Origin of the sequence: Cellulomonas persica (assembly GCF_007989825.1) — a bacterium.
GTDB lineage: Bacteria > Actinomycetota > Actinomycetes > Actinomycetales > Cellulomonadaceae > Cellulomonas > Cellulomonas persica.
The window spans coordinates 1-112731 of the sequence record NZ_BJUA01000003.1; the positions used below are offsets into that span (position 1 = coordinate 1).

Annotated in this window: 105 protein-coding genes, 1 tRNA gene, 1 pseudogene and 1 riboswitch; of the genes and pseudogenes, 52 read left to right on the plus strand and 55 right to left on the minus strand. The window is 74.0% G+C overall.

The window, feature by feature from the left end:
- Positions 1-709, plus strand: a 709-nt coding sequence (locus CPE01_RS03510) for an aminoglycoside 3'-phosphotransferase (RefSeq protein WP_186811393.1), incomplete at its 5' end; no start/stop codon positions are given.
- Here CPE01_RS03510 and CPE01_RS03515 read toward each other — a convergent pair.
- From CPE01_RS03515 to CPE01_RS03535, 5 genes are all read right to left on the minus strand, one after another.
- Entirely contained in the window at positions 667-1179 is a 513-nt protein-coding gene (locus tag CPE01_RS03515; protein WP_146805276.1) for a VOC family protein, read from the minus strand. The genes CPE01_RS03510 and CPE01_RS03515 overlap by 43 nt on opposite strands.
- Positions 1180-1212: 33 nt before the next feature.
- Complete coding sequence (locus CPE01_RS03520; RefSeq protein ID WP_146805277.1) at positions 1213-1686, minus strand: SRPBCC family protein; 474 nt, start codon at positions 1684-1686, stop codon at positions 1213-1215.
- Positions 1683-2030 (minus strand): ArsR/SmtB family transcription factor, encoded by a 348-nt coding sequence (locus CPE01_RS03525; protein WP_146805278.1) that lies wholly within the window; start codon positions 2028-2030, stop codon positions 1683-1685. Before CPE01_RS03525 ends, CPE01_RS03520 begins: the two co-directional genes overlap by 4 nt.
- A gap of 157 nt (positions 2031-2187) precedes the next feature.
- Entirely contained in the window at positions 2188-2703 is a 516-nt protein-coding gene (locus CPE01_RS03530) for an AAA family ATPase (protein ID WP_146805279.1), read from the minus strand.
- A gap of 30 nt (positions 2704-2733) precedes the next feature.
- Positions 2734-3762: a DMT family transporter gene (locus CPE01_RS03535; protein ID WP_146805280.1), complete on the minus strand. Its 1029-nt coding sequence runs from the start codon at positions 3760-3762 to the stop codon at positions 2734-2736.
- Between the two features lie 148 nt (positions 3763-3910).
- Here CPE01_RS03535 and CPE01_RS03540 point away from each other — a divergent pair, with 148 nt between their 5' ends.
- The 4 genes from CPE01_RS03540 (at position 3911) to CPE01_RS03555 (ending at position 7341) form a co-directional block, all read left to right on the plus strand.
- Positions 3911-4396, plus strand: coding sequence for a MarR family winged helix-turn-helix transcriptional regulator (locus tag CPE01_RS03540; RefSeq protein WP_246783744.1), 486 nt, complete (start codon positions 3911-3913; stop codon positions 4394-4396).
- Positions 4397-4538: 142 nt separating this feature from the next.
- Positions 4539-4629: riboswitch (ZMP/ZTP riboswitch) on the plus strand.
- Positions 4630-4705: 76 nt separating this feature from the next.
- Complete coding sequence (gene glyA, locus CPE01_RS03545) at positions 4706-5989, plus strand: serine hydroxymethyltransferase (RefSeq protein WP_146805282.1); 1284 nt, start codon at positions 4706-4708, stop codon at positions 5987-5989.
- Between the two features lie 11 nt (positions 5990-6000).
- Entirely contained in the window at positions 6001-6885 is an 885-nt protein-coding gene (locus CPE01_RS03550; protein WP_146805283.1) for a bifunctional methylenetetrahydrofolate dehydrogenase/methenyltetrahydrofolate cyclohydrolase, read from the plus strand.
- A gap of 99 nt (positions 6886-6984) precedes the next feature.
- Positions 6985-7341 (plus strand): hypothetical protein, encoded by a 357-nt coding sequence (locus CPE01_RS03555; RefSeq protein ID WP_146805284.1) that lies wholly within the window; start codon positions 6985-6987, stop codon positions 7339-7341.
- 4 nt (positions 7342-7345) lie between these two features.
- On the opposite strand, the gene CPE01_RS03560 is transcribed toward CPE01_RS03555, so the two are convergent.
- Entirely contained in the window at positions 7346-8281 is a 936-nt protein-coding gene (locus CPE01_RS03560) for a M15 family metallopeptidase (protein WP_146805285.1), read from the minus strand.
- Between the two features lie 225 nt (positions 8282-8506).
- Between CPE01_RS03560 and CPE01_RS03565 the strand changes: the two genes are divergently transcribed.
- From CPE01_RS03565 to CPE01_RS03575, 3 genes are all read left to right on the plus strand, one after another.
- Complete coding sequence (locus CPE01_RS03565) at positions 8507-9319, plus strand: exodeoxyribonuclease III (protein WP_146805286.1); 813 nt, start codon at positions 8507-8509, stop codon at positions 9317-9319.
- A gap of 72 nt (positions 9320-9391) precedes the next feature.
- The gene (locus CPE01_RS03570; protein ID WP_146805287.1) at positions 9392-9844 is read left to right on the plus strand and encodes a GntR family transcriptional regulator; all 453 of its coding nucleotides are present in this window, start codon (positions 9392-9394) and stop codon (positions 9842-9844) included.
- Complete coding sequence (locus CPE01_RS03575; protein ID WP_146805288.1) at positions 9820-10809, plus strand: hypothetical protein; 990 nt, start codon at positions 9820-9822, stop codon at positions 10807-10809. Before CPE01_RS03570 ends, CPE01_RS03575 begins: the two co-directional genes overlap by 25 nt.
- Positions 10810-10830: 21 nt before the next feature.
- Here the strand turns inward: CPE01_RS03575 and CPE01_RS03580 are convergent, their stop codons facing one another.
- The gene (locus tag CPE01_RS03580; RefSeq protein WP_146805289.1) at positions 10831-12195 is read right to left on the minus strand and encodes an MFS transporter; all 1365 of its coding nucleotides are present in this window, start codon (positions 12193-12195) and stop codon (positions 10831-10833) included.
- A gap of 54 nt (positions 12196-12249) precedes the next feature.
- Here CPE01_RS03580 and CPE01_RS03585 point away from each other — a divergent pair, with 54 nt between their 5' ends.
- Positions 12250-12813 carry an ArsR/SmtB family transcription factor gene (locus tag CPE01_RS03585; RefSeq protein WP_146805290.1) on the plus strand — a complete coding sequence of 188 codons (564 nt, stop codon included), beginning with the start codon at positions 12250-12252 and terminating at the stop codon, positions 12811-12813.
- Positions 12814-12848: 35 nt separating this feature from the next.
- Here the strand turns inward: CPE01_RS03585 and CPE01_RS03590 are convergent, their stop codons facing one another.
- The 10 genes from CPE01_RS03590 to CPE01_RS03635 form a co-directional block, all read right to left on the minus strand.
- On the minus strand, positions 12849-14708 hold the full coding sequence (locus CPE01_RS03590) for an FtsX-like permease family protein (RefSeq protein WP_186811394.1): 1860 nt from the start codon (positions 14706-14708) through the stop codon (positions 12849-12851).
- A 50-nt stretch (positions 14709-14758) separates the two neighbouring features.
- Positions 14759-15502: an ABC transporter ATP-binding protein gene (locus CPE01_RS03595; RefSeq protein WP_146805292.1), complete on the minus strand. Its 744-nt coding sequence runs from the start codon at positions 15500-15502 to the stop codon at positions 14759-14761.
- 163 nt (positions 15503-15665) lie between these two features.
- A complete protein-coding gene (locus CPE01_RS03600; protein WP_281285098.1) occupies positions 15666-16328 on the minus strand; it encodes a response regulator in 663 nt (220 codons plus the stop codon).
- A 59-nt stretch (positions 16329-16387) separates the two neighbouring features.
- On the minus strand, positions 16388-17773 hold the full coding sequence (locus CPE01_RS03605; protein ID WP_146805293.1) for a sensor histidine kinase: 1386 nt from the start codon (positions 17771-17773) through the stop codon (positions 16388-16390).
- A gap of 114 nt (positions 17774-17887) precedes the next feature.
- Positions 17888-19060: a galactokinase gene (galK, locus tag CPE01_RS03610; RefSeq protein WP_146805294.1), complete on the minus strand. Its 1173-nt coding sequence runs from the start codon at positions 19058-19060 to the stop codon at positions 17888-17890.
- Entirely contained in the window at positions 19057-20235 is a 1179-nt protein-coding gene (galT, locus tag CPE01_RS03615; RefSeq protein WP_146805295.1) for a galactose-1-phosphate uridylyltransferase, read from the minus strand. The genes galK and galT overlap by 4 nt, the downstream gene beginning before the upstream one ends.
- Complete coding sequence (locus CPE01_RS03620; protein ID WP_371861975.1) at positions 20232-21035, minus strand: DeoR/GlpR family DNA-binding transcription regulator; 804 nt, start codon at positions 21033-21035, stop codon at positions 20232-20234. Before CPE01_RS03620 ends, galT begins: the two co-directional genes overlap by 4 nt.
- 121 nt (positions 21036-21156) lie before the next feature.
- Complete coding sequence (locus tag CPE01_RS03625) at positions 21157-22305, minus strand: Mrp/NBP35 family ATP-binding protein (protein WP_146805297.1); 1149 nt, start codon at positions 22303-22305, stop codon at positions 21157-21159.
- Between the two features lie 86 nt (positions 22306-22391).
- Positions 22392-22958, minus strand: coding sequence for a DUF1003 domain-containing protein (locus CPE01_RS03630; protein WP_146805298.1), 567 nt, complete (start codon positions 22956-22958; stop codon positions 22392-22394).
- A complete protein-coding gene (locus CPE01_RS03635; protein WP_246783715.1) occupies positions 22951-24267 on the minus strand; it encodes a magnesium transporter MgtE N-terminal domain-containing protein in 1317 nt (438 codons plus the stop codon). The genes CPE01_RS03630 and CPE01_RS03635 overlap by 8 nt, the downstream gene beginning before the upstream one ends.
- Positions 24268-24433: 166 nt before the next feature.
- Between CPE01_RS03635 and CPE01_RS03640 the strand changes: the two genes are divergently transcribed.
- Positions 24434-26377, plus strand: coding sequence for a pectate lyase-like domain-containing protein (locus CPE01_RS03640; protein ID WP_246783716.1), 1944 nt, complete (start codon positions 24434-24436; stop codon positions 26375-26377).
- A gap of 198 nt (positions 26378-26575) precedes the next feature.
- Complete coding sequence (locus CPE01_RS03645) at positions 26576-27268, plus strand: YflT domain-containing protein (protein ID WP_146805299.1); 693 nt, start codon at positions 26576-26578, stop codon at positions 27266-27268.
- An 18-nt stretch (positions 27269-27286) separates the two neighbouring features.
- Here CPE01_RS03645 and CPE01_RS03650 read toward each other — a convergent pair whose 3' ends face one another.
- Positions 27287-28861: an aminopeptidase P family protein gene (locus CPE01_RS03650; protein WP_246783717.1), complete on the minus strand. Its 1575-nt coding sequence runs from the start codon at positions 28859-28861 to the stop codon at positions 27287-27289.
- 87 nt (positions 28862-28948) lie between these two features.
- Between CPE01_RS03650 and CPE01_RS03655 the strand changes: the two genes are divergently transcribed.
- On the plus strand, positions 28949-29788 hold the full coding sequence (locus CPE01_RS03655) for a PHP domain-containing protein (protein ID WP_146805300.1): 840 nt from the start codon (positions 28949-28951) through the stop codon (positions 29786-29788).
- 93 nt (positions 29789-29881) lie between these two features.
- Positions 29882-30505: a MarC family protein gene (locus tag CPE01_RS03660; RefSeq protein WP_146805301.1), complete on the plus strand. Its 624-nt coding sequence runs from the start codon at positions 29882-29884 to the stop codon at positions 30503-30505.
- 84 nt (positions 30506-30589) lie between these two features.
- On the opposite strand, the gene CPE01_RS03665 is transcribed toward CPE01_RS03660, so the two are convergent.
- Positions 30590-32416 carry a DEAD/DEAH box helicase gene (locus CPE01_RS03665; RefSeq protein WP_443092624.1) on the minus strand — a complete coding sequence of 609 codons (1827 nt, stop codon included), beginning with the start codon at positions 32414-32416 and terminating at the stop codon, positions 30590-30592.
- 295 nt (positions 32417-32711) lie between these two features.
- On the opposite strand from CPE01_RS03665, the gene CPE01_RS03670 reads away from it, so the two are divergent.
- Entirely contained in the window at positions 32712-33491 is a 780-nt protein-coding gene (locus tag CPE01_RS03670; protein ID WP_146805302.1) for a ferritin-like fold-containing protein, read from the plus strand.
- A 129-nt stretch (positions 33492-33620) separates the two neighbouring features.
- On the opposite strand, the gene CPE01_RS03675 is transcribed toward CPE01_RS03670, so the two are convergent.
- Complete coding sequence (locus tag CPE01_RS03675; protein WP_146805303.1) at positions 33621-33845, minus strand: DUF3107 domain-containing protein; 225 nt, start codon at positions 33843-33845, stop codon at positions 33621-33623.
- A gap of 151 nt (positions 33846-33996) precedes the next feature.
- The gene (locus CPE01_RS03680; RefSeq protein WP_146805304.1) at positions 33997-34677 is read right to left on the minus strand and encodes a TetR/AcrR family transcriptional regulator; all 681 of its coding nucleotides are present in this window, start codon (positions 34675-34677) and stop codon (positions 33997-33999) included.
- Positions 34678-34725: 48 nt separating this feature from the next.
- Here CPE01_RS03680 and CPE01_RS03685 point away from each other — a divergent pair, with 48 nt between their 5' ends.
- The 3 genes from CPE01_RS03685 (at position 34726) to CPE01_RS03695 (ending at position 42610) form a co-directional block, all read left to right on the plus strand.
- A complete protein-coding gene (locus CPE01_RS03685) occupies positions 34726-35748 on the plus strand; it encodes a DUF3152 domain-containing protein (protein ID WP_146805305.1) in 1023 nt (340 codons plus the stop codon).
- Positions 35749-35864: 116 nt separating this feature from the next.
- Positions 35865-39101 (plus strand): ATP-dependent helicase, encoded by a 3237-nt coding sequence (locus CPE01_RS03690; RefSeq protein WP_146805306.1) that lies wholly within the window; start codon positions 35865-35867, stop codon positions 39099-39101.
- Complete coding sequence (locus CPE01_RS03695) at positions 39098-42610, plus strand: ATP-dependent helicase (RefSeq protein WP_146805307.1); 3513 nt, start codon at positions 39098-39100, stop codon at positions 42608-42610. The genes CPE01_RS03690 and CPE01_RS03695 overlap by 4 nt, the downstream gene beginning before the upstream one ends.
- Here CPE01_RS03695 and CPE01_RS03700 read toward each other — a convergent pair.
- Entirely contained in the window at positions 42601-43584 is a 984-nt protein-coding gene (locus CPE01_RS03700) for a phosphotransferase (protein ID WP_146805308.1), read from the minus strand. The genes CPE01_RS03695 and CPE01_RS03700 overlap by 10 nt on opposite strands.
- 213 nt (positions 43585-43797) lie before the next feature.
- On the opposite strand from CPE01_RS03700, the gene nudC reads away from it, so the two are divergent.
- The gene (gene nudC / locus CPE01_RS03705; RefSeq protein ID WP_146805309.1) at positions 43798-44847 is read left to right on the plus strand and encodes an NAD(+) diphosphatase; all 1050 of its coding nucleotides are present in this window, start codon (positions 43798-43800) and stop codon (positions 44845-44847) included.
- 44 nt (positions 44848-44891) lie between these two features.
- Here nudC and CPE01_RS03710 read toward each other — a convergent pair whose 3' ends face one another.
- Positions 44892-45152, minus strand: a complete 261-nt coding sequence (locus CPE01_RS03710; protein WP_146805310.1) for a mycoredoxin — start codon at positions 45150-45152, stop codon at positions 44892-44894.
- Between the two features lie 146 nt (positions 45153-45298).
- Here CPE01_RS03710 and CPE01_RS03715 point away from each other — a divergent pair, with 146 nt between their 5' ends.
- The 3 genes from CPE01_RS03715 (at position 45299) to CPE01_RS03725 (ending at position 48232) form a co-directional block, all read left to right on the plus strand.
- Positions 45299-47338 carry an ATP-dependent helicase gene (locus CPE01_RS03715; protein WP_146805311.1) on the plus strand — a complete coding sequence of 680 codons (2040 nt, stop codon included), beginning with the start codon at positions 45299-45301 and terminating at the stop codon, positions 47336-47338.
- Positions 47339-47536: 198 nt separating this feature from the next.
- The gene (locus CPE01_RS03720) at positions 47537-47767 is read left to right on the plus strand and encodes a hypothetical protein (RefSeq protein ID WP_146805312.1); all 231 of its coding nucleotides are present in this window, start codon (positions 47537-47539) and stop codon (positions 47765-47767) included.
- Positions 47768-47899: 132 nt separating this feature from the next.
- Positions 47900-48232, plus strand: a complete 333-nt coding sequence (locus CPE01_RS03725; RefSeq protein WP_146805313.1) for a WhiB family transcriptional regulator — start codon at positions 47900-47902, stop codon at positions 48230-48232.
- On the opposite strand, the gene CPE01_RS03730 is transcribed toward CPE01_RS03725, so the two are convergent.
- A complete protein-coding gene (locus CPE01_RS03730; RefSeq protein ID WP_186811395.1) occupies positions 48165-49289 on the minus strand; it encodes a ThiF family adenylyltransferase in 1125 nt (374 codons plus the stop codon). The genes CPE01_RS03725 and CPE01_RS03730 overlap by 68 nt on opposite strands.
- 199 nt (positions 49290-49488) lie before the next feature.
- Entirely contained in the window at positions 49489-49647 is a 159-nt protein-coding gene (locus CPE01_RS03735; protein WP_013883019.1) for a DUF5679 domain-containing protein, read from the minus strand.
- A 175-nt stretch (positions 49648-49822) separates the two neighbouring features.
- Here CPE01_RS03735 and CPE01_RS16680 point away from each other — a divergent pair.
- Positions 49823-50506, plus strand: a pseudogene (locus CPE01_RS16680) (YgjP-like metallopeptidase domain-containing protein); the annotation flags it as partial.
- 128 nt (positions 50507-50634) lie between these two features.
- Here CPE01_RS16680 and CPE01_RS03745 read toward each other — a convergent pair.
- A complete protein-coding gene (locus CPE01_RS03745) occupies positions 50635-52083 on the minus strand; it encodes a zinc-dependent metalloprotease (RefSeq protein WP_146805480.1) in 1449 nt (482 codons plus the stop codon).
- Between the two features lie 272 nt (positions 52084-52355).
- On the opposite strand from CPE01_RS03745, the gene CPE01_RS16335 reads away from it, so the two are divergent.
- Together CPE01_RS16335 and CPE01_RS03755 are read left to right on the plus strand one after the other, a co-directional pair.
- Positions 52356-53321, plus strand: a complete 966-nt coding sequence (locus CPE01_RS16335; RefSeq protein ID WP_246783719.1) for a Rossmann-fold NAD(P)-binding domain-containing protein — start codon at positions 52356-52358, stop codon at positions 53319-53321.
- Between the two features lie 156 nt (positions 53322-53477).
- Positions 53478-54728, plus strand: coding sequence for a YlbL family protein (locus CPE01_RS03755; protein ID WP_246783720.1), 1251 nt, complete (start codon positions 53478-53480; stop codon positions 54726-54728).
- A gap of 101 nt (positions 54729-54829) precedes the next feature.
- On the opposite strand, the gene CPE01_RS03760 is transcribed toward CPE01_RS03755, so the two are convergent.
- On the minus strand, positions 54830-55435 hold the full coding sequence (locus CPE01_RS03760) for a PPA1309 family protein (RefSeq protein ID WP_371861976.1): 606 nt from the start codon (positions 55433-55435) through the stop codon (positions 54830-54832).
- Between the two features lie 225 nt (positions 55436-55660).
- On the opposite strand from CPE01_RS03760, the gene CPE01_RS03765 reads away from it, so the two are divergent.
- From CPE01_RS03765 to CPE01_RS03780, 4 genes are all read left to right on the plus strand, one after another.
- A complete protein-coding gene (locus CPE01_RS03765) occupies positions 55661-58699 on the plus strand; it encodes a UPF0182 family membrane protein (RefSeq protein WP_146805316.1) in 3039 nt (1012 codons plus the stop codon).
- A 189-nt stretch (positions 58700-58888) separates the two neighbouring features.
- A complete protein-coding gene (locus tag CPE01_RS03770; RefSeq protein WP_146805317.1) occupies positions 58889-59881 on the plus strand; it encodes a metal ABC transporter solute-binding protein, Zn/Mn family in 993 nt (330 codons plus the stop codon).
- Positions 59878-60678 (plus strand): metal ABC transporter ATP-binding protein, encoded by an 801-nt coding sequence (locus CPE01_RS03775; RefSeq protein ID WP_146805318.1) that lies wholly within the window; start codon positions 59878-59880, stop codon positions 60676-60678. The genes CPE01_RS03770 and CPE01_RS03775 overlap by 4 nt, the downstream gene beginning before the upstream one ends.
- A 26-nt stretch (positions 60679-60704) precedes the next feature.
- Entirely contained in the window at positions 60705-61610 is a 906-nt protein-coding gene (locus tag CPE01_RS03780; RefSeq protein WP_146805483.1) for a metal ABC transporter permease, read from the plus strand.
- 24 nt (positions 61611-61634) lie between these two features.
- On the opposite strand, the gene CPE01_RS03785 is transcribed toward CPE01_RS03780, so the two are convergent.
- Positions 61635-62039: a Fur family transcriptional regulator gene (locus CPE01_RS03785; protein WP_281285096.1), complete on the minus strand. Its 405-nt coding sequence runs from the start codon at positions 62037-62039 to the stop codon at positions 61635-61637.
- Between the two features lie 137 nt (positions 62040-62176).
- Here CPE01_RS03785 and CPE01_RS03790 point away from each other — a divergent pair, with 137 nt between their 5' ends.
- The 3 genes from CPE01_RS03790 to CPE01_RS03800 all read left to right on the plus strand — a co-directional run bounded on the left by CPE01_RS03790 (position 62177) and on the right by CPE01_RS03800 (position 66290).
- The gene (locus tag CPE01_RS03790; protein ID WP_146805319.1) at positions 62177-62800 is read left to right on the plus strand and encodes a PadR family transcriptional regulator; all 624 of its coding nucleotides are present in this window, start codon (positions 62177-62179) and stop codon (positions 62798-62800) included.
- Entirely contained in the window at positions 62797-63537 is a 741-nt protein-coding gene (locus tag CPE01_RS03795) for an ABC transporter ATP-binding protein (RefSeq protein ID WP_146805320.1), read from the plus strand. The genes CPE01_RS03790 and CPE01_RS03795 overlap by 4 nt, the downstream gene beginning before the upstream one ends.
- A 92-nt stretch (positions 63538-63629) precedes the next feature.
- Positions 63630-66290 (plus strand): ABC transporter permease, encoded by a 2661-nt coding sequence (locus tag CPE01_RS03800; protein WP_186811398.1) that lies wholly within the window; start codon positions 63630-63632, stop codon positions 66288-66290.
- A gap of 30 nt (positions 66291-66320) precedes the next feature.
- On the opposite strand, the gene CPE01_RS03805 is transcribed toward CPE01_RS03800, so the two are convergent.
- Entirely contained in the window at positions 66321-66854 is a 534-nt protein-coding gene (locus CPE01_RS03805; protein WP_146805322.1) for a type 1 glutamine amidotransferase domain-containing protein, read from the minus strand.
- A 155-nt stretch (positions 66855-67009) separates the two neighbouring features.
- On the opposite strand from CPE01_RS03805, the gene CPE01_RS03810 reads away from it, so the two are divergent.
- Positions 67010-67840 (plus strand): hypothetical protein, encoded by an 831-nt coding sequence (locus CPE01_RS03810; protein WP_146805323.1) that lies wholly within the window; start codon positions 67010-67012, stop codon positions 67838-67840.
- Positions 67841-67927: 87 nt separating this feature from the next.
- Positions 67928-68752, plus strand: coding sequence for an alpha/beta fold hydrolase (locus CPE01_RS03815; RefSeq protein WP_146805324.1), 825 nt, complete (start codon positions 67928-67930; stop codon positions 68750-68752).
- 49 nt (positions 68753-68801) lie between these two features.
- Here CPE01_RS03815 and CPE01_RS03820 read toward each other — a convergent pair whose 3' ends face one another.
- Positions 68802-69026 (minus strand): hypothetical protein, encoded by a 225-nt coding sequence (locus tag CPE01_RS03820; RefSeq protein ID WP_146805325.1) that lies wholly within the window; start codon positions 69024-69026, stop codon positions 68802-68804.
- 138 nt (positions 69027-69164) lie between these two features.
- On the opposite strand from CPE01_RS03820, the gene CPE01_RS03825 reads away from it, so the two are divergent.
- Positions 69165-69605 (plus strand): MarR family winged helix-turn-helix transcriptional regulator, encoded by a 441-nt coding sequence (locus CPE01_RS03825; protein ID WP_146805485.1) that lies wholly within the window; start codon positions 69165-69167, stop codon positions 69603-69605.
- 28 nt (positions 69606-69633) lie between these two features.
- On the opposite strand, the gene CPE01_RS03830 is transcribed toward CPE01_RS03825, so the two are convergent.
- Both CPE01_RS03830 and uxaC read right to left on the minus strand, forming a co-directional pair.
- Positions 69634-71001 (minus strand): alpha-amylase family glycosyl hydrolase, encoded by a 1368-nt coding sequence (locus tag CPE01_RS03830; RefSeq protein WP_146805326.1) that lies wholly within the window; start codon positions 70999-71001, stop codon positions 69634-69636.
- Positions 71002-71131: 130 nt separating this feature from the next.
- A complete protein-coding gene (gene uxaC, locus CPE01_RS03835) occupies positions 71132-72598 on the minus strand; it encodes a glucuronate isomerase (protein ID WP_246783721.1) in 1467 nt (488 codons plus the stop codon).
- A 299-nt stretch (positions 72599-72897) separates the two neighbouring features.
- Here uxaC and CPE01_RS03840 point away from each other — a divergent pair, with 299 nt between their 5' ends.
- From CPE01_RS03840 to CPE01_RS03855, 4 genes are all read left to right on the plus strand, one after another.
- The gene (locus CPE01_RS03840; RefSeq protein WP_146805327.1) at positions 72898-73908 is read left to right on the plus strand and encodes an ABC transporter permease; all 1011 of its coding nucleotides are present in this window, start codon (positions 72898-72900) and stop codon (positions 73906-73908) included.
- A 5-nt stretch (positions 73909-73913) separates the two neighbouring features.
- Entirely contained in the window at positions 73914-74855 is a 942-nt protein-coding gene (locus CPE01_RS03845; RefSeq protein ID WP_371861977.1) for a carbohydrate ABC transporter permease, read from the plus strand.
- 167 nt (positions 74856-75022) lie between these two features.
- On the plus strand, positions 75023-76705 hold the full coding sequence (locus CPE01_RS03850; protein WP_146805328.1) for an ABC transporter substrate-binding protein: 1683 nt from the start codon (positions 75023-75025) through the stop codon (positions 76703-76705).
- Positions 76706-76871: 166 nt separating this feature from the next.
- Entirely contained in the window at positions 76872-77591 is a 720-nt protein-coding gene (locus CPE01_RS03855; RefSeq protein WP_222592864.1) for a DUF624 domain-containing protein, read from the plus strand.
- Positions 77592-77610: 19 nt separating this feature from the next.
- Here CPE01_RS03855 and CPE01_RS03860 read toward each other — a convergent pair whose 3' ends face one another.
- Positions 77611-79770: an alpha-glucuronidase gene (locus CPE01_RS03860; protein WP_146805329.1), complete on the minus strand. Its 2160-nt coding sequence runs from the start codon at positions 79768-79770 to the stop codon at positions 77611-77613.
- Positions 79767-81050, minus strand: a complete 1284-nt coding sequence (manD, locus tag CPE01_RS03865) for a D-mannonate dehydratase ManD (RefSeq protein ID WP_371861978.1) — start codon at positions 81048-81050, stop codon at positions 79767-79769. The genes CPE01_RS03860 and manD overlap by 4 nt, the downstream gene beginning before the upstream one ends.
- 169 nt (positions 81051-81219) lie before the next feature.
- On the opposite strand from manD, the gene CPE01_RS03870 reads away from it, so the two are divergent.
- Positions 81220-82221 carry a LacI family DNA-binding transcriptional regulator gene (locus CPE01_RS03870; RefSeq protein WP_146805330.1) on the plus strand — a complete coding sequence of 334 codons (1002 nt, stop codon included), beginning with the start codon at positions 81220-81222 and terminating at the stop codon, positions 82219-82221.
- A gap of 136 nt (positions 82222-82357) precedes the next feature.
- Here the strand turns inward: CPE01_RS03870 and CPE01_RS03875 are convergent, their stop codons facing one another.
- The 3 genes from CPE01_RS03875 to CPE01_RS03885 form a co-directional block, all read right to left on the minus strand.
- Positions 82358-83116: a hypothetical protein gene (locus CPE01_RS03875; RefSeq protein ID WP_146805331.1), complete on the minus strand. Its 759-nt coding sequence runs from the start codon at positions 83114-83116 to the stop codon at positions 82358-82360.
- Positions 83113-83679, minus strand: a complete 567-nt coding sequence (locus CPE01_RS03880; RefSeq protein ID WP_246783722.1) for an RNA polymerase sigma factor — start codon at positions 83677-83679, stop codon at positions 83113-83115. Before CPE01_RS03880 ends, CPE01_RS03875 begins: the two co-directional genes overlap by 4 nt.
- A gap of 90 nt (positions 83680-83769) precedes the next feature.
- Entirely contained in the window at positions 83770-84459 is a 690-nt protein-coding gene (locus tag CPE01_RS03885) for a TetR/AcrR family transcriptional regulator (protein WP_186811399.1), read from the minus strand.
- A 168-nt stretch (positions 84460-84627) separates the two neighbouring features.
- Between CPE01_RS03885 and CPE01_RS03890 the strand changes: the two genes are divergently transcribed.
- From CPE01_RS03890 to CPE01_RS03900, 3 genes are all read left to right on the plus strand, one after another.
- On the plus strand, positions 84628-87174 hold the full coding sequence (locus CPE01_RS03890; RefSeq protein WP_146805334.1) for an MMPL family transporter: 2547 nt from the start codon (positions 84628-84630) through the stop codon (positions 87172-87174).
- A gap of 124 nt (positions 87175-87298) precedes the next feature.
- Positions 87299-88315 (plus strand): Hint domain-containing protein, encoded by a 1017-nt coding sequence (locus tag CPE01_RS03895; protein ID WP_146805335.1) that lies wholly within the window; start codon positions 87299-87301, stop codon positions 88313-88315.
- On the plus strand, positions 88312-88641 hold the full coding sequence (locus tag CPE01_RS03900) for a hypothetical protein (protein WP_146805336.1): 330 nt from the start codon (positions 88312-88314) through the stop codon (positions 88639-88641). Before CPE01_RS03895 ends, CPE01_RS03900 begins: the two co-directional genes overlap by 4 nt.
- 83 nt (positions 88642-88724) lie before the next feature.
- Here CPE01_RS03900 and CPE01_RS03905 read toward each other — a convergent pair.
- Positions 88725-89887 (minus strand): IS3 family transposase gene (locus CPE01_RS03905; protein ID WP_246783723.1). Its coding sequence is split into 2 segments (ribosomal slippage): positions 88725-89626 and positions 89626-89887, totalling 1164 coding nucleotides; the frame shifts between segments, so codons are not numbered across the junction.
- A 361-nt stretch (positions 89888-90248) separates the two neighbouring features.
- On the opposite strand from CPE01_RS03905, the gene CPE01_RS03910 reads away from it, so the two are divergent.
- Entirely contained in the window at positions 90249-90521 is a 273-nt protein-coding gene (locus CPE01_RS03910) for a hypothetical protein (protein ID WP_146805337.1), read from the plus strand.
- Positions 90522-90792: 271 nt separating this feature from the next.
- Here the strand turns inward: CPE01_RS03910 and CPE01_RS03915 are convergent, their stop codons facing one another.
- From CPE01_RS03915 to CPE01_RS03930, 4 genes are read right to left on the minus strand one after another with little or no spacing between them, the layout of a single operon-like run.
- Positions 90793-91149 carry a PRC-barrel domain-containing protein gene (locus CPE01_RS03915; RefSeq protein WP_146805338.1) on the minus strand — a complete coding sequence of 119 codons (357 nt, stop codon included), beginning with the start codon at positions 91147-91149 and terminating at the stop codon, positions 90793-90795.
- Entirely contained in the window at positions 91136-91552 is a 417-nt protein-coding gene (locus CPE01_RS03920) for a hypothetical protein (RefSeq protein WP_246783724.1), read from the minus strand. Before CPE01_RS03920 ends, CPE01_RS03915 begins: the two co-directional genes overlap by 14 nt.
- On the minus strand, positions 91549-92778 hold the full coding sequence (locus tag CPE01_RS03925) for an NRAMP family divalent metal transporter (protein ID WP_146805339.1): 1230 nt from the start codon (positions 92776-92778) through the stop codon (positions 91549-91551). Before CPE01_RS03925 ends, CPE01_RS03920 begins: the two co-directional genes overlap by 4 nt.
- Positions 92775-93236: a hypothetical protein gene (locus tag CPE01_RS03930; protein ID WP_146805340.1), complete on the minus strand. Its 462-nt coding sequence runs from the start codon at positions 93234-93236 to the stop codon at positions 92775-92777. The genes CPE01_RS03925 and CPE01_RS03930 overlap by 4 nt, the downstream gene beginning before the upstream one ends.
- 274 nt (positions 93237-93510) lie before the next feature.
- Here CPE01_RS03930 and CPE01_RS03935 point away from each other — a divergent pair, with 274 nt between their 5' ends.
- Positions 93511-94248 carry a class II aldolase/adducin family protein gene (locus CPE01_RS03935; protein ID WP_186811400.1) on the plus strand — a complete coding sequence of 246 codons (738 nt, stop codon included), beginning with the start codon at positions 93511-93513 and terminating at the stop codon, positions 94246-94248.
- A 64-nt stretch (positions 94249-94312) separates the two neighbouring features.
- On the opposite strand, the gene CPE01_RS03940 is transcribed toward CPE01_RS03935, so the two are convergent.
- Both CPE01_RS03940 and CPE01_RS16590 read right to left on the minus strand, forming a co-directional pair.
- Positions 94313-95170, minus strand: coding sequence for an SDR family oxidoreductase (locus CPE01_RS03940; RefSeq protein ID WP_146805342.1), 858 nt, complete (start codon positions 95168-95170; stop codon positions 94313-94315).
- 199 nt (positions 95171-95369) lie between these two features.
- A complete protein-coding gene (locus CPE01_RS16590; RefSeq protein WP_222592865.1) occupies positions 95370-95540 on the minus strand; it encodes a CsbD family protein in 171 nt (56 codons plus the stop codon).
- A 250-nt stretch (positions 95541-95790) separates the two neighbouring features.
- Here CPE01_RS16590 and CPE01_RS03950 point away from each other — a divergent pair, with 250 nt between their 5' ends.
- Together CPE01_RS03950 and CPE01_RS03955 are read left to right on the plus strand one after the other, a co-directional pair.
- Complete coding sequence (locus CPE01_RS03950) at positions 95791-96411, plus strand: DUF2231 domain-containing protein (RefSeq protein ID WP_146805344.1); 621 nt, start codon at positions 95791-95793, stop codon at positions 96409-96411.
- A 150-nt stretch (positions 96412-96561) separates the two neighbouring features.
- The gene (locus tag CPE01_RS03955; RefSeq protein WP_246783725.1) at positions 96562-98688 is read left to right on the plus strand and encodes a SpoIIE family protein phosphatase; all 2127 of its coding nucleotides are present in this window, start codon (positions 96562-96564) and stop codon (positions 98686-98688) included.
- 43 nt (positions 98689-98731) lie between these two features.
- On the opposite strand, the gene CPE01_RS16340 is transcribed toward CPE01_RS03955, so the two are convergent.
- Together CPE01_RS16340 and CPE01_RS03965 are read right to left on the minus strand one after the other, a co-directional pair.
- Entirely contained in the window at positions 98732-99307 is a 576-nt protein-coding gene (locus CPE01_RS16340; RefSeq protein ID WP_186811401.1) for a TetR/AcrR family transcriptional regulator, read from the minus strand.
- 1 nt (position 99308) lies between these two features.
- Positions 99309-100292, minus strand: a complete 984-nt coding sequence (locus tag CPE01_RS03965; RefSeq protein ID WP_146805345.1) for an NAD-dependent epimerase/dehydratase family protein — start codon at positions 100290-100292, stop codon at positions 99309-99311.
- Positions 100293-100529: 237 nt separating this feature from the next.
- Here CPE01_RS03965 and CPE01_RS03970 point away from each other — a divergent pair, with 237 nt between their 5' ends.
- The 5 genes from CPE01_RS03970 to CPE01_RS03990 all read left to right on the plus strand — a co-directional run bounded on the left by CPE01_RS03970 (position 100530) and on the right by CPE01_RS03990 (position 104774).
- The gene (locus CPE01_RS03970; RefSeq protein ID WP_146805346.1) at positions 100530-101033 is read left to right on the plus strand and encodes a toxin-antitoxin system HicB family antitoxin; all 504 of its coding nucleotides are present in this window, start codon (positions 100530-100532) and stop codon (positions 101031-101033) included.
- Complete coding sequence (locus tag CPE01_RS03975) at positions 101030-101881, plus strand: DUF4097 family beta strand repeat-containing protein (RefSeq protein ID WP_146805347.1); 852 nt, start codon at positions 101030-101032, stop codon at positions 101879-101881. The genes CPE01_RS03970 and CPE01_RS03975 overlap by 4 nt, the downstream gene beginning before the upstream one ends.
- A gap of 30 nt (positions 101882-101911) precedes the next feature.
- Positions 101912-102859 carry an ATP-binding cassette domain-containing protein gene (locus tag CPE01_RS03980; protein WP_146805348.1) on the plus strand — a complete coding sequence of 316 codons (948 nt, stop codon included), beginning with the start codon at positions 101912-101914 and terminating at the stop codon, positions 102857-102859.
- Positions 102856-103638 (plus strand): ABC transporter permease, encoded by a 783-nt coding sequence (locus tag CPE01_RS03985; protein WP_146805349.1) that lies wholly within the window; start codon positions 102856-102858, stop codon positions 103636-103638. Before CPE01_RS03980 ends, CPE01_RS03985 begins: the two co-directional genes overlap by 4 nt.
- Before the next feature lie 122 nt (positions 103639-103760).
- A complete protein-coding gene (locus tag CPE01_RS03990) occupies positions 103761-104774 on the plus strand; it encodes a hypothetical protein (protein ID WP_146805350.1) in 1014 nt (337 codons plus the stop codon).
- 32 nt (positions 104775-104806) lie between these two features.
- Here CPE01_RS03990 and CPE01_RS03995 read toward each other — a convergent pair whose 3' ends face one another.
- Positions 104807-105058 carry a type II toxin-antitoxin system antitoxin gene (locus CPE01_RS03995; RefSeq protein WP_146805351.1) on the minus strand — a complete coding sequence of 84 codons (252 nt, stop codon included), beginning with the start codon at positions 105056-105058 and terminating at the stop codon, positions 104807-104809.
- Positions 105055-106011: an SPFH domain-containing protein gene (locus tag CPE01_RS04000; RefSeq protein WP_146805352.1), complete on the minus strand. Its 957-nt coding sequence runs from the start codon at positions 106009-106011 to the stop codon at positions 105055-105057. The genes CPE01_RS03995 and CPE01_RS04000 overlap by 4 nt, the downstream gene beginning before the upstream one ends.
- Before the next feature lie 126 nt (positions 106012-106137).
- Here CPE01_RS04000 and CPE01_RS04005 point away from each other — a divergent pair, with 126 nt between their 5' ends.
- Positions 106138-106755, plus strand: coding sequence for an ATP-binding protein (locus CPE01_RS04005; RefSeq protein WP_146805353.1), 618 nt, complete (start codon positions 106138-106140; stop codon positions 106753-106755).
- Between the two features lie 109 nt (positions 106756-106864).
- Here the strand turns inward: CPE01_RS04005 and CPE01_RS04010 are convergent, their stop codons facing one another.
- The 7 genes from CPE01_RS04010 to CPE01_RS04040 all read right to left on the minus strand — a co-directional run bounded on the left by CPE01_RS04010 (position 106865) and on the right by CPE01_RS04040 (position 112547).
- A complete protein-coding gene (locus CPE01_RS04010; RefSeq protein WP_146805354.1) occupies positions 106865-107248 on the minus strand; it encodes a hypothetical protein in 384 nt (127 codons plus the stop codon).
- Positions 107249-107267: 19 nt separating this feature from the next.
- Positions 107268-107483 (minus strand): hypothetical protein, encoded by a 216-nt coding sequence (locus tag CPE01_RS04015; RefSeq protein WP_146805355.1) that lies wholly within the window; start codon positions 107481-107483, stop codon positions 107268-107270.
- 136 nt (positions 107484-107619) lie between these two features.
- A tRNA-Met gene (locus CPE01_RS04020) sits at positions 107620-107693 on the minus strand.
- 44 nt (positions 107694-107737) lie between these two features.
- On the minus strand, positions 107738-108733 hold the full coding sequence (locus CPE01_RS04025; RefSeq protein ID WP_246783726.1) for a DMT family transporter: 996 nt from the start codon (positions 108731-108733) through the stop codon (positions 107738-107740).
- 66 nt (positions 108734-108799) lie between these two features.
- The gene (locus tag CPE01_RS04030) at positions 108800-110341 is read right to left on the minus strand and encodes a DUF2079 domain-containing protein (RefSeq protein ID WP_186811402.1); all 1542 of its coding nucleotides are present in this window, start codon (positions 110339-110341) and stop codon (positions 108800-108802) included.
- A gap of 103 nt (positions 110342-110444) precedes the next feature.
- Positions 110445-111434 (minus strand): hypothetical protein, encoded by a 990-nt coding sequence (locus CPE01_RS04035; protein WP_146805357.1) that lies wholly within the window; start codon positions 111432-111434, stop codon positions 110445-110447.
- A gap of 147 nt (positions 111435-111581) precedes the next feature.
- A complete protein-coding gene (locus CPE01_RS04040) occupies positions 111582-112547 on the minus strand; it encodes a DUF4349 domain-containing protein (RefSeq protein ID WP_146805358.1) in 966 nt (321 codons plus the stop codon).
- Positions 112548-112731 lie beyond the last annotated feature (184 nt).

The window sequence follows — 112731 nt, forward strand, 5'->3', positions numbered from 1 at the left end:
GCTCGTCGGCGACGCCCCGTTCGTCGCCGACCCGCCCGTCCACGCCGTCTGGCAGAACAACGACGGCGGGACGACGTTCTTCTCCCCGGTCCACGGCGCGTACGTGAAGTGGGCGCCCGCCGGCACGCCGCTCGACCTCGCGGCCGAGGCCGAGCGTCTCGCCTGGGCGGGCCCGCACACCCCCGTCCCCGAGGTGCTCGCCCACGGGAGCGACGACGAGGGAGCGTGGCTCGTCACGCGGGCGGTCCCGGGGCGCAGCGCGGTCGACCCGGTGTGGCTGGCGCGACCGCTCGATGCGGCGCGCGCGATCGGTGCCGGGCTGCGCGCGCTGCACGACGCCCTGCCGGTGGACGACTGCCCGTTCACGTGGTCGGTCGAGGACCGGCTCGCGCGGCTGGACGACCCGGCCCGGGCGAGGGAACTCGCGGCGCCGCCGCCCGTGGACCGGCTCGTCGTCTGCCACGGCGACGCGTGCGCCCCGAACACGCTGCTGTCCGACGACGGCTCGTGGCTCGCGCACGTGGACCTCGGCCGGCTCGGCCTGGCGGACCGGTGGGCCGACCTCGCGATCGCGACCTGGAGCACCGTCTGGAACTACGGCCCGGGCTACGAGGACGCCGTGCTCGAGGCCTACGGCATCGACCCCGACCCGCAGCGCACGGAGTACTACCGCGCGCTGTGGGGCGAGCCGGGGCTCTCGCCGCGGTAGGCGGCCTCGAGCGCGGCGATGTCCAGCTTGGTCTGCGTGAGCATGACCTGCGTGGCGCGCGCGGCGCCCTCGGGGTCGGCGTCGGGCGACAACGTGAGCTCCATGAGCCGACGGGGGACCACCTGCCAGGACAGGCCGAACCGGTCCGTGAGCCAGCCACACGCGACCGGCTGCCCGCCGCCGGCCAGGAGCGCGTCCCAGTAGTGGTCGATCTCGGCCTGGTCCTCGCAGTCGACGACGAACGAGAACGCCGCGTTGAGCTGCAGCGACGGCCCCGCGGAGATCGCCTCGACCGGCTGCCCGTCGAGCTCGAAGGACACGACGAACGGCGCACCCTTGCTCACGCCCGGCATGTCGGCGGGCGCGTGGACGACGTGGGTGATGCGGGAGTTCGGGAAGACCGAGACGTAGAACTCGGCGGCCTCGAGCGCGTTGTCGCTGTACCAGAGATGGGGGTGGACGATGCCCATGCCTGCTCCTTCGTCGGTTCTTCGGTGGGCGGCTCAGGCCGCGACGATCGCGTCGAGGCGGGCGTAGCCCTGGGTGAGTCCGCCCTCCATGCCGCTGGCGACCATGCCGTCGCGGGCCTCGAGGGTGGGGTAGACGGAGTGGATCTCGAGGCGGGTGCGCCCGTCGCCGAGGTCGACGAACCGCAGCGTCTCGATCGCCACGACGTCGGGGAAGCCGAGGAACTCGAACGTCTGGATCGCGAGCTCGTCGGTCCGGACCGTGTGGAACGTGCCGCGGAAACCGTACGACTCGCCCCCGGGCTCGGTCTGCTGGAAGGCCCACCGGCCGCCGGAGACGAAGTCCCACTCGGTGATGTCGGTCGCGAGGCGGTCGGGTCCCATCCACTTCGCGACGAGCGCGGGGTCGGCGTGCGCGGCGAACACGCGGGAGACGGGCGCGTCGAACTCGCGCGTGATGTCGATGAACGGGACGCCTTCGGGTGCGTCGACGTGAACCGGGTGCGTCATGGGTCCTCCTGCTGAGCGGGGTCCTGCGCGAGGAGCGCGTCGAGGGACCGGAACCTGCGTTCGTGGACGAGCCGGTAGTGGTCGATCCACGCGGTGAGGCGTTCGAGCGCCTCGGGGGCCAGGTGCACGGGCCGGCGCTGGGCGTCGCGCGTGCGGGTGACGAGTCCCGCCTGCTCCAGCACGTGGATGTGCTTGGAGACCGCCTGCAGTGAGATGGCGTGCGGTTCGGCGAGCTCGTTGACTCCTGCGGGGCCGCGCGAGAGCCGCGCGACGATCTGGCGACGGACGGGATCGGCCAGGGCCAGGAATGCCCGGTCGAGCCGTTCGTCGTCGTCCTGGGTCACAGGTGCGTCCTCCCGGCCGCAGGGGGCGCCGACCGTGCTGCGGTCGGCGGGACCTGCGACCTTGCTGATGTCGGGATGCTGCGATCAGGCTATTCAACTGTCAGGTTGAATAGGACGCTACGCCGGTCGGTCGCATGCCGCAAGGGGTCGTCCCGCGTCAGCCCAGATGGGCGAGCACGGCCGCCGCGACCTCCGCGGGAGTGCGCCCGTCGACCGTCACCACGGGCCCGCGCCCGGCGAGTCGGTGCCCGACGGCGACGTAGCGCTCGGCCTGGTCGAGGCGCCACTGCCGCGCGCCGGGGTCGGTGTCGTCGCCCTCGATGCGCCGGCGCAGCTCGTCGGGCGACGCGTGCAGCGTCACGTGCCGGACGTCGTGCCCGCGCGCGGCGAGGCCGCCCAGCACCTCGTCGGCGTGCCCCGGGTGCAGCAGCGTCATCGGCACGACGAGCACGCCGCCGAGCCGGGCGCGGCGTGCGGCCGCCCGCACCGTGCCGCGCCGCCATGCGCGCAGGTCCTGGTAGTCGCTCGTGCCGGTGACGCGCCCGAGCGTGCGGCCCAGCCACCATCCGAGCACCTCGGGGTCGTGAGTCCGCGCCCCGGGGTGCTGGGCGACGAGCTCGGTCGCGCAGGTCGTCTTGCCGACGCCGAACGGTCCGTTGAGCCAGAGGATCACGCAGGCGACGCTACCGGCCGCCGGCGGCGGTCAGCGGGTGCTGGTCGCGGACTCGACCGGCTCGCGTGCGGCTGCGGGCTTCCTGCGCCCCGCCGCGTCGGGAGCGGGTGCGTCGTCGGCGGCTGGGGCGAGCGCTCCGGTGTGGCGACGGGTCTCCTTCGACCGCGTGCCCTCGGCCACGGTGAGCTCGCGGGCCGCGCGCGCTCGGCGGGAGAGCGCGGGGTGGCCCAGGACGACGCCCGCGAGGACGACGAGCGCGCCGACGGCCTGCTGGGCGGACAGTCGCTCACCCCCGACGAGGAGGCCCAGGGCCAGGCCGGTCACGGGGTTGAGCAGGCCGACGAGCCCGACGGTCCCGGCGGGCAGGTGCCGCAGGCCGCCGAACCACGCCAGGTAGGCGACCGCGGTCGCGGCGAGCGACAGGAAGGCGAGGCCGCCCCACGCGGCGCCGTCGAGCGACGGGGGAGCGCCCTCGACGACGACGGCGGCGACGACGAGCGTGCTCCCGCCCGCGACGAGCTGCCACGAGGTCGAGGCGAGGACGTCCACGTCGTCGTCGCGCCACCGCTGCGCGAGCACGAACCCCACGCTCGACATCAGCATGGCCGTGACCGACGCCAGGACGCCCCGCGCGTCGATGCTCCCGGTGCCGGTGAGCACCATCGCGGCGACGCCCGCGAGCCCGAGAAGGCCGCCCGCGACCGCGGGCGCGGCCGGCCGCTGCGCGACGAGCGCCCACGCCATGAGCATCATGACCAGGGGAGACGTCGCCATGACGGTCGCGGCGACGCTCGTCGGCAGGAGCTGTGCGGCGACGTACACCAGGACGAAGAACGCGCCCATGTTGAGCGTGCCCAGCACGAGCGAGCGCCACCACCACGAGCCGCGCGGCAGGCGCCGGGCGACGAGCAGCAGGATCAGGCCGGCGGGCAGCGCGCGCAGCGCCGAGCCCCACAGCGGGGAGTCGGCCGGGAGCAGGTGGCGCGTCACGTAGTAGCTCGCCCCCCAGGTGATCGGGGCGAACGCGGTCACCAGCATCCAGCGCAGATTTCCTTCCATGGAAGACAATATATCTTGCGGGGAAGATATAGTCACCCCCGTGACCTCTCCCTCCGCGCGCGACGCCGACACGGTCGGCCCGCGCCGCACGGATCGCCCGGCCCCACCCGACCGGCCCGACCGCTCCGCACCGCCCGACCGGCTCGACCTGATCCAGGCGGCGTGGCGCCGCGAGCGGCCCGACCTCGACCCGAGCCCGCAGGGCGTGATCGGGCGGCTGCACCGCGTCGCCGGGCACCTCACCGACGAGCTCGTCGCCGTCTACCGGCAGCACGGCCTGAGCGAGGGGGACTTCGACGTGCTCGCCACGCTGCGCCGCGCAGGAGCGCCGTACGAGCGCACGGCTGGCGACCTCGCCGAGCACACGCTGGTCACGAGCGGTGGCATGACCAAGCGAATCGACCGGCTCGAGGCCGCCGGGCTCGTCACGCGCCGTGTCGCCGAGCGTGACGCCCGCGCGAGGGTCGTGGCGCTCACCGACGCCGGGCGGACGCTCATCGACGCCGCCTTCACCGACCACCTCGCCAACGAGCACCGCCTGCTCGCCGCGCTGGACCCCGCCGACGTCGAGGCGCTGCGCGGCATCCTCACCCGCTGGCTCGCGCGCCTGGAAGACCCCCCACCCACCCCCTGAGCGCCCGCGCAGGGATGGATGCAGCGATGGCAGAGCTGCCGTCGCCGCAGGGTGGGGCAGGCGGCGGCGCAGGTCGCCGCAGGGTGTGCGGGTGTGGTGGAGGTGAAAGGAGTCGTCGGCGGGACCTTGCGCCTTGCTAGTCTGTGCGCGTCGCAACTGGCGCAACGAGGTGGGTCACCACCGGGGAGCGACGAAGCAGCTGGACCACGGGGTCGGACGCCTGGGCCCTCGGTCGCCTCATCACCGGACCGTCCGCGTGCATGGGCGCCGATCGCGCCCGCACGGCCACCTGCAACAGGAGCTGCCGCAATGAGCGACAACGTGCTGAACCAGAACATCGCCGACCTCGACCCGGAGATCGCCGCCGTCCTCGACGGTGAGCTCGCCCGCCAGCAGGGCACCCTCGAGATGATCGCGAGCGAGAACTTCGTCCCGCTGGCCGTGCTGCAGGCGCAGGGCTCGGTCCTGACGAACAAGTACGCCGAGGGCTACCCGGGCCGCCGCTACTACGGCGGCTGCGAGCAGGTCGACATCGCCGAGAACATCGCGATCGAGCGGGCCAAGTCCCTGTTCGGCGCGCAGTTCGCGAACGTCCAGCCGCACTCCGGCGCGACGGCCAACGCCGCCGTCCTGCACGCGCTCGCGCGTCCGGGCGACACGATCCTGGGCCTCGCGCTCGACCAGGGCGGCCACCTGACCCACGGCATGAAGATCAACTTCTCGGGCCGCCTGTACGACGTCGTCGCGTACGGCGTCGACGAGGAGACCTCGCTGGTCGACATGGCGGAGGTCCGCCGCCTCGCGATCGAGCACCAGCCCAAGGTGATCATCGCGGGCTGGTCGGCCTACCCGCGCCAGCTCGACTTCGCCGCGTTCCGTGAGATCGCCGACGAGGTCGGCGCGTACCTGTGGGTCGACATGGCGCACTTCGCGGGCCTCGTCGCCGCGGGCGTGCACCCGTCGCCCGTCCCGCACGCGCACGTCGTGTCGTCGACGGTGCACAAGACCATCGGCGGCCCCCGCTCGGGCTTCATCCTGACCAACGACGCGGACATCGCGAAGAAGATCAACTCCGCGGTGTTCCCGGGCCAGCAGGGTGGTCCGCTCATGCACGTGGTCGCCGCCAAGGCCGTCGCGTTCAAGATCGCGGCGACGCCCGAGTTCCGCGACCGCCAGGAGCGCACGGTGCGCGGCGCCGCGATCCTCGCCGAGCGCCTCACGCAGCCGGACGTCGCCGAGGCGGGCATCACCATCCGCTCGGGCGGCACCGACGTGCACCTCGTGCTCGTCGACCTGCGCAACGCGGCGATCGACGGCAAGCAGGCCGAGGACCTCCTGCACGAGGCGGGCATCACCGTGAACCGCAACGCGGTGCCGAACGACCCGCGGCCGCCGATGGTCACCTCCGGTCTGCGCATCGGCACGCCGGCGCTCGCCACGCGCGGCTTCGGCGACGCGGAGTTCACCGAGGTCGCGGACATCATCGCCACGGCCCTCGTGCAGGGTGAGGCGGCGGACACCGAGGCGCTCACGAAGCGCGTCGCGGCGCTGACGGCGGCGTTCCCGCTGTACCCGAACCTGCAGCAGTACTGAGAGGCTCGACGATGACGGCTCAGATCCTCGACGGGACCGCCACGGCGGCCGCGATCAAGGCGGAGCTCACGCAGCGCGTCGCGGCACTCGCGGCGCGTGGCGTGACCCCCGGCCTCGGCACGCTCCTCGTCGGCGACGACCCGGGCAGCAGGTGGTACGTCGCCGGCAAGCACCGCGACTGCGCCGAGGTCGGCATCGCCTCCATCCAGGAGGAGCTGCCCGGCGACGCGACGCAGGAGGACATCGAGGCGGCCGTGCGGCGGCTCAACGAGAACCCCGCCTGCACGGGCTTCATCGTCCAGCTCCCGCTGCCGCGCGGCATCGACACGCACCGCGTGCTCGAGCTGATCGACCCGGACAAGGACGCGGACGGCCTGCACCCGACGAACCTCGGGCGCCTGGTCCTGCGCGTCAACGAGCCGGTCACGAGCCCGCTGCCGTGCACGCCGCGCGGCATCATCGAGCTCGTCGAGCGGCACGGCGTCGACCTGCGCGGCGCGGACGTCGTCGTCGTCGGCCGCGGCGTGACCGTGGGGCGCTCGATCGGGCTGCTGCTCACGCGGCGTGAGGTCAACGCGACCGTCACGCTGACCCACACCGGCACGGCTGACCTCGCCGAGCACACCCGCAACGCCGACGTGATCGTCGCCGCCGCGGGCGTACCGGGGATCATCACGGCGGACCTCGTCAAGCCGGGCGCGGTCGTGGTCGACGTCGGCGTCTCGCGTGCGACCGACCCCGAGACCGGCAAGAGCCGCGTCGTCGGGGACGTGGACGCGGGCGTGCGCGAGGTCGCGAGCTGGGTCTCGCCCAACCCCGGCGGTGTCGGCCCGATGACCCGCGCGATGCTCCTGAGCAACGTCGTGGACACCGCGGAGCGCCTCGCCGCCTCCTGACGCCTCACGCACGCCCGACGGGCGGCCTGCGGAACACCCCCGCGGGCCGCCCGTCGGCGTCTACGCTGCCGTCGGACGACGAGCGGCGAGGAGGCTGCGATGGCACGGAGGTACGGCGAGTCCGCCAAGACCCTGACCTGGGGCCTCGGCCTGCTGGTGTCGGGCGTGGTCATCGCGTTCTGGGTGCGCGACCCGTACCTCGCCGCGGGGAACGACGGCCTCTCGTCCGGGTTCGACGGGCTGGTCGTCGTCGTCGCGTGCCTGTCGGCCGTCGTCGGGCTGGTGACGACGCTGATCGGCGTGTGGCAGCTCGCGACGAACGTCGACATCGCGGCGCTCGCCGTTCGGGACGCGGCGGTCGAGGCCGAGCTCGCGCAGCAACGCGCCGACCGTGAGGCCGCGGAGAAGGCGGCCGCGCGGGCACGGCTGACGACGCAGCTCGCCCAGGAGGAGTGACGCCTCAGGCCGTCGGCGCCGGCTCCTTCGCGCCCGCCGCGGCCTTGGGCCCCGCCTTCGTCCCGGCTGCCTTCGTCCCGGCTGCCTTGGGCCCGGCTGCCTTGGGCCCGGCTGCCTTGGGCCCGGCCGCCGACTTCTTCCCGGCGGACGGAGCCTTGGGCTCGGGTGCGGGTGCCTGGGCGGCCAGGACGTCCTGGATCGCCAGCCGTGCCGCGCGGCGCACGTCAGCGCGGGTCAGGTTGCCGTCGGGCAGCGCGGCTGCGATGGCGTCGGCGATGCCCTGCGCGTCGATCGCCGCGTGCGCGGCGGCCTCCGCGTTGGCGCTGGTGCGCCGCAGGATCGCGTACGTGTCCTTGCGCTCGAGCTCGGCGTTCCGGTAGGACCACACGGCCTGGGCGATCTCCTCGGCGGTCGGCATGTCCTCCTCCTCTTCCTGCGTCGTGGCTGCGAGCGTCGCAGCCTTCCCTGCCCGGAGCTTCGCGACGAAGCTCGCGACGTCCGCCTTCGTCGTGCCGTTCGCGAGCTCGAAGTGCATCGCGTCGCGCCGCCCGACGGGGAAGTCCAACCCCCACCCGAACAGGCCGCCGGACTCCTTGAGGATCGCGCGCACCGTGCGGCCCTGGGCGTTCGTGAACCCCGACGAGTACGGCCTGCCGGGGTGGTGGTGCTCGAACGGGTGCTTGGCGCCGTTGACGTCGACCGCGGTCCCGCTGATGTGGTTCGAGCGTGCGGCGCCGCCGATCTGCTTGTTGAAGGCGGCCGAGCGCCAGCCGTTGACCTCCTTGATCGGCTCGACCCGGGCGTGGAACTGCTCCAGGAGCCAGCGGAACGCGGTCGCCACGTCGCCCGAGAGGACGGTCGCGCCGTTGGCGTCGCCGCCGACGAACATCCGCACGACCGCAGACTCGCCGACCGCGGGCCAGCCGTTGAGCGTCGCCACGGGGACCTCCCGTAGATCGGAACTCGTCGTCGAGATCTGGTCGACGTCCGGTGCGGGCCGCGCGGGCTCGTCGTAGCACTCGTAGGCAAGGTGCTCGTGCTCGGTGCGGTGATACGCGCCCCGGGCCGCCGGGTGGCGTGGACGGGTACGGAGCGCGTCGGTGGTGTGGGGCAGGATCGTCCGGGCCGCGGACGCGGCTCGTCGTGCTCGTCGGAGAGGAACGCAGTGCTCAGCATCGCCACCGTCAACGTCAACGGGATCCGGGCGGCCTTCCGCCGCGGGATGGGGGACTGGCTCGAGAGCCGCAAGCCCGACGTCCTGCTGCTGCAGGAGGTGCGAGCGAGCGACGAGATCCTGGCCGACCACCTGCCCGCAGGCGAGTGGCACCTCGCGCACGAGGAGAGCCAGACCAAGGGGCGCTCGGGTGTGGCGATCGCGACGCGGCTGCCGATGTCCGCGATCCGCATCGGTCTCGGCACGGGCGTGCCGGGCGACTCGGGGCGCTGGGTCGAGGCTGACCTGGAGATCGCGTCGCACGACGGCGCGCCGCCGCGCACCGTCACGGTGGTGTCCACCTACGTGCACTCCGGCACGCTCAACACGCCGTCGATGGACGAGAAGTTCGCGTTCCTCGAGGTGATGACCGCGCGGCTCGCGGAGATCTCCGCGGCGGGCGGCTACGCGGTGGTCGCGGGCGACGTGAACATCGCGCACCGCGAGCCGGACATCAAGAACTGGAAGGGCAACCTCACGAGCGCGGGCTTCCTGCCGGCCGAGCGGGCCTACCTGGACCGCTGGCTCGACGACCTCGGCTGGCGGGACCTGGGCCGTGAGCTCGGGGGCGAGGGGCCGGGACCGTTCACGTGGTGGTCGTGGCGGGGCAAGGCGTTCGACAACGACGCCGGGTGGCGCATCGACTACCAGTTCGCCACGCCGGACCTCGCGGACGCGGCCGTGAGTGCGACGGTCGACCGTGCGGCGACGTACGACGCGCGCTTCTCCGACCACGCGCCGCTCGTCGTGGAGTACGACCTGTAGCCGACGCTTGACCTCCCGCCATCCGTCAATGTATCAATGTATTGACTCATTGACGGATGGCGGGAGCGTGCGGTGACGGAGGACGTCGGCGGGGGCGACGGGCTCGTGGTCGAGCTCGACCTCGCGTCGTCGGTCCCGCCGTTCGAGCAGATCCGCCAGCAGGTGACCGGCTACGTCGCTGCCGGGCGTCTGCGCACCGGCGCCCGCCTGCCGACCATCCGCGCGTTCGCGGCCGACCTCGGCATCGCCCCGGGGACCGTGGCGCGCGCCTACCGCGAGCTCGAGGCGGCGGGTGTGGTCGTCACGCGGCGGCGCACCGGGACCGTGGTCGCGGCCGGGGTCGAACCGGTCGACGACGCGCCCGCCCGTGCCGCGCGTGAGTTCGTCGCGGCGGCACGCCGCGGCGGTCTGTCCGACGAGGACGCGCTCGCGCTCGTGCGCGGTGCACTCCAGACGTCCCGGCCGCCCGCCGGGGCCCCTGCACGCGAGAAGGAGGCCACATGGCCGCCCCGTTCTGGATCCTGATCCTGCTGGTCATGCTCCTGATGACCGTGGCGCTGGTCGTCCTCATCGTCGTCATGGCCGTGCGCGCGGGGCAGGGGGCCTCACGCACGAGCCCGTACGACGACCAGGGCGTGCCCTTCGAGTCGGTGCCGACGGCGCTCGACGCCGCACGTCGGCGCGCCGCGACGACCGCGGGGCTGGCCTGGGTCGCCGCCGGGGGCGCGGCGTTCCTCTCCCCGGTGCTCGTCGCCCTGGCGGCGCGGATCGACGAGGTCGGGGTCTGGTGCGCCGCGCTCCTCGTCGCGCTCGCGTTCCTCGCGGTGCACGCCGTGGGGGAGGGCACCTGGCCGCGCCCCTCGGGCGCCGCTCGTCGGGCGCCCCTCGTCGTGCGGTCGGTGCGCCAGGTGGCCGCGTCCTGGCCGCGGCGGATGGCGTGGGTGTGGGCGGCGTGCGTCGTGGTGGTCGCCGTGGTGTGCGCGGTGGTCGCCGACGAGACGGGGCGTGGGTTGACCGTGCAGGCCGACGAGGGCTGGGGGCGGGCCACGCCCTTCCCCGGGCTGCCGCACGGCGTGGGCGCCCTCATCACGGTGGCGCTCGTGCTGGCGGGGACCGAGGTGGTGCTGCGGCAGATCACGCAGCGCCGTGCGGTGCCGGACGTCTCGGTGGCCGACGACCTCGCGCTGCGGAAGCTGGCGGCACGCCGGGTCGCGGCCGGCAGCCAGGCGGTCGTCGCGGGTGTGCTGGTGGTGCTGCTGGCCGTGGCCGGCGCGGCGATGGAGGATGTCGGTACGCCGACGCCCGGTGCCGAGGGCGGTGACGCCGGCGTGTTGTTCGAGCGGTGGGCGGTGGCCGGGAGCGTCGTCACGGCAGCCGCGATCGGGGTCGCGCTCGCGGCGCTCGCCGTCGCGTGGTTCGGCTCCCTGCGCTCCCGCCCCGACGCGCACGCGGTCGCTGCTGCGCACCCGAGCGGTGCCGCCGCGGTCTGACGCCCAGGTGCGTCGGAGGGTTCAGGCCTGCGGCGCGGCGGGCTGGTCGTCGGGCTCCGGGACCGGGAGCTCGCGCATGCCGAGCAGGGGCGAGACGACCACCGGGAGCACCGACAGTGCGGTGATCGCGGCGGACACCCACAGCGTCGGCAGCACGCCCCAGGCGTGGCCCAACCAGCCCCCGACGAGGCCGCCCAGCGGCATGACGCCCCACACGATGAACCGCACGGAGGCGTTCATGCGCCCGAGCAGCGCGGGCGGGCACAGCCGCTGGCGGAAGCTGACCTGCGCGATGTTGTAGACCAGGACCGCGAAGTTGAGCACCACGCCGCCGACGATCAGCACGACCTGCGGTGAGACCGGCAGGCTCGCCGCGAGCGGGGTGAGCACGGCGGCCGGGATGAAGGCGAGCGCCGAGATCGGGATCACGCGCGCCTCGCCGACCCGGCGGCTGATCCGGTCGGCGGCGAACGCCCCGGTCAGCCCGCCGACGGCCGCCGCGGAGACGACCGTGCCGTACGCGGCGGTGTCGAGCCCGAGCGTGCGCAGCGCGAAGATCACCATGACCGCGCCCGAGACCGCGCCGCCGAAGTTCCCGATCGACGTGGTCGCGACGATCCGCCGCAGGATCGGCTGGCGGACGACGAACGCGAGCCCTTCGGCGATCTCGCTGCGCAGCGGGCGTCGGTCGTCGGGTGAGGGCGTCGCCTCGCGGTGCGCGATCCGGCCGACGCCGAACGCGGAGAACAGGTAGGTCACCACGGTGACCGCGATGAGGGCCGGCGCGGCGACGACGCGCAGGAGTGCGCCGCCGATCGCAGGGGCGGCGACCATCGCGACGGACTGCGTGGCCTGCAGCTTCGAGTTGCCTTCGACGATGTGGTCGAGCCCGACGAGGCCCGGGACGTAGCTCTGGTGCGACACGTCGAAGAACACGTTCGCGACCGAGACCGCCGTGGCCGCCGCGACGAGCAGCGCGACCGAGGCGTGCCCGGTCGCGGCCGTCGCGACGACGATCGCGAGCACGGCCGCGCGCACCAGGTCGGCGACGATGAGGACGCGCCGCTTGCGCATGCGGTCGACCCACGCACCGGCCGGCAGGCCGATGACGAGGAACGCCGCCGTCTCGGCCGCGCTGAGCAGTCCCATCTGCCACTCGCTCGCGTGCAGGCGCTCGACCGCGTAGACCGGCAGGACGAGCGCGGTGAGCTGCGCGCCGAGCTGGCCGGCGGCGTCGCCCGCCCAAAGCCACCGGAAGTCGCGGTGGTGCAGGAGCGACCGTCGGTGCGCGGGGGCCTGCGCCGCGGCAGGGGTCGGGCCTGGCGCCGGGTCCGGGTGCTGGGCCGCGTCGTGCGCGGGTGCGGCGGCGGGCTGGGGTGTCGTCACGCCGCCAGGATCCGCGAGTGATTGGGAAAAGTCAATCAGTGGCAGGATGGGCCCATGACCCCCGACCCGTCGCCCGCACCGGCCCGCCCGGTCGCGCCCGAGGTCAGCGACGACCCCGACGCCGACGCGCGCGCGCTCGCCTCGACGCTGCGCATCCGGATCCTGCGGCTCTGCCTCGACGAGTCGCTCACCAACCGCGAGATCGCCCAGCGCCTCGGGCGGAACCCCGCGACGGTCCTGCACCACGTGCGCACGCTCGTCGACCGCGGTTTCCTCGCCGCCGAACCCGCCCGGCGCGGTACGCGCGGCGCACGCGAGGTCCCGTACCGCGCGACCCGCAAGTCGTGGCGCTCGCCGTCGCAGCCCGGCCAGGCGCGCGTGCTCGTCGACGCGTTCCTGCAGGAGCTCGCCCTCGTCGAGAACCTGGACGACCAGCCGATGGTCCGCCTGGGGCTGCGCCTCGACGCCGAGGCGACCCGCGAGCTCCTCGGGAAGCTCGAAGCCCTCTTCCAGGAGTACGCGCAGCGCCCGTCCGACCCGGACGGGACGCCGTACTCGCTGTTCTTCTCGATGCACGAGGACGTGCAGCGACGCGACCCGGGCCCGTCGCCCACCTGAGCGACGGACCCGGGCAGCCCTTCACGGGTCGGCGCTCACGAGTCGTCACGACCCCCGGCGAGTGAGTCCGCCCGCTGCGCCCGTGCGACGGTCGCCAGGGTGCACACGACGGGGATGGCGAGCACAGCGACGGTGAGCAGGCCGGTCGTCGTCAGGTCGATCGCCGGCAGCGCCGGCCCGAGCAGCCCGACGGTCGCGCCGATCACGGCCGGCAGCACGGCCAGCACACCGATGGTCCACGCGCTCGCGCCCGTGACGAGCGCCTCCGTGAACGTCGTGACGAGCAGCTGGCGTCGGGTGGCGCCCGTCCGGCGCAGGAGCAGCAGCTCGTCGCGGCGGCCGGAGGTAGCGAGCACCACCGCGTTCGCCGCGCCGATCCCCGCGAAGGAGAGCAGCAGCAGCACGAGCACCGACGAGAGCCGGCTGCTCGCCGCGGCCGCGTCGGCCACCGCCTGGACGTAGGCGTCGACGCCCTGCGCGACGAGACCTGTGCCGGACAGCGCCCCGACGACCGCGCCCGGCGAGGGCGTCGTGACGAGCAGCGAGTCGGTGACGCCCTGCACGCCCGTGTCCCGCAGGGCCTCGTCGGACGCGAGGAGCGGTCCGAGCGCGAGCCCGCGCTCGTAGACCGCGACCACGCGCGAGGTGTGCACGGCGCCGGCGTGCCGCCACGTGACGGTGCCGCCCAGGCGCACACCGAGCTCGAAGCGCGCATCCGTGCTGACCGCGACCGTGCCGGGCCGGGCCAGGTCGGAAAGGGAGCCGTCGACCATGCCCGGGTCGAGCACGTCCGGTCCGGTGGCCGCCGGCACGACGCGCATGCCGGTCGTCTCCCACGAGAGCCCCTCGCCGAACGTGTCGTCCGACTCGGTGCGGACCTCGGCGGGCACGGCGGACAGCGGCGTCACGGCGACGCCGTCGAGAGCGCCGATCGTGGCGACGTCCGCGCGCGTCAGCCCGGCGGGGCCGGTGACGACGAGGTCGGCCCCGATCGCCTCGGTGAGCTGCTGGTCCGCGGCGCGCGTCACGGCGTCGTTGACGCTCGTCTGCACGGTGCCGATCGCGAGCATGAGCGCGAGCGGGACGACGACCGTGGTCAGGCGGCGCGAGAACCCACGGACGTTCGCGAGCGCGAGCCGGGTCGTGGCGCTCCGGCCGCCGCCGTTGCTCACCCGGGCGACGCGGTCGAACGTCCAGGCCACGAGGACCGGGCCGGCGAGCGCCGCCGCGGCGACGAGCAGGAAGGCCGACGTCGCGGCCGTCGCGGCCCCCATCGAGCCGGGGACGAACAGCGGGCTGCACGCGACGACGAGCCCGCCGAGAGCGAGCACGAGCGCGGACACGCGGCGCACCCGGCCGACCTCGCGCGACTCCACGCGGCTCCCGCCGACCGCGGCGGTGGGCGACAGGCGCAGGGACTCGCGCGCGGCGAGCCGTGCGGCCACGAGGCCCGTGGGCACGAGCAGGAGCGTCGCGCCCAGCACCGGCAGCGGTGCGAGCAGCGGGTCGACCTGCGGCACGGCGAACCCCGCGTCCTCGAGCACGGGCCGCAGGAGCCACGCGAGCGCGATCCCGAGCAGCGCACCCACCGGCGCGGCGCCGAGCGTGAGGGACAGGACCTCGCCGTTCACGAGTCGTCGCACCTGCCGGCCGGTCGCACCGACCGCGCGCAGCAGCGCGAGCTCGCGCCGACGCTGGCGCAGGGCGAGCGTCACGGTGGCCGCCACGACGAGCACGACGAGCGAGAGCGCGGTGCCCGCGAACGACGTCGACAGCGCCACCAGCTCGGTGCCCCTCGTGTCGTCGGGGCCGGCGGACAGTCCCGCGACCAGGAGCCAGCCGGTCATCGACACCAGGGCGCCCGCGAGGAGGAGCACGAGAGCGGTGGCCATCATGCTCCCGCGGTGGGCGCGCACCCCGCGCCGGACGAGGAACCACATGCCGGTCACCGCCCCAGGTCCAGCATGCGCGCGGTGACGCGCTCGGCGGTCGGGGCCTCGAGGGTGTCGGCGATGACACCGTCCGCGATGAACAGCACGCGCTCGGCCGTCGCGGCCACGCGGCTGTCGTGCGTGACGAGCACGACCGTCTGACCCAGAGAGGCCGCCGTGTCGCGCAGCAGCTCGAGCACCTGCGCGCCGCTGCGCGAGTCGAGCGCGCCCGTGGGCTCGTCGGCGAACACGACGTCCGGCCGGGTGAACAGCGCACGCGCGATCGCGACGCGCTGGGCCTGACCGCCCGACAGGTGGCCCGGCAGGCGGTGCTCGAGCCCGCCGAGCCCGAGCGCGGCCAGCAGCTGCGCCTGCCAGCGCTGGTCGGGCACGCGGCCGGCGAGCAGCACCGGCAGCGCGATGTTCTCGGCGACGCTCAGGTGGCCGATCAGGTTGTACGACTGGAAGACGAAGCCGATCCGGTCGCGGCGGAACCGCGTCAGCGCGTCGGGGGACAGGCCGGTGAGGTCCTGCCCGCCGATCACGACGCGCCCGCTCGTCGGGACGTCGAGGCCCGCGGCGCAGTTCAGCAGCGTGGACTTGCCCGAGCCGGACTGCCCCATCACGGCGGTCAGCGACCCGGCAGGCAGCGAGATCGAGACGCCGCGCAGCGCGTGCACGTCGGTCGCGCCGCTGTAGGTCTTGTGGACGTCGGTGAGCTGGACCGACACGTCGGTCCTCGTGGTGGTGGTGGTCATCGTGGGCTCCTCGTCCTGCTGGATGTCGCCATCACGCTAGGAACCGGGAGCACGCCGTCACGAGCCTCCGACGACGGCACTGCGCGGCTTGCATCCTTCGATGCAAGCCCAGGTGAGAGGGCCGGCGCGGCGTCCGACGAGGGGCGCGCAGGGCTGCCGGCGGTCAGCCGCCGAGCTCGACGATGCCGTTCTGGTACGCCCAGACGACCGCCTGCAGGCGCGAGCGCACCCCGAGCTTGGGCATCGCGCGCGCCAGGTGGGACTTCACGGTCGAGACCTCGACGACGAGCGCGCCGGCGATCTCCTCGTTCGACATCCCCTGGGCGAGCAGGAGCAGGATGTCGAGCTCGCGCGGCGTCAGCAGCTCGGTCGCGCGCGCGGCCGTCACGGGCTGCGTCCGGCGCCGCGTGACGACCTCGCGCAGCACGCGCTTGGTCAACGTGTTGGCGAGCATGCCCTGGCCGGCGGCGACCGAGCGCACCGCGTCGACGAGCACCGCGGGCTCGGCGTCCTTGAGCAGGAACCCGGACGCGCCCGCCTCGAGCGCGCCGAACAGGTACTCGTCGACGTCGAACGTCGTCAGCACGAGCACGGGGATCGGGTCCTCGACGTCCGGCCCGCACAGCGCACGCGTCGCGGCGATGCCGTCCGTGCCGGGCATCCGGATGTCCATGCACACGACGTCGGGGCGCTGCGACCGGGCGAGCTCGACCGCGGTCGCGCCGTCGGCGGCCTGCCCGACGACCGTGATGTCCGGCTCCGTGCCGAGCATCGTGGCCAGCCCCATGCGGACGAGCGCCTGGTCGTCGGCCACGACCACGCGGATCCCCGAGCCGTTCGTCCCGTCGGCGGGGGCGAGCACGCTGCTCGCGTCGGTCTGGTCGGTCACGGTGCGTCGCCCTCCGGGGTCGTCGGGTCGGCGGGCTGGTGGGAGGCCTCATGGGAAGCCTGGCGGGCGGCCTGGTGAGAGGGCTGAAGGGAGGCATGGTGCGCGGGCAGGTGGGCGGGCTGATCGGGCTGGTCAGGGGGTGGGACGGCGACCGGCACCGTGAGCCGGACCTCCCAGCCGCCCTCGCCCGTCGGACCGTACCGGAGGCGGGCACCGGTGACCTCGGCTCGCTCGCGCATCCCGACGAGCCCGTATCCCGGTTCGTGCGCGGGCGGCTCGTCGTCGTGCGGCGGTGCGGCGTTGCGGACCGTGACCTCGAGCCGGTCGTCGGGCCGGGCGTCCAGGTGCACCTCGCACGACGCGCCCGCAGCATGCCGGCTGGCGTTCGCGAGCGCCTCCTGCACGGTGCGGTACACGACGAGCTGCGCGAGCGGTCCGAGCGCACCCGAGCCGGCGACCTCGTCGACCGGTCCCGAACGTCGCAGCGTCACGTCGACGTCCTGGGCACGCGCGGCCGCGACGAGCTCGGAGACGCCCGCGAGCGTCTCCATCCGCACGACACCCGGCCCGTGCGCGGGCGCGTCGTCGTCGCGCAGCAGCACCACCAAGTTGCGCAGGTCGCGCAGCATCGCGGTGCTCTGCTCGCGCACCTGCGCCACCGCGGCCTTCGCGCCGGCGGGGTCGACGTCGATCTGGCGGCCGATCGCCCCGGTCATGACGGCGATGCCGGACAGGTGGTGGGCCGCGATGTCGTGCAGCTCGCGGGCCATCGCGGTGCGCTCGCGCTCGACGGCGACGCGCACGAGCGCGTCGTGCTCGCGGGCCCGGGCCGCGAGCGACTCCGCCCGAGCCGCGCGGGTCTCGCGGCGCGCCCCGACGACGGTCGCGGCGAGCACAGGCAGGCCGACGGATCCGAGCGCCTGCACCAGACCGCCGGTGACCGCGAGCGCCGCCTCGCTCCCGATGCGCAGCTCGGCCCAGGCGACACCGCAGGCCACGAGCAGCCCTGCGACCACGAGCGCGGGCACCGTGCGCGCCCGCCCGCGGTACAGCGTGACCTCGTAGGCGGCCACCAGCACGGCGAGCAGCCCGACCCCGATGCCCTCACCGAGCCCCGCGAGCGCGGGGACAGCCGCCGCGACTGCGACGAGCACACGCGCGTCGGCGTGCGGGCGGGACGCGAGCGCGACCGCCTGCAGGAGCAGGACCGCGACGGCCCACCACCACAGCGGCGCGCCGAGGGCGGGCATGCCCACCAGGCCGGTCGGGTCGGCGGCGTGCAGCAGGGCAGCCACGACGAGCAGCAGCACGGCGAGCACCCCGCACGTCGCCGGCACGGCGAGCCGAGCGGGGCGCAGGCGCGCGCGATCGCGGTCAGTCACCCGGGTCACGATAGGGCCGGACGCGAGGGCGATGTCCGCGAGGTCGTCAGTGACAGGTCAGGTCGTCAGCGGGCTCTGACGACCTGGCGTGCATCCGACGACCTCGCGTGCGGATCAGACGACGAAGGCCGGGGGGCGCAGGCCTGCGGCCGTGAATGCCGCGTCGACCGCGGCCGCGACCGTGGTCAGCGCGTCCGCCTCGACGAGCGCGATCGCCGAGCCGCCGAAGCCGCCGCCCGTCATGCGCGCGCCGAGTGCACCGGCGGCGCGGGCGGCCTCGACCGCGACGTCGAGCTCGCGGCACGAGACCTCGTAGTCGTCGCGCAGGGACGCGTGCGACGCGTCGAGCAGCGGGCCGACGTCACGCAGGCGTCCGGCCTCGAGCAGCGCGACGAACTCCTGCACACGCGCGATCTCCGCGAGGACGTGCCGCACGCGGCGCACGCGCACCTCGCCCTCGGGCGTGCCGTCGGCGAGCGTCGCCAGTGCCCGCTCGGCGTCGCCGGGGGTGTCCGTCAGGTCGCGCAGGGTGTCCACGCCGAGCGCTGCGGCCGCCTCCTCGCACGTCGCGCGCCGCGCGGCGTACTGACCGTCGACGAGCGCGTGCTCGGCGCGCGTGTCGATCACCAGCAGCGCGAGGCCCTCGGCCGCGGGGTCGAACGGGACGTGCCGCACCGTCAGGTCGCGGCAGTCGAGGAGCAGTGCGTGGCCGGGGACGGTGCGCAGCGCCGCCGCCTGGTCCATGCCGCCCGTCGGGGCGCCGGCGATCTCGTTCTCGGCGCGCACGCAGTCCGCCGCCAGCGCCGCGCGGTCCTGCGCGAGCGCGCCGACCGCGTCGAGCGCGAGCGCGACCGAGCAGGACAGTGCGGCCGACGAGGACAGGCCCGACCCGACGGGCACGCACGAGTCGATCGCGACGTCGAAGCCGGGCACCGTCAGGCCCCGCGCACGCAGCGCCCACGCGACCCCCGCGACGTACGCGGTCCAGCCGCCGACCGTGCCGGGCGCGACGCCCGCGAGCTCGCGCTCGGCGACGGCGGTCGGCTCCGCGCCCGAGACCATGCGCGCGGTGTCGTCGTCGCGTCGCCGCAGCGCCGCGTACGTGCGGTGCGCGAGCGCGACCGGCAGGCACAGCCCGCCGTTGTAGTCGGTGTGCTCGCCGATGAGGTTGACCCGCCCCGGCGCCGACCACACGCCGTCGGGTGCCGCACCGAACGTCGTCGCGAACACCGCCCGCGCGCGCTCCTGCCCGGTCGCCTCGTCCCAGGCGCGGACCCACGTCGTCATGCGATCTCCTGCAGCCGACGAGCGATGCGTTCGGGGGTGGTGTCGCTGACCCAAGCCGCCACGCCGGACTCCACGCCCGCGAGGTACTTGAGCTTGCCCGGCGCGCGCAGCACGGAGAACAGCTGCAACGACAGGCGCCAGTCCTCGCGACCCTGGCGCGCGGGCGCCTGGTGCCAGCCGGAGATGTACGGCAGGGGGATCGCGGTGTCGTCGTCGACGAAGAACAGGTCCAGGCGGCGCAGCAGCTCGAGGTACGTCGTGGCGAGGTCGGCGCGCTCGTCGTCCGACAGCGCGGGCAGGTCCGGGACGTCGCGTCGCGGCACGAGGTGGACCTCGACGGGCCAGCGCGCCGCGAACGGCACGTACGCGACCCAGTGCTCGGACTCCAGGACGACGCGTGTGCCGTGCCGCAGCTCGGCCTCCAGCACGTCGCGGCCCAGGACGCGACCGGTGCGCGCGCGGTGCTCGCGGGCCGTCTCGAGCATCCTCGCGGTGCGCGGCGCGAGGTAGGGCAGCGCGTAGATCTGACCGTGCGGGTGGTGCAGCGTGACGCCGATCTCCTTGCCGCGGTTCTCGAACGCGAACACCTGCTCGACGCCCTCGGTCGCGTTGAGCGCGGTGGTGCGGTGCGCCCAGGCCTCGATGATCGTGCGCATCCGCTGCGGGCTGACGGTCCGCAGCGACGCCGTCGCGTCCGACGAGAAGCACACGACCTCGCAGCGTCCCGTGGCCGCGCGGGTCTCCCAGAGGTCCTCGTCGTCGAGGAGCGTGACCTCGTCGCTCGCGCCGGGGACGCGCAGCAGCGACGGGAAGCGGTTCTCGAACACGACGACGTCGTAGTCCTCGGCGGGGATCTCGCCGTCCTGGTACGCCGCGCCGGGCGTGGCGGGGGCCAGCGGGTTGGCATCCGCGGGCGGCAGGAACGTGCGGTTCATACGGTGCGCGGCCATCGCGACCCACTCGCCGGTGAGCGGGTCGCGGCGCAGCTCGGGGCCGGTCGGCAGGTGGCCGTCCGCGGCGGGCGCGAAGCGGTCGGGCAGCGGGCGGGGGTCGTCGAGGCGGCGCGTCGCCCCACCCGAGACGTACGGCTCGGAGTCGTCGAAGTAGATCAGCTCGCGGCCGTCGGCGAGCCGCGTGGGCGTGACGCGCACCCGGGCGCGCGTGTCCGGGGTCATGCCGGGTCCTCCTGGGGGTTCGGGCGGGGCTCGTCGGGTGAGCGCGGCTCGCCGTGCGACGGCGCCACGACGACCGTCTGCAGGCGGTCGGTCAGCAGCCGACGCGCGTCGGCGGGGGCCTCGTCGTCCATCACGACGACGTCGACCTCGTGGAGGTCGGCGATCTTCGCCAGGCCGACGACGCCCCACTTGGTGTGGTCCGCGAGCACGGTGGTCGCCGCGGCACAGGCCATGAGCGCGCGGTCGGTCGCGGCCTCCGCGAGGTTGGGCGTCGTCAGACCTGACTCGTCGAGGCCGTGCACGCCGAGGAACGCGCGGTCGACCCGCAGCAGCGCCAGCGACGCGTCCGCGACTCGTCCGACGAGCGCGTCGGACGGCGTGCGCACGCCGCCCGTCAGCACGACCTCGAGCCCGTGCGGCGCCGCGGCGCGGTGCAGCGCGTCGGCGATCCGCAGGCCGTTGGTCACCACGGTGAAGGGCCGCAGGCTCGCGTCCTCGGCGATGAGCTCGGCGAGCCGGTAGGTGGTCGACCCGGCGGACAGCGCGACGGTCTGCCCGGGCTCGAGCTCGGCGTGCGCGGCGCGGGCGATCGCGGTCTTCTGCGGGCCGGCGTGCTCGACCTTGATCTCGAAGCCCGGCTCGTCGGCCGCGCGTGTGCCGCCGGGGGAGACGGCTCCGCCGTGCACGCGGCGCACGAGCCCCGCGCGCGCGAGCTCGGCGATGTCGCGCCGGATCGTCATGTCGGAGACGCCGAGCTCGAGGACGAGGTCCGCGACGCGCGCGGCCCCGTGCTCGCGCACGGCGGCGAGGATCAGCTCTTGTCGTTGCGTCGCCAGCACTCGAACATCGTCGCACACGAACGAACACAAGAGAACAGGACGGCGGTCCTCGGTCCGGCGTCGGACCCCATCGGGTGAGGCGTCAGCGACCCGCGGGGGACAGCCCCAGCGAGCGCCCCGCCAGGCCGCGCGGACGCTCGCCGAGCGAGCGCGCGATCCGGGTCAGCGCGAGCGCCGCGGGCGACTGCGGGTCGCTCAGCACGACGGGCGAGCCGACGTCACCGCCCTCGCGCAGCGCGACGTCGAGCGGTATCTGCCCCAGCACCGGGACGTCGCCGCCCGTGAGCTCGGTGAGCCGCCGCGCGACGCGCGCACCGCCGCCCGAGCCGAACAGCTCCAGGCGCGTGCCGTCGCTCTGCTCGAGCCACGACATGTTCTCGATCACGCCGACCACCTGCTGACGCGTCTGCACCGCGACCGAGCCCGCGCGCTCGGCCACCTCGGCGGCCGCGTCCTGCGGCGTGGTCACCACGACGATCTGCGATCCGGGCAGCAGCTGCGCGACCGAGATCGCGATGTCACCCGTCCCCGGGGGCAGGTCGAGCAGGAGCACGTCCAGGTCGCCCCAGAACACGTCCGCGAGGAACTGCTGCAGCGCGCGGTGCAGCATCGGGCCGCGCCACACGACGGGCTGCCCCGGCGGCACGAACATGCCGATCGAGACGACCTTGACGTCGTGCGCCACGGGCGGCAGCAGCATGTCGTCGACCTTCGTCGGCGGTCGGTCGACGCCCAGCATGCGGGGGATCGAGAAGCCGTAGATGTCGGCGTCGACCACGCCCACGCGCAGGCCGTCGGCGGCCATCGCGACCGCGAGGTTCGCCGTCACCGACGACTTGCCGACGCCACCCTTGCCCGACGCGATCGCGAACACCTTGGTCAGCGAGGACGCCTGCGCGAACGGGATCGTCGGCTCGGCGTCCGTGCCGCGCAGCAGCCGCCGCAGCTCGCCGCGCTGCTCGGCGCTCATGACCCCGAGCTGGACCGCCACCTCGGTGACGCCCTCGAGCGGCGCGACCGCGGCCGTCACGTCGCGCGTCAGGGTGTCCTTGAGCGGGCAGCCGGCCGTCGTCAGGTCCAGTCCGACGACGACGCGCCCGGCGTCCACCGTCACGGAGCGGACCATGCCGAGCTCGGTGATCGGGCGCCGGATCTCGGGATCCTGCACGGTCGCGAGCGCGGCGTGGACGGCCTGGGTCAGGGTCTCGTCAGTCGGGGGCACGACGACCATGCTAGGTCGGTCCCGGCGCGACCCGTCCGGGCCGTCCGGCCCTGGCCCGTCCGTGCTCGCACGCGGTGGTGCCGGCGTCCTCGGCGTCAGGCGCCCGCGCGGCGCCGGTCGGGCTTGCGCTCGGTCCGGGTGCGCTGCTCGGCCTTGTCCGACGGCTCGCCGTCCTCGCCGTCCTCGTCGTCGTGCTCCGCGAGGTCCTCCAGGAGGTTGCGCAGCTCGGAGCGCACGAAGTCGCGCGTCGCGACCTCGCCGAGCGCGATGCGCAGCGCCGCCATCTCACGCGCGAGGTACTCGGTGTCCGCGAGGTTCCGCTCGGCGCGCTGGCGGTCCTGCTCGGCCTGCACGCGGTCTCGGTCGGTCTGCCGGTTGGCCGCGAGCAGGATCAGCGGGGCGGCGTACGACGCCTGCAGCGAGAGCATGAGCGTGAGCGCCGTGAAGCCGTTCGAGGCCTTGTCGAACCGCAGGTCGACCGGCCCCCACGAGTTCCAGCCGATCCAGACGACGCAGAAGATCGTCAGCCAGAAGATGAACGACGGCGTGCCCAGGAACCGCGCGATGCTCTCCGAGACCCGCCCCGCGGCGTCCTGGTCGGTCGACGGACGCGGCAGCAGCGAGCGCCGCGACTCGCGCGGCTGGTCGAGACGCTCAGCCACGGCCCACCGCCGGCCTGGCCGCGTGCCGCGGACCGGGAGGCACGGGCTTGGTCCCGCCCGGCTCGTCGTCCTGCTCGCGCCAGTCCTCGGGCAGGAGGTGGTCGAGCACGTCGTCGACCGAGACCGCGCCGAGCAGGCGCTTGTCGGCGTCGACGACGGGCAGTGCGAGCAGGTTGTACGTCGCGAGCTGGCGCGTGACGGACATGAGGGGCGCGCCGGCCTCGACGGGCTCGAGGTCGGTGTCGACGACCGAGCCGATCGGCTCGTGCGGCGGCTCGCGCAGCAGGCGCTGCAGGTGCACGACGCCGATGTACCGGCCCGTGGGGGTCTCGAGCGGGGGGCGCACGACGAACACCATCGACGCGAGCGCGGGCGCGAGGTCCTGCCGACGCACGTGCGCGAGCGCCGCGGCGATCGGCGTCTCCGGGCCGAGGACCACGGGCTCGGTGGTCATGAGACCGCCCGCGGTGTTGTCCTCGTACGCGAGCAGGCGCCGCACGTCGCGGGCCTCCTCGGGCTCCATGAGCTCGAGGAGCTCGGCGACCTGCTCGTCGGGCAGCTCGCCGAGCAGGTCGGCGGCGTCGTCGGGCTCCATGGCCTCGAGGACGTCGGCCGCACGGCCCAGCTCGAGGCCGCGCAGGATCGCGACCTGGTCGTCGCCCGGGAGCTCCTCGAGCACGTCGGCGAGGCGGTCGTTGTCGAGCGCGGAGGCGACCTCGAGGCGCCGCGTGGTGCCCAGGTCGTGCAGCACGTCGGCGAGGTCGGCGGGCTTGAGGTCCTCGTACTGCGCGAGCAGCAGCTCGGCGCCCTGCTGCCCGGCGGCCCGCGCGAGGCCGGTGACCTCGTTGATCGCGACGAGCTGCGTCTCACCGCGGCGGCGCAGCAGGCCGCGGTGGCCGGGCACGACGCGCCGCACGAACAGCTTGGAGACGACCCAGTCGTTGTTGCGCTGCAGCTCGATCGCGACGTCCTCGATCGTCGCCGACCCGGTGCCGTCGATGAAGTCGACCGTGCGGTCCAGGAGCTCGCTGACCGCGAGCGTCTCGAACGCGCGCTGCTCGAAGCGCCGCATGTTCACCAGGCCGGTCGAGATGACCTGGCCGGGGTCCATCGCCGTCACGCGCGTCAGGGGGAGGAACACCCGCCTGCGGCCCGGTACCTCGACGACGAGGCCCACGGCGCGCGGCGCGCCCTTGGGGCGGACGAGCACGACGACGTCGCGCACGCGGCCGACCTGGTCACCGAGGGGATCGAACACCGTGGTGCCGGCCAGGCGTGCGACGAACACCCGGGTGCCGACGCTGCTCACGCGGTCAGCCTAGACGCCAGGCGGCGCGCGCACGCGACGCCCGCCACCTGCGGCGCGACGAGTCGTGAGGCGCGGTTGCGAACACGTGTCACCGCCCGATTACTAACCGGTCGGTAAGTGTGGTTGGCTCCGGTATGTCCGGTTGAGCTCGACGGAGAGGATCACCGTGCACCACCACCGCCTCGCGCCCACGCAACCCCGACGACGTCGTCGGTCCGCCCTGGTCGCGATCACCGCACTCACGCTCGCGGCCACGGCCGTGTCCACGCCCGCGCTCGCGGGCCGCCCCGGTCCCGGGCCCGGACCGGGTCACGGTCCCGGCCACGGCCCGTCCGCCCCGCACGACCTCGGCCGCAACGTGGTCGTCTTCAGCCCGGACACGCCCGTCGCCGACATCCAGGCGCGCGTCGACGCGATCCACGCCCAGCAGGTGGACGCCGAGATGGGCACGGCGCGCTACAGCCTGCTGTTCCTGCCCGGCGAGTACGGCACCGCCGAGCAGCCGCTGCAGCTCAAGGTCGGGTACTACACCGAGGTCGCCGGGCTCGGGGCCTCGCCCACCGACGTCGTCGTGCACGGCAAGGTCGAGACGTACAACCGGTGCCTGTCCGACGACCCCGCGAACCCGAACTGCCTCGCGCTCGTGAACTTCTGGCGCACGCTGTCCAACCTGACGATCGACATCGACGCAGCGGGCCAGGACGGGTGCCGCGCGTCGGCCAACTTCTGGGCGGTGTCCCAGGCCGTCTCGCTGCGGCGCCTCAACGTGCTCGCGGACGCGGGCGACCCGGGCTTCTCGCTCATGGACTACTGCACCGCCGGGCCGCAGTACGCGAGCGGCGGCTTCATCGCGGACTCGCGGTTCGGTGACGTCGTCAACGGCTCGCAGCAGCAGTGGCTCACGCGCAACAGCGAGGTCCGCAGCTGGTCGAACGCCGTGTGGAACCAGGTCTTCGCGGGCGTCGAGGGCGCTCCCGACGACGCGACGTTCCCCGACCCGCCGTACACGACGCTTGCGACGACGCCCGTGAGCCGCGAGAAGCCGTACCTGTACGTGGATGCGCGCGGGACGTGGCAGGTGCGCGTCCCGGCGGCCGCGCAGGGCACGCGCGGCATCACGTGGGCCGACGGCCTGACGCCGGGCCGCTCGATCCCGCTGCGCGACTTCTACGTCGCCAAGCCTGGCGACCCGGTGCACCGCATCAACAGCGAGCTCGCGCGCGGCAAGCACCTGCTGCTCACGCCGGGCGTCTACGACGTCGCGAGCAGCATCGTCGCCCGGCGCCCCGGCACGGTCGTGCTCGGGCTCGGTCACGCGACGCTGACCGCCGTGCGGGGCGCCGTGCCGCTCGTCGTCACGGACGTGCCGGGCATCGTGGTCGCGGGCGTCACCATCGACGCCGGTCCCACGCGGTCGCGCGTGCTGCTGCAGGTCGGGACGCACCCCCACGGCACGCACCGGAGTGCCGCGAGCCGGCGCGACCCGATCACGCTCAGCGACGTCTACTTCCGCGTCGGGGGTCCGCACCGCGGCAGCACCGACGTCGCGCTGCAGATCGACGCCGACCACGTCCTCGTCGACCACACGTGGGTGTGGCGCGCGGACCACGGCGTCGAGGGCTTCACCGAGGGCGTCAACGGTGACACCGAGCGGTGGCGGACGAACCGCGGGCGCGTGGGCGTCGTCGTGAACGGCGACGACGTCACCGCGACCGGGCTGTTCGTCGAGCACTTCCAGCAGCACAACCTGATCTGGAACGGCGAGCGCGGGCGCGTCGTGCTGTTCCAGAACGAGCTGCCCTACGACCCGCCGACGCAGGCCGACTGGACCATGCCCGACGGCACGCTCGGCTGGGCGGGCTACAAGGTCGGCGACCGCGTCCGCACCCACCAGCTGTGGGGCGGTGGCGTCTACGTCTTCAACCAGAACAACCCGTCGATCGTCACCGAGCGCGGGTTCGAGGTGCCCCGACGCCCGGGCGTGCAGCTGCGCCACGTCATGACCGTCAACCTCAGCGCCGGCACCATCCGGCACGTCGTCAACGACGTGGGCGCGCAGGTCGACAACACCAACACGGGTACGCCGTCGTTCGTCACGACCTACCCGTGACCCCGGGGCGGGTCACGGACGCGGGCCCACGGCCACCCACCCCGTGACCGCGTCCCACCCGCCCCCACGACCCAGCGGTCGCTCAGGCTCAGAGCGTGGTGAGCCGAGCGGCCGCTGGGGAGTGCTGGTGGGCGGCGGTGGGTGAGGCGTCGAGGGGGCGCCTGGTCAAGTGCCAGGTCGGCGGGGGAGGATCGGGCCATGTCGTTCTCCGGCCAGTCCCGCATCCCGCGCACGCCGACCCCGCCGCAGGGCGAGACCGTCGCGCGCTACGACACCTACGTGCAGGCGCAGAAGGCCGTCGACCACCTCGCCGACAAGTCGTTCCCGGTGCAGATGGTCACGATCGTCGGCACCGACCTGCAGATGGTCGAGCGCGTGACCGGCCGGCTGTCCTACCCGCGCGCGGCGTCGGGCGGGTTCGTGTCCGGGGCGTGGTTCGGCCTGTTCGTCGGCCTGCTGCTCTCGCTGTTCTCCGAGCCCGGCGGGGCGAGCCTGATGCTGCCCGCGATCCTCATCGGCGGGGCGTTCGGGCTGCTGTTCTCCGTGCTGACGTACTCGTTCACACGCGGCCGGCGCGACTTCACGTCCGCGAGCCAGATCGTCGCCTCGTCGTACGCGGTGCTGTGCCACGCGGAGAAGGCGCACCAGGCGCGCAAGCTCCTGTCCGAGGTCGGTGGCGTGGTCTCGGGCTGGCCCGCACGCCCGGTGCAGGACGCACCCGTCCCACCCGCGCCGCCCGTCTCCCCGGCGCCCGTCGCCGCCCCGCCCGTCGCCGCCCCGCCCGTGTCCGAGCCGCCCGTGTCCGAGCCGCCCGTGTCCGAGCCGCCCGTCTCGGCGCCGCCCGCCGACGCCCCGGGTGGGACCGGCACGAGCGCCGATCCCACCCGGTAGCCAGGCGGTCGCCGACCGTCAGCGCCCGAGCAGGCCGGCCATCCACGCCTCGACCGCGTCGGGCTCGCGGGGGAGGGCGGCGGACAGGTTCTCGTTGCCGTCCTGCGTGATGAGGACGTCGTCCTCGATCCGCACGCCGATGCCGCGGTACTCCTCGGGCACCCGCAGGTCGTCGGACTTGAAGTACAGGCCGGGCTCGATCGTGAAGACCATGCCCGGCTCGAGCACGCCGTCCAGGTACAGCTCGGCCCGCGCCTGCGCGCAGTCGTGCACGTCGATGCCGAGGTGGTGGCTCGTGCCGTGCACCATCCAGCGGCGGTGGTGCTGGTTGTCGGGCAGCAGCGACTCGGCCGCGGTGACCGGCAGCAGGCCCCACTCGTCGAGCCGCGCGGCGATGACCTCCATCGCGGCGGCGTGCACGTCGCGGAACCGCGCGCCGGGCACGGCGGCCGCGAACGCCGCGTCCGCGGCGTCGAGCACGGCCTGGTAGACCCGGCGCTGGACGTCGGTGAACGTGCCGTCGACCGGCAGCGTGCGCGTGATGTCCGCCGTGTAGAGCGAGTCGACCTCGACGCCCGCGTCGAGCAGCAGCAGCTCGCCCGCGCGGACCTGTCCGTCGTTGTCGATCCAGTGCAGCGTCGTCGCGTGCTCGCCGGAGGCCGCGATCGTCTCGTAGCCGACCGCGTTGCCCTCCTGGCGGGCGTGCCCGACGAACGTGCCCTCGACGACGCGCTCGCCGCGCGCGTGGGCCTGCGCGGCCGGCAGCGCGCGCACGACCTTCTCGAAGCCCTCGATCGTCGTGGCTACGGCCAGGCGCATCTGCTCGACCTCGTACGCGTCCTTCACGAGCCGCAGCTCGGACAGCGCCTCGACGAGGTGCTCGTCGCGGTCCGTCCGGCTCTCGCGCTCGGCCTCCTGCCGGCGGATCTCCTCGATCACGGCCTCGACGCCCGGGTCGACGTCCGGCACGACGAGCACCTGCACCCCGCCCTCGCCGACGTCCTTGGCGACCGCGTCGCGCAGGTCGTCGAGGTGAGCCGTCGCGATACCCGTGAGGGTCTCGAGGTCCTCGAGCGTCGGCCGCGCCCCCACCCAGAACTCGCCGTAGCGCGAGTCGGAGAAGAACTCGCTGGTGTCGCGGCCCGCGAGCGGGCGCATGTAGAGCACCGCGTGGTGGCTGCTGCCGTCGTCGCCCGCGCCGTCCGCGACGGGGTGCAGCACGAGCACCGCGTCGGGCTCCTGCTCGACGCCGAGGCCGGTGAGGTGCGCGAACGCCGAGTGCGGGCGGAACCGGTAGTCGGTGTCGTTGGAGCGGACCTTGAACGTCCCGGCCGGGACCACCAGCCGACGACCGCGGAACATGGCGGACAGCGCGCTGCGCCTGGCCGCGGTGAAGTCGGCCGCCGCGCCGCGCGTGACCTGCGACGGCGGTCGCGGCGCCCACCCGGACGTCACGAACTCCAGGAACGCGGCCGAGCCGGGGCGCTGCGAACGGTTCGAGCCGCGCTCATCGATCGGCTGGTCCTCGTGCCAGGTCGCGCCGGTCTCGTCGCTGCCGGTCTCGTGGCGGGGGGCTGCGGTGTCGTCGGTCATCCCCTCATCCTCCCACCGGCCGCCGGGGACACCGTGCGGTGCCGGCGCGGCACGGGCCCGCGCCCCCGGGGCCGCTACGGTGCCTCTGTGCGTATCGACCTGCACGCCCACTCATCGGCGTCCGACGGCACCCAGACCCCGGCCGATCTCGTCGCCTCCGCCGCGGACGCGGGCCTCGACGTCGTCGCGCTCACCGACCACGACACGACCGCCGGCTGGGACGCCGCCGCGCAGGCCGCGCGGCAGCACGGCATCGCGCTCGTGCGCGGGACCGAGGTCTCGGCGCGGTGGCGGGGCGTCAGCGTGCACCTCCTGTGCTACCTGCAGGACCCGACCCACCCCGCGCTCGTCGCCGAGCTCGAGGCCACCCGGCACGCGCGTGTCACGCGGGCGGAGCGGATGGTCGAGCTGCTCGCCGCGGACATGCCGATCACGTGGCAGGACGTGCTCGCGCAGTCCGGTGACGCCGTGACCGTCGGCCGGCCGCACATCGCGGACGCGCTCGTCGCGAACGGCGTGGTGCCGACGAGGGATGCTGCGTTCGCGCAGCTGTTGCGCGCCGACGGCCCGTACCACGTGCCGCACTACGCGCCCGAGGCCTCGGACGCGGTGCGGGCGATCGTCGCGGCCGGCGGCGTGCCCGTGTTCGCGCACCCGGGGGCGGACGCGCGCGGGCGCATCGTGCCCGACGAGACGTTCGACGAGCTCGCCGCCGCCGGCCTCGCCGGCCTCGAGGTCGACCACCGCGACCACTCGCCCGCGCAGCGCGAGCGGCTGCGGGCGATCGCCGACCGGCTCGGGCTGCTCGTCACGGGAGGCAGCGACTACCACGGTGCAGGGAAGGTCAACGAGCTGGGGGAGAATCTGACCCGGCCGGAGATCCTGGCCGTGATCGAGGAACGAGGCACGAGTGATGTGGTCCGGTGACCCCGGCGCAGCGACGACGACGAGCGGACCAGCCGGCCGCCTGAGCCCAGCCCTCGCTGAGGGTGCCTGCGGCGCCCGGGACAGGGCGGTGCGGTGACCGAGATCTTCGACCCGCGGCTGTTCGCGTCGGTCTTCATCACGCTGTTCGTCATCATGGACCCGCCCGGGACCGTGCCGATCTTCCTGGGCCTCACGGGCGCCATGACCCGCAAGCAGCGCAACCGGGCCGCGTGGCAGGCCGTGACCGTCGCGCTCGGCGTGATCGTCTCGTTCGCGGTGTTCGGCCAGTCGATCCTGTCGTACATGCACATCTCGCTCGCGGCGCTGCAGGCGTCCGGCGGTCTGCTGCTCCTGCTCATCGCGATGGAGCTGCTCACCGGCAAGATGGAGGAGCAGCAGGCGTCGCCGAACGCCAAGGTGAACGTCGCGCTCGTGCCGCTCGGCACCCCGCTGCTGGCGGGTCCCGGTGCGATCGTCGCGACGATGGTGTTCGTCAAGCAGGCCGACGGGACCGTGGGGGACTGGACCGCGATCTGTCTCGCGATCGTCGCGGTGCACGTGTCCCTCTACCTCGCGATGCGGTTCGCGAACGTCATCCACCGCGTCCTGAAGGACTCCGGCACGATCCTCGTCACGCGCATCGCCGGTCTGCTGCTCGCCGCGATCGCCGTCCAGCTCATCGCCGACGCGGTCACGGCCTTCGTCCAGCAGGCCTGACCCGGCGACGACGACGCCCCCGGCCGCGGTGCGGCTCGGGGGCGTCGTCGTGTGCTCGTGCGGTGTGCGCGTCAGGCCTGCTCGTCAGGCCTGCTCGGACGCCGAGGCGGCGTCCGCGGCGGGACGGCCGCCACGCGTGCGCCGGCGGTTGCGCGACCGGCGCGCGCCGGCCTCGTCGGCACCGGCCTCGCGGGCCGGACCGCCGTCCGTGGCCCCGGCGGCGGGACGCTCGTTCGCGCTCGCGTCACCCGACGCCGTGCCACCCGAGGTCGGGGCACCCGCCGCGCCGGTGCCGCGACCGCGGCTGCGCCGACGACGGCGGCCCTCGCCGGAACGCTCGTCGTCCTCGCGCCGCTCACGAGGCGCGCGGGCCTCGCCCGACGCAGCCTTCTCGCCACGGCCGCCCTGACCCCGGCCGCCCGGCCCCCGGCCGCCCTGGCCGCGACCGCCCTCGCCGCGGCCACCCGACGCGCCGCCCCGGCTGCGCTTGCCGGTCTCGCCGAGGTCCTCGAGCGCCTCGGCGGCCAGGCCCTCGCGGGTCTGCTGCGCCTTCGGCAGGCGTCCCTTGACGCCCTCGGGGATGTCGAGGTCGGTGTGGATGTGCGGCGAGCTCGAGTAGGTCTCGACCGGCTCGGGGATCCCGATGCCGAGCGTCTTGTCGATCAGGCCCCAGCGCGGGGTGTCGTCCCAGTCGACGAACGTGACGGCCGTGCCCTTGTTGCCCGCGCGGCCGGTGCGGCCCGTGCGGTGCAGGTACGTCTTCTCGTCCTCGGGGCACTGGTAGTTGATGACGTGCGTGACGTCCTCCACGTCGATGCCGCGCGCGGCGACGTCGGTGGCGACGAGCACGTCGACCTTGCCGTGCCGGAACGCGCGCAGCGCCTGCTCACGCGCGCCCTGACCGAGGTCGCCGTGCAGCGCCCCCGCGGCGAAGCCGCGCTCGTTGAGCTCGTCGGCCACCTTCGCGGCCGTGCGCTTGGTCCGCGCGAAGACGATCGTCAGGCCACGACCGCGCGCCTGCAGGATGCGGGCGAGCAGCTCGACCTTGTCGAGCGCGTGCGCGCGGTAGGCGACCTGCTTGATGTTCTTGACGGTCTGGCTGCCGTCGTCGTCGGGGTCCTGCGCGCGGATGTGCGTCGGCTGCGACATGTAGCGGCGGGCCATCGCGACGACCGGGCCGGGCATGGTGGCCGAGAACAGCATCGTGTGGCGCGTCGCCGGCGTCGCGGCGAGCAGCGTCTCGACGTCGGGCAGGAAGCCCAGGTCGAGCATCTCGTCGGCCTCGTCGAGCACGACCGTGCGGACGTGCGACAGGTCGAGGTGACGCTGCTTGAGCATGTCGATCATGCGGCCGGGGGTCCCGACGACCACGTCGACGCCCGCGGACAGCGCCTCGATCTGCGGCTCGTACGCGCGACCGCCGTAGACCTGGACGACGCGCACGGCGCGGCGCGCGGACGCCGTCGCGAGGTCGCCCGCGACCTGCACGGCGAGCTCACGCGTCGGCACGACGACGAGCGCCTGGGGCTTGCCGGGCGCGCGGAGCTGGTCGTAGCCCTCCTCGCCCCGCGCGACGATGCGGTTGAGCAGCGGGACGCCGAAGCCGAGCGTCTTGCCGGTACCGGTCTTGGCCTGGCCGATGATGTCGTGCCCGGACAGCGCGACCGGCAGGGTCATGGCCTGGATGGGGAACGGGTGCGTGATGCCGGCGTCGGCGAGCGCCTGGACGATCTCGGGCCGCACGTCGAAGTCGGCGAACGAGGCGTCCACGGCCTGCACCGACGAGGCGGTGCTCACGAGCGGACGGGTGGAAGGAGCGGCGAGGGCCGAGGCGTGCTCGCTGGTCACGGCGCCCTCGTCGGGCGTGTCAGTGGTGCCGACCTCGTCGGCGGGCAGGTGCGTGTTGGTCACGTGGGACTCTTCGGTGCGGGTGGCGGGCAAGCGCGGCCCGGTCGGGCGTCGCCGTCGGGGGACGGGTCGCACGCGCCGGGCGCTGCGGAGGCGCCACAGGTGGCCGGCAGCCGATCGCGGGTTTCTCCTCGCGGGCGTCGCCCCGAGCGGGCCCCCGAGGGGCGTCCGTGCAGGGCAGTTGCGAGATGGTCGTGGCCGACCGGGCAACCGATGTACCCCTCCAGCCTAGCCGACGACCGCGAGCGGGCTCACGTGCGGTGCCGCGCGTCACACGCGGGCGTTCTACGATCGTCGGATGACCCACGCCGCCGCGCACCCGACCTCCGATGCGTCGTCGACGCCTGCCGTGACGGGCGCGACCGCCCCCGGTGCCGAGGTGGAGGTGGCCACGGCCGCCGACGCCCTGGAGCTGCTGGGCCTCGTCGCGCAGCTCGAGCACATCGCGTTCGTGCGCCTCGCGTCCGACTGCGCGCTGGCGCCCGACGTCGAGCAGTCGCTCGCGCTGTCGCGGTTCGCGGCGGCCGCCGTCGAGCGCCGGGACCGCGTGCTCGCGCGGGTCGCCGAGCTGGGTGCCGATCCCGCCGCGGTCATGGGGCAGTTCGACGACGTCCTCACCGAGTTCGACGAGCGCACGCAGCCGAGCACGTGGTGGGAGCGGCTGCTCAAGGCGTACGTGGGCTACGGCGTCGCGGACGACTTCTGCCGGCTCGCCGCCGCCGGTCTCGACGAGCGGTCGCGCGCGGTGGTGCTCGAGGTGCTCGACGACGCGTCCCACGCCGAGCTCGCGGTGGCCGAGCTCGACGCCGCCGGCTCGGGGGACGGCGCGCTGTCGTCCCGGCTCGCGCTGTGGGGGCGCCGCCTCGTCGGTGAGGCGCTCGGGACCGTGCAGCGGCTGCTGTCGCAGCGCCCCGGGCTCGCGCGTCTGGCGCACGCGGGCACGGCGCAGGAGCAGGTCGACGACGAGCAGTCGGCGCCGCAGACCGGGTCGCCGAAGGCCAACGCGCCGGCCAAGATCTTCGGCGAGCTGACGGCGCAGCACACGCGCCGCATGAGCCGCCTGGGCCTGACGGCGTGACTGCGTGACTGCGTGACCGCGTGACCTCCTGACGGGTCGCGGGTCCGCAGCAGACGGCCTGAGCCCGGCCGACCGACGGCCGACCGGGCTCGGATCGACGACCGGTTCAGGTCGTCGACGAGTCTGTCGTCAGATCGAGCCGAAGCCCACGCGCGGCTTGGCCTCGGCGCCGAGCTCGACGTACGCGAGCGTCGCGGTCGGCACGACCACGCGACGGCCCTTGGTGTCCGTCAGCTCGAGGGCGGGCTTGCCGGCGATCGCGGCGGCGACGATGGCGGACACCTCGTCGGCCGTCTGGTCGCTCTCCACGACGATTTCCCGCGACACGTGCTGCACGCCGATCGTGATCTCCACGCCGTTCCTCCCGTCGTCGGCCACCGCGGCCGTCTGCCGACGATCCTAGGCCGGGCGTGCGGCGCGACCCGGCCGTGTCCGCGACCAGCGAAACCGCGCGTCGCTGGTCAGGTGCCGTCCGTCGGGCGACCACGCCGTCACGGCGGGCGCGTCATTCCGGCAGGGGCTGGTCCTCGTACTCGAGGTCGGGCCGCAGCAGGCCCAGCACACCCGCCCACGCGAGCCGCGTCACGAGCTCGACCGCGTGGTCGGCGTCCAGCGCGTCCGCGCTGCGCAGGCGGTGCGTCGCCGCACCCTGCGCGAGCGAGATGAGCGAGACCGCGACGATCGTGCAGTCGTCGTCCGGCAGCCCCGTCACGCGCGCCAGCACGCCGGCACAGCGCTGGGCCGCCACCGACGAGGCGTGCTCGACGCGGGCGCGCACGTCCGCGTCGTGCGTGACGTCCGACTCGAACAACAGGCCCGACGACTCGCCCGCGACCTCGACGAACGTCATGTACGCCCGCACGATCGCGGCGATGACGGCCTGCCCGTCGCCGCGGTGCACGGGCCCCTGCTCGATCGGCTGCACGGCGTTCTCGACGGCGGCCAGCAGGTCGGCGCCGCACCGGTCGACGACCGCGAGGTACAGGTCGAGCTTCGAGGGGAAGTGCCGGTACAGGACCGGCTTGCTGACGAGCGCGCGGTCCGCGATGTCGTCCATCGAGACGTGGTGGAAACCCTCGCTCGAGAACAGCTCCTGGGCGATCGCGAGCACCTGCGCACGACGTTCGCCGCCGGACATCCGCACGCTGCGCGGACGTGGCGTCGAGGCGTTCGAGGGCTCGGCCATGCGGCGCATGGTAGCCACCCGACGTTTCGTTGGTGCGAAGATGTCCGGATGACCGCCCCCTCCGTGCACCGTTCGGGTGACCAGCGACGCGACCGTCGCCGTGCCCGGACGACGCGCCGGACGGTGTCGCGCGGGCGGTCCGCGACGCCCGGGACCGCGCGCCGGCACGTGCGGCAGCCGGTCCGCAAGGGCCTGGCGGTCGTCGTCGCGGCAGCGGCGCTCGTCGCCGGCGGCGGGGCGGGGTGGTTCGCCTCGGGCGGCGTCGCGACGCCCGCGGGCGCGGTCGCGGGCACGGGGCCGACGGTCACCGCGCCGACGACCGTGCCGGTCGACGTGCTGGCCCATGACGCGACGCGCGAGCGGTCGTCGGGCGTCTCACGCGGCGGTGCCGAGCGGGACGTGCCGTCGGTCGACCCGACGCCCGTGGTCGCACCCTCGGACCTCGACCCGGGCCTGTCCGCGGGCGCGGAGTCGGTGCCGGTCGTGACGCTCCCGCCGGGGCTCACGGCCGACGACGTCGCGGCCGGGCTGCTCTCGGACGACGTCCCGCAGCACGCGTCCGGTCAGCTCGTCGTCGTGCCGGGCTCGCAGAGCGGGCCGGGCACCGGGAAGGTGACCCGCATTCGGGTTGAGGTCGAGGACGGCCTCGCGGTCGACGGCGAGAGGTTCGCGGCCGCCGTCATGGCGACGCTCAACGACCGGCGCGGCTGGGGCGCCGACGGCTCGGTGTCGTTCGAGCGCACCGACGGCGACGCCGACCTGCGCGTCGTGCTCGCGTCGCCGGACCTCGTCGACCGCATGTGCGCGCCGCTGGCGACCGGCGGCAAGGTCTCGTGCGGGCGCAACGGGCACGCCGTGCTCAACCTGCTCCGCTGGGTCGAGGGGTCGCCGGCGTACGGCGACGACCGTGCCAGCTACCGGCACTACCTCGTGAACCACGAGGTCGGGCACCTGCTCGGCCACCGGCACCAGACGTGCCCCGGCGCCGGCCGGGTCGCGCCGCTGATGCAGCAGCAGTCGTACAGCGTCACGCCCTGCACGCCGAACCCCTGGCCGTTCCGCGACGACTAGTCGTCCCTGCGGTCGTCGCGTCTCGGACGAGGCCCGTCGCTCCTGCCGTGTCGCTCGCCGGGTGGCGTGGCGAGCCTCGGTGGGCCGTGCCGGCGGTGTCGGTGGGACGTGATGGGATGCGTGCCGTGACGACCACCGCGCCCGTGCTGCGCCGGCCCGCGTTCGCGGACGGCCCGCTGTGGGGCCCGGGTGCGCAGGTCGAGCTCGACGAGGTCCAGCGCGAGGCTGTCGCGTGGGCGCGTGACGTGGGCGCGGGCCGGGTGGCGTCGGCCGACGAGCGGGCGCTCCTCGTGCTCGGCGCGCCGGGCACGGGGCGGACCACGGTCGCGCTCGAGGCCGCCGTGGCGGCGGTGCACGCGGGGCTGCGTCCGGACGACCTGCTCGTCCTGTCCGCGACGCGGCGCGGCGCCGCGGACCTGCGTGACCGGCTCGCCGCGCGGCTGCCCGTCACGTCCGGCCGGCCGCTGGTGCAGACGCCCGCTGCGGCGGCGTTCGCGGTGCTGCGGGCGCGCGCGGTGTCCCTGGGTGAGCAGCCCCCGACGCTCGTGTCCGGCCCCGAGCAGGACCTCGTGCTCGCCGAGCTGCTCGCCGGTCACGCCGCGGGCGAGGGTGTGGCGATCGACTGGCCGCCCCGCGTACGAGCCGAGGCGCTGGGCGTGCGCGCGTTCCGCGACGAGCTGCGGGACCTGCTCATGCGCGCCGCCGAGCGCGGGCTCGGACCCGACGAGCTCGACGCGCTCGGCCGCGCGCACGACCGGCCCGAGTGGTCGGCAGCGGCGCGCGTCTACACCGAGTACCTCGACGTGCTCGACCTGCGGGCCGGGACGCCCGACGCGGGGACGCGCCTCGACCCCGCGGTCGTGGTGGCGGAGGCCGCGCGTGCGCTCGCGTCGTGGGAGCGCGACGTGCCCCGTGCGCGCGTGCCCGCCTGGCGGCTCGTCGTCGTCGACGACCACCAGGAGAGCACGTCGGCCACGGCGACGTTCCTGTCGGTCCTCGCTGACCGCGGTACGCGGCTGCTCCTGACGGCCGACCCGGACACCGCGGTGCAGACGTTCCGCGGCGCGGAGCCCTCGCTCGTCGCTCGCGCGACCGCGCCGCGCGGTGGCGACCACGCCGCGCTCGGTGCGCGCCGGCTCGTGCTGCCGACCGCCTGGCGGCACGGAACAGCCATGCGTGACGTCGTCGAGCGGGTCACCGGCCGGGTCGGGACGGTCGGCGCCGCCGTGCACCGGCGCGCGGCCGCGGGACGCCCCGAGAGGTCGCCCGAGTCGGTGCGCGTCGCGATCCTGCCGAGCGGTGCGCAGGAGGCGGCGTTCGTCGCGCGCGAGCTGCGGCGTGCGCACCTGCAGGACGCCGTGCCGTGGGACCGCATGGCCGTGATCGCGCGCTCGGGTGCTCAGGTCACGGCGCTGCGCCGCGCGCTCGCGGGCGCGTCCGTGCCCGTCACGGTCCTCGGCAGCGACGTGCCGCTGCGCGACGAGCCCGCGGTGCGCCCGCTGCTGGACGTGATGGCCGTCGCGTGCGGGACGGCCGAGCTCGACGCGGTGCTCGCCGCGCGGCTCGCGTGCTCCCCGCTCGGCGCGCTGGACCCCGTGGGGCTGCGCCGGGCCCGCCGTGCTCTGCGCGCCGAGGAGCTCGCCGCGGGCGGCGGCCGCACGAGCGACGCTCTCCTGGTCGAGGTGCTCGACGAGCCCGGACGGGCCTCGTCGCTCTCGCCGACCGTCGCGGCCCCGCTCGAGCGGCTCGCGCGCGTCGTGCACGCGGGACGGACCGCCGCCGCGCGCCCGGGTGCCGACGCGCAGGGCGTCCTGTGGGCGCTGTGGGACGCGGCCGAGCTCGCCGAGCCGTGGCGTCGGGCCGCACTCACGGGTGGGGCGGCCGGCGAGCGTGCCGACCGTGACCTCGACGCGGTGGTCGCGCTGTTCCGCGCCGCCGAGACGTTCGTCGAGCGCATGCCACGCACGTCGCCGGGTGCGTTCGTCGACTGGCTGCGCTCGCAGGACCTGCCCTCGGACTCGCTCGCCGCGCGTGCCCGCCGCGCCGCGGTCCAGGTGCTGACGCCCGCGGGCGCGGCCGGGGGCGAGTGGGACGTGGTCGCGGTGGCCGGGGTGCAGGACGGCGTGTGGCCGGACCTGCGCCTGCGCGACTCGCTGCTCGGCGCGCAGGCGCTCGTCGACGTCGTCTCGGGGCGGTCCGAGTCCGGCTCGTCCGTCCCGGACGCGCGTGCCGCGGTGCTCGCCGACGAGCTGCGCTCGTTCGCGGTCGCCGTCTCGCGCGCCCGGCGTGCACTGGTCGTGACGGCCGTGGCGGACGCCGACCAGCAGCCGTCGCCGTTCGTCGACCTCGTCGAGCCGCCCGACGGCGAGCTCGACCACCGCCGGACGCAGGTGGAGCCTGCGCTGGACCTGCGTGGGCTCGTCGCGCAGCTGCGCGCGACGCTCGAGGAGGCCGCCCGGCGCGGCGCCGAGCCCGACCAGGGCGCGGTGCGTGCGCTCGCCGACCTGGCCGCGCGCGGCGTCCCGGGTGCGGAGCCGAGCCGCTGGCACGGCCTGGCCGAGCCCAGCAGCACGGCGCCGCTGTACGCGGACGACGAGCCCGTGCGCGTCTCGCCGTCGAAGCTCGAGACCGCGCACCGGTGCGCGCTGCGCTGGGCGCTCGAGGCGGCGGGCGGCAGCGCGGGGACCAGCGGTGGGCAGTCGCTCGGCACGCTCGTCCACGAGATCGCGCAGGAGCACCCGAACGGCACGCACGCCGAGCTGGCCGCGGCGCTCGACGAGCGCTGGGACACGCTCGGGCTCGGCTCGGGCTGGCCCGCGCGCGCGACGCGGGCCAAGGCGGACGCGATGATCGAGCGTCTCGCCGGGTACCTCAAGGGTGCGGGCGAGGCGCTCCTGGTCGAGGCGGACTTCCGCCTGCGCACCGACCGTGCGCTCGTGCGCGGCAGCGCGGACCGTATCGAGCGCGACCTCGAGCACCCCGACCAGGTGCGCGTCGTCGACCTGAAGACCGGCGCGAGCCCGCCGTCCAAGGAGCAGGCCGCCGAGAACCCGCAGCTCGGCGCGTACCAGCTCGCGGTCGACGCGGGTGCGTTCGAGGCGCTGCCGCCGGGCACGACGAGCGCGGGCGCGCAGCTGGTCTACCTCGGCACCGGCAAGACGGGTGCCGTGCGCGACCAGGCCGCGCTCGGCCCGGAGGACGACGCGCCGTCGTGGGCGCGCACGCTCGTCGACGAGGTGGCCGAGAAGATGGCCGGCTCGGCGTTCACCGCGACCGCGAACGACCAGTGCGACCGCTGCCCCGTCCGCCGGTCGTGCCCCGTGCGAACCGAGGGCGGGCAGGTGGTCGCATGACCGACACGACGCAGACGCCGGCGGCCCGCGACCAGGCCGGCGGCCAGGCTCGCGACCACGCCGGCGACGAGGCCACGACCGGGGTGGCCGGTGCGGTCGGGGACGGTGGCGTGGCGTCCGGGCCGGTCGTGCCGGGGCAGCGCGGGCCGCACGCGGGGGAGTCGGCTCCGGCGCTGGTCGGCGCCGAGCAGATCGCCCGGCTGCTCGGGCGTGACCTGCCGACGGACGAGCAGCGCCGCATCATCGAGGCCCCGCTCGAGCCCGTGCTCGTCGTCGCCGGCGCAGGCTCGGGCAAGACCGAGACGATGGCCGGACGGGTGGTCTGGCTCGTCGCGAACGGCTTGGTCGAACCGCAGCAGGTGCTCGGCCTGACGTTCACGCGCAAGGCTGCGGGCGAGCTCGCCGAGCGGGTGCGGCTCCGGCTGCGCCGCCTCGCCCGGGCCGCAGCGGACGCGGGCGTCGTCCTGCCGGGCCGGGCCCATCTCGACGACGACGTGCTCGGCGGACGCCCGACGATCTCGACGTACAACGCCTACGCGGCCTCGCTCGTGCGGGACCACGCGCTGCGCATCGGCATCGACCCGAGCGCGCGCCTGCTCGGCGAGGCCGCGCAGTGGCAGCTCGCGAGCGAGGTCGTCGAGGCGTGGCAGGAGGACCTGCAGCTCGACGCGGCCGTCTCGACCGTCGTCGAGGCGGTGCTCGCGCTGTCGGGCGCGCTCGACGAGCACCTGCTCGACCCGGCTGCCGCACAGGACGGCATCGGCCGGATCTGCGAGGACATCGCCGCGACGCCCGCGGGCACGCCGCCACGCGAGCCGTACGCGGAGGTGAAGCGCCTGGTCGGCTCGCTCGAGCAGCGCTCGCGCCTGCTCGACGTCGTGGCGACGTACCGGGCGCGCAAGCGCGCGAGCGACGCGATCGACTTCGGCGACCAGGTCGCGCTGGCGGCGCGTCTCGCACGGGAGGTGCCCGAGGTCGGCGCCGCGGAGCGCGAGCGGTTCGCGGTCGTGCTGCTCGACGAGTACCAGGACACGTCCTACGCGCAGCTGTCGCTGCTGTCGGGGCTGTTCGGTGGCGGTCACCCGGTCATCGCGGTCGGCGACCCGCACCAGTCGATCTACGGGTGGCGTGGCGCGAGCGCCGGCGGGCTCGAGCGGTTCCCGACGACGTTCCGGCGCGCGGCCTCGGTCGGCGGCGGGCCCGCGCAGGTGCTCGCGCTGTCGACCTCGTGGCGCAACGACGTCGCGGTGCTCGACGCGGCGAACCTCGTCGCCGGCCCGCTGCGCGAGGGTGCGACGCGCGTCCCGGTCCCGCAGCTCGAGGCGCGGCCGTCGGCCGGTGCCGGGTCGGTCGACGCGCTCCTGACGCCGACGGTCGTCGACGAGGCGCGAGCGGTCGCGGAGTTCGTCGCGACGCACTGGCGCGCCGCGGGGCAAGGACCGGACGGGCGCCGCGTCACCGCCGCCGTGCTGTGCCGCAAACGCTCGCAGTTCGGTGCGCTGCGTCGGGCGCTGCGGGCGCAGGGTCTGCCGGTCGAGGTCGTCGGTCTCGGTGGTCTGCTGTCGACGCCCGAGGTGGTCGACGTGGTGGCCGCCCTGCAGGCGGCGTACGACCCGCTGCGCGGTGACGCGCTCGTGCGGCTCGTCACCGGGGCGCGCACGCGGCTCGGCGCCGCCGACCTGCACGCGCTCGCCGGGTGGGCCGGTGAGCTCGCGGGCCGGCGCTCGGGCCGCACGCCGGGTGTCGAGCTCGACGTGATCGACGAGCGCAGCATCGTCGACGCGCTCGACGACCTGCCGCGTCCGGGGTGGCGCAGCACGGACGGCCGGTCGCTGAGCGACGAAGGTCGCTCACGCCTCGCCGAGCTCGCCGCGCTCCTGCGCACCCTGCGCGCGCACTCGTACCTCTCGGTGCCGGACCTCGTCGCCGAGGCGGAGCGCCTGCTCGACCTCGACATCGAGGTCGCCGCGCGGGCGGGTGTGGGCGTCGGACGCGCACGCGCGCACCTGGACGCGTTCCGGGACGTCGCGGTGGACTTCGCGCGGTCGGTCGACGCCCCCACGCTCGGTGGCTTCCTGTCCTGGCTCGAGGCGGCGGACGCGCGCGAGAACGGTCTCGAGCTGCCCGTGACCGAGCCGGACCCCGACGCGGTGCAGCTCATCACCATCCACGCGGCCAAGGGCCTCGAGTGGGACGTGGTCGCCGTCGCCGGGCTCGTCGACGGCGTGCTCCCCGCGACCGCGACGCAGGGCAAGGACGGCCCGAAGGACTCGGCGTGGCTCGTGGGCCTCGGCGAGCTGCCCTACCCCCTGCGCGGCGACCGCGACGACCTGCCCGAGCTCGCGTACGCGGGCGCCGAGAGTCCGAAGGAGCTCGAGGAGCGACGCAAGCAGTTCCTGCGCGACGCGGGCGAGCACGAGGTCGCGGAGGAACGCCGCCTCGCCTACGTGGCGCTCACGCGCGCCCGCAGCCGGCTGCTCCTGACCGGCGCGTGGTGGGGCGACGGCAAGACCGTGCGCCGCCCGTCGACGTTCCTGGTCGAGCTCGCGGAGGCGGGGCTCGTCGGCACCGAGGGGTGGGCGGGCGAGCCGGCGGCGGGGGAGGCGAACCCGGCCGCGGCGCAGGTCGTCACGGGTGTCTGGCCGGCTGACCCGTTCGCGGTGGAGGACGGTCCCGGCCGCCGGCCGGCGGTCGAGCGTGCCGCAGGCTGGGTCCGCGCCGCGGTCGCCGCCGGCGCCCCGCGCGAGGATGAGCCCGCGCCCGACGAGGCGTCGTCGCGGTGGGAGGTCCTGGCCCGCACGCTGCTCGACGAGCAGCGAGCCGCGCGTCAGTCGTCGGGTGCGGTCGAGCTCCCGTCGCACCTGTCGGCGTCCGCGCTCGTGCGGCTCGGCGCCGACGCCGAGGAGTTCGCCCGCGGCCTGCGCCGCCCGGTCCCGCAGGAGCCCTCGGGCCGTGCGCGGCTCGGCACACGGTTCCACGCGTGGGTCGAGGGGTACTTCGGCGCAGCCACGCTCGTCGACCTCGACGCGCTGCCGGGCGCGGAGGACGACGGGCTCGACGGCCCGGACGACGTCGATGCCGACGAGGCACGGCTGCGCGAGGCGTTCCTCGCCTCGTCGTGGGCCGACCGCAGGCCGCTGGAGATCGAGGCGGACGTCGAGACGCACGTCGCGGGCTACGTGCTGCGCTCACGCATCGACGCGGTCTTCCCGGCAGCACCCGGGGACCCGGTGCCTGCGGGCGGCGTGGTCGTCGTGGACTGGAAGACGGGCGGTCCGCCGCGCGACCCCGAGACGCGCGCGGCACGCGAGCTGCAGCTCGCGGTGTACCGCCTCGCGTGGTCGCGCCGGTCGGGGACGCCGCTCGACCAGGTCGCCGCCGCGTTCCACTACGTCGCGAGCGGCGAGACCGTGTGGCCGCAGCGCCTGATGGGCGAACGCGAGATCGCCGACCTCCTCGCGGCCGTCACCGACCCCGCCGACGCCGCCGAGGTGGGGCGTCAGGCGTAGGACGAGACCGCCGCGACGGGGGCGGTGGGCGCCTCGTCGTGCCAGACGTTGTCGGCCGTCGTCGTCCGCGTGTGCTCGTCGAGGTCCTCGAGCATCGCCACCGCGTCCGCGACGACGTCCTCGTCGCCCGAGCGCACGCCGTAGAGCAGCCACCGCGCGAGCGCGAGCTCACCCGCGAGCAGCGCGCGCTCGGTCAGGTGCGGGTCGATCAGCTCGGTGCGGCGCAGCTGGTAGGCCTCGAGGATCGAGTCCGCGGCGTCGGGCGGCGCGGCGACCAGGAGCCACGACAGGTCGTCGGCGGGGTCGGCGACGCTCGCGTCACCCCAGTGCAGGATGCCGCTGACCTCGCCGCCACGGACCAGGATCCGCTCGTTGGTCAGGTCGCCGTGCACGACGGTCGGCCGGAAGCGCCACAGCGCGACGTCCTCGAGGCGCTCCTCCCACCGGCGCAGCAGCGTGGGTGGGACCTTGCCGGTGCGCGCGGCCTCGTCGATCTCGGCCTGCCGACGCGCGCGGTACTCGCCCGCGTCGTACACGGGGAGCCCGGCGTTCTCGACGACGCTCGTCGGCAGCTCGTGCACCGCCGCGATCGCGCGGCCGAGCGACGCGCACAGCCCCGGGCCGGGCTCGAGCTCGGCGACGTCGAGCGTGTGGCCCGGGATCTCGGCGTGCACCGCGGCGCGCCCGCCCTCGGGCAGGTGCGCGAAGCCGACGGGCGCGGGCACCGCGAAGGGGAGCCGTCCGTCGTGGACCGCCCGGTCGAGGCCTGCGAGGAGCTCGACCTCGGCCTCGAGCGCCGCGCCCGCGGCGGGGTGCACGGGTGCCCGGACGACCCACCGTGCGCGGGCCGAGTCGACCACCACGGCGATGTCGAAGTCGGTGCCGGGGTGTGCCGGTCGCCGGACGTCGAACGCGTCCAGGCCCGGTACAGCCACCGTGGCGAGGGCGGCGAGAGCGAGCGGGGATCGGGGCACGGGCTCAGCGTAGGCGCGCGGGCGGCGTGGACCGGCACACGTCGGACGGCGTGTCCGTCCTATTCGTCCGGACCTGGGCCGCGAGCGCGTCTCGTCGGAAGGCGATCGCCCAGCACCGGACGACGAGGTGAGGACCGGACGCGGCGTGCCCGACGTCGCGACGCCCGCCGGACCGCGGTCGGTGCGTCGCGCGGTCCCGCGTACGGTGGCGCGGTGAGGTCGGACGAGCTGCCCCTGTCCCGAGCGGTCGTCGACCGCAGCGCGCACCTGCGCGACGAGCAGACCCTGCGCGAGCTCCTGACGCGCGACTCGACGCGCGTCGTGCTGGTCCGCGACGGACGCGTGCCGGTCGACCCCGCCGGGGCGGTGGTCCTCACGACCGTCGACGACGCGCGCGCGGCGGCCGATGACCCGTCGCCGGACCGGTGGCTGCTGCTGGGCGTCGACGACGAGCGCGGCTACGTCGCGCTGCGCGCTGCCCGCGGCGGCGACGAGACGGCCGGGCTGCCGCGCGAGGGCAGCCAGTCGGACCGGTGGGTGCACACGCCGGCGTCGACCGCGACGGGCGGCGCAGGCGCCGACGCCCCCGGTCCCGGCAGCACCTCGCAGGTCCGCGGCGGCCTCGCCGCGGACGGCACCCGCTGGGCGTCGCTGCGCACGGTCGGTGCGACGCTCCCCGCGCGCGACGCGGGCCTCGTCACGACCGCGGTCGCGCTCGACGAGTGGCACGAGCGGCACCCGCGCTGCCCGCGATGCGGCGCACCCACGCGCGTGACGCACGCCGGCTGGGTCCGGACGTGCACGGAGGACGGCTCGGAGCACTACCCGCGCACCGACCCGGCGGTGATCATGGCGGTCGTCGACGAGCACGACCGCCTGCTGCTCGCCCACGCGAGCGCGTGGGCCGCCGGCCGGTACTCGACGCTCGCGGGCTTCGTGGAGCCGGGGGAGTCGCTCGAGCACGCGGTGCGCCGCGAGGTCGCGGAGGAGACGGGCGTCGTCGTCGGCCCGGTGAGCTATGCGGGCAGCCAGCCGTGGCCGTTCCCGGCCTCGCTCATGGTCGCGTTCGTGGGACGCGCGCTGACGAGCGAGGTCCGGGTCGACGGCGTCGAGGTGGAGCTCGCGCGGTGGTTCACGCGCGACGAGCTCGCCGCGGCGGTCGTCGGCGGGCAGGTCGTCCCGCCGTCGACCTCCTCGATCGCGCGTGCGCTCATCGAGGACTGGTTCGGCGGTCCGTTGCCGGCCGCGACCGCGCAGTTCTGAGCCTCAGGCGGCCCTGGTGCCCCGCGCTGGGGGAGTCGTGAGCGTCAGGACAGGCGCTCGCGGACCTCGACGAGAGACGGGTTCGTCGCGGCGGAGCCGTCGGGGAACAGGACCGTCGGGACGGTCTGGTTGCCGCCGTTGAGCGAGGCGACGAGCGCGGCCGCGTCCGGGTGCTGCTCGATGTCGATCTCGGTGTAGCCGATCCCGACCGAGTCGAGCTGCGTCTTGAGCCGCCGGCAGTACCCGCACCAGGTGGTCGAGTACATCGTGATCGTGCCGGGGGCGGGCAGGGCCTGCGTGGTCATGGGTCCTCGTCGTTCGTCGTCGGGCGTGCGCCGGATGGCTCCACGGGTGCCAACGACGAACGGGCCCCGAGGATTCCGTGCCCTGTGCGAGCGCCCTGTGCGCGAGCGCCGCGGGGTGTGGGCGATCCCTGCGAGACTGTGCGGCGATGTCCCCCGACGACCTGCTCACCGCTCTCGACCCCGAGCAGCGTGCCGTGGCCACCGCGTTGCGCGGCCCGGTGTGCGTGCTGGCGGGTGCGGGCACGGGCAAGACGCGGGCGATCACGCACCGCATCGCGTACGGCATCCGCACGGGTGTCTACCGCGCGGACCACGTGCTCGCGGTGACGTTCACGGCGCGCGCTGCCGGCGAGATGCGCACGCGCCTGCGGACGCTCGGCGCGTCGGGCGTGCAGGCACGCACGTTCCACGCCGCGGCGCTGCGCCAGCTCACCTACTTCTGGCCCAAGGTCGTCGGCGGGGCGCCGCCGCGGCTGGTCGAGGCGAAGGCTCAGGTGGTCGCGGAGGCCGCGCGCCGCGTGGGGCTGCCCGCGGACCGCACGGGCGTGCGCGACCTCGCGGGCGAGATCGAGTGGGCGAAGGTCAGCCTCGTCGTGCCCGACGAGTACGCACTCGCGGTCGCCGCGGTGGACCGGCCGGTGCCCGGCGGGCACGACGCCGCCGCGGTCGCGCGACTGATGACCGCCTACGAGCAGGTCAAGGACGAACGCGGCGTCATCGACTTCGAGGACGTGCTGCTGCTGCTCGCGGCGATGCTCGCCGAGCGCCCGGACGTGGCGCGCGAGGTGCACGGCCAGTACCGGCACTTCGTCGTCGACGAGTACCAGGACGTGAGCCCGCTGCAGCAGTACCTGCTGGACCAGTGGCTGGGTGGCCGCCAGGAGCTGTGCGTCGTGGGGGACCCGTCGCAGACCATCTACTCGTTCGCGGGCGCGACACCCCACCACCTGCTCACGTTCGCGCGCTCGCACCCGGGCGCCCAGGTGGTCCGCCTGGTGCGCGACTACCGCTCGACGCCGCAGGTGGTCGAGCTCGCCAACCGGGTCATCGCGTCCGCGGGCCGGGGGAGCGTCGCGCCGCTCGAGCTGCGGGCGCAGCGTCCGGACGGCCCCGCGGTGCGGTGGGCGGCGTACGCCGACGACGAGGCGGAGGCCGCGGGCATCGCGGCCGCGGCCGTGCGGCTCGTGGCGGACGGCGTGCCCGCGTCGCAGATCGCCGTGCTCTACCGGACCAACGCGCAGGCGGAGGCGTTCGAGGAGGCCTTCGCGACCGCCGGGCTCGCCTACCAGGTGCGCGGTGGTGAGCGGTTCTTCGCCCGGCGCGACGTGCGCGAGGCGATCGTCTTCCTGCGCGGCGGCGCGCGCGCGGCCGACGAGCAGGTCCCGCTCGGGCAGGCCGCGCGCGACCTCCTGCGCAACGCCGGGTGGACCGAGCAGGCGCCGCCCACGCGTGGCGCGGCGCGCGAGAAGTGGGAGGCGCTGAACGCGCTGGCCGGGCTGGCCGACGAGGTGGAGGCCAGGGCGCGCACGGCCGGCGGCACCCCCGCGACGGTCGCCGACCTGGTGGCCGAGCTCGACGAGCGCGCGGCCGCGCAGCACGCCCCCACGGTCGAGGGCGTCACGCTCGCGTCGCTGCACGCCGCGAAGGGTCTCGAGTGGGACGCGGTGTTCCTCGCGGGTCTGAGCGACGGTCTGCTGCCGACGTCGCTCGCCGAGACGCCCGACGCGATCGAGGAGGAGCGCCGCCTGCTGTACGTGGGCGTGACGCGTGCCCGTGAGCACCTGCAGCTGTCCTACGCGCGCTCACGCCTGCCGGGCGGACGCGCGACGCGTCGCCCGTCGCGCTTCCTCGAGGCGCTGTGGCCGGGGGCGGGCGGACCCGCCCGTCAGGCCGCGCGGCACTCGCCGGGGACGGACGACGAGCTCGACCCGCGGACGCGTGCGGCGCTCGACGCGCTCGTGCGGTGGCGTGACGAGCGCGCGCGTGACCTGGGCGTGAGCACCGGGCGGGTCCTGGCCACGCACGTGCTGCACACGCTCGCGCGTCGTCGGCCGGCCACGCGCGAGGAGCTCGCCCTCGTGCCGGGCATCGGCGCCCAGACGCTCGCGGTGGTCGGTGACGACGTGCTCGCGGTGCTCGCCGCGACCGCGCCCACGGCGCCGGCGTCGCGGCCGTGGTCGGGCTGATCAGGCTCCCGGCGCCGGCGGTCCGAGGCCTGCGCGAAGGGCGTCGGACCGGGTGTGAGACGTTCGCGAGAAACTCGTGAGAACTCGCCCGTTTATTCAGTTGTCCCGCCTGCGAGCGCGCACATAGGCTGTAGCCCGTCCTGATGAGCGGACCTGTGCCGAGAGGCGCGGGTCGAACCCGAGAGGAGGTGGGCAGCGGTGAAGATCCAGTTCACGATGGCGGTTCGGTCGAGCGATGAGCTCCCGACGCGTCTCCTCGCGCCCACCTATGTCGGGCTTCAGGGGCGTGCTGTGCCCGCTTCGTGGCGTGTGGCCATGTCCACGTCCCGCAAGCGTCACAACGGGATCGCTCCGTCCGGCTTCGCGCCGTTCGGCGGCACCGCTCTCGACGCGACGGCATTCGACCCCGACGGGGCTTCGATGGTCTAGACCTCCCAGGTCTCAGGCCGCGGAAGCCCTCACAGGCTCCGCGGCCTTTTTCTTCTCCGGTGATCCCGGCGGAGGACGGAACGCGGACGCTGCACCGCTCACCGATCACCCGCAGGACACCAGGAGGACATCGTGCGGCTCACGACGCTGCTCGACACCAGCGGATCAGGCCCCTGGCCCACCAGCAGCACCGCTACCACCGACGACCGCGCCTTCGACCAGCTGGTCGAGGGACTCATCCCGTGCCGGAACGAGGACCCCGAGCTCTGGTTCGCCGAGCAGACGGCTCGCGTGGAGCAGGCGAAGGCCCTCTGCCGCGAGTGCCCGATCATGGCGGGCTGCCTCGCCGGCGCCCTCGAGCGCGAGGAGCCGTGGGGCGTCTGGGGCGGCCAGGTCTTCATCGGTGGAGTGGTCGTCCCGACCAAGCGTGGTCGAGGCCGTCCACGCAAGCACCCCGCGGCCTGACCATGACCGCCGGATCGCCCGACCCCTGGGCGGTGCACCCGCACGCCGGGTGCACCGCCCATCGTCGTTCTCGGGGCAGTGCGTCCGGCAGACCGAGCTCGAACGTCGCGCCGTGCCACCGGTGGGGTGCATCCGGCGCGTCGAGGTGCGCGAGCACGGCCGCGGACGCCAGGCCTGCGGCGGCGCTCGCCACGGCCACGGGCTCGGGCGGCGGGTGGCTCGCCGCGGTCGTGGCGAGCGCGGCGGCCAGCGCGGGCCACGCGGGGTCGGCGTCGCGTCGGTGCAGGTCGAGGCACCGCAGGCACGGCCCGCGACCTGGGGCGACGAGCGGTCCGACGACCGTGTCGGCCTCGCGCAGCACGACGCTCAGGTGGGGCGTCCCGCGGTTGACGAGCCGTGCGGCGAGCGCCGGGTCGACCACGTCGTCGGACACCACGACGACGAGATCGACGCGGGCCGCGGCGCCGTGGTCGTCCGATGACCGCACGGTCGTCGGCGCAGGCTCCGTCGCCACGGTCGGCGCGATGCCCGTGACGACGCGGACCGCGGCGCGCGCCCGCGGGCGCCCCACGTCCGGCCAGCGGTAGCCGCTCGGACCGACGTCGGCCGAGCGCACGGGCCGCTCGTCCTCCAGGACGACCCGACCCACCCCCGCGGTCGCGAGCGCGGCCGCGATCCCGAGCCCTGTGGTCCCGAGCCCGACGACTCCGACCGCCCGCTCGGCCCTGGCCGCGACGGTCCCGCCGCCGTCGCCGTCCGGCCGCAGCAGCGTGAGCACGCGAGCATCGGCACCGGACGGTCCCGTGGTCGCGCGACGGGCGACGGGCTCGGTCACCCCGGCCGCTTCGAGCTGGCCGACGAGCGCGGTCAGGCGTGACCGGTCGAGGCGGGCGTCGCCGGCCGCCAGGTCGACGGGCGTTCCGTCCGCCAGGGCCTCCAGCACACGCGCCTCGGGCGGCGTCAGGCCGTCGACGCGCACCGCCCAGCGGCGGTCGGTGCCGATCTGCACCTCGCCCAGCCCCCGGCGCACCACGCGCAACCCGCTCCGCAGCCTCACGCGGGTCAGGCTGCCATCGGCGCGTGCCACGCGACGCGCGTCGTCCACAGGGGCGAGGCGTCGACAGCGCGAGCCCGTCGTCCCTGCGTCCGGGAAGCGCCGTCCGGGCGGGACGCCCGCGGGCGAGCCGAGCCCGGGTGCAGCGAAGGGCGCCGTCCGGACCGGACGACGCCCTTCGACGAACGAGCTACCGCGGAGCTCAGGCCTTGCCGAGGATGCGGTTGAGCTTGGTGCCGCAGACCGGACAGATGGCCTTCGCCATCTTGCGGCCCGACTCGGAGACGACGACGTCGCCCTCCGCCTCGCGCTTCTCCTTGCACTTCACGCAGTAGAACTCGCCCGCATACGTCTCAGCCATGTGGTCCTCCTCGCCGTCGTCCGGTGCACCGGGCCACATGCGGCCGACGGTGGCCGGGCAGAGCGATGACCTGCCCGAGCGCGAACAACAGTAGTGCGCATGCGCCGAGCAGCCGTGAGGCGCGCGTGTCGCCGCGTCCCGCGGTACCCCCGACCGGGTGCGGAACGGCCCCCTGATGTCAGCCGTGCGGGTGACGACGACGGGGCGCGAGGTCCCCGGACGTCCACAGCCTGGGCTGTCGAGGTGGGTGACGCGCGCTACCGTGCGGGCTGTGCATCCGACGTACGACCTGTCCCAGGTCGACCAGGAGGTCGAGGTCCGCCGCTCGCGCAAGCGCGTGCGCACGGTCACGGCGTGGCGCGAGGGCGGCCGCACGGTCGTGGCGATCCCCGCGCGGTTCACGCGCGCCCAGGAGACCGAGTGGGTGGGCCGGATGCTGGTGCGCCTCGCGGCCCAGGAGAGGCGCCGTCGCCCGTCGGACGACGAGCTGATGTCGCGGGCCGCGGACCTGTCGACCCGGTACCTGCAGGGACGCGCGGTCCCGACGAGCGTGCGGTGGTCGGGCAACCAGGGGCGGCGCTGGGGCTCGTGCACGCCGTCGGACGGCACCATCCGCATCTCCGACCGGGTGCGCGGCATGCCGCGCTGGGTGCTCGACTACGTGCTGCTGCACGAGCTCGTCCACCTGCTGCACTCGGGGCACGGCCCTGAGTTCTGGCGCGAGCTCGAGGCGTACCCGCGCACGCAGCGTGCACGCGGCTTCCTGGAGGGCTACTCCTATCTCGAGGAGCGGGGAGCGGGGCAGCCTCCAGCCGGTGGAGCGCCGGACGAGAGCGACGACGAGCTCGACGACAGCGACGTCCACGACGTCGCGACGACGCCGGACGAGGACGAGGACTCAGCCGGTCAGGACTGCGCCGTGCAGGAGGACGTGCCCTGCGACAGGGAGCCGGCAGGCGACGGACGCAAGGCCTGAGCCCGCGGCCGTCAGGGCCGTTCGGTCTCGTCCTGGCCAGGCCCGTCCTGGTCAGGCCCGTTCTGGTCGGGCGCGTCCTGCCCGGGCTCGTCCTGCGGCGTGTCCTCGCCGAGGATCTCCGCGAGCGCGCGGTCGAGGTCGGCGGACTCGTCGGCCGCCGCGGTCCGTCGCGTCGCGTAGCCCGCGGGGTCGTCGAGGTCCTCCGCGGTCGGCATGAGGTCGGGGTGGTCCCACACCGCGTCGCGGGCCGCGGCACCGTCCGGACCTCGCGCGATCTGCGCCCACAGGGCCGCGGCGTCGCGCAGGCGGCGCGGACGCAGCTCGAGCCCGACGAGGTTGGCGAACGCCTGCTCGGCGGGGCCGCCGGCCGCGCGCCGGCGGCGGATCATCTCGCGCAGCGCCACCGAGTGCGGCAGGTGGGCGAGCGCCGCGGTCGCGCTGACCTCGTCGACCCAGCCCTCGACGAGGGCGAGCGCCGTCTCGAGGCGGCCGAGCGCGGCCTGCTGCTCGGGCGTCGTCTGCGGGGCGAACACGCCGCTCGACAGTGCGGCCTGCAGGGCCTCGGCGTCGGTCGGGTCGATCGAGCCGACCGCCTGCTCGAGCTGATCGACGTCGATCGAGATGCCCCGGGCATACGTCTCGACCAGGGCGAGCAGGTGCGCGCGCAGCCACGGCACGTGCGTGAACAGGCGCGTCGCGGCGGCCTCACGCAGCGCGAGGAACAGGCGGACCTCCTCGACCGGCGCGTCGAGGCCCTCGGCGAACGCGTCGACGTTGGCGGCGACGAGCGCAGGCGCGGGCACGTCGAGCAGGGGCAGGCCGATGTCGGTGGTGCCGAACACGTCCCGAGCGAGCGTGCCCGCGGCCTGCCCGACCTGCAGGCCGAACACGGCCGAGCCGAGCCGGCGCAGCAGCTGGCCGGGAGCCAGGCCGCCCGGCAGTGCCATGCCCTCCGGCAGCCCGAGGCCGCGCAGCTGGTCGTCGAGCCCGCTGTCGTCGTCGTCACCGAGCTGTCCGCCGAGCGCGTCGACGAGCGCCGCGGACAACGACGAGGCGACCGGGTCGGTCAGCGTGCGCCACGTGGGCAGCGTCGCCTCGACCCACTCCGCGCGGCTCCACGCGCGAGCGGGCGCGGTGGACGGCGGCAGCTCGGTCGCCGCGTCGAGCCACAGCTCGGCGACCGAGAGCGCGTCGAGCACCTCGCGCTGCTTCGCGGACGAGAGAGCGGGGTCGCCGCCGACCGCGGCCTGCTGCCGCGCGAGGTCGTGCGCCATCTCCCAGTTCACGGGCTGGTCGTCGCCGCTCGCGAACAGCCGCTGCACCTGCGCGAGCACCTGCTGCATGGCGGCGGGGTCGTGGGGCAATGCGCCCCCCGCGTCGAGCGCGGCCGGGTCGATGCCACGCTCACGCATCTGGGCGATCGCCTCGTCGGCCTGGTCTCCCAGCAGCGCGCGCAGCATCTGCTCCCACGGCGGCTGGGTGGGGTCGATGTGGTCGGGGCTCACGGGCGCCTCCTGCGAGGATGACGTCGGGGCGGGAGCCCCACGTAACCACGACGGTAACCACGTGGTGGAGGTGAACGTCGATGTCCGGTCGCCAGGTTCGCTCAGGGCGCAGCGCTCGCGGGTCGCGTGACGCGGCCGCTCGGCGTGCGGCCGCGTCTGCCGCTGCGCCCGTCGCGGAGCCGACCGACGCCACCTCGCCCGACGTGGTCGTCGTCGGGACAGGGCCCGTGGCGGCGGGGGTCCTGGCGGCGTGGGGTCCGCGCGCCCGCGCGCTCGACGAGGTGCCCGCGAGCGACCCGGCGTCCGCGCTCGTCGGCGCCCGCGTGGTGGTGCTCGTCGCGCACCCGGGCGACCTGGCGGTCGTCGCCGGCCGTCGCGGGCCCGAGGGTCACGCGCCCGCGGTCGCGCACGCGCAGCGGACCTTCGCCGCCGCGCGTGAGGTCAAGGCCGAGCACGTCGTCGTGGTGACGTCTGCGGTCGTGCACGGCGCGCACCCCGACCGGCCGGTCGTGCATGACGACGAACCGCTGCTGTCCGGTGCGCGCGCGGTGCCGGACGGCCTCGTCGGGCACCTCCTCGCGGTCGAGGCGGTCGTCGCCCGGGCCGCCCGCCGCCGCTCGCCGAAGGTCACGGTGCTGCGACCGGCGGCGCTGGTCGGGCGCGGTACGGACTCGTTCGTCACGCGGCACTTCGAGGCGCCGCGCCTGCTCGTCGTGCGCGGGTCCGAGCGTCCCTGGCAGCTCGTGCACGTCGACGACGTGGGGGCCGCGAGCGTGTTCGCCGTCGAGCACGGGCTGACCGGTCCGCTCACCGTGGGCCCCGCGGACGTCCTCACGCCGACTCAGGTGGCCGCCGCGGCGGGCATGCGGACCGTCGAGCTCGCGGCCGCGACCGCGTTCGGCACCGCCGAGCGCCTGCACCGCGTGGGCGTGCTGCCCGCGCCCGCGGCCGAGCTCGCCTACGTGGTCTACCCGTGGACCGTCGCCGCCGACGGGCTCACGACCGCGGGCTTCGTCCCGTCGTACTCCAGCGCGGCTGCGCTGGACGTGCTGCTCGAGGGCGTGCGCGGGCGGCTCGCGCTCGGTGGCCGGCGCGTCGAGCGCCGCGACGCGGCCGCGCTCGGCGCGGCGGGTGCGGCGGTCGCGCTCCTCGGCACGGCGGCGATCTGGCGGCAGGCGCGTCGGCGCGGCTGAGCGGGTGCCGTGCAGGGCCGCACCCGGTCGGTTCCAGGCGCACCACGCGTCGCCCGGCCGAGCGCGCCGCCGGGTCGCCAGGCGGTTGCGTGCTGCGCCGGTGGTCGTGGTGGGCCGGCGGATGTCGTGCACATCGTCGTGCGGCATGATGCCGACGTGCCCGACGACGACCTCGACCGCAACACCCCGCCCGCGCAGGAGCCCCCCGCACGCCCGCAGGGCGGGTCGTCCGGCGACGAGCCCGCCGCGGTGCCGGGCGCGACCACCCCGCCGGTGCTCGGTGAGGCGGGCTGGGCCGCCGCGCCCGTGGAGCCCGGACTCGGGGCCGCCGCTCCCGTCCCGGTCGAGCGGCCGAGCGCCCGCGCGATGACGCTGTCGATCTCGATGCTCGCCTCGGCGGTGCTGCTCGCCGCGGTCGCGGTGCTCCCCGCGCCGTACACGGTCAGCGGCCCCGGACCGACCGAGGACGTCCTCGGTGAGGTCGACGACAAGCCGCTCATCACGATCGAGGGCGCCTCGACGTACGACTCGACGGGCGAGCTGCGGCTGACGACGGTCTCGGCGACCGGCGGCCCGGGCTACCCGTCGTCGACGTTGCGCGTGCTGCGCGGCTGGTTCTCGCCGTGGTCCGTGGTGCAGCCGCGCGAGATCCTGTTCCCGGACGCGGACCGCACGCAGGACGAGATCGACCAGGAGAACTCCGCGCAGATGGTCTCGTCGCAGGAGAACGCGTCGGTCGCGGCGCTCACCGAGCTCGGGTACGAGGTGCCCGCGACGCTCGTGATCGCGGGCACGGTCGAGGGCTCGGGTGCCGACGGGAAGTTCGAGGACGGCGACGTCCTGACCGCGATCGACGGCACCGCGCTGCCGGACTACCTCAGCCTCATCACGACGATGGACGGCGTCACGCCGGGCGACGACGTCACGGTCACGGTGCGCCGCCACGGCGAGGACGTGGACGTCGTCGTGCCGACGACGAAGGGTGACGACGGGCGCGCGCAGATGGGCGTCTACATCGACCCCGACTTCGACATGCCGGTGGACATCACGATCGAGGCGGGCCGGATCGGCGGCCCGAGCGCCGGGACGATGTTCGCGCTCGGGATCATCGACCTCATGACGCCGCAGGACGAGGCCGCGGGCCAGGTCATCGCGGGCACCGGGACGATCGACGTCACGGGGGCCGTGGGGCCGATCGGCGGCATCCGGCAGAAGCTCGCGGGCGCGGCGCGGGACGGCGCGACGTGGTTCCTCGCGCCGGCGGCCAACTGCGGCGAGGTCGTGGACCACGTGCCCGACGGGCTGCGCGTGGTGCGGGTCGAGACGCTGCACGAGGCCTACGAGGACGTCGTCGCGATCGGCGAGGGCAAGGCCGACGACCTGCCGACGTGCGAGACCGCCGCCTGACCTCGTCGGACGACGACCAGGGCGGGCGGCAGGCCGGCGCGGGGGAGCGCGCGGCCTCGCGGAGGACCGTGCGCTGCCTCGGGTGAGGATCGTGCGCAGCCTCAGGTGAGGGTCGCGCGCAGCGCGGAGACCAGACCGGGCACGACGTCCGGACCCTGACCCACCTGGTCGTCGGTGTCGTTCGCGCGCGTGCGCACGGCGCACCACGTGGCGCCCTCACGCAGCACGCCGACGGCGAGCCGCACGTCCTGCCGGTCCGGGTGGGCCAGCAACCAGGGCAGGGCCTCGTCCGGGTCGGACGGCATCTGCGCCTCGGCGGCCGGGGGCAGGATCACGCGCTCGGCGGTCACCGCGACGCCGTCGACGGACTCGGGCCAGGACAGGCCCGCGAGCAGCGTCTCGAGGTCGGGCGCCTCCGGCAGCCCTTCCTGCTCGATCGACGTCAGGTGCCACGGCTCGGCCTGCGCGGCGGCGAGCGTCGCGGGCTCGAGCTGGGCGGCCAGCGACGGCTCCGCCGCCAGCGCCGCCTGGGTGCGCACGAGCGCGAACACGCGCACGGGTGCGTCCCACCCGGCTGTGGCGACGTGGTGCTCGATCTCGCGCACCGCGTCGGCGAGCGCACGCGTCGCGGGTGACTGCGTCGTCGAGGACGGCGCGTCGGACTGGGCTGCGGGCGAGGGCTCGGGGGCGGCGGGCGTCGATGGCACGGCCCCATCGTCGCATCCGCCCGGCGCAGGCCCGTGGTGTGCCCGCCGTGTGTGGGAACCTGGGCAGCGTCCTGCGCGTTGGGGGGACGAGCCCTCGCGCACGCACGACGCGCGTCGCGACCTGAGCGTGCGAGGGCGGGAGCACGACCCACGCACAGACGCACGCACAGACGCACGAGCACGGCACACGAGCACGACCCACGAGACGACGAGGACCGCACCGACGTGAGCTTCGCCAGCACGCCCCGTAACCCGTCCGCCGCCAGACCCGGTGACCGGCCGGCCAACAAGCGCCGCAGCGCGCTCGTGCCGACGCTCGTCGTGCTCGGCGTGATCGTCCTGCTGGTGGTGATCCTCGCCCAGGTCTGGACCGAGTGGCTGTGGTTCGACCAGCTCGGCTTCATCGAGGTGCTCCGCACCGAGTGGGGCACGCGCATCGTGCTGTTCCTGCTCGGGTTCACGCTCATGGCCGTGCCGGTGGGCCTGAGCATGCGGTACGCGTACTCGTCCCGGCCGGTGTACGCGCCGTCGACGCCCGAGCAGGCGAGCCTCGACCAGTACCGCGAGGCGATCGAGCCGCTGCGCCGGCTCGTCATGATCGTCGGCCCGGCGCTGCTCGGTCTGTTCGCAGGTGCCGCGATGTCGCAGCGGTGGGACACCGTCCAGCTGTGGCTGCACGCGCAGCACGTCGGCCAGGCGGACCCGCAGTACGGGATCGACCTCGGGTTCTACCTGTTCACGCTGCCCGCGATCCGGTTCGTCGTGTCGTTCCTCATGGCGGTCGTCGTGCTGTCCGGCGTGGCCGCGCTCGCGACCCAGTACCTGTACGGCGGCCTGCGGATCGGCGGCAGCAAGGACACGCCGCGCACGACGCGCGCCGCGCGCATCCAGCTGTCGGTGATCGGTGCGGTGCTCATGCTGCTCATCGCCGGGAACTACTGGCTCGACCGCTACTCGATCCTGACCAAGACGGCCGAGAAGTTCGACGGCGCGTCCTACACGGACGTGCACGCGGTCATCCCATCGAAGGCGATCCTGGCGGGCATCGCGGTGTTCGTCGCGGTCACGTTCGTCGTGACGGCGATCCGCGGGAACTGGCGCCTGCCGCTCATCGGTGCGGGCCTGATGGTCGTCGCGGCGATCGCGGTGGGCGGCATCTACCCGGCGGTCGTGCAGCGCTTCCAGGTGCAGCCGAACCAGCAGGACGCCGAGTCGGAGTACATCAAGCGCAACATCGACGCGACGCGCACGGCCTACGGCATCGACGACGTCGACGTCGAGGACTACGACGCGAAGGTCACGGCGGAGCCGCAGGCGCTGCGTGACGACGCGGAGACCGCGGCGTCGATCCGTCTGCTCGACCCGCAGGTCGTCAGCCCGTCGTTCAAGCAGCTCCAGCAGGTCACGACGTTCTACAGCTTCCCGGACACGCTGTCAGTGGACCGCTACACGCTCGACGGCGAGAGCCAGGACACCGTGATCGCCGCGCGCGAGCTCAACCTCAGCGGTCTCGAGGCGTCGCAGCGCAACTGGACCAACGACGTCACGGTCTACACGCACGGCTACGGGGTGGTCGCCGCGTTCGGCAACCGCACCGCGGCCCGCGGCGCGCCGTCGTTCTGGGAGAGCGGGATCCCGTCGACGGGCCAGATGGGCGAGTACGAGCCGCGGCTGTACTTCAGCCCGGGCTCGCCGGCGTACTCGATCGTCGGTGGCCCCGAGGGCACGGAGTGGGAGCTCGACCGTCCGACGAACGACGGCGGCGGCTCGATCAACACGCGCTTCCCGACGCAGGACGTCTCGGCCGGTCCGGACGTCGGCAACGCGTTCAACAAGCTGCTGTACGCGGTGAAGTTCGGCTCGGAGCAGATCCTGTTCTCCGACCGCGTCAACGAGCACTCGCAGATCCTGTACGACCGCAGCCCGCGGGACCGCGTCTCGAAGGTCGCGCCGTACCTGACGCTCGACGGGCGTGTGTACCCGGCCGTCGTCGACGGGCGCGTCAAGTGGATCGTCGACGGCTACACGACGAGCAACCAGTACCCGTACGCCGCGCAGGTCACGCTCGACGACGCGACGGCGGACTCGCTCACGCAGTCGTCGGCCGCGGTGCAGGCGCTGCAGTCGAAGACCGCCAACTACATCCGCAACTCGGTCAAGGCGACCGTCGACGCGTACGACGGCTCCGTCACGCTGTACGCGTGGGACGACCAGGACCCGGTCCTCAAGGCGTGGAGCGAGATCTTCCCGACGTCGCTCGAGCCGCTGAGCAAGATCGACGGCGAGCTCATGTCGCACCTGCGCTACCCGGAGGACCTGTTCAAGGTTCAGCGTGAGCTGCTGACGCGCTACCACGTGTCCGACCCGAAGCAGTTCTTCACCGGCACGGACTTCTGGGCCGTCCCGGACGACCCGAACGCCGCGGGCTCGATCGCCCAGCCGCCGTACTACATGACGCTGCGGATGCCGGGTGCGGACACCGCGAGCTTCTCGCTGACCTCGACGTTCATCCCGTTCGGCCAGCAGGCCCGCAACGTCATGCGCGGGTACGTGGCGGTCGACGCGGATGCGGGGTCGCAGGACGGCACCAAGGCGGAGGGCTACGGGAAGATCCGGCTGCTCGAGCTACCACGGGACGGGTCTGTGCCCGGCCCCGGCCAGGTGAACAACAACATGACGACCGACTCGAAGGTCGCGGAGGAGTTCACGCTGCTCGGCCGCGGCGGGGCGCAGATCGTCCGCGCGAACCTGCTCGCGCTGCCGGTGGGCGACGGGATGCTCTACGTGCAGCCGGTCTACCTGCAGGCCGAGACGGGGACGACGTTCCCGCTGCTGCAGCGCGTGATCGTCGCGTTCGGTGACGACGTCGAGATCGCCGAGACCCTCGACGAGGCGCTCAACGCGGTGTTCGAGGGGGACTCCGGCGTGGACACCGGCACGGACCCGGGAACGGATCCCGGCACCGACCCGGGTACCGAGCCGGACGACGAGCCCACGCAGGAGCCGGGCGACGAGCCGACGCAGGAACCCGGTGACGAGACGGACGCGGCCGCGCGTGCGGCCCTCGCCGACGCGCTCGACCGCGCACGTCAGGCGATGGAGGACTCGCAGACGGCCCTGACCGCCGGTGACTTCGCCGCGTACGGCGAGGCGCAGGACCGGCTCGACCAGGCGATTGCCGACGCGCTCGCGGCGGAGGCGCGCCTCGAGGGCGCGTCGGCCGACGAGCCGGCTCCCACGTCGACCGCGACCGCGGGGCCCTGACCCGCACGCTCCACGAGCTGCTCGACGACGACGGCCCCGCACCTCGCGTGCGGGGCCGTCGTCGTACGCCCTCCGCGCGGGCGTCGGGGCGGGGTGCGACACGGCAGGACCTGAGGTGCGTCCCAGCCTTATTGGGAACTGCTATCGTTATCGACGCCGCACGGTGCGGCACCAGAAAGGGGTCCCCGCATGCGTGCGCGCACCGCTGTCGTTCTTGCGGCCTGTGCCGCGCTCGGCCTCGTCGCCGGCTGCTCGTCGTCCGAACCGGCCGACGACGCCCGCCTGTCGATCGTCGCGTCCACCAACGTCTGGGGCGACGTGGCGCGCCAGGTCGCGGGCGACCTCGCCGACGTGAGCTCGATCGTCGACGACCCGTCCGTCGACCCGCACTCGTTCGAGGCGAGCGCACGGGTCGAGCTCGCGATCTCACGTGCCGACCTCGTCGTCGTCAACGGCGGCGGCTACGACGACTTCGCGTCGCAGCTCGTCGACGCGCTCGACGCGCCGCCCCCGGTCGTCGACGCCGTCGACGCCTCGGGTCTGGCTGACGAGGACGCGACTGACGAGCACGCGGCCGACGAGCACGCGGCCGACGAGCATGCGGCCGACGAGCACGCGGAGGACGAGCACGCGGACGACGAGCACGGGCACGCGCACGGCGAGCTGAACGAGCACGTCTGGTACGACCTGGCGACGGTGCAGGCGGTGGCGCGTGACATCGCCGACGCGCTCGCCGAGATCGCGCCCGAGCACGCGGCGACGTTCTCGCGCAACGCCGACGACTTCTCCGGGGAGGTCGACGGGCTCACGCACTCCGCGGCGCAGATCGCGCAGGCGTACGGCGGCACGGGCGTCGTCGTGACCGAGCCCGTGCCGGTGTACCTCGTGCAGACCGCAGGCCTCGAGGACCGCACGCCGCCGGAGTTCGCGGAGTCCGTCGAGCAGGAGATCGACGTGCCGCCGGCGGCGATGGACGAGACGCTCGCGCTGGTCGCTTCGCACGACGTGGCCCTCCTCGTGTACAACGAGCAGACGACGGGCCCGCAGACCGACCAGGTGGTGCAGGCCGCTCGCGACGCGGGTCTGCCGGTCGTGAACGTCACCGAGACGCTGCCGGAGGGTGAGGACTACGTGTCGTGGATGGCGGGCAACCTCGAGGCGCTCGCGCAGGCGCTCGCGTGAGCACGGCCGCGGCGCCGCTCGAGCTCGAGCGCGCGCGGCTCGCGTACGGCAAGCGCGTCGTGTGGTCCGACGTGGACCTCACGGTACGCCCCGGCGAGTTCCTCACGGTCCTGGGCCCGAACGGCTCGGGCAAGACGAGCCTGCTGCGCGCGATCCTCGGCCTGACGCCGCTGTCGGGCGGCCGCCTGACCATCATGGGGGCACCGCCGCGGCGCGGCAGTCGCGCGGTCGGCTACATCCCGCAGCAGCGCCTGATCGACCCGTCGACGCCCGTGCGGGCGCGCGACCTCGTCCGGCTCGGGCTGGACGGCGACCGCTGGGGGATCGGCGGGCGTCGCACGCGCGAGCGGGTCGACGCGCTGCTCGCCGCGGTGGGCGCGACCGCGTACGCCGACGTGCCGCTCGGGATGCTCTCGGGCGGCGAGCAGCAGCGGGTCCGGATCGCGCAGGCGCTCGGCACCGAGCCCGCGCTGCTGCTGTGCGACGAGCCGCTGCTCTCGCTCGACCTCAAGCACCAGCACGAGGTCACCGCGCTCATCCACGCGATGCGGCGCGAGCGCGGCACGGCCGTCGTGTTCGTGACGCACGAGATCAACCCGGTGCTGCCGTACACCGACCGCGTGCTGTACCTGGCGCCGGGCGGCCACGCGATCGGGGCGCCCGATGACGTCCTCACGTCCGCGCAGCTGTCCGCGTTGTACGGCACGCCGGTCGACGTCCTGCACTCGCAGGGTCGTGTCGTGATCGTGGGCGGCGACGACGAGCACGTCCACCACGTCGAGGAGGCACAGGAGTGAGCGCGCCCGCTCTGCTTGCGGGCGTGCTGCCTGCTGAGGTCGCCGACGACTGGTGGACCCGCATCTTCGACTTCTCCGACTACGGCGCGCTGCTGGCGCTCGTGCACAACTCGCTGCTCGCCGGGCTCGTGCTCGGGCTCGTCGGCGGGCTCGTCGGCGTGTTCGTCATGCAGCGCGACCTCGCGTTCGCGGTGCACGGCATCAGCGAGCTGTCCTTCGCGGGCGCCGCCGCGGCGCTGCTGCTGTCGATCGACGTGATGCTGGGTGCCGTGCTCGGCTCGGTGGTCGCGGCGCTCGTGATCGGCCTGCTCGGGACGCGCGCACGCGACCGCAACTCGATCATCGGCGTGCTCATGCCGTTCGGGCTGGGTCTCGGGGTGCTCTTCCTCGCGCTGTACCCGGGGCGCGCGGCGAACAAGTTCGGGCTGCTCACGGGGCAGATCGTGGCCGTTGACTCGACGCGCCTGTCGCTGTTCCTGGTGATCGCCGCGGTCGTCGTCGCGGGGCTCGTCGCGATCTGGCGACCGCTGACGTTCGCGAGCGTCGACCCGGACGTCGCTGCGGCGCGCGGCGTGCCGACCCGGGCGCTCGGCCTGGGGTTCATGCTGCTGCTGGGGCTCGCGGTGGCCCTCGCGGTGCAGGTCGTCGGCGCGCTGCTCGTGCTCTCGCTGCTCATCACGCCCGCGGCGGCCGCCACGCGCGTGAGCGCCTCGCCCGTGGCGGTGCCGCTGCTCTCGGTCGCGTTCGCGGTGACGAGCGCGGTGGGCGGGATCCTGCTCGCGCTGGGTGGCTCGGTGCCGATCAGCCCGTACGTCACGACGGTGTCGTTCGTGATCTACGTGGTGTGCCGGATCGTCGGCGACGCGCGGACGCGGCGGGGCTGGGCTCGTCGTGCCGCCGCGGCCAGCGAGGCCGAGGTCGCCGCGGCCTGATCCCGCGGGCGGGTGGTGGGTCGCTCAGACCGTGGCGGGCTCGTCCGCGCACGTCGCGCAGGTGCCCATGAGCTCGAGCGTGTGGGACACGTCGACGAAGCCGGTCTCGGCGGACAGCGACGCGACGAGCGTCTCGAACGCGGCGGCCTGGACCTCGACCGTGCGACCGCAGCTGCGGCACACCAGGTGGTGGTGGTGCCCCTGCCGCTCGCAGCGCCGGTAGAGCGTCTCGCCGTTCGCGGTGCGCAGGACGTCGAACTCGCCGCTCGCGGCCATCGCTCCGAGCGTGCGGTAGACGGTCGCGAGGCCGATGTCGTCGCCGCGCTGGACCAGCAGCATGTGGATCTGCTGCGCGCTGCGGAACTCGACCAGCTCGTCCATGAGCTGCCCGATCGCGCGCCGCTGGCGCGTCGTGCGCTGACCGATCACGTCCACCTCCGGGGGAGTCGCCCGATTCTACGTGGTTCTCATGTGCAACAAGCAGCAGGCGAGCGTGTCGTTGCCTTCCGAGCCGGTTACTGGGTAACCTGTGGTTACTGCGTAACTAGATCACGTCAGGGGGCTCGATGTCCGTCCGCCAGGGACTGCTCGCACTTCTCGCCGACGCACCCATGCACGCCTACCAGCTCCGCCACGAGTTCGAGCAGCGCACCGGCGGGACCTGGCCGCTCAACATGGGCCAGGTCTCCACGACGCTCGACCGTCTGGTGCGCGACGAGCTCGTCGCGCCGCTGGACGTGGACGCCGACGACGTCGTGCGCTACCACCTCACCCATACCGGACGGGCGGAGCTCGAGCGCTGGTGGACCACCGCGGTCGTGCGTTCGGCCCCCGCGCGCGACGAGCTGAGCATCAAGCTCGCGCTCGCGGTCAGCGCGCCCGGCGTCGACGTCTGCGTGATCGTGCAGACGCAGCGCACCGAGACCATGCGCGCGCTGCGCGACCTCACGCGGCTCAAGGCCGACCTGCCGGCCAGCGGCTGGACGCGCGAGGACCTCGCGTGGTCGCTCGTGCTCGACCACCTGATCTTCGCCGCCGAGGCCGAGGTGCGCTGGCTCGACCACGTCGAGGCCCGGGTCGCGCGCGCCACCGACAAGGGCATCGTGCTCGCGCCCCGAGCGGCGTCCGGTGAGCTGCCGCCCGCGGAGCAGGCCGCGCGCGAGCACGTCGCCGACGGCGGTGCGCGATGAGCCCGCGCGCGACCGGCCCCGTCGTCCTCGCCCTGCGTGGCGTGACCCGCGTGCACGGCAGCGGCGCCTCGCAGGTGCGCGCGCTCGCGGGTGTCGACCTCGACGTGCGGCTCGGCGAGCTCGTCGCCGTCATGGGCGCCTCCGGCTCGGGCAAGTCGACGCTGCTCAACGTCGCCGGCGGGCTCGACACCCCGACGTCGGGCACGGTGACGCTCGCGGGCAGCGAGCTGTCCGCGCTCGACCCCACCGGTCGCGCACGCCTGCGCCGCCGCAGCGTCGGGTACGTCTTCCAGGACTTCAACCTCATCCCCGCGCTGACCGCCGCGGAGAACGTCGCGCTGCCGCGCGAGCTCGACGGCGTGCGCACCCGGCAGGCCAGACGCGAGGCGCACGCGGCGCTGTCCGAGGTCGGCATCGCCGAGCTCGCGGACCGGTTCCCCGACGAGATGTCCGGCGGTCAGCAGCAGCGGGTCGCGATCGCCCGCGCGCTCGTCGGCCCGCGCCGCCTCGTCCTCGCCGACGAGCCCACCGGCGCCCTCGACTCCGTCACGGGCGAGGACGTCATGCGCGTGCTGCGCGCGCGGGTCGACGCGGGCGCGGCAGGCCTCCTGGTGACGCACGAGCCGCGGTTCGCGGCCTGGGCCGACCGCACGGTGTTCGTGCGCGACGGCGTGGTCGTCGACGGGACCGGGGAGCGCGGCGGTCCCGAGGTGCTCCTGACCGGCGGCGTGCGCTGATGCGTCGCTGGTGGGGCGGCCTGCGGGTCGCCGCTCGTATCGCGCGCCGGGACGCCGTCCGGAGCAGGGGCCGGACGGCGTTGGTGGCGACGATGGTCGGGCTGCCCGTCGTCGCGGGCGTCGCGTTGATGACGATGGGCACCTCGGCGCTCCCGACCGGGGAGCACGAGGTCCGCACCGCGGTCGGGACGTCCGCGCAGGCGGTCGTCGAGTTCGCCGGCGTGCGCATCGAGGGGCAGGACCAGTCGTCGGGCGTGACGATCTGGGGCGACGGGGACCGCGACGTGCCGGTCGACGAGCGCGCCGCCGCGGTCGCGCGCCTCGTCCCGCACGCCGAGCGCGTCGTCGAGGTCGTCACGACCGCCGGGTCGGTGCGCGCGCAGGACGGTGAGCGGGCCGGGCTGGACCTCGGCGCGACCGAGGTCGCCGTCGTGCCCGCGGACGCGATCGAGTCGATCGCGGGAGGGACGGCCGTCTCCGGGCGGCTGCCCGCGGACGACGACGAGGTCGCGCTGAGCGTGCCGTGGGCGCGCGAGCTCGCGGTCGAGGTGGGCGACCGGGTGTCGTTCCACCCCGACGGCTCGGACGCGAGCCTCGACGGGCTCGAGGTCGTCGGGGTGCTCGACGATCCGTCGGGGCGCGGGGTGTGGCTCTCGGCCGACGACGTCGCCGGGGCCAGGTCCGCCTCCGGCTCCAGCCGGTACTACGTGCTCGGCGAACAGCCCGTGACCTGGGACGACGTGGCCACGCTCAACGAGGCCGGCTTCCTCGCGACGACGCGCTACGGGCTCGAGCACCGGCCGCCCTCGCTGGCCGGGGAGACGCCGAGCGAGCACGAGTCGTCGATGGTCGTGCTGGCGGCGGCCGGTGTCGCCATCGGGCTGCTCGAGGTCGTCCTGCTCATCGGCCCGGCGTTCGCGGTCGGGGCGCGCCGTCAGCAGCGTCAGCTCGCGCTGATCGCCGCGAGCGGCGGGGACCGCGCCACGATCCGGCGCGTCGTCGTCATGGGTGGGGTCGTGGTGGCCACGGTGGCCTCGCTCGTCGGGGTGGCCGTCGGTATCGCGGTCGCCGCTGGCGTGCGAGCCGCCTCGCGGTCCCGCGGCGAGTGGACCTACCCGGACCTGCGCGTCCCGTGGGGCTACGTCGCCCTCATCGGGGCGCTGGGCGTCCTCGTCGCGGTGGCCGCCGCGTGGCTGCCCGCGCGACGGGTCTCCCGGCTCGACCCGGCGGCCGCGCTCGCCGGCCGCCGGTCCGACCCGCGCCCGCACCGCGCCGTCCCGGTCGTCGGGCTCGTGCTCGCGGCCGGTGGCACGGCACTCGCGATGCTCGGTGCGCTGCGCACGTCACCCACGCTCGCCGTCGTCGGGGTCCTGCTGCTGCAGGTCGGCGTCGTGGCGTGCTCGGGCACCGTGGTGAGGCTCGTCGGACGGCTCGCCCCGTGGGCCGGCGTCGCGGGGCGCATCGCGCTGCGGGACGCGGTGCGGCAGCGCTCGCGGACCGCGCCGGCGGTCGCGGCCGTGATCGCTGCGGTCGCGGGTGCGGTGGCCGCCGGCACCTTCGTGCTGTCGGTCGACGGCGCGCGGAGGGACGCCTACCAGCCCGCTGCGCAGGACGGCACGGTGCTCGTCGGGCAGAGCTTCTTCGACCCGGGGCCCGTCGGCGAGGAGTCCGTAGACGTCTCGCACGACGCGCTGGTCGCGCGCGCCGCGACCCTGGCGGGCGTCGCGCGCGAGCACCTGCCGGTGGCCGACGTCGTGCCCGTGCTCGCACCGCTCGACCAGCACGGCCGGACCCCGACGCTCGTCGCGACGGTCGCACCTGGGCAGGACTGCCCGTACGCCCCCGACGGTTCCTTGAGCGAGCCCGTCCCCGCGGACGACCGCCTGTGCTGGCTCTCGGCCGGCGGGACGGTCAACGAAGGGTTCTTCGGCTCGCCAGGCGGCTGGGCAGGCTCGACCCTCGTCGACGACGGGACGGTGCTGCGCCTGCTGGGGCTGCCGGCGGCACAGCGTGCCGCGGACGCGCTCGCGCACGGCCACGTCGTGGTGCTCAGTGACCGGCAGGTGTGGCCGGACGGCACCGCGCGCGTCGAGGGCGAGTCGTTCGACCCCGACACGGGGGAGCTGCTGGAGACCATGTCGGCGACCGCGCCGGCGTTCGTCATGCCCGAGCTGACGGCCTGGTCGCTCGTCGTGCCGCCCTCGCTCGCGGCGGACCTCGGGGTCGCACCCGAGCCCGTGGGTGTGGTCGCGACCACGCACGAGGTCCCGACGCAGGCGCAGGAGGGCGCCGCGCGCGCCGCGCTGCCCGGGTCGGCGTTCCTCGCGGTCGAGCGCGGCTGGCGGGAGCCGAGCTCGAGCTTCGTCGGGCTCATCGCACTCGTCGCGACGGTGCTCGCGCTCGGGGCCACGGGCATCCCGCTCGCGCTCGGCGCTGTCGAGTCCGCGCCCGACCTCGCGACGCTCGGTGCGGTCGGTGCCGCGCCGCGCACGCGCCGCCGGGTCGCGGCGAGCCAGGCCGCGGTCGTCGTCGTCATCGGGACGTGGCTGGGGGTCGCGACGGGGCTGCTCGTCGCGCAGGTCCTGGTGCTCGCGCGCCGCGCGCGTGCGGCGGAGGTCGCCGACGTCCTCATGCGCCTGCACGTGCCGTGGGACGTGGTCGGGCTGCTCGCGCTGGCGCTGCCGGCCGTCGCGATCGGCGGCGCGTGGTTGCTCGTGCGCGCTCGCCTGCCGCTGGTGCGCCGCGCCACCTGAACGCGCGTCGCTGCAGGTCGGGCCGGGGCGTCAGGCGGGAGTCGCGAGTGCCCGGACCAGGGCCTCGTCGAACGCGGGCAGGTCGTCGGGGGTGCGGCTCGAGATCAGCGGACCGTCGACGACGACCTGTTCGTCCACCCAGTCGGCCCCCGCGTTGCGCAGGTCCGTGCGCAGCGACGGGAAGCTCGTGATCCGGCGTCCCGCGACGGCCTCCGCCTCGATGAGGATCCACGCGCCGTGGCAGATCACGGCGATCGGCTTGCCCGCCTCGACGAAGCCCCGGACGAACGCCACGGCGTCCGGGTCGACGCGCAGGTCGTCGGCGTTGACGACACCGCCCGGCAGGACGAGCGCGTCGAAGTCGGCCGCGTCGGCGGTCGCCACGGGCAGGTCGACGTGCTGGGAGTAGCCGTGCTCGCCGCGCACGCTGATGTCGGCCGGCGACACCAGCGAGACCCGAGCGCCCGCGTCCTCGACCGCGGCCCACGGGCTCGTGAGCTCGCTGTCCTCGAAGCCGTCGGTGAGCAGGAACGCGACCGTGCGGTCGTCGAGCGTCGTGGTCATGATGCCTCCCGGTTCGGTGCGGCCAGGCTAGGCACGCCTCGAGCCGGTCGGCACGTCGAGCCGACGTGCGCGTGCGGCGAGCGCGTGCCACGGTGACGCCAGTGGGGCCGTCGAGGGGGACGGTCGCGAGGGGGAGTCGCGAGGGGGACGGCGCGATGGGCACGGCGACGCAGTCGATGTGGGCGTGGGACAACCCGGTCCCGCCGTCGCAGGACGCACGAGGCCGCGGGTACGCGCCCGCCGCACCCGGTCCGCTGGCCGCGTTCGCCGACGAGCAGGGGCTGACGCGCGTGCACCTCGCGGCCCCGTGGGCGGCCGACGAGGGACCGGTCGGCGCGTGGTTCGCGGAGGCGGCCGCGGCGCTCGGTGCGCGGCACCTCGCCGTCGACGCGCTCGGCGGCGACCCCGGCTGGCTCGACGAACCCGCGCTCGCGGCCACGTGGGCCGGTGCGGCGCTGCGGTCCGCCGACGGGCGGCTCGACGGCATCCAGCTCGACGTCGAGCCGTGGACGCTGCCGGGCTGGCGCGACGACCGCGACGACGGCGTCCGGCGCTGGCTCGCGGTGCTCGACGCGACCCGCGCGGTCGTGCCGAGCGCGCTGACGCTGGGTGCGGACGCGCCCTGGTGGTTGGTGAACGTCCCCGCACCCGACGAGGGCGGCTCGGTGCTCGACGCGGTGCTGCGCCGTGTCGACCGGGTCGTCGTCGTGGCGTTCAGCGACCACGCGGACGGCGACGACGGGATCGTCGCGCTCGCGCGTCCCTCGGTCGAGACCGCGAGGGCGGCAGGGGTGCCGTGGACGATCGGGGTCGAGACGGACACCCCCGACGTGGCCGGCGGGGCGCAGTACACGTTCCACGACGAGGGTGCGGCCGTGCTCGAGCGCGAGGCGGACCGGGTCGCACGGGCCTTCGGTGCCCCGGGCTGCGTGTGCGTCGAGCACCACCGCGCGTGGCGCGCGCTCCTCGAGGCGTCGCCCGTCTGACTGCGGCGCGCATGCTCGTCGTCCCGCACGTGCGGTCGTACCGTGAGAGCGGACGGGACGTCCACGCCCCGGGGCGAGGGGAACGCCATGGCCGACAGCGAGCTGCTGTCCGCAAGGTCCGCGGACGGCACGACGATCGCGTACGCGCGTGCGGGCACGGGTCCGCCGCTGGTCCTCCTCGGCGGCGCGTTCACCACACGCGACGTGTGGGCACCGCTCGCGGCGCTGCTGCGCGACGCGTTCACGATGCTGCTCGTCGACCGGCGAGGCCGTGGCGACAGCGGTGACGCGATCACCCCGCAGGAGGTCGCGACGTACTCGGTCGAGCGCGAGATCGACGACCTCGACGCGGTGATCGCCGCCGAGGGCGGCCGCGCCGCGGTGCTCGGCTTCTCGTCGGGCGCGACCCTCGCGCTGCACGCCGCGGCGGCAGGCGCGGCGATCTCGGCCCTCGTGCTGTACGAACCGCCGTTCGCGCTCGGTGGCCTGCCGGCGGCCGCGGAGGACGCGCCACGACGGCTCGCGCGGATGATCGCCGACGGGCACCCGGGCGACGCGGTCGCCACCATGCAGCGCGAGGTCATCGGGCTCCCCGCGCACGTGGTCGAGCAGGCGCGCAGCTCGCCGATGTGGCACGCGCTCGAGGAGATCGCGCAGACCGTCGTCTACGACGCGACGCTCACGGCCGCGCCCAACGTCCCGACGCCCGCGATGTGCGCGCTGGACGTGCCGACGCTCGTCGTGTGCGGGGCCGAGACCTGGCCCGCGCTGCGCGCGTCGGCTGCGGAGCTCGCGCAGCGGCTCGCGGGTGCGCGCCTCGTCGAGCTCGCGGGCGGTGCGGGGCACGGCATCGCCGTCGAGGAGACGGCCGCGTTGCTGCGCGACGAGCTGGCGCGGGGGGCCTTCGCCTGACGCCCTCGGACCGGCTGCGGGTCAGGCGGTGCGGCTCAGACGGTGCGGGTCAGGACGGTTCCTGCGTGTCCGCGTCGGAGCGTTCGACGAGGTAGGTGCGGCCGCTGGCGTCCTGCACGCGCACGAGGCTCGTGCGCAGCTCGCGCTCGCGGGCGCGCTCGTCGGCCGACGCGGGCCGCACGGGCTCACGGCCGTCGCCGACCTGCGCAGGGCCGAGGAGGTGGCGTGCGAGCCAGTCGGTGACCCGCCCGCCTTCGCTGTCCCGCCGCGACATGTGCTCTCCTCGTGCCATCAGTGTGTGCACTCACTATAAGTGCACGAACTGTCTCCTAAGATGTGAGCCGTGACGCAGACCGCCCAGCAGAGCACCGTGGCCGACGGCTCGGTCGCCGGCTCGGACGACGCCCCGGCCGTGGACACGGTCGACCCGCTCGCGCTCGAGGCGCAGGTCTGCCTCGCGCTGTCGGCCGCGGCCCGCGCGCTCGTCGGGACCTACCGCACGCTGCTCGAGCCGCTCGGCCTGACGCACCCGCAGTACCTCGCGATGCTGGCGCTGTGGCAGGACGGCCCGATGTCGCTGGTCCGGCTCGCGGCGCGCCTCCACCTCGAGCCGGCGACCACCTCGCCGCTGGTCAAGCGGCTCGAGGCGCGCGGGCTCGTCGCGCGGCGCACGGACACGCGCGACGAGCGCGCGCTCGTCATCGAGCTGACGGACGCCGGCGCCGCGATGCGCGAGCAGGCCGTGGGGATCCCCGGCGCGATGCTCGAGCGGCTCGGGCTGGACGCCGAGGAGGTCGCGCACGTGCGGGACGCCGCGCTCGTCGTGCTCGACGCGTGCGAGCGCGCCGACTAGCAGCGCACGCCGAGCAGCGTCGCGCGCGTCACGCCTCGAGCACGGCCCATCCCCGCGCGGGCAGGTGCACCACGCCGGACTCGAGGTGCGCGTCGCCCGCGACCGTCGTGCGCGCGTCCGCCGCAGGGAGGCTGACCGGCTCGTCGCCGAGGTTGAGCGCGGTGACCACGGCGCCGAACCCGGTCCCCGTGCGCAGCACCAGCGCCGTGTTGTCGAGGTGCAGCACGTCCGTGCGCGCGGTCGTCAGCCACGGCAGGCGACGGCGCATCCCGACGAGCGTGCGCGTCACGTCGAGCACGCGCCGCGCGGTGCCGTCGAGGTCGTCCGGTGCGGGAGGCCGCTGCGGGAACCGGGGGCGCACGGCGTCGTCGCCGCCCTCGCGCTGCTCCTTCACGCCCATCCAGGCGTACTCGTCGCCCGCGTACAGGCTGGGCGTGCCCGCGACCGTCAGCAGCACCGCGAGAGCGTGCGGCACGCGGTCGGCACCGACCGCCGACGCGATGCGCGTGACGTCGTGGTTGCCGACGAACGTCTGCGGCACGAAGGTCTCGAGCAGGTCGTCGTGCCGGCCGATCGCGTGCGCGAGCTCGTAGAGGTTCCGGTCCGCGATCGCGTGCCAGATGCCCTGCCAGAGCTCGTACTGCGTGAGCGTGTCGATGCCCGAGTCGCGCACGATCGCCTGAGCGTCGCCGTGGATGACCTCGCCGAGGAACCACGCCCCCGGGAACCGGTCGCGCACGCGCGGCAGCACGCGCGCCCAGAACGCGGGCGGGACGGCGTACGCCGCATCCAGCCGCCACCCGTCCACGCCGCGCGCGAGCCAGTGGCACATCGCCTCGACGACGAGGTCGTCGACCGCGGGGGAGTCGTGGTCGAGCGCGACGAGCGCGCCGTGGCCCTCGAACACGTCCGCACGCACGGGCTGCCCCGCGGCCCACCCGGTCCAGTCGATCCGGAACAGCCCCGCGGTGGGCGCGCCGGGTCCCTGCTCCTCGACGAGCCGGAACGCGGGGTGGCCGCGGCCGACGTGGTTGAACACGCCGTCGAGCACGACGCGGACCCCGCGGGCGTGCGCGGCGTCGACGAGCCGGACCAGGTCGGCCTCGTCGCCCAGGCGCGGGTCGACGCGCAGGTGGTCGACCGTGTCGTAGCCGTGGGTCTGCGACGCGAACACCGGCCCGAGCAGCAGCCCGTCGAGACCGAGGTCGACCACGTGGTCGAGCCACGCCTCGAGATGCCCGAGCCGGTGCTCGACGGGTCCGGCCAGGTGCGCGTCGGGATCGGCGGGACGGATCTGCGCGCCGACGAACCCCAGGGGGTACACGTGCCACCAGAGCGCGCGAGCGGCCCAGGAGGCGTCAGCGCGCGGCCCCGGGCCGCCCTCGATCGTCGTCATCCCAGGTCACGCTACCCGCCCCGCCCAGCGAACGACCCGGGCCCCGTCCCGACCCAGCGCTTGCTCAGGCTCTGGGGCGGGTCGGCCGGAGCGGGTGCGGGTCGTGGGGATGGGTGAGGGGTGTCCGGGGTCAGGAGGGGCGGGCGTACGACGAGAGAGGGAGGCGGTAGGCGAGGTCGACGGCCGTCTCGTGCGCCTCGTCGAGGTCGAGGCGGTGCTCGGCGACGAGCCGTGCGAGGAACCCCGCGTCGATGCGCCGCGCGAGGTCGTGGCGCGCGGGGATGGAGCAGAACGCGCGCGTGTCGTCGACGAAGCCGGTGGTGTTGTAGAAGCCCGCGGTGTCGGTCACGGCCTCCCGGAAGCGGCGCATCGCGTCGGGCGTGTCCAGGAACCACCACGGGGCACCGAGCCGCAGCGCCGGGTAGACGCCCGCGAGCGGCGCGAGCTCGCGGCTGTAGGTGTCCTCGTCGACGGTGAACACCACGAGCCGGAACCGCGGGTGGTGGCCGAACGCCTCGAGGATCGGCCGCAGGCCGTGCACGAACTCGGTGACGACGGGGATGTCGTAACCCACGTCAGGCCCGCGCAGCGCGGCGACCCGCGCGTCGTAGTCGCGCAGGACGCCCGGGTGGAGCTGCATGACGAGCCCGTCGTCGCACGACAGGCGCGCCATCTCGAACAGCAGGTGCCCGGCGAGGGCACGCGCACCGGCCGAGCCGAGCGCCGGCCCCCCGGCCGCCGAGCGCAGCGCCGCCGCCATGAGGCGGTCCGCGGCGTCGTCGGGGAGCTGCTCGGCCCACGGCGTCGCGAGCCCGTGGTCGGTCGCGAGCGCCCCCCGCGCGACGAACTCGGCGCGACGCCGCGCGAGCGCCTCGACGAACGTGGTGCTGGTGCTGATCGTCGTCCCGGTGAGCTCGCCGAGGCGCTCGACCCGCTCGCCCCAGCCCGGCGTGAGCGGGTGGAGCAGCGCATCGGGCCGGAACGTCGGGATGACACGCCCGCTCAGCCCCGCGTCCGCGAGCCGGGCGTGGCTGTCGAGCGTCGCGGTCGCGTCGTCGGTCGTCGCGAGGATCTCGAGGCCGAACCGCTCGAACAGCGCGCGCGGGCGCAGCTCGGGCGTCGCGAGCGCGGCGACCATCTGGTCGAACGTCACGTCGGCCGTGTGTGCGGACGGTCGCAGCGTGATGCCGAAGAGGTCGACGAGCTCGTGCTCGAGCCAGAACCGGGTGGGCGTGCCGCGCAGGACGTGCCAGTGGCTCGCGACCGTCCGCCAGATCTCGCGCGGGTCGGTCTCGACCGCCTCGTCGTCGTTGCGGGGGACGCCGAGGGAGTCCAGGTCGACGCCCTGCGAGACGAGCAGACGCAGCAGGTAGTGGTCGGGGGTGACGAGCAGCGACGCCGGGTCGGTGAAGGGCTCGTCGTCGAGCAGCAGGTCGGCGTCGACGTGACCGTGCATCGAGACGAGCGGAAGGTCCTGCGTCGTGGCGAGGAGCTCGCGCGCGATCGACCGCACGCCGGGGTCGGCCGGCAGCGCGCGGTCGGGGTGGAGCGCCAGCGTGGGGAGCTGGTCGGCCGGCGTGAGGGCGGAGCGCGGCACGCGGTTCCTTCCGGTCGCGTCGACGCGACGTCGTCGTCGGCCGATCTGCGGGGAGTGCAAGCGTTTGCCGCGGAGTTTGTCACCTGCGCCCCACCGCCCGCAACAGTGCGAGCACCCCTCTGCGGCGCGCCCTGCGTCGTCGGCAGAGGGTGGGTGACAGGTCGGGAGGGCGTGTGGCAAAGTGTCTGGCAACCGTTAGCCATCCGGTTTGTCGGCCTCCTCCCCGTCGCGTGCGTGGGGGTCGGCACGCGGTTCGCGCATCGGGCCACTGACTCACGACGAGGTGAGAGGAGCACGGGATGTCGAGCGACATCGCAGGCGCCACCAGCTCGGCCGACGCGCCGGCGCCCGGTGGGCGCATCCGCCGTCCCCGGCGCGCGGCGTCCCTTCGGCTCGACCGGCCCGTGCGCCGCACGTGGCGCCAGGAGCTGCGGCGCGACTGGCGCCTGTACTCGTTCCTGGTCCTGCCGCTGATCTTCTTCGCGGTGTTCCGCTACCTGCCGATCCTCGGCAACGTCGTGGCGTTCCGACGCTTCCGACCCGGCTCGTCGATCTTCGGCGACGAGTGGGTCGGGCTGTACTACGTGCGGATGTTCATCCAGGACCCGTCGTTCTGGTCGGCGTTCTGGAACACGGTCGTCCTCGGCCTGCTGACGCTCGTCGTCGTCTTCCCGCTGCCGATCATCCTGGCGCTCATGCTCAACGAGCTGCGCTCGGCGCGGTTCAAACGGCTCGTGCAGACCGTCAGCTACCTGCCGCACTTCATGTCGATCGTCATCGTCGCCGGCATGATCTTCCAGCTCACGGCGATGAAGGGCACGTTCAACCAGATCATCACCGGGCTCGGCGGGGACGCCATCGCGTTCTTCCAGGACCCCTCCTGGTTCCGCCCGATCTACCTGACGTCGGAGGTCTGGCAGACGGTCGGGTGGGGCACGATCCTCTACCTCGCGGCGCTGACGACGATCGACGGACAGCTCTACGAGGCCGCACGCATCGACGGCGCGAACCGGTGGCGGCAGACGTGGCACATCACGCTGCCGGGCATCCGGCCCACGATGATCGTGCTCCTGATCCTGAACATCGGCTCGTTCATGGCGGTGGGCTTCGAGAAGGTCCTGCTGCTGCAGAACCCGGTCATCTACTCGACGGCCGACGTCATCTCCACGTACCTGTACCGCGTCGGCATCGTCTCGAACAGCGTGTCCTACGCGACGGCGATCGGGCTGTTCGAGGCGCTCATCGGGCTCACGCTCATCCTGTCGGCCAACGCCATCTCCAAGCGCACCGTGGGGGCCTCGCTGTGGTGACCGACGTGACGACGACGAGCCCCGACCTGGCCGGCCCGACGAAGCCCGTGGCGGTCGTCGGGCGCGGGGTGCGCCCCAAGGACGGCAAGGGCTACACCGCGTTCCGCGTCGTGAACGCCACGCTGCTGCTGCTCATGTGCGCGGTCGTCCTGTACCCGTTCGTGAACATCGTGGCGCAGGCGTTCAGCTCCGAGGGCCACATCAACGCGGGCCAGGTGAACCTCGTCCCGCGGGGCTTCAACCTGACGACCTTCAAGGTCGTGCTCTCCGACGACATGTTCTGGACCAACTACAAGAACACGGTGGTCTACACGGTCGTCGGGACCGTGATCGCGATGGCGCTGACGACGACGTACGCCTACGCGCTGTCGAAGAAGCACCTCAAGGGCCGGACGTTCTTCATCGGCATCGCCGTGCTGACCATGTTCTTCAACGGCGGTCTGATCCCGAACTACGTGCTCATCACGACGCTCGGCTTCAAGGACACCATCTGGGCGATCGTGCTGCCGAACGCGATCAGCGTCTTCAACCTGCTCGTCATGAAGTCGTTCTTCGAGAACTTCCCGGACGAGCTCGAGGAGGCGGCCGCGATCGACGGCATGTCGACGTACGGCGTCTTCTTCCGGATCGTGCTGCCGCTGTCGAAGGCGGTGCTCGCGACGATGGTGCTGTTCTACGCCGTGGCGTTCTGGAACAGCTGGTTCTCGGCGTACCTCTACATGACCGACGCCGCGAACTACCCGGTCACCGTGTACCTGCGCAACCTCATGGCGGGGGTGACCACCGGGACGTCCATCACGGGTGGCCAGCTCGACAACATGACGCAGATCGCCTCCAACGTGCAGTCCGTGACGATGCTGCTCACGGTCCTGCCGATCGTCTGCCTCTACCCGTTCATCCAGAGGTACTTCGTGTCGGGCGTGATGCTCGGCGCGGTGAAGCAATGACCGCACCAGGAATGACCGCAGTGCAGCAATGACCGCAGTGCAGCAATGACCGCAGGAATGACGAGAGGGCGCACGCCGGGCCGTTACCCCGACGTGCGCCCCGCGATCCCGTCATCAGCTCATCCACCGTGCAGGACGACGACGTTCCACCCGGAGAAGGAGAAGCCATGAGATCGACGAAGAAGAGGGTAGTCGCGTTCGGGTCCGCGGCGGCGCTCGCGCTGACGCTGACCGCGGCGTGCTCGTCGGGCGACGACCCGACGACCGCGCCGACGGGTGGCGGCGAGACCAGCGAGGGCGTGACGATCGACGCCGAGCACAGCGTGGGTGCGATGACGGACTTCGCCGTGGGGACGACGTTCAGGGCGACCGAGCCGGTGACGTTCTCGCTGCTGTACCGCGACCACCCGAACTACCCGCTGAACAAGGACTGGCTCGTGTTCAGCGAGCTGCGCGACAAGCAGCAGGTGTCGTTCGACATCACGAGTGCTCCGCTGTCCGACTGGGACGCGAAGAAGTCGCTCATCATCTCCGCGGGTGACGCGCCCGAGCTGATCCCCGTGACGTATGCGGGGCAGGAGGCGCAGTTCGTCTCCGGCGGCGCGCTGCTGCCCATCAGCGACTACGTGCAGTACATGCCGAACTTCCAGCAGAAGGTCAAGGACTGGAAGCTCGAGGAGTACATCGAGAACCTTCGGCAGGCCGACGGCAAGTACTACATGCTCCCCGGCCTGTTCGAGTCGCCGCAGCCGCAGTACTCGATCGTGACGCGGCAGGACCAGTGGGACGCCGCGGGCATCACCGAGGCGCCGGCCACGTGGGACGACTTCAAGGCGGACCTGGCGACGCTGAAGGCCGCGCAGCCGGACGCCTGGCCGATGTCCGACCGCTGGTCGACGAACAACAACGTGCCGCTCGGCGCGACGCTGCAGATCGCGTCGCCGAACTTCGACACGGTCGCCGGCTGGGGCTTCGGCAACGGCCTGTGGTACGACGAGGAGTCCGGCACGTTCGAGTACGCGGCCGCGACCGAGGGCTACCGGCAGCTCGTCGAGTACTTCGCGTCGCTCGTCGCCGACGGCCTGCTGGACCCGGAGTCCGTGACGCAGGACGACGAGACGGCGATCCAGAAGTTCACATCGGGCCAGTCGCTGGCGATCAGCGGGAACACGCAGGAGATCACGACCTACCGCACGTCGCTCGCGGACGCGGGCACCGAGGCGACGCTCCACCTGCTGCGGGTGCCGTCCGGGCCGGCCGGGGACAAGGTCTCGTCGGGCAGCCGTCGCTCGTCGGGCTTCATGCTGTCGGCCGACGCCGCCAAGCAGCCGCACTTCCTCGCGCTGCTGCAGTTCGCGGACTGGCTGTACTACTCCGACGAGGGCCTCGAGTTCGCCAAGTGGGGCGTCGAGGGGACCACGTACACCAAGGACGGCGACGTCCGCACGATCGACCCGGACATCGACTGGAACGGCATCAACCCGACGGGCACCAAGAAGCTCAACGCCGACTTCGGCTTCAGTAACGGCGTGTTCCTGCTGGCGAACGGCTCGTCCGACGAGCTGCTCGCGTCCATGTCGTCCGACGAGGTCCAGCAGTTCGTGGACGAGATGTCGACGAAGGAGGAGTTGCCGCTCGCGCCGCCCGCGCCGCTCGAGGAGATGGAGCAGGAGCAGGTCACGCTGTGGCAGACGGCGCTGACCGACGCGGTCACGCAGGCCACGGCGGCGTTCATCCTGGGGCAGCGTCCGATGTCGGAGTGGGACACGTTCGTGAGTGAGCTCAAGGCCCTCAACATGGACCAGTACGTCGCGACCTACAACACCGCGCTCGAGCGCGCGCAGGGCTGACGACGGCCTGAGCCGCACGGCCGGATCGACCGCCCGACGGCGGGCCGGAGCGCACCCGGCCCGCCGTCGGCGCCCCCGGAGGAGGAACGTCCATGGGTCCCGAACAGGTCGTCGCCGACGTCCTCGGCGACGGTCGCGCTGCTGCGCCGCAGCGAGGGTCGTCGGAGTGAACGCGCTCGCCACGCCTACGGAGATCGGTACCGGGCCCCTGTCGAGGTGGTCCGCGGCCGTGTACTGGGCGGTGATGATCGAGCTGCTGGTCGTGCTCACGATGCTGCCCGGGATCGTCGCGGTCCTGCTGCTCGACCGCAGCGCGTCGAACACGCCGCTCGTCGCGCTGTGCTTCGTCCCCGCCGGGCCGGCGCTCTCGGCGGCGGTGTACGCGTGGCGCGACTACCTGTCGGCGACGAGCGCGCAGCGTGACCTCGCGCCCGCGCGGCACTTCTGGCGCGGGTACCGCCTGAACTGGCTCGACGTGCTGCGGTGGTGGGTGCCCACGCTCGCGGTCCTCGCGCTGCTCGGCGTCAACGTGCAGCACGCGGGGTCGACCGTCGGTCAGCCCTGGGCGTTCGCGTCGCTCGTGATCGCCACGGGCGTGCTCGTGTGGGCGATCACCGCGCTGGTGCTGACCTCGCTGCTCGCGTTCCGGACGCGCGACGTCGTGCGGCTCGCGGTCTACTACGTCGGCGCCAAGCCCGTCATGACGCTCGGCAACCTGGCTGTCGTGCTCGTCGGGACGGCGATCGCGCTCCTGGTCTCCGACCGCCTGCTCCTGCTGCTCGCCTCGCTCGTCGTCGCGTACCTGGTCCGCAACGGCGAGTCGATGGTCGAGGACGCCACCGCCCGCTTCGTCGCCCCGTCGGCGGACGCGACGCCCACCGCCTGAGCGACACGGACCGATCTCCTCAGGGGATGACGCGGTTCTGAGGGTCGGGGATCCCGGACTTGCGCCAGAAGTAGGTGTTGATCTGGTCGCGCCACTCGGCGGCGGAGCGGACCTGCTCGTCGAGCCGTGCCGCGACGCGGTCGAACACCTCGTCGGGGACGACGCCGCGCACGTCACGCCACGTGTCACGCATGCGCTGGGTGGCTGCGGCGCCCTCGACGTGCGTGTCGTAGACGTGCTGCACCACGGTCGAGCCCGAGTGCAGGACGTGCGTGTACGGCACGTGGTGGAAGAACAGCAGCAGCTCGTCGGGACACGTCTCGAGCGACTCGTAGACGTCGCGCCACGGCGCGGGGTACTGGCCGGTGAAGCCCGTGCCCGTCGCGCGCGTGCGGTCGACGCCGATCCCGTCGCGGTCGGCGAAGTGGTACGTGCCCCACGGCGTGTACTCGTAGCCGTCGACGTCGGGGCCGTAGTGGTGCCCGGGCCGGACCATGAAGCCGATGCCGAGCGGCGCGGTGTAGCTCTCGTACACGTGCCACGAGTCGTCCAGGAGTGCGTGCACGGTGCGGGCGACCGCGGGGCCCGCCTGCGGGAACGTGCGGGCGGCCCACTCGTCGAGCAGGTCCGACGGGTCGAGCGTGGGGTCCCACGTCAGGCGCCCGTAGGCGTAGAGGTTGGCCTGCGCGAGCGGGTGGCCGGTCCAGAACGGGTCGTCGCCGACGTTGGCGACCGCGACGAGCCCGCCGGGGAGGGCGTCCGTGCCGCGCACGACGTCGGCCACCGTGCGGGCGTCGGTCTCGGCAGCGTCGGCGCCGCCGACGGGACCCCACGGGCGGAAGTCGAGCGCCTCGCGCCACAAGGGAGCGAGGTAGCAGACGTGCTGCTGCTGACCCGTGTACTCCTGCGTGACCTGCAGCTCCATCGCCAGGCGCGTGTGCGGCATCGCGGCGAGCAGCGGGGACAGCGGCTCGCGGACCTGGAAGTCGACCGGGCCGAGCTTGACCTGCAGCACCGCGTTGTCGTCGAACTGGCCGTCGAGCGGCGTGAAGTGGTCGTACGCCGCGCGCGCCCGGTCCGTGCCGCGGTCGCGCCAGTCCTGCCGGTGGTCGTAGACGAACGCGCGCCAGAACACGGTCCCGCCGTGGGGTGCGAGCGCACGACCGAGCAGGTTCGCGCCGTCGGCGTGCGTGCGCCCGTACGCGAACGGGCCGGGCCGGCCCTCGGAGTCGGCCTTGACGACGACGCCGCCGAAGTCGGGGATCGTCGCGTACACGTCCGCGAACGCGCGCTCCCACCAGGCGCGCACGTCGTCGTCCAGGGGGTCGGACGTGTCCAGCGCGCCCGACGTGATCGGCGCGGCGAAGTCCACCGCGAGGTACGTGCTGATGCCCGCCGCCCGGAAGATGGTCGCCAGCCGCGCGACCTGGTCGATCCCGGTGGTGAGCAGCGCGGACTCGCGCGCGTGCACGTTGACGTTGTTGAGGCACACGGCGTTGATGCCGGTGTGCGCGAGCAGGCGCGCGTAGTGCTCGACGCGCGTGAGGTCGTCGCGCACCCGCCCGTCGGCGAACCACAGCGACGCGCCGGCGTACCCGCGTTCGACCGGGCCCATCGGGCTGTCCGCCGCGAGGTTGTCCCAGTGGTCGAGCATGCGCACGGCCTGGGCGGGGACGTGCACGGCGAGGTCGCCGGCGGCCTCGCCGGACGTGTCGCCGCCCGTGCGCACCAGGTGGTGCCAGCCGGCGAGCAGACCGCGGGGCTGGGCCGCGACGACGACGAGCGCGCCCTCGTCGCGGGTGACCACGAACCCCTGCGCACCGAGCGTGCCCGCCAGGCCCGGACGCTCGGCGAGGGCGATCGCGTGCTCGGCCGCCGTCCGCAGACGCGGCGCCGCACCCGGACCCGCGGCCGCGAGCGCGTCCGCGGCGAGCGCGAGCGTGACCGGCGCGCTCGTCGTCGTCCCGCGTGCCACCTGCGCGGCGCGGGCGACCTCCGCGCGCACGGTCGTGAGCACGGGGTCGTCGCCCGTCGCGAGCAGCCGGACGCCGCGCGTGCCGAGGGGCCGCAGCGCCTCGTCCGGGAGCCACGCGGCGTGCCACCCCGGCGCACTCGTCGTGCTGCTCGTCGTGCTGGTCGTGCCGCCGGTCGTCGTGCCGGCCGTGGTCGGGTCGGTCACCAGTCGTGCACCGTCCCGTCGTGCAGGCGCGTGGTCGGCAGGTACGCCGGCTCGTACGGGAAGGCTGCCGCGGCCTCGTCGTCGTAGTCGACGCCCAGCCCGACGCTCTCGCCCGGGTGCAGGTAGCCGCCGGTGAACGTGCAGCTCGTGCGGAACACCTCCAGCGTGTGCGCGCTGTGCGGCATGAGCTCCTGGATGCCGAAGTTGTGGATCGCCAGGCCCAGGTGCAGCGCGGCGGCCATGCCGACGGGGGAGATGTCGGTCGGCCCGTGGAACCCGGTGCGGACCTGGTACATCGCGGCCTGGTCGGCGATCTTGCGCAGGGCCGTGATGCCGCCGGTGTGCGTGACCGAGCCGCGCACGTAGTCGATCAGCTGCTCGCGCAGGAGCGTCTGGTAGTCCCACGCCGTGTTGAAGACCTCGCCGATCGCGAGCGGCGTGGTGGTGTGCTGCCGGACGAGGCGCAGCGCCTCCTGGTTCTCGGCGGGCGTGCAGTCCTCGAGCCAGAACAGGTCGTAGGGCTCGAGCGACTTGCCGAGCTTGGCCGCCTCGATGGGGCGCATCCGGTGGTGACCGTCGTGCAGCAGCGGGAGGCCGGGGCCGAACTCGGCGCGCACGGCCTCGAACACCGTGGGGATGTGGCGCAGGTAGGCGCGCGTGTCCCAGTCCTCCTCGACGGGCAGGGGGACGCGCTGCGCGGGTTCGTAGTCGTAGCGGCCGCCCGTGGACGTCGGCTGGCTCGCGACCCCGTAGACCGTGCGTACCCCCGGCACGGAGGTCTGCACGCGGATCGATCGGAAGCCCTCGTCGAGGTGGCGCCGCACGGAGTCGAGCAGCTCGGGCACGTCGCGCCCCGAGGCGTGCCCGTACGCCATGAGCCCGGCGCGGCTGGCGCCGCCGAGGAGCTGGTAGAGCGGCATGCCGGCGCGCTTGGCCTTGATGTCCCACAGCGCGACGTCGACCGCGGCGATCGCCGCCATCGTCACCGGGCCGCGGCGCCAGTACGCCGAGCGGTACAGGAACTGCCAGGTGTCCTCGATGCGCTGCGCGTCGCGGCCGAGCAGCAGGGGGACCACGTGGTCGGCGAGGTAGCTCGCGACGGCGAGCTCGCGACCGTTGAGCGTCGCGTCGCCCAGACCGACGAGGCCGTCGCCGGTCGTGAGGCGCAGCGTGACGAAGTTGCGGTCGGGGCTCGCCACCAGGACCTCGGCGCGCGCGATCGCATCGCGTTCGGCAGGCTCGGGGACGGCGATCGGCAGGGCGAGCGGCGTGGTGCTCACGGTGGGTCTCCTCGCAGGGGCGGCGCCGGTGCCGCCCGATTGTGACCCTGTGACGATAACCAGCGGTTTCACCCCTTGGCAACCGTTTGCGCATAGTTGCCTTCGCGGCGTCGACAGGCGAGGATTGGCGCGGACCGACGCCCCCCACGTCCTCGCCCGGAGGCACCCGATGGCAGAACGAGCAGCGACCCTCCGCGATGTCGCGGAGCGTAGCGGCGTCGCCGTCTCGACCGCCTCGCGAGCCCTCACCAAGCCGGGTCGCGTCAGCGAGGCCACCGCGCAGCGCGTCCTCGACGCCGCCCGCGAGCTCGGGTACTCGGCATCCGCCGCGGGCCGTGCGCTCAGCTCGGGCCGCACCTGGACCGTCGCGCTCGTCGTCCCCGACATCGCCAACCCGTTCTTCTTCGGCGTCATCCGCGGGACGCAGTCGCGGCTGCGCGAGGGCGGGTACGCGCACGTGCTGGTCGACACCGAGGAGTCCGTCGAGGCGGAGGAGCGCACGCTGCGCTCGTTCCGGCGTTCCGTCGACGGCGTGATCCTCGCCGCCTCGCGGCTCGACGACGAGAGCCTGGTGGCCTGGTCCGCGGACGTCCCGATGGTCACCCTGAATCGCGCGTTCCCCGCGCTGACCTGCCCGAGCGTCGTCATCGACACGCCCGGCGGGGCCGTGCAGGCGCTCGAGCACCTGACCTCGCTCGGCCACCGCCGCATCGCCTACGCCGGCGGTCCACGCACGTCGTGGTCCGACGGTCGCCGCCGCGCCGCGCTCACCTCCGCCGCCGACCGCCTCGGCGTCGAGGTCGTCGTCCTCGGCCCCTACGCGCCGCAGCGCGAGGCCGGCTCGGCCGCCGCGGACGCGGTCGTCCAGTCCGGCGTCACCGCGGTGCTCGCGTTCAACGACCTGCTCGCCTTCGGGATCCTCGAGCGCCTCGAGAGCCGGGGTGTGCGCGTGCCCGACGAGGTGAGCGTCGTCGGCTGCGACGACGTGTTCGGCGCGGACCTGGTCCGCCCGTCGCTCACGACCGTGCGCGCCCCGCTCGAGAAGGCCGGTCACCACGCGGCGGACCTGCTGCTCGCGTCGCTCGACCCGGTCCACCCCCGCATCGGCGCCCCGGTCGAGCTGCCCACGCACCTCGTCGTCCGCGAGTCCTCGGGCCCCGCCCGGTCCTGACCCCTGCGTCCGCGGGGCACCGCCCTCGCGACGAGCAGCCGCGACGTCCGACGACGACCTCGGCCCCCCACCGGGCACCGGGTGCCGGTGGGAGGCCGAGGTCGTCGGGCTCGTCGCGGTCAGGGGCCGGTCGCCGTCATGGCAGGTCGGGGTCCGTGCCCTGGTAGAACTCGCCGATGACCGTCTCGCCGTCGGACTCGTACACCGGGATGACGCGCACCGTGCCCGTGGTGTCCGCCGCCCGGGCGGCGGCGTCCGCGGGGCTGGCCGGGGTGTCCTGGGCGAGGTCGGTCGCGTAGACGTAGCCGCTGCGGCCGTTGGTGGCCTCGACCGCCACCAGGTCCGGCTCGCCGGCGTCCGAGCCGAGGACGCCGTACGTGTCGCCGTTCGCGTTGACGCCCAGCGTGGTCGCCTCACGGTGGCTGTAGGTGAACACGCCCTCCCAGCGCAGGGTGCTGGAGGCGTCGATCGTCGTCGTCCCCGAACCGGTCACCGGCAGCGCGTAGGTGGTGACCTCGCCGGCGCCGCACGTCACGCTGCTGCCGTCCGCGAACCCGACGTCGCCCTGCGTGAGGCACGTGATCTGGAGCTCGACGTGGGTCGCGTCGGACGGCTGTGCACCCAGGTCGACGACCTGAGGGCCGGTCGCGGCGACGACCACGGGGTCGGCGACGTCGTCGACCCGGTCGCTGCCGGGCAGCAGGCCGAGGCCGGCGGCTGCGGCCGTCGCACCGCCGAGGACGACCGCGAACCCGGCGCCGCCCGCGAACCAGCGCACCGCGTGGCGGCGTGCGGGGGCCTGCGTGCGGGCGTGGGCGGACTGGCTGACGTGCTCGACGAGCGCGGAGCGCAGCGCGGCGGTGTAGGCGTCGCGGGTGTCGGGCGTGACGGTCATGGTGCGACCTCCTCGAGGGTCGGTTGGGGGAGGGCCGCGCGCAGGCGGGCGCGGGCCCGGTGGAGACGGGACTTGGCGGCGGGCACGCTCACCCCGACCGCCTCGGCGGCGTCGGCGAGCGGCAGGCCGTCGAGCACGACGAGCGCGACGAGCCGGCGGTCGGTCGCCGACAGGCCTCGCAGGCCCGCGACGAGACGCGGGTCGGCCTGGCGGTCGAGCACGTCGTCGGCGACGTCGCGTGCGTCGTCGGGGCGTGGCAGCCGCGAGAGGAACGCCTCGTAGCGGCGCGTGCTGCGGGCGGCGTTGCGTGCGAGGTTCGTCGTGGTGACGAGCAGCCACGGCAGCACCGAGCCGCGCACCAGACGCACGCTCGCGCGACGGCGCCACAGCTCGAGGAATGCGCTCGCGGCGACGTCGTCGACGTCGGCCGCAGCGACCACGAGCCGTGCCGCGTGCCGCCGGACGCGTGCGTGGTGGCGGTCGAACAGCAGCCCGAAGGCGGCTCCGTCACCTGCGCACGCCGCGTGCCACGCGGTCGTGTCGTCGATCGGTTCCTCGCTCACACCTCGAAGTGTCCGGACGCGGCCGTGCGGTTGCACGCACCACGCCCGCGACCGGTGGGGCGAGCTCCGGCGGCTCCTGCGGCGGACGGCTCAGGCGGTACGGGGACGCGCGCGTGCCGACCAGTCGGCCCAGCTGCGTGAGATCGCCCGGACGTCGTCGATCTCGAGCGCACCGGGCAGCGGGCCGGTGTCCGGGCCGGCGCGCAGGCCGTCGAGCAGGATCGTCGCGTAGCGACGGTAGGCGTCCGGGGCGACGTCGGTCGCGTGCTTGGCCAGCTCGGTGACCATCCACAGGATCATGGGCACGTCCTGGCTCGTCGCGCCGTCGCGCAGGTCGCCCTCCTCGTGGGCGCGCACGAACAGCGCGTCCGCGACGTCGGCGACGCTCCGTGCGACGTCGGGCAGGAGCTCGTCGTGGCCGCCCAGGGCGGCGTCGCGCACGCCCATGTTCTCCACCAGCAGGTCGGTCATGTGCGTGACGAGCAGCACGAGGCCGTCCCACGCGCGGGGTGCGGCCGTGGCGTCGTCGGCGACCGCGAGGACGTCCTGCAGCGGGACCTCGAGAGCAGCGTCGAGCAGCTCCGCGCGGTCGGCGAACCGGCGGTACACGGTTCCGACGCCGACCCCGGCGCGGTGCGCGACCTCGTTGAAACCGACGCCCAGTCCGTGCTCGGCGTACAGCTCGCGGGCGGCCGCGACGATGCGCTCACGGTTGCGCTCGGCGTCGCGGCGCAACGGGGCGCGCGGGGCCTGGCGGCTCGCCTGGGACTCCTCGGTCATGCGCACAGGGTAGCCCTCAAGCGGATACCTGAGATCAACTTCACAGGACGACGACGGCCACAACCGGATGAGCCCCATCAACTTTCGGCCTACGATGCCCGAGGACCGATGCGGCGACCAGCCGTGCGTGGCGACGAGCCGGCGGAGCCGGCGGGAGGACACCCCCTCATGGCGGAGATGCTCTATCGGCTCGGCAAGTTCGCGGCGCACCGCGCGTGGCTCGTCATCGGCGCCTGGCTCGCCGCGCTCGGGCTCGCCGTCGGCGCGTTCCTGACCTTCGGCGGCACGCTCACCGAGGCCATCGAGATCCCCGGGACGCCCACCGCGGAGGTCACCGACCGTCTCGCCGAGGAGCTTCCCGCCGCGAGCGGCGCGACGGGTCGCGTCGTGTTCGTCAGCACGGACGGCTCCGCGCTCACCGACGAGCAGCAGGCCGGCATCGGCGACGCGCTCGCGCAGGTCGCCGAGATCGACGGCGTCGTGATGGTGAACGACCCGTTCGCCACCGAGGCGCAGCGCGCCGAGCAGGCGGCAAAGGTCGCCGAGGGCGAGAAGCAGGTGACCGACGGGCGCGCGCAGCTCGACGCGGGTCAGCAGCAGCTCGACGACGGCCAGGCGCAGCTCGACGCCGGCCGCGCGCAGCTCGACGCCGCGCAGGCACAGCTCGACGCGACCGTCGCCGCCGTCGGCCAGAACCCCCAGACCGAGGCCGGCCAGGCCGAGCTCGACGCCCAGAAGGCCGCGCTCGACGCGCAGCAGGCCGAGATCGACGCGCAGCAGGCGACGATCGACCAGAACCGCGCGCAGCTCGAGGCGCAGGCCCCGCAGCTCGCCGACGCCCGCGCCCTGCTCGACATGGCGTCCGAGATCCGCTTCGTCTCCGGCGACGGCTCGACCGCGGTCGGCACGGTCTCGTTCGAGCTCCCGCAGCACGAGATCCCCGACGCGACGAAGGAGGCCGTCGAGTCCGCGATCACGGCCGCGACCCCCGAGGGCGTCACGGCCGACTTCTCGGCCGAGATCGCGCAGGGCTCCATCTCGCTGGGCGGCACCGCTGAGGCGGTCGGCGTCCTCGTCGCCGGGATCGTGCTCGTCGTCATGCTCGGCACGTTCGTCGCCGCCGGCCTGCCGCTGCTCAACGCGCTCGTCGGCGTGGGTGTGGCTGCCGCGGCCTCGATGGCGTTCTCCGGCGCGGTCCAGATGACCTCGGTGACCCCGGTGCTCGGCGCGATGCTCGGCCTGGCCGTCGGCATCGACTACACGTTGTTCATCCTCAACCGGCACCGGCGTCAGCTGAAGATGGGCATGGACGTGCACGAGTCCGTCGGGCTCGCGAACGGCACGTCCGGCAACGCGGTGGTGTTCGCGGGCACGACCGTGCTCATCGCGCTGCTGGGGCTCAACCTCACCGGCATCGGCTTCCTGGGCCTCATGGGCACCGTCGCCGCGTTCAGCATCCTCGTCGCGGTGCTGGTCGCGATCACGCTCACGCCCGCGATGCTCGGACTGCTCGGCCGCCGGATCCTGCCCAAGAAGCACCGCGACGAGACCACGGCGCCGGTCGCGCACGAGCCGGCCAAGCCCATCGGCAACGGCCGTGCCTGGATCTCGATCGTCGCGGGCATCGGCGTGCTCGTCGTCATCGCACTGCCCGCGCTGTCGATGCGCCTCGGCCTGCCGACCGGTGCGTCCGAGCCGGTCGAGTCCACGCAGTACCGCGCCTACACCGCGGTCTCGAAGGCGTTCGGCGCGGGCGTCAACGGCCCGCTCGTCGTCGTGGCGGACGTGCCCGAGCCCGTGAGCGAGGACGAGCTCGTGTCCGTCCAGGCGCGCATCGGCGGCCAGCTCATGGAGCAGACCGACGTCGTCGCCGTCGCCCCCGTGGGCACCAACGACGAGCGCGACATGCTCGTCTTCCAGGTCGTCCCGGCCAACGGCCCCGACAGCGAGACGACCACCGAGCTCGTCCACACGCTGCGCGCGTTGGCCGTCGACGGCGGCGAGGGCACCTTCGCCGTGGCCGGCAACGCGAGCGCGGACATCGACATCTCCGAGAAGCTCGCCGACGCGCTGCCCGTCTACCTCGCGGTCGTCATCGGCCTGTCGATCTTCATCCTCATCGCGGTGTTCCGCTCGTTCCTCGTGCCGATCGTCGCGACCGGCGGCTTCGTGCTCTCGCTGTTCGCGGCGATGGGTGGCGTGACGGCGGTCTACCAGTGGGGCTGGTTCGCGGACGTGTTCGGCGTCTCGAACCCGGGCCCGGTCCTCAGCTTCCTGCCGACGCTGCTCGTCGGGATCCTGTTCGGCCTGGCGATGGACTACCAGCTGTTCCTGACCTCGGGCATGCGCGAGGCGTACGCGCACGGCATCCCCGCGCGCAACGCGGTCATGGAGGGCCTGCACGCGGGCCGGGCCGTCGTCACCGCGGCCGGGATCATCATGATCTCGGTGTTCGGCGGGTTCATCTTCTCCCACCTCGCCGTCATCCGACCGCTCGGCTTCGCGCTCGCGTTCGGCGTGCTGCTCGACGCGTTCGTCGTGCGCATGCTGATCATGCCCGCGGTCCTGCACCTCGCCGGTGACAAGGCCTGGTGGCTGCCGAGCTGGATCGACCGCGTCATGCCGGACGTCGACGTCGAGGGCGCCAAGCTCGAGCGCCGCCACCCGGGCATCCCCGGCGGCACCCCGACCCCGGAGCCCACCCCGACCGCCTGACCTCCGGCAGGTGGGGAGCTGAGTCGGTCCGCTGTGCCGCTGCGGCGGCTGGGCGGTCGGTGGTGCGGTCACGAACCTGTGGAAGTCCAAGGTCCAGCACACCCAGGCCTTCTCGTGGAACTCGTTGGCCACCGACATGGTCGTCGGCGGGGTCTTGGGTGCTGCGGGTGGCGTGATCGGCAAGGCCGTCGCCCCGATCGCCAAGACCCTCGCCGCGTCCGTCTCGAACAGTGTGCGCACGGCAACCGCCAAGGCCGGCGGTGCGGTCGCTTCCGCGGCCAGGAAGGCGGGCGACGCGGTCAAGACAGTCGCCAAGCGCGCCACCAGCACCGCCCGCTCGGCGGGGTCGAAGGCGGCCTCGTCCGCTGACGACGCGCTCGAGGGTGGCGCGTGTGCGTTGATGTCGTTCGCGGCGGACACACGCGTGCTGCTTGCTGACGGCACGACGAAGCCGATCGCCGAGATCGAGGTAGGCGACGAGGTCCTGGCCGCCGACCCGGTCGACGGGACACAAGCCGGGAAGCCCGTCGAGGCCGTTCACGTGCACGACGACGCACTGGTCGACCTGGTCGTGGACGGCGCGGTCCTGCGGACCTCCGAGGACTACCCGTTCTGGTCCGTCACCGACCAGCAGTTCGAACGCGCCGATCACCTGACACCGGGCGAGGAAGTCCTGACGGCGACCGGCACGACCGCCACCATCGACGGCCTGGACGTGGCCAACAGCCGCTACGCCCCGGCCCACAACCTCACCATCACCGATCTGCACACGTACTACGTGCTCGCCGGCAACACCGCTACCCTCGTCCACAACTGCGGCCAGGCCGCAGAAGCAGCAGGCGGAGGTGCGAGGTCCGTCGTCGCCTCGACCGACGTCGTCACGACCCCCTCAGCGATGGACGGCCTGACGGCGAGCCAAGTCGACGACCTGGCCAGAAACGCCGGCTACGAAGTCTTGCCGGGCAGGGCGGGCGCCGCGAATCCTGCGACGCGCTACTACGCACCGGGCACCAACCGCTCCGTTGGGTTCCGCGTTCTGCCCGAGGGAGTTACGGGGCAGTCAGGGGTGAAAGCCGGGCCCTACCTACGCTTCTTCGGCGGGCCGAACGCGGGCCAGCGAATCCCCCTGGAGGCACTATGACCGGCCTGACACCACTGCACGAAGCGCTGCTGGAACTCGGGCTCGAAGACTGGATCCCTCTTCCCGAGATCCTCGACACGCCGGAGGTACGCCCGCTTGTCGAGGAAGGGAAAGCGGTCGGTCTCGTCTCCCGCGCGCTGGCCGACCTCTTGGCGCAGGACCGGATCCAGGTGTGGTTCGGGCAGTGGTCGGCGGACCCGAGCCCTGCACCTCGTGAGTTGGCTGAGGAGCTGCTGCTCGACGAGCGCCGGTACTCCTTCGGCGCCGAGGATGCGGGGCTGAACCGGGTGTACTTCGTGAACGTCGCGAACTTCCGTGCCGAGTAGAGAGCGTCTGTCGACGACGTGTTGAGGCCGACCCGCTGACGTCGGGACTGCTGCAGGGTCGGTTGACACCGGGCGAGTGGTGATCATGCCGCAAGGGCGGCGTTCTGAGCGGTGAATGCGAGCTCGAACTCGACCGGGGTGAGCTTGCCGAGGACGCGCTGGCGCCGGCGACGGTTGTAGGTCCGCTCGACCCAGAACACGATCGCGTCGCGCAGCTCGTCGCGGGTCGCCCAGCAGTGACGGTTGAGGACGTTCTTCTGGAGCAGCGCGTTCCAGGACTCCATGGCGGCGTTATCGCCCGCGGACGCGACCCGACCCATCGATCCCTGCAGACCGGCAGCGGTCAGCACCGCCCGGAAGCTCCGGGCTCGAAACTGCGAGCCTCGGTCCGAGTGCACCACCACGACACCGGTTGGCTGACGGCGGGCGACCGCGGTGCGCAGCGCGGTGACGGCGAGCTGGGCGGTCATCCGCTCGTCGATCGAGTAGCCGACGATCCGGTTGCTGAACAGGTCCTTGATCGCGCAGCAGTAGAGCTTGCCCTCGGCGGTGGGGTGCTCGGTGATGTCGGTGACCCAGACCTGGTCCGGCTCGGCGGCGGCGAAGTTGCGTTGGACGTGGTCGTCGTGGACCGCTGGCCCCGGCGACTTGCCGTTGCCGCGCCGGCCCTTGCGCACGGTCGTCGACCACAGCCTCTGCTGCGAGCACAGCCGCCAGACGCGACGCTCGCCGACGTCGTGCCCGGCGCGCTCGAGCTCGTCGGTCAGGAACCGGTAGCCGAACTCCGGGTCGTCGCCATGGGCGTCGAGCAACGCGTTGGTCAGATAGGCGTCCTGCAGCTCCCGGGCGCCGACGGGCTGCGCGAGCCAGGCGTAGTACGCCTGCCTCGAGTGGCCGAGCACCCCGCAGGTCAACCGCACCGGGATGCCCTCGGCGGCCAGGTCACGGACCAGCGGGTAGCTCATTTTGGGAGCGAGCCGGCGGCGAAGTAGGCCGCGGCGCGGCGCAGGATCTCGTTCTCCATCTCCAACCGGCGCTTCTCCCGCCGCAACTGGACCAGCTCGTTCTGCTCGCTGGTGGTCTTGCCGTCCACGACGCCGTCGTCGATGTCGGCCTGGCGGATCCAGCGCCGCACCGACTCGATGGAGATGTCGAAGTCGGCCGCGACCTCGGCGTGGCTCAGATCGCCACGACGGGCAACCCGCACGACGTCACGCTTGAACTCAGGCGGGAACTTCTTGGGCACAGCGACATCCTTCCAGCGGGACCTCGTCCCACAGATGGAGTGTCAACCAGCCCTGCAGCAGTCCCGATGTGGTTCCGTACTCGCCTCAAGCCGCGTCCCGGAACCTACTCGGCCAAGCGGGTGAGGGCTTCGCGACGACGCCAGGCGGACGTACCGTCAGCGCACACGCAGCGGACCGCATCGTCAACGGGGCGGCCGGGCGCGGGCCGACAGCTCTCTCGCGCGTCGACGACATCCTCGATAGCCCGACCGCTCTCCGCTACGATCCACTGCGCGACACTGTCCGTGTCAGTCAGGGGAAGAGCTTCGTGGTGGTCCGCGGTTCAGGATCGGGCCAGCACATCGTCACGGTGATGGTTCCGTGAACCCGACATCGAGATTCGAGGCGGCCGCACAGCGTGTGCTGCAGGGGGACGAGTCACGCCAGGCGGCGAGCCTTCTCGAAGGTGTGGTACTCGACGACTACCTCGGCGACGAGCGTCTCGAAGAACTCGTCTACATGCTCTCCATGTACGCGCCGGGGGCGGGTGCACCCTACTGCGGCCCGAAGGAACTGCGCGAGGTCGTTGAGCGGGCTCTGAGTGCCCTCCGCCATCCCTCGGAAGAACGTGAACACGGGTGCGGGCGGCAGTGAGCCTCGAGGGGTGAAGGGCCCTGTGCAGCGAGCTTCGCTGGCGCGGCTCGCTGCCGCCGTGGCCTGTGTCCCCGCCGCCGCGGTGGGCATGTGACGAGGACCCCGTTGGCTCGTTGACACTTCCCTGAGCCGTCGAGTGAACCGCCCCGGTTCCGATGGAGTCTCTCAACCCACGGAGGATGAGAGTCACGGCAGCACCGATGAACTACCCGGACGAGATGCGGAAGCGCGCGACGAGGATGGCGGTCGACCTGTGCCGATCGGGGTCAGCTCAGTGCTGTGGGAGGGCTGGGCTCCAGCGACGGTAGTCATGGCGGAGAGTGATGGTTGGTGCGGGCGGTGTGTGGGTCTCGTCGGGTGGGAGGACGTCGTCCCACAGGACGAGGAAGGTGCCGCGGTGGCGGTGGCGTAGCCAGCGGGCGAGCAGGGCGGGGGAGTTCTCGTCGGTGCGTTCGTAGCCGAGGAACGAGGATCCGGTGCGTGGGCTCACGAGCAGGCCGTGCAGGCGTGGTGCGGCCAGGACGCCGTCGAGGGGTCCGTCGAGGACGAGTCGCACGTCGACGACGAAGCCGAGGGCGCGGCCGTCGGCGTCGTGCACGGGTGCGTCGAGCAGGTCACTCAGGAGCATGACGGCCTCCGGGGATCCGGCCGATGACATGGTCGCGCAGCCACCGCTCGACCCACAGGACGTCGAGTCCGTCGCCGCGGATGCCGAGCCGCACGACGGTGCCGACGTCGGCGACGTGCCGCCAGGCGACGCGGTGCCACCGGTCGCGCGGCGGGCGGCCGCCGAAGATGCGTGTGGCGAGCACGGGTCCGCTGAGGAGGTGGACGACCGTCGTGAGGCCGTCGGCGTCGGTCTCGAGCTCGAGGTCGTCGATCGTCATGACCGGGGTGCCCTCCACGTCGTCGAGCTGACGGTCGAGCAGGTGCAGGCGTGCGTCGAGCACGAGCCCGGCCGGCTGCGGCGGGTCGGGCAGCTGCTCGTCGGGCGGGAAGGGGCGCTCGTGGCGCCGCAGCCGTGGGCTCATCCGCCTGCTCCTGTCGCGATCATCAGGGGGATCGCCGCCAGGGACGCGGCGACGATGATGACGAGGTAGACCAGGCCGAGCGCGTTCGTCGTGCGGCCGTTGACGTGCTCACCCATGTACTCGCGGTCGTTCGCGACGACGAGGATCGGCAGGTACGTCAGCGGCAGCGCGATCGCGGAGAAGACCACCGAGTACTCGGTGACCGCGATCGGGTCGACGTTCGTGAGCAGCACCAGGGTGCCGACGAGCACCGCGACGAGCATCGCGGTGTGGAACCGCGTGGCCTGCGCGGGGCGGTGGAACTTGCCCCACGACCAGCCGAAGTACTGCGCGAGCGTGTAGCCGGTGGACAGCGCGGTCTCGAGCGCGGCACCGAACGTCGCGGCCACGATGCCGAGGATCACCAGCGCGAGCAGGAGCTTGCCGCCGGCCATCGCGACGGGCAGCGTGATCTGGGACAGCGAGGTCACGTCGATCGCGCGCGGCAGGAAGACGACGGCCGCGCACCCGGCGATCGCGATGGACAGCAGACCGCCGAGCGGGAACCCGACGACGACGTTGACGCGGGACTGCTTGATGTCCTTCGCGGTCCACTTCTCCTCACGGGCCCCGGAGGAGAAGAAGAACACCTCGTACGGCGTCATCGCCGCCCCGAACAGCGCGATCGCGTAGTACCAGTACGTCGGCACGCCCTCGCCCTCGACCACGCGTGGGTGCACGGCCTGGTCGACGAGCTCGCCCCAGTCCGGGCCGAGCTGGAACAGCGCGACGGCGAAGACGACGAGCGTGAGCCCGAGCAGCCCGGCCACGTTCTCGAGCACCGAGAACTTCACGCGCCACAGCACGAGCCACACGGCCAGCCCCGCGAACGGGATCCACAGCCGCCGCTCGACGCTGCTCGCGAGCTCGAGCGCGAGCGCGATGCCGCCGATCTCCGCGGTCAGCGTCAGGACCGTGACGAGGAACGACGCGACCAGGTTCGCGCCGCCCACGCGGGGACCGAGGCGCTCGCGGATGATCTCGAATGTCGCGCGGCCGCTCACCGCGGCGACCCGTCCGGACATCTGCGCGAACAGGCAGATCCCGACGACGCCCACGACGACGACCCACACGAGCGACATGCCGAACCGCGCGCCGACGACGGCGTTGGTCACCAGGTCGCCGATGTCGACGAACCCGCCGATCGCCGTGAGGACACCGAGGGCGACCGCGAAGATCTTCTTCATCCGCCGAGCTCCGCGGTGACGGACTCGATCGCGTCGGCGGCCGCACGCAGCGCCTCGTCGACCTGTGCAGCGGTGCTGGGGGAGACCCCGTTGACCCACGAGCGAGCGTCGGCCACCGCGCGGGTCGCGTCCGCGACGGCGGTCAGCGCGCGGTCGCGCGCGTCGTGCTCGGACTGCACGGGCACGTCGAGCGCGAGTCGGTCGTGCGCGCCGCCGACGTCCTGCAGGGCGTCGCGCAGCGTGACGTCCGCGACGGGCGTCGTCGTCCGGTCGTCGTCGACCAGCCGGACGACGAGGGTGGCGACCTCGACACCCGAGGCGGCCTCGTCGAGCGCGGCCGTGAGGTTCTCGGCCGCGCGGTCGTCGGCCGACGACGGCCCGGACGCGCAGCCGGCAAGCACCAGCACGACCGAGGCGACGCCGACCGCGACCGGGGAAGGTCCAGAGCGCGGTCGCATGGGTGCATCGTCTGCTGCCACGTGCGGAACCGCACCTGGAAGGACCGGTACGCCGCGACGAGCCGCGCACTCCGCGCGGCGCGGTCTCATGCGGCAAGACGGCGCCGCGACCTGGTTGACACCTCGGATGCGCTCCGGTGTCGTTCGGCGCGGGTGCTCCGCCGTATGGCTCGGCGGGCGGGGCGGCGTCCGACGCGCGTCGGGCGGGCACCGAGTGCGTCCCTGGAGCGCGCGCAGTGCCGCGTCCACGACGCCGGACGAACGCTGGAGAGCCATGACCACGCAGACGCTCACGACGAGCACCGCCACCGACAGCACGCCGACCGCCAAGGACCTCGACCAGCAGCGCGCGACGATCCGCCGCGACCTGGCCGCCACGCTGCGCTGGTTCGGTGCGCACGGGTACCAGTTCGGCCTCGCCGGGCACGCGACCGTGCGTGACCCCGGCCCGCAGGAGCGCTACTGGGTCAACCCTGCGGGGCTGCCGTTCGCGGCGGTCACCGAGGACGACCTCGTGCTCGTCGACGCCGACGGCGCCGTCGTCGAGGGGCGGCACTCGGCCGCCGGCTACCAGAGCCAGGTCGAGGTGCACCGCGCGCGACCGGACCTCGCGGCCGGCTTCCACGTGCACGCGCCGTACATCTTCGCGTGGTCGAGCGCGGGTGGCCTGCTGGACCCGATCACCACCGACGCGGCGTGGCTGGCGCCGGTCCAGGCGTTGCGCGAGTCGTTCGACCAGCCGATCACCGAGGCGATCGGCCCGACGGCCCGCGTGCTGATCCAGCGCGCGCACGGAGCCGCGACGTTCGGGGCGACGATCGCGGAGGCGGCGTACTGGTTCGTCGCCGTCGAGCGAGCGGCCCATGCGCAGCTGGTCGCGGAGGCGGCGGGCCGCGTGCGCCTCGTCGACGACGCCGTGCTGGCGACGTGGCAGCTGACGCCCGCCTCAGCCCACGCGCAGTTCCAGGCGCTGCTCGACCACTTCGTCGCGGGGGAGGACGCACGCCGCTGACGTCGCGACGGCGTGCCCGACACGAGACGTCGGGCACGCCGCGCGAGCTGCACGCGCGTCGGTCCTAGAAGACCGGCTTCCCGCCGGTCACGCCCAGCACCGTGCCGGACACGTACGAGCCGGTCACGGGGGAGGCCAGGAACACGAACGCGTGCGCCACCTCGGCGGGCTCGCCCGCCCGGCCCAGGGGCGTGTCCAGGCCGAACTTCTCGACCTTCTCGGGCGGCTGCGTCGCGGGCTGCAGCGGCGTCCAGATGGGCCCGGGGGCGACCGCGTTGACGCGGATGCCCTTCTCGCCGAGCTCGGCCGCCAGGTTGACCGTGAGGTTGTTGATCGCGGCCTTGGTCGAGGCGTAGTCGACGAGGGACTGCGAGGGCTGGAACGCCTGGATCGAGGAGCAGTTGACGATCGCGGAACCCTCGCCCAGGTGCGGCACGGCCTCCTGCGTGATCCACACCAGCGCGTAGAGGTTGGTCTTCATCACGCGGTCGAGGTCGTCCGTCGTGACGTCCGCGAACGAGTCCCGACGAGCCATCTGGTAGCCGGCGTTGTTCACCAGGACGTCGAGCCCGCCGAGACCCTCGACGGCGTCGGTCACGACACCGCGCGCGGTCTGCTCGTCGCGGATGTCCCCCGGCACCAGCACGCACGTGCGGCCGGCCTCCCGGACCCAGCGCGCGGTCTCGTCGGCGTCCTCCTGCTCCTCCGGGAGGTAGCTGATCGCGACGTCGGCGCCCTCGCGGGCATAGGCGATCGCGACGGCACGGCCGATCCCGGAGTCGCCTCCGGTGATGAGGGCACGCTTGCCCTCGAGCAGCCCGTGACCGACGTAGCTCTGCTCACCGTGGTCGGGCTGGGGGGTCATTGGGGCGGTCAGGCCCGGCGGGTCCTGCTGCTGGGCGGGTCGTACGGCGTCGTTCATGGTTCCTCCTGGGTTGGCGTCCTGCCGGGACGGTGCCCGGACTGCACGGACGGTGCCCGGACAGGGCGAGACCCGCGTGCGGCGACCGGGCTCGCCCGCACTGGGCGTCCCCGTGTCGGCTGCTCGGCCAGCTCTCGCTGAACCCCGCTCGCGGGTCTCCGACGGCCGCGTCACACGCGGCGCAGGTGGTTCCTCCCCGTCAGCGGAAGACGTCCTTGACGTCGTCGCCGACCTGCTTGATCTTGGCCGCGGTCTGGTCACCCTTGCCCTCGGCCTCGAGGTCGCGGTCGCCCGTGGCCTTCCCGGCCAGCTCCTCGGCCTTGCCCTTGACCTCTTCGCCCTTGTGCTCGACCTTGTCGTCAAATCCCACAGCGATCACCCTTTCGTCGTCGACCTCGCCGCAGGTTGTGCGGCATCGGCAGGGGGTGTGCGGAGGGCCCTCCGTCAGGCCTGCCGCCGATCGACCATAAGCACGTCCGCGGCGTCCCGCACGTCGAGCCGACCGGCGTGCGCGACGCGCTCGTCCGGGTGACGATGACGGGTGCCGACCGCGCGGCGGAGCGCACCACGTCGTCGCCGCCGACCGGTCCTGGACCGGTCCGACCGCCTCAGGAGGACGCATGACGACGGACGCTCGCGTACCCGGGCAGGACGGCCTGGAACGGCTCGGTGCTGCGCTCAGGGACGCTGTCGCGCGCCTGGAGACGACGCCCGCCCTCGACAGGCCCGCCGCAGCGGCCCGCGGGCTCGCCGCGCCGCTGCTGGGAGCGCCGCGGGTGGCGGCCCTGCTGCGCGGTGCGCCGATCGGCCACGCGGCGCATCCGCTCCTCACCGACCTCCCGATCGGCCTGTGGGTCTCGTCGACCGCGTTGGACCTGCTGGCGCCGGTCGCCGGTCACCGTGCCGCGGACCGGCTGCTGGGGATGGGCGTGCTCGCCGTCGCCCCGACCGCCCTGACCGGGCTCGTGGACTGGGCGACGACCGAGGTCCGTGACCCGGCCGTGCGGCGGGTGGGGGTCGCCCACGCCGCCCTCAACGTCGTCGCGACGACGCTGTACGGGACCTCCTGGCTCCTGCGCCGGCGTGGCCGTCGGACGGCGGGCGTGGCCGTCGCGCTGGTCGCGGGCAGCGTGCTCGGGGCGAGCGGCTACCTGGGCGGCCACATGACCGTCGTCCGGCACGCGCCGCACAGCGACCCGGTCGAGCCGGAGAGCTCGGGCGCCGAACGTCTCGCTGGCTGACCGCATCGCCATCCACGTCGTGGTCGCCGCGGGTCCATCACGTGGCCTCTAGCACACGGGACGAACGAGGCCGTATGGTTCGAGCCTGCGACGCTGTGGCCGACCGGCCCCTATCCTGCTCGTGGAGACACGGCGGTGAGAGGGGCGTGGATGGTCGACATGACCGAGCCCGGCCGCCTCGACGAGCCGTCCGAGGCGCAGGCAGCGCTGGCGGCACTCACCGCGCGGTACGAGACCGACCGGCTGCGATGGCAGCTCGCGGTGAGCGCAGGCGGGGTCGGCAGCTTCGACTGGGACCTGACGACCGGTCGGCTCGACTGGGACGACCAGCTGCTCGAGATCTTCGGCGTGAGCCGCGAGGAGTTCGGCAGCACGATCGAGGCGTTCCAGGCGCTCGTCCACCCCGATGACGTCCCGCGCGTGCAGGAAGCGCTCGGGGCGGCGATCGAGAACGCCTCGTCGTACGTCGCGGAGTACCGCGCGGTGCGCGGCGACGGGACGATCCGGTGGGTCAAGGCACGCGGGCTCGTCCTGGCGGGGCCCGACGGGCGCGCCGTCCGGCTCCTGGGTGCGGCGTACGACACGACGACCGAGCACGACGCCGAGGCACGCGTCGACCGCGTGCTCGAGACGATGCCCGGAGCGTTCTTCCTGCTCGACGACGAGTGGCGGTTCTCCTACGTCAACTCCGCAACGCAGCAGCTCCTCGGGATGCCGCGCGACGAGCTGCTCGGCGCCGTCATGTGGGACCTGTTTCCCAAGGCCGCCGGAACGGAGTTCGCGGAGAACTACCGCGGGGCCGCGGCCGACGGCAAGCCGCGCGCGTTCGAGGCGTACTCGCCGACGCTGAGGCGCTGGTTCGAGGCGCTGGCGTGGCCGGGTCCGGACGGGCTGTCGGTGTACCTCGACGACGTGACGGCTCGCCACGCGGCGCAGGAGGAGGCGCGCGCGGCGCACGAGCTCGCCCAGGCCTCGTCGCGGCGGCTCGCGCTGCTCGCGGCTGTCAGCGACGACCTGAGCTCGACGCTCGAGACCGAGGAGGCGGTCCGCCGCCTCGCCGGGCACATCGTGCCCGCGTTCGGCACGTGGTGCCTCGTGACGATGTCCGAGGACCACCGCCAGCTGCGCGACATCGCCGCGTGGCACCACGACCCGGCGCTGCGCGAGACGGTCACGACCTACGCGTCGCTGCGGATCAACGCGCTCTCGGCCGACTCCTACCTGTTCCGTGCGCTGCGCACGGGTGAGCCCGTGATCGTGCCGGACGCGACCGAGTCGATCGGCCGCGTGCTGACCGGCTCCGCGCGCGACGTGCTGCGCGAGCTCGCGCCGCGCACCGCGTACGCCGTCCCGATGCGCGCACGCGAGCGCACGGTCGGGGCGATCACGCTGTTCCTCGACGAGGACAACCCGGACCTCGCCCCCGAGGACGTGACGCTGCTGGTCCAGCTCGCCGACCGCGCGGGCATGGCGCTCGACAACGCCCGGCTCTACCAGGGCCAGCGGGACATCGCGGTCGGGCTCCAGCGCTCGCTGCTCGCGGCACCCGCGCAGCCCGACGACCTGGACGTCGTCGTGCGGTACGTCGCGGCGGCCGAGGCGGCTCAGGTCGGCGGCGACTGGTACGACGCGTTCGTGCAGCCCTGCGGGCACACCGTCGTGGCGATCGGCGACGTCATGGGGCACGACACGCCCGCCGCAGCCGCCATGAGCCAGCTGCGCACGCTGCTGCGCGGGATCGCGCACACCTCCGACGGTGCTCCCGCGAAGGTGCTGAGCGACCTCGACTCGGCGACGAGCGCGCTGCGCATCGACGCGATGGCCACCGCGGTGCTGATGCGGCTCGAGCAGAGCGACGAGCAGCGCGCGCAGGGGACCACGACTCTGCGTTGGACCAACGCCGGCCACCCGCCCCCGGTGCTCATCGCGGCCGACGGGACGGTGTCGCTGCTCGAGAGCCGACCGTACGAGCTCGTGCTCGGCCTGGACCCCACCACGACGAGGACCGACCACACGCTCGAGGTGCCGCGCGGGTCGACCGTCGTGCTCTACACCGACGGGCTCGTCGAGCGGCGCGGGGAGAACCTGCGCGCGAGCATCGACGGCCTCCTCGCGGCCGTGCGCGACGCGCTGCCGCTCGCCGAGCCTCCTGCTGGCTCGGTCTCCCTGCTCGACGTGGAGCGCCTGGTCGACGAGCTGCTCGAGCGGCTCACCCCGGGCGGCGCGCCCGACGACGACGTCGCCCTGCTCGTCGTCCACCTCAAGCCGCAGACCTGATCCCGCGGGAGCCGGCGCCGCAGAGCGACGCGGCAGCTCGCGGTCAGCGCCGAGGCGCGTCGGTCGCGTCGACGCCGTCGAGCCCGAGGAGCCTGCGCCCGGCCGACCGGATCGCCCGCTCGAGGACGTCGTCGTCGAGCGCGAGCACGTCCGGGTCGACAGCCGGCCCCACGAGCCCGGACAGGAACATCGCGGCACCGACGAGCGTGCCCCCGTCGGCCTGGGGCCCGGCGAGCGTGGCGCGCAGGCGGTCCCACAGCCCCGTGTGCGCCGCGGACCGCCGCCCGAGCTGCGCAGCGGCGACGTCCCGCAGCACCACCGAGTACAGCGCGCGGTGCTGCACCGCCTGCCGGGCCAGGCCGTCGACGAGCAGCGCCGCGCGCTGCGGCTGCGGGTGGCGCTCGACCTCGTCGAGCAGCTCGGCGAAACCGGCGAACGCCGGCGCGAGGACGGCGTGCACCACCGCGTCCTTCGTGCGGAAGTGGTAGTACACCGCCGCCTTCGTGACGCCGAGGTCGTCGGCGATCATCTGCAGCGACGTGCCGGCGACCCCGTGCCGGGCGAACAGGCGCAGCGCGGAGGCGACGAGCCGCTCCGGCGCGGCGTCTCCGCGCGGCACGTCAGGCGGTCCGCGGGTGCTGCATGCACCACTGCAGCGACTCGCGGATGGCGGCGGGCACGTCGTCGGGCTCGATGCCCAGCACCGCGCTGAGGGCCGGGTCGCTCACCGCGGCGCGGTCCTGGAAGCGCGCCGAGTCCGGCAGGTGGATGCCGTGCTCGACCCCCGCGGCGGCGGACTGCTCGTCCGCCTCCTGGTACGCGGGCAGCATCGCCTCGAGCGGCACGACGACGACGTCCTTCGGATCGCGGCCGAGCGCCTCGCAGCACAGCTGGTGGAGCTCGAGGTAGGTCAGGTCGTACGCGTTGATGGGGTAGCGGCCGCCGTGCTCACCGTGCTCCATCGCGCCGACCGCGGCCTGCGCGACCTGCCGGACCGTGACCGACGACGTCGACCCGCCGAGCACCGCGACCGGGCCCGCCTGCGCGGCGTCCATGTCGAGGAACATCTGCCACAGGGGTCGCTGACCCGGGACGAGCCCGAAGATGTACGGCAGGCGCAGCGTCATGACGTCCATCGCGCCCTCGCCCTCGAGGCAGGCGACCTCCTCCTGCAGCAGGCGGGTCCGCGGGTAGCCGTTGCGCCCGCGGTAGTCCAGGTCCGGCCACTGCTCGGCCCATTCGGCGGTGTACGAGCCGTAGAGCACGAACCTGGCCACGCCCGCCTCGCGGGCAAGACGCGCGACGCGCTGGGTCGGTACGACGTTCGCCTCGTAGAAGAAGCGGGCTGCGGGGGCCGACGGGATCGTGCGCTCGTCGGCGCCGATCGCGTAGAACACGGCGTGCTTCCCGCGCAGGAGCGCCAGGACGTCCGCGTCGGACATCGCGGTGACGTCACCCCAGTGCGCGTCGACCTCGGACGGCAGGAACGACTCGCCCTCGACGGGGAGCGAGAGCGTCGAGACGCAGTAGCCGCGGGCCAGCAGCTCGAGCGAGGTGTGGTAGCCCAGCAGGCCGGTGCCGCCCAGGACGAGGGTGGAGTTCATGGTCGCCTCTTCGGGGAGTCGTCGGTAGGTGTGGCCAGGCTAGACCTGCAGGTGAAGGCGCCCCCGGGAGCAAAGTCCTAGCCGATCGGCTAGGACGTCCGGGCCCCTCGTCCGGTGCCGCGACGCTCGTCTCGTCGTGGGGACGGCGACGGTCTGCGTCTCCTCGACGCTCGCGACGGGATATCGCAGGCTGCGCATGGCGTTGCAATGACGCCAACATGGTGTCACAGTGGCGTCATGCAGATCGCGCACCATGTCGAAGAGCTCCAGCGGCAGCTCGTGGCCGCCGGCGCGGCCGGAGACGCCGAGGCGCAGGAGCGCGCCGAGCGGCTCGTCACCGCGCTCGAGCCCGCCGCACGGCTGGCGATCCTCGAGGTCCTGTCCGAGGCCGCGGGGGAGATCACGCGCGAGCTCGCCCCGGGCTCGGTCGACGTGCGCCTGCGTGGCCGTGAGGTGCAGTTCGCCGTCACGATGCCGACCCTCGACGACGCTGCAGGACGGGTGCCCGCCGCAACGCCGGCGGCGCCCGTGGCGGACGCAGGCGACGAGGCCGACGACGGCTCGACGGCGCGCACCACCCTGCGCCTGCCGGAAGGCCTCAAGGTCCGCGCCGAGGCCGCAGCCGCCGCCGAGGGGATCTCGCTCAACACCTGGCTCGTGCGCGCCGTCGGCCTCGCGCTCGAACCGCGCCGCACGGTGCGCGAGTCGCGCGGCTCGTCGTTCACGGGGTGGGTCCGGTGACCACGTTCGCGTTCGACGGGCCCGCGCAGGTCCGCGTCGAGATCCAGATGGGCCGGATCGACGTCGTCGCGAGCGGCCGCACCGACGTCGAGGTGCGCGTGAGCCCGTCGAACCCCCAGCGGGGCGGCGACCGGTCGGCCGCGAACGGCGTCAAGGTCGAGCGCGTAGGCGACCGCGTGCTCGTGACCGGCCCGTTCCGGCTCGCGATCTTCGGGCCCGGCGACTCGGTCGACGTGGTCGTCGAGGTGCCCGAGGGCTCGCACGTCGAGACCGCCAACAAGTACGGCAGCACCCACCTGGCCGGTCGCCTGGGCGTGGTCCGGGCCGATGTCGCCTACGGCGAGCTCGCGGTCGACTCCGTCGAGCGGCTGACCGTCTCCGGTGGGCACGGCGAGCTGCGGATCACGGACGTCACAGGTGACGCCGAGGTGGGCTTCAAGTCCGGCTCGGCGTGGCTGGGCCGCGTCGGCGGGTCGTTGCGGCTGACCGGCTCCGACGGCCCGGTGGTCGTCGAGGCGGTCGCCGGCCCCGCGGAGGTGGCCTCGTCGAGCGGGTCGATCGAGCTCGGCACGCTCGGCGCTGGAGCCACGATCCGGTCGGCCTACGGCAAGGTCCGCGTGCGTGACGCGGTGCGCGGTGTGCTCAAGGTCGACGGCTCCTACGGGAACGTCCGGGTCGGTGTCCGCCGCGGCACCGCGGTGTGGCTCGACGTCGCCTCCCGGCACGGTGCGGTCCGCACCGAGCTCACCGACGACGCGGGTCCGCAGCCCGACGAGGAGACGCTCGAGGTGCACGTCCGCACGGGCTACGGCTCCATCACCGTCGACAGGTACGACCCCCAGCTCTGACCTCCACCCCTGACGAGAGGACGTGTCGCCATGACCTCGGCCATCGCGATCCACGCACTGCGCAAGTCGTTCGGCACCGACGTGGTGCTCGACGGGATCGACCTCGACGTCGCCGCCGGCACCGTGTACGCGCTGCTCGGTCCCAACGGCGCGGGCAAGACGACGACCGTGCACATCCTGTCCACGCTCCTGGCGCCCGACTCCGGCGAGGTCCGCATCGCGGGGCACGACGTGGTGCGGGAGCCTGCCGCCGTGCGCGCGGCCATCGGGCTCACAGGACAGTTCTCGGCCGTCGACGGGCTGCTCACGGGGGAGGAGAACCTGCAGCTCATGGCCGACCTGCGCCACCTCGGTCGCAGCGAGGGCCGGCGCCGGGTCGCCGAGCTCCTCGAGCGGTTCGACCTCGTCGACGCCGCGCGCAAGCCGCTGGCGACGTACTCCGGCGGCATGCGACGCCGCCTCGACCTGGCGATGACGCTCGTCGCCCGCCCGCAGATCGTGTTCCTCGACGAGCCCACCACGGGCCTCGACCCGCGCAGCCGCGCCGAGATGTGGCGGGTCGTCCGTGAGCTCGCCGCGGCCGGTACGACGATCCTGCTCACGACCCAGTACCTCGACGAGGCCGACGAGCTGGCCGGCCGGATCGCGGTGCTCGACCACGGCGTGATCGTCGCGGAGGGAACCCCCGCCGAGCTCAAGCGGCTCGTGCCGGGTGGCCGCATCCGTCTCGAGTTCGACGACCCGACGGTCCTGCGCGCGGCCGCGGTGGCACTCGGCTCGGGCGAGCCCGACGACGAAACGCTCGCCCTTGAGGTCGCCAGCGACGGCAGCCTCGCCTCGCTGCGCGACGTCATGGACCGCCTCGACCGCGACGGCGTCGAGGCGCGCTCGCTCACCATCCACACACCCGACCTCGACGACGTGTTCTTCGCCCTGACCGGCCACGACGTCGACGCACGAGAGGGGGTCGCGTCATGAGCGCGATCGGCTTCACCGACGCGCGCATCATGCTGCGCCGGAACATCCGCCATGCGATGCGCTACCCGATGATCGCGTACCTCATCGCGCTGCCCGTCGTCTTCCTGCTGCTCTTCGTCTACGTCTTCGGCGGGACGATGGGCGCCGGGCTGCCGACCAGCGGCACCGACTCCTACCTGCAGTACGTCGTGCCGGGTGTCCTGCTGCTGACCGTGGCCGGGGGCGTCACGGGTCCCGCGATCTCCGTTGCGCAGGACCTGAGCGAGGGCATCATCACGCGCTTTCGCACCATGAACATCGCTCGCTCCGCGGTGCTCGGCGGGCACGTGCTCGGCAACCTCATCCAGCTCCTGCTCGCTACGGTCGCGGTCACCCTCATCGCGGTGCTCATGGGGTTCCGCGCTCCCGCCGGCCCGTGGGGCTGGCTCGGCGCCGCCGCGCTGCTCGCGCTGGTCAGCTACGCGCTGTGCTGGCTGGGCGTCGCGTTCGGCGTCTACGCGCGGGGAGTCGAGAGCGCGAGCAACCTGCCGATGCCCATCATGATCCTGCCGCTGCTCGGCAGCGGGTTCGTGCCGACCGAGTCGATGCCGTCGTGGATGCAGTGGTTCGCCGACCACCAGCCGTTCACGCCGTTCATCGAGACGCTGCGGTCCCTGCTGTTCGGCACCCCGGTCGGGTCGAACGCGTGGCTGAGCCTCGCGTGGATCGTCGTGATCGGCGTGGGCGGCTGGCTCTGGGCCCGGCGCCTCTACGAGCGCAAGCCCCTGCGCACCGCGTGAGGCCGGCCGGTCCGGCTGACGCCCGTCGACCCGCCCGACCCCGCGGAGCGGACGCCGGCCGATCGGCTGGGGCGGGTCCCTGGTCCTGACGCCGAGGTCGCGCCGGGACGTAGCGTGCGGACGTGGACCAGTCCGCGCCCCGTCCGAGCACGCACGACGCGATCGCGACGAGCGAGTACGCGATGTTCGGCCCGTGGGTCGACGAGGTCACGTGCGACGACGAGCTGCCCCGGCTGTACCGGTCGTACCCGGTCGACTTCGCCGCGGCGGACCTCGTGCTGAAGGTCCCGCGCAACATCGCGCGGCGCGACGCGAGGCCCGACATGGACCTGTACGACCACGTCGTCGTCCTCGAGCCCGAGCGTCTGACGGTCCTGTGCCGCGTGACCGGACGCCGAGACCCGGGCGGGCGGGAGCGACCGGTGCCCGGTGGCGCCAGGCCCGCGTACGAGGTGACGACCACCGCGCTCGTGGACGTCGTCGCCGTGCACGACGTCGTGAACATGCTGGACGCGTCCCTGACGGTGCACCGGGCCGACGGGACACGCGTCACGCTGCGGTACAGCGGCTCGGCGCGGGCGAACGTCGACCGGCTCATCCACCTGCTGCGCGCCTCGCTGGCGGGGGACGAGCCCAGCCCGACGGGGCGCGCGCTGCTCACGGCCGTCGCCGCGCGAGGCGTCCCCGATCAGCAGGTCGACGTGGGCGCGGCGGACCTGTCGTTGCGCAGCGACTACCTCGCGGTGGCCCGCCGCAGCCCGCAGCTGCGGGCCTGGGCCTGGCACGGGCGTCGCGTCGTGCCGCCGTCGGGCAGCGGGGTGCGCACCGCGGTGCGCCGTCTCATGCACGCGGTCTCGCCCATGACGCTGCACGGTGCGGTCGTCGCGGGTGACGAGCGCGTGCTCGAGGTCTTCGGGCGTCACGACTGGCTCGTGCGGGGCGCCGCGCCGGTGCACTCGTCGTCCCGTCTCGTGGTGCCGCTCGCGCGGCTGCGGGGCGTCCAGGTCGAGCCCGACGCCGACTACGCGGGCGCCGAGCGCGTCACGTTGCTGCTGGGCGGCGGCACCGTCGAGTTCGTCGTCCCGTCCGGCTCGGACGCGCACGTCCTCGCGCTCGCGACCAGCGGCGCGGGCTGAGGCGACGGTCGTGCGCCGGGGGCGTACGACCGTCAGCCCGCGTCGTCGGACGACGGCGGTCGCCCGGGACGCCGCGGCGGCCGGGCGTCTCGCGGCATGCGGTCCGCCTCGGTCAGCGCCCGCCGCAGCAGCAGGTCGACCTGGGCGTTGAGGGAGCGCAGGTCGTCGGCCGCCCACCGCGCGAGCGCGTCGTGCACCGCGGGGTCCAGCCGCAGGAGCACGGACTTGCGCTCACGCCGGGCGGGCGTGGCCCGGTCCGGCGTGAGCGCCTCGTCGTCCGTCACGCGTACAGGGTGCCGGTGTTGACGACGGGTGTCGCGCGGCTGTCGCCGCACAGGACGACGAGCAGGTTTGAGACCATGGCCGCACGGCGCTCGTCGTCGAGCGAGACGACGCCGTCCTGCTCGAGCCGCGACAGCGCGTCCTCGACCATCGAGACGGCACCCTCGACGATCCGTTCACGCGCCGCGATGATCGCGCCGGCCTGCTGACGCTGGAGCATCGCCTGGGCGATCTCCGGTGCGTACGCGAGGTTCGAGATGCGCGCCTCGATGACCTCGATGCCCGCGATCACCACGCGCTCGGCGACCTCAGCGGCGATCTCGCCCGAGACGACCTCGGTGGCGCCGCGCAGCGACTGCTCGCCGTCGTCGGCGTGGTCGTAGGGGTGCGCCATCGCGACGTGCCGCAGCGCGGACTCGGACTGCACGCGCACGAAGTCGGCGTAGTCCTCGACGGCGAACGTGGCCTTGGCGGTGTCCGCGACCTGCCACACGACGATCGAGGCGATGTTGATCGGGTTGCCGTCGGCGTCGTTGACCTTGAGCTCGTTGGTCTCGAAGTTGCGGACGCGGACCGAGACACGCTTCTTCGTGGTCAGGGGCACCGTCATGACGAAGCCGGTGCGCCGGACCGTGCCGAGGTACCGGCCGAACAGCTGGACGACCTTGGTCTGCCCGGGAGAGACGATCGTCAGCCCGGAGAACCCGAGCATCGCGAGGAGGATCGCGAGGATCCCGACCGCGGCGAGCCCGTCCTGGCCCGCGTCGGCCGCCGCGAAGAACGGGATCGAGGCGACCGCGAGACCCACCGAGAGCAGCAGGACGAGGGCCGCACCGCCTGCCCCGACGGTCCACGCCGAGCGTTCCTCGACGTCGACGCGAGCGCCGGCGTGGCCGACCGGCCTGCCTGCGGGGTCGCCGCCCTCGGAGCTCTGCGGCGGGACGGTGTCGGTCATGGTGTCCGCCTGAGGATCGTGTCACCGCGCCTCCTGCGCGATATCAAAGTGATATCACATTTGGTGGCCCGCCCGACACCCCCGAAGACCCGTGCGGTGCCTCGTGCGTGCTGGAAGGATGCGCGGATGACGACCTCGGACCCGGCCACCTGGGTGACGACGACGCACGACTGGGCGGTGACGGTCGACCTCGCGCACCTCGAGGCGATCCGTCGTGACCCGGCTGCGTATGCGCCCGGCGGCGCGCTGCACCTCGTGCTCGAGGTCATGGCCTACGCCGACGAGGAGGCGGCCGAGCGCGGGCGGCGCGGCACGTGCGTCGTGACGCTGCACGCGGACGGGTCGGTCTCGGTCGCCGACGGCGGGCGCGGCACGGACACGCGGCAGCTCAGCACGGGCGAGCCGATCCGCAAGCCCGTCATGGCCACCCGCGACGTGCGCTTCTTCGACACGGGCCACGACGTGCTGCTGCCCGACGGCCACCCTCGGCGCGGGATCTCGGTCGTCGCCGCGCTGAGCGTCTGGCTCACACACACCAACGCCCGCACCGACGGCGCCTGGACCCAGCGCTACGAGCACGGCATCCCGACGAGCGACCTGCTCCCGGTGGAGCCCACGGGAGCGACCGGCACCACGGTCCGCTTCCTCGCCGACCTGCGGGTGCCCAGGGCGGGTCTGACCGCTGAACGGCTGCGTGCCGTCGCCGCCTTCGAGTCGCTCGACGTCGACATCCGCAGCGAGTAGCCGCCCGGCCTGGCGGGACGCTCCCGGGTGGCGAGCGACGCGCGCGGGGGCGGCGGAGTCCGCTGGTGTGGGCCCGGTCGTCAGGCGGGTCCTGCTCGACGCGCAGCCGCTACCCGACGGCCCGCCGGTGTCCGTACCGCTTGATCGCGCCCTGATGAGTGATGCCCAGCGCGGCGCCGATCTCGGTCCACGTCACGCCGTTCGCGCGCGCGGCGATGACGGCGTTCTCGATGTCCTGCTCGGCGGCGCGCTTGGCCCGCACGGCCGCCTCGATGTGCGCGACCGCAGACCGGTCGCGCACGGTCGCCTTGGCAGGGTCGAACCCCTCGAGCATGGCGAGTCGTGCGGCGTCGTCGTCCGTGTCCGCGTGGCGCGCCCTGGTGTTCGTGGCCGTGCGCTGCCGGACGAGGCGGCCGGTGTCTGCCGACCTCGCGGCGGAGCTCTCGCCCAGCGCTCGCGGGGCCTTCCTGGTGGTGGTCTTCGCGTTCTTCACGTCGCTGCCCTCTTCCTCGTCACGGCCAGAACTTCCGACGCACGGGCATCGCGTGGATGGTCCGGGGGTCGGCGTCGTCGGGTACGACGCCGACTTCAAGCATCGCCCCGTTGCGTGCCGGGCCGATGATCATGAGCACCTCGCCGCTGTCGAACGCGCGGACGTCGTGCTCGATCGCGTGGGGGATGTCCGCGTCGGCGACGCCGTGGTTCCTGGCGCTCGCCCTGATCCTCACGCGCTGCAGCTCTAGTTGCAGCGATCCGCGTCTGCAACCAGGGTTGCGCGGGTCTCGTCGGCATTGCGTGTGGTTGCCGGCGGTGGGGGAGACGACGAAGGCCCGGACCTGGTGGTCCGGGCCTTCGTCACGTGAGTAGCGGGGGCAGGATTTGAACCTGCGACCTCTGGGTTATGAGCCCAGCGAGCTACCGAGCTGCTCCACCCCGCGTCGGCTCGACAACCTTACGACACGGCCGCTGGGTGTCCAAATCGTCAGCCTGTGACCCGCACCGCACCCCGCCGCAGGCGCAGCGTGCCCTGCGCGACGACGACCCCCACGACGACCAGCACGCCGCCCACGGGCTCGTGCCACTCGAGGTGCTCGCCGAGCACGGCCATGCCCAGCGCGACGCCGACGACCGGGGTCAGGTAGGTGACGGTCGAGGCGCGCTGCGCCCCCCACGTCGCGACGACCTGCGTGTTCCACACGTAGGCGATCCCGGTGCCGAGCACGCCGAGCAGGACGAGGCTGACGACGACCGAGGTCGACAGCGTGACGGGCTCGCGCGCGATGAACGGCGAGACGAGCAGCATCACGACCGCCGCGGAGCCGACCTGGCCCGCGGCGACGGTCTCGGCGGGCAGGCGCAGCGGAGTGACGAACCGGCGCAGGTACGTCATGCCGAGCCCGTAGCAGGTGGTCGCGCCGAGGCACGCGAGGACCGCGGGCAGGGGAGCGGCGTCCGCGAGCTCGCCCAGGTAGGTCCACGGACCGACGATCACGACGACGCCGGTGATCCCGAGGACGAGGCCGACGCCCTGGCGGCGGGTGAGGCGCTCGGCGGGCAGGAGCGCGGCCGAGGCGGCGGCGGTCATGAGCGGGGTCGTCGCGTTGAGGATCGACGACAGCCCGGACGCCAGGTGCTGCCCGGCCCACGCGAACGCGAGGAACGGCAGCACGCACAGCAGCACGCCGGTCACGGCGAGGTGGCCCCAGCTGCGCGCGTCGCTCGGCCAGCGGCGCCGGGTGACGGTCGCGACGACCGCCAGCGCGAGCGCGCCCAGGACGATCCGGCCGAGCGCGACCTGCGCGGGGGAGAGGCCCTCGAGCGCGACCTTGATGAGCAGGAAGCTCGAGCCCCAGATCAGGGCGAGCGCGACGTACTTGACGACGATGTGCCGGGCCGTCGGCGCGGGAGCGGGTCCTCCAGCCGGTGCGGTCGAGGGCGTCGCGCGGGGCGAGGTGCCCGTGGTGGGGGACGTGGTCACGTCACGACGATCGCCGAAGCATCCCGCAGGAGGCAAGGCGACGACGACGAGACGCCGCAGCCGAGCTCAGCTCGTGCGTTGCGCGAGCTGGTAGCCGCCCGCGTTGTAGACGATCCGGAACGTCGTGCCGGGGAACCGGTCCTGCGCGTCCTGCGCGGCGTCGTTCGGCGCCGGGTTCCAGCCGCCGCCGTACTGGTCGATCAGCACGTAGTCCGGCGCGGGGTTGCCCGTGTTGCCGACGTAGAACACGTCGGTCCGGTCGACGAGGTACGACATGAGGCCGATGTCGGTCTCCACCACGGCGTCGTCGGGGATGGTCGCGAGCACCTGACGGGCCTCGACCGCGCGCGACGACTGCGCCCACAGGTCGTCGGGACGTCCGAGCCGCGCGACGTCGAGCTGCGGGACGAGCATCGCCGCGACCGCGACCGCGACGGGTGCCGCCGCGAACGAGTAGCGGCGCAGCCACCCGCGCGGCGAGCGGCGCGCGAGCAGCACACCGTCGAGCAGCGCGGCGAACGCGATGGGCATGAGCACCGCGCTGTAGTGCCAGGTGTGGCCGTAGTAGTAGCCGTTGTCCGCGTAGAAGCGCCACATGATCGTCGGCAGCGCGACGAGCAGGATCGGGGACCGGACCCCGATGAACCCGGTGATCGCGACGAGCAGCAGCAGCGTGACGACCTTGCTGCCGTCGTCGACGAGCAGCGTGATCGCCGTCCACGGGTGCGTGACGATCGCGCCGACGTCGATCCGGGACCCGTAGTCCCACTGGTCCTGCGTGTTGAGCGCCGGGATCAGCACCGCGGTCGACAGCACGGTCCAGCCGAAGCCCCAGCCGGTCAGCCACAGCCCGAGCGACGGCCGCTGCGTGTCGCGGCCGCGCATCTTCCACCACAGCACGAGGCCGAGCGCCGCGACCGTCAGCCCCAGGTCCTCCTTGACGAAGACGAGCGGCGCGGCCCACAGCGCAGCCGCGAGCCAGCGTTCCCGCAGCAGCGCGACGAGCGACAGCGCGAGCAGCGGGACCGCGAACGCGATCTCGTGGAACTGCGCGGCGACCGCACCGACCAGCCCGAAGCTCACCGCGTACGCGGCGCCGACCAGCGTGCCCTGCAGTGCGCCGAGCAGCCGCACCGCGTGCCGGCCGACCACGTACACCGACGCCGCGAACAGCAGCCCCTGGACGATCAGCAGCGTCAGCGCGTGCGGGAACACCCGGTACGGGACGCCGAGCAGCGTGAGCAGGGGGTGGAAGTGGTCGCCCAGGAGGTTGAAGCCGTCGCCCTTGATCGTGACGATCGGCGCCTCGACGTGCGCGTACCGGCGCGCGAGCTGCGTGAAGATCCCCAGGTCCCACGACGGCGACTCGAACCGACGCCACTGCAGCACCGAGAAGGTCGCATACGTCGCCGCCGCGAGCAGCGCGACGACGAGCGGACCGCCCCACGCGGCGGCCCCGCGGGGCTCGGGCGGGGCGAGCGGCTCGCTCGCGACGACCGGCGCGGCGTCCTCGTCGGCCGCGGTCTTCGCGCGCTCGTCGGCGCGGTCCTCGGCGGGAGGCGTGCTCGCCCCGTCGGGGGTCTTGGTCGTGTCGTCCGTCACAGCCACCGGGGAATCATGACAGGCCCGCCCGTGCGCGGGAGCCGGGACGGCGGACGAGGGCGCGGCGCGGTCCGGCGCCGCACGTCCGAGTGTCAGCGCGCCGACGTCGTCACCGCAGCGCCGGACGCGGGTGCGGGATGTCGATCAGCGGGGCGCCCTGCGCCTTGACGAGCTCGGCGACCACGGCGCGCCAGCATCTCTCCGCCTCGTGCAGGTGCCGGGCGACGTCCTCGGGCGCGACGTGCCCGGCGACCCCGAGCCCGTCGGCCGCGTCGAGCGCGTCCTGCGCGCGGTACAGCGCGACGCGCGCGGCCCGGTACTGCGGCGTGGACTGCGCCCACGGAGGCGTCGCGACCTCGAGCGCACCCGCGGCCTCGTCGAACATGGAGCGCACGAGCGCGACCGCGTGCGGGCGCTCCGCGAGCGACAGCCGCCCGGCGCCCGCAGCGACCGCCTGGACGACGCCCGACAGGGCCAGCCGCTGGACGGTGGAGTGCAGCGCGGTCGGGTCGATGCGCTGCGCGAGCAGGAGCGACAGCGTGCGCCCGAGCGTCGCCTCGTCGAGCTCGCGCCGCCGCCGACGAGCGCGCTCGGCCGCCTCCTGCGCCTGCTGGGCGCGCAGCGCCGCCGCGTGGGCCTCGCGCTCGCGCCGCTCCGCCTCGTGCCGCAGCGCGCTCTGGTGGCGCGTCACCACGTCCGCCGCGACGCGGACGTGGTGCTCGGACTCGACCTGCGCGCGCGCGACCAGCTCGCTCGCGAACGCGTTGAGCGGCGCCGCATGACCGGCGTCGGTGTAGCCGAACAGCGCGACGCGACGCTCGTCGGCCCACAGCACGGCCGTCTTGCTGTACCCGGCGCGGGAGTAGCACACGGCCGTCCGCCCGCCCGCCGCGCGGTGGAGCCGCTCGACCGTCTCGCGCGACACCGGCGAGCGGTAGTGCTCGACGAACGCCGCGAGGTCCTCGCCGACGAGGTCGAGGGCGCCCTCCTCGGGCGCCGCGGTCACGTGGGCGTCGAGCCGCGCGAGCACCAGGCGCGCGTGACGTTCGGCGAACCTCTCGGCCTCCCGCCACCGCGGGTCCTTGCGCACGGTGCTCACAGCCCTCGCCTCCCGCCAGGTCCGCTCGACCGTAGGGCGTGCGCGTCGTCGCCCGCGCGGCCCAACCGAGTGATCATCCGGGTGACGGGGTACCAGCACCTCGCCCGTGCGGGCGAATCTCGCCCGTGACCTGCGGGTTCGAGCCGCTCAGCCCTCGCGTGAGGCGTTCGGGCCGGAGGGGTCCGGGGCGCCCACCGCGACCGGTTCGCGCTCCTCGGGCGCGGGCGGTGCGGGCCGACGACGGCGGCGTCGGACGGCCACGACGACGAGCGCCACGAGACCGGCGACGACGAGCCACGGCAGCAGTGCTCCGAGCACCACCAACGTCACCGAGATCGTCGTGACCAGCGCCTCCCACCCCGCCTCGAGACCGGACAGGAAGGTGTCGGACTGCTCCTCCTCCTGCGGCTCGAGCGTGCCGGGCCCGGAGATCGTGACCTCGAGCGTCGAGAGCGAGACGCGGCCCTGCAGGCGCGCACGCTCCGACTGCAGCGACTCGAGCTCGGCCTGGCGCGACGACAGCGCGGTCTCCGCCTCGAGCAGCTCGCGCGTGCTCGTCGCCCCCTCCATGAGCGTCTCCATGCGCTCCACCGAGAGCTCGAGCGCGTGGATCCGGGCGTCGAGGTCCTGCGCCGCGTCGGTGACGTCCTCCACCTGCAGGTCCATGCTGGTGACCTGCGCGAGCTGCTTGAGCTTGTCGATGGTCGAGGAGACCTTGTCCGCCGGTACGCGGACGGTCATCGACGACACGGCGACCTCGGTCTCGCTCGCGGCCTGCTCCGAGCGTGAGTCGATGCGGCCGCCCGCGCCCTCGACGTGCGCCACGAGCGCGCGCGCCGTCGCGATCGGGTCCTCGGACTCGACCCAGACCGTGCCGGTCTGCACGACGAGACGCGCCTCGTTCGACGTGCCGGACGTCCCGCCCGGCGCCGACTCGTCCTGCGCGCCCTTGTCGCTCCCGCCACCGTCGGTGTCGGCCGCGACGCCGCCGGCGGGCGCCTGGTCGCCGGACTCGGCGCTCGCCGAGCAGCCGGCGAGCAGCAGCCCGACGAGCATCACCGCAGATGCCCAGGTCAGCGTGGACGGACGAGGTCGGCGCCGGGTGGTGGTCATGGTGCCGACCGTAGGGACTGCGGGTGTCGTGCGGGCGCACAGTGGCCCGATCGTGACGTCGTCGTCATCGGATCGCAGCCCGCACGGCTCCCGTGGCGCTCGGTCGGCCGCTCGGCCGACGGGGTGACTGAGGGATGAGAAGGCCCATGAATCCGGTTGACCCGGTCCTGGGGCCGACGTACGG

Coding starts and splice junctions, on each gene's coding strand:
- CPE01_RS03550 (WP_146805283.1), top strand. CDS start 6,001: ATGACGGCTCAGATCCTCGACGGGACCGCCACGGCGGCCGCGATCAAG.
- CPE01_RS03650 (WP_246783717.1), bottom strand. CDS start 28,861: ATGACCGACGACACCGCAGCCCCCCGCCACGAGACCGGCAGCGACGAG.
- CPE01_RS03850 (WP_146805328.1), top strand. CDS start 75,023: ATGAGATCGACGAAGAAGAGGGTAGTCGCGTTCGGGTCCGCGGCGGCG.
- CPE01_RS03535 (WP_146805280.1), bottom strand. CDS start 3,762: ATGGAAGGAAATCTGCGCTGGATGCTGGTGACCGCGTTCGCCCCGATC.
- CPE01_RS03770 (WP_146805317.1), top strand. CDS start 58,889: ATGCGTGCGCGCACCGCTGTCGTTCTTGCGGCCTGTGCCGCGCTCGGC.
- CPE01_RS03795 (WP_146805320.1), top strand. CDS start 62,797: ATGAGCCCGCGCGCGACCGGCCCCGTCGTCCTCGCCCTGCGTGGCGTG.
- CPE01_RS03735 (WP_013883019.1), bottom strand. CDS start 49,647: ATGGCTGAGACGTATGCGGGCGAGTTCTACTGCGTGAAGTGCAAGGAG.
- CPE01_RS03515 (WP_146805276.1), bottom strand. CDS start 1,179: ATGGGCATCGTCCACCCCCATCTCTGGTACAGCGACAACGCGCTCGAG.
- CPE01_RS03885 (WP_186811399.1), bottom strand. CDS start 84,459: ATGACCGAGGAGTCCCAGGCGAGCCGCCAGGCCCCGCGCGCCCCGTTG.
- CPE01_RS03815 (WP_146805324.1), top strand. CDS start 67,928: ATGGCCGACAGCGAGCTGCTGTCCGCAAGGTCCGCGGACGGCACGACG.
- CPE01_RS03950 (WP_146805344.1), top strand. CDS start 95,791: ATGACGACGGACGCTCGCGTACCCGGGCAGGACGGCCTGGAACGGCTC.
- CPE01_RS03670 (WP_146805302.1), top strand. CDS start 32,712: ATGACCCACGCCGCCGCGCACCCGACCTCCGATGCGTCGTCGACGCCT.
- CPE01_RS03935 (WP_186811400.1), top strand. CDS start 93,511: ATGACCACGCAGACGCTCACGACGAGCACCGCCACCGACAGCACGCCG.
- CPE01_RS03805 (WP_146805322.1), bottom strand. CDS start 66,854: ATGACCACGACGCTCGACGACCGCACGGTCGCGTTCCTGCTCACCGAC.
- CPE01_RS03625 (WP_146805297.1), bottom strand. CDS start 22,305: ATGGTCGTCGTGCCCCCGACTGACGAGACCCTGACCCAGGCCGTCCAC.
- CPE01_RS03710 (WP_146805310.1), bottom strand. CDS start 45,152: ATGACCACGCAGGCCCTGCCCGCCCCCGGCACGATCACGATGTACTCG.
- CPE01_RS03585 (WP_146805290.1), top strand. CDS start 12,250: ATGACCCCCGACCCGTCGCCCGCACCGGCCCGCCCGGTCGCGCCCGAG.
- CPE01_RS03575 (WP_146805288.1), top strand. CDS start 9,820: ATGGCCGCCCCGTTCTGGATCCTGATCCTGCTGGTCATGCTCCTGATG.
- CPE01_RS03830 (WP_146805326.1), bottom strand. CDS start 71,001: ATGACGACGATCGAGGGCGGCCCGGGGCCGCGCGCTGACGCCTCCTGG.
- CPE01_RS03980 (WP_146805348.1), top strand. CDS start 101,912: ATGACCTCGGCCATCGCGATCCACGCACTGCGCAAGTCGTTCGGCACC.
- CPE01_RS03870 (WP_146805330.1), top strand. CDS start 81,220: ATGGCAGAACGAGCAGCGACCCTCCGCGATGTCGCGGAGCGTAGCGGC.
- CPE01_RS03645 (WP_146805299.1), top strand. CDS start 26,576: ATGTCGTTCTCCGGCCAGTCCCGCATCCCGCGCACGCCGACCCCGCCG.
- CPE01_RS03930 (WP_146805340.1), bottom strand. CDS start 93,236: ATGCGACCGCGCTCTGGACCTTCCCCGGTCGCGGTCGGCGTCGCCTCG.
- CPE01_RS03790 (WP_146805319.1), top strand. CDS start 62,177: ATGTCCGTCCGCCAGGGACTGCTCGCACTTCTCGCCGACGCACCCATG.
- CPE01_RS04040 (WP_146805358.1), bottom strand. CDS start 112,547: ATGACCACCACCCGGCGCCGACCTCGTCCGTCCACGCTGACCTGGGCA.
- CPE01_RS04000 (WP_146805352.1), bottom strand. CDS start 106,011: ATGACCGACACCGTCCCGCCGCAGAGCTCCGAGGGCGGCGACCCCGCA.
- CPE01_RS03875 (WP_146805331.1), bottom strand. CDS start 83,116: ATGACCGTCACGCCCGACACCCGCGACGCCTACACCGCCGCGCTGCGC.
- CPE01_RS03715 (WP_146805311.1), top strand. CDS start 45,299: ATGTCCCCCGACGACCTGCTCACCGCTCTCGACCCCGAGCAGCGTGCC.
- CPE01_RS04005 (WP_146805353.1), top strand. CDS start 106,138: ATGACGACCTCGGACCCGGCCACCTGGGTGACGACGACGCACGACTGG.
- CPE01_RS03890 (WP_146805334.1), top strand. CDS start 84,628: ATGGCGGAGATGCTCTATCGGCTCGGCAAGTTCGCGGCGCACCGCGCG.
- CPE01_RS03680 (WP_146805304.1), bottom strand. CDS start 34,677: ATGGCCGAGCCCTCGAACGCCTCGACGCCACGTCCGCGCAGCGTGCGG.
- CPE01_RS03555 (WP_146805284.1), top strand. CDS start 6,985: ATGGCACGGAGGTACGGCGAGTCCGCCAAGACCCTGACCTGGGGCCTC.
- CPE01_RS03955 (WP_246783725.1), top strand. CDS start 96,562: ATGGTCGACATGACCGAGCCCGGCCGCCTCGACGAGCCGTCCGAGGCG.
- CPE01_RS03925 (WP_146805339.1), bottom strand. CDS start 92,778: ATGAAGAAGATCTTCGCGGTCGCCCTCGGTGTCCTCACGGCGATCGGC.
- CPE01_RS03690 (WP_146805306.1), top strand. CDS start 35,865: ATGCGTGCCGTGACGACCACCGCGCCCGTGCTGCGCCGGCCCGCGTTC.
- CPE01_RS03915 (WP_146805338.1), bottom strand. CDS start 91,149: ATGCTCCTGAGTGACCTGCTCGACGCACCCGTGCACGACGCCGACGGC.
- CPE01_RS03745 (WP_146805480.1), bottom strand. CDS start 52,083: ATGCTGCGCGCGCTGCTGGGAGACCAGGCCGACGAGGCGATCGCCCAG.
- galT (WP_146805295.1), bottom strand. CDS start 20,235: ATGACCCCGGACACGCGCGCCCGGGTGCGCGTCACGCCCACGCGGCTC.
- CPE01_RS03840 (WP_146805327.1), top strand. CDS start 72,898: ATGTCGAGCGACATCGCAGGCGCCACCAGCTCGGCCGACGCGCCGGCG.
- CPE01_RS03590 (WP_186811394.1), bottom strand. CDS start 14,708: ATGATGGCCACCGCTCTCGTGCTCCTCCTCGCGGGCGCCCTGGTGTCG.
- CPE01_RS03800 (WP_186811398.1), top strand. CDS start 63,630: ATGGTCGGGCTGCCCGTCGTCGCGGGCGTCGCGTTGATGACGATGGGC.
- glyA (WP_146805282.1), top strand. CDS start 4,706: ATGAGCGACAACGTGCTGAACCAGAACATCGCCGACCTCGACCCGGAG.
- CPE01_RS03920 (WP_246783724.1), bottom strand. CDS start 91,552: ATGAGCCCACGGCTGCGGCGCCACGAGCGCCCCTTCCCGCCCGACGAG.
- CPE01_RS03965 (WP_146805345.1), bottom strand. CDS start 100,292: ATGAACTCCACCCTCGTCCTGGGCGGCACCGGCCTGCTGGGCTACCAC.
- CPE01_RS03820 (WP_146805325.1), bottom strand. CDS start 69,026: ATGTCGCGGCGGGACAGCGAAGGCGGGCGGGTCACCGACTGGCTCGCA.
- CPE01_RS03940 (WP_146805342.1), bottom strand. CDS start 95,170: ATGAACGACGCCGTACGACCCGCCCAGCAGCAGGACCCGCCGGGCCTG.
- CPE01_RS03520 (WP_146805277.1), bottom strand. CDS start 1,686: ATGACGCACCCGGTTCACGTCGACGCACCCGAAGGCGTCCCGTTCATC.
- CPE01_RS03685 (WP_146805305.1), top strand. CDS start 34,726: ATGACCGCCCCCTCCGTGCACCGTTCGGGTGACCAGCGACGCGACCGT.
- CPE01_RS03810 (WP_146805323.1), top strand. CDS start 67,010: ATGGGCACGGCGACGCAGTCGATGTGGGCGTGGGACAACCCGGTCCCG.
- CPE01_RS03595 (WP_146805292.1), bottom strand. CDS start 15,502: ATGACCACCACCACCACGAGGACCGACGTGTCGGTCCAGCTCACCGAC.
- CPE01_RS03900 (WP_146805336.1), top strand. CDS start 88,312: ATGACCGGCCTGACACCACTGCACGAAGCGCTGCTGGAACTCGGGCTC.
- CPE01_RS03970 (WP_146805346.1), top strand. CDS start 100,530: ATGCAGATCGCGCACCATGTCGAAGAGCTCCAGCGGCAGCTCGTGGCC.
- CPE01_RS03985 (WP_146805349.1), top strand. CDS start 102,856: ATGAGCGCGATCGGCTTCACCGACGCGCGCATCATGCTGCGCCGGAAC.
- galK (WP_146805294.1), bottom strand. CDS start 19,060: ATGACGACGTGGGTCCGCGCCTGGGACGAGGCGACCGGGCAGGAGCGC.
- CPE01_RS03695 (WP_146805307.1), top strand. CDS start 39,098: ATGACCGACACGACGCAGACGCCGGCGGCCCGCGACCAGGCCGGCGGC.